This window comes from Pontibacter diazotrophicus, assembly GCF_003367245.1.
In the GTDB taxonomy this organism is placed as follows: domain Bacteria; phylum Bacteroidota; class Bacteroidia; order Cytophagales; family Hymenobacteraceae; genus Pontibacter; species Pontibacter diazotrophicus.
Genome location: NZ_QRGR01000004.1, coordinates 173015 through 288357 on the forward strand (window position 1 = coordinate 173015; position 115343 = coordinate 288357).

At 44.5% G+C, this 115343-nt stretch carries 102 protein-coding genes, 1 tRNA gene, 2 other RNA genes and 1 pseudogene (1 of these 106 cut by a window edge); 56 read left to right on the forward strand and 50 right to left on the reverse strand.

The window, feature by feature from the left end; genetic code table 11:
- Positions 1-338: 338 nt before the first annotated feature.
- The 6 genes from DXT99_RS04230 to tsaD all read right to left on the reverse strand — a co-directional run bounded on the left by DXT99_RS04230 (position 339) and on the right by tsaD (position 6039).
- Positions 339-409, reverse strand: a tRNA-Cys gene (locus DXT99_RS04230).
- Positions 410-541: 132 nt separating this feature from the next.
- Positions 542-2437 carry a 30S ribosomal protein S1 gene (rpsA, locus tag DXT99_RS04235; protein WP_115564277.1) on the reverse strand — a complete coding sequence of 632 codons (1896 nt, stop codon included), beginning with the start codon at positions 2435-2437 and terminating at the stop codon, positions 542-544.
- A 429-nt stretch (positions 2438-2866) separates the two neighbouring features.
- Positions 2867-3397, reverse strand: a complete 531-nt coding sequence (locus tag DXT99_RS04240; RefSeq protein WP_115564455.1) for an HNH endonuclease — start codon at positions 3395-3397, stop codon at positions 2867-2869.
- An 85-nt stretch (positions 3398-3482) separates the two neighbouring features.
- Complete coding sequence (locus tag DXT99_RS04245; RefSeq protein WP_246000440.1) at positions 3483-4259, reverse strand: C40 family peptidase; 777 nt, start codon at positions 4257-4259, stop codon at positions 3483-3485.
- 177 nt (positions 4260-4436) lie between these two features.
- Positions 4437-4904, reverse strand: coding sequence for an SsrA-binding protein SmpB (smpB, locus tag DXT99_RS04250; protein WP_115564279.1), 468 nt, complete (start codon positions 4902-4904; stop codon positions 4437-4439).
- Between the two features lie 127 nt (positions 4905-5031).
- Positions 5032-6039 carry a tRNA (adenosine(37)-N6)-threonylcarbamoyltransferase complex transferase subunit TsaD gene (tsaD, locus tag DXT99_RS04255; protein WP_115564280.1) on the reverse strand — a complete coding sequence of 336 codons (1008 nt, stop codon included), beginning with the start codon at positions 6037-6039 and terminating at the stop codon, positions 5032-5034.
- A 3-nt stretch (positions 6040-6042) separates the two neighbouring features.
- On the opposite strand from tsaD, the gene DXT99_RS04260 reads away from it, so the two are divergent.
- The 10 genes from DXT99_RS04260 to DXT99_RS04305 all read left to right on the forward strand — a co-directional run bounded on the left by DXT99_RS04260 (position 6043) and on the right by DXT99_RS04305 (position 19689).
- Positions 6043-10605, forward strand: coding sequence for a translocation/assembly module TamB domain-containing protein (locus DXT99_RS04260; protein ID WP_115564281.1), 4563 nt, complete (start codon positions 6043-6045; stop codon positions 10603-10605).
- A 102-nt stretch (positions 10606-10707) separates the two neighbouring features.
- The gene (locus DXT99_RS04265; RefSeq protein ID WP_115564282.1) at positions 10708-11604 is read left to right on the forward strand and encodes a cell division protein FtsX; all 897 of its coding nucleotides are present in this window, start codon (positions 10708-10710) and stop codon (positions 11602-11604) included.
- Between the two features lie 3 nt (positions 11605-11607).
- Entirely contained in the window at positions 11608-11826 is a 219-nt protein-coding gene (locus DXT99_RS04270) for a DUF3098 domain-containing protein (RefSeq protein WP_115564283.1), read from the forward strand.
- The gene (locus DXT99_RS04275; protein WP_115564284.1) at positions 11827-12660 is read left to right on the forward strand and encodes an undecaprenyl-diphosphate phosphatase; all 834 of its coding nucleotides are present in this window, start codon (positions 11827-11829) and stop codon (positions 12658-12660) included.
- Between the two features lie 2 nt (positions 12661-12662).
- A complete protein-coding gene (gene truB, locus DXT99_RS04280) occupies positions 12663-13358 on the forward strand; it encodes a tRNA pseudouridine(55) synthase TruB (RefSeq protein WP_115564285.1) in 696 nt (231 codons plus the stop codon).
- Complete coding sequence (locus DXT99_RS04285) at positions 13342-14277, forward strand: bifunctional riboflavin kinase/FAD synthetase (protein ID WP_115564286.1); 936 nt, start codon at positions 13342-13344, stop codon at positions 14275-14277. Before truB ends, DXT99_RS04285 begins: the two co-directional genes overlap by 17 nt.
- 236 nt (positions 14278-14513) lie before the next feature.
- Positions 14514-16394: a TIGR00341 family protein gene (locus DXT99_RS04290; protein ID WP_115564287.1), complete on the forward strand. Its 1881-nt coding sequence runs from the start codon at positions 14514-14516 to the stop codon at positions 16392-16394.
- A gap of 201 nt (positions 16395-16595) precedes the next feature.
- Positions 16596-17294 carry a CoA transferase subunit A gene (locus DXT99_RS04295; protein ID WP_115564288.1) on the forward strand — a complete coding sequence of 233 codons (699 nt, stop codon included), beginning with the start codon at positions 16596-16598 and terminating at the stop codon, positions 17292-17294.
- Between the two features lie 17 nt (positions 17295-17311).
- On the forward strand, positions 17312-17968 hold the full coding sequence (locus DXT99_RS04300; protein ID WP_115564289.1) for a 3-oxoacid CoA-transferase subunit B: 657 nt from the start codon (positions 17312-17314) through the stop codon (positions 17966-17968).
- Between the two features lie 170 nt (positions 17969-18138).
- Complete coding sequence (locus DXT99_RS04305) at positions 18139-19689, forward strand: bifunctional GNAT family N-acetyltransferase/carbon-nitrogen hydrolase family protein (protein ID WP_115564290.1); 1551 nt, start codon at positions 18139-18141, stop codon at positions 19687-19689.
- Between the two features lie 101 nt (positions 19690-19790).
- On the opposite strand, the gene DXT99_RS04310 is transcribed toward DXT99_RS04305, so the two are convergent.
- Positions 19791-21428 (reverse strand): T9SS type A sorting domain-containing protein, encoded by a 1638-nt coding sequence (locus tag DXT99_RS04310; protein WP_115564291.1) that lies wholly within the window; start codon positions 21426-21428, stop codon positions 19791-19793.
- Between the two features lie 414 nt (positions 21429-21842).
- On the opposite strand from DXT99_RS04310, the gene DXT99_RS04315 reads away from it, so the two are divergent.
- On the forward strand, positions 21843-23096 hold the full coding sequence (locus DXT99_RS04315; RefSeq protein WP_115564292.1) for an O-antigen ligase family protein: 1254 nt from the start codon (positions 21843-21845) through the stop codon (positions 23094-23096).
- 41 nt (positions 23097-23137) lie between these two features.
- Here DXT99_RS04315 and DXT99_RS04320 read toward each other — a convergent pair whose 3' ends face one another.
- From DXT99_RS04320 to DXT99_RS04370, 11 genes are all read right to left on the reverse strand, one after another.
- Entirely contained in the window at positions 23138-23944 is an 807-nt protein-coding gene (locus DXT99_RS04320) for an ABC transporter ATP-binding protein (protein ID WP_115564293.1), read from the reverse strand.
- A gap of 11 nt (positions 23945-23955) precedes the next feature.
- A complete protein-coding gene (locus tag DXT99_RS04325; RefSeq protein ID WP_115564294.1) occupies positions 23956-24753 on the reverse strand; it encodes an ABC transporter permease in 798 nt (265 codons plus the stop codon).
- Positions 24750-26924 carry a glycosyltransferase gene (locus tag DXT99_RS04330; RefSeq protein WP_115564295.1) on the reverse strand — a complete coding sequence of 725 codons (2175 nt, stop codon included), beginning with the start codon at positions 26922-26924 and terminating at the stop codon, positions 24750-24752. The genes DXT99_RS04325 and DXT99_RS04330 overlap by 4 nt, the downstream gene beginning before the upstream one ends.
- Positions 26925-26927: 3 nt before the next feature.
- Positions 26928-27785, reverse strand: a complete 858-nt coding sequence (locus DXT99_RS04335) for a hypothetical protein (RefSeq protein WP_115564296.1) — start codon at positions 27783-27785, stop codon at positions 26928-26930.
- Between the two features lie 3 nt (positions 27786-27788).
- Complete coding sequence (locus tag DXT99_RS04340; RefSeq protein WP_115564297.1) at positions 27789-28532, reverse strand: rhamnan synthesis F family protein; 744 nt, start codon at positions 28530-28532, stop codon at positions 27789-27791.
- Positions 28525-29790 carry a rhamnosyltransferase WsaF family glycosyltransferase gene (locus DXT99_RS04345; protein WP_115564298.1) on the reverse strand — a complete coding sequence of 422 codons (1266 nt, stop codon included), beginning with the start codon at positions 29788-29790 and terminating at the stop codon, positions 28525-28527. The genes DXT99_RS04340 and DXT99_RS04345 overlap by 8 nt, the downstream gene beginning before the upstream one ends.
- The gene (locus DXT99_RS04350; RefSeq protein WP_115564299.1) at positions 29787-32042 is read right to left on the reverse strand and encodes a glycosyltransferase family 2 protein; all 2256 of its coding nucleotides are present in this window, start codon (positions 32040-32042) and stop codon (positions 29787-29789) included. The genes DXT99_RS04345 and DXT99_RS04350 overlap by 4 nt, the downstream gene beginning before the upstream one ends.
- Positions 32043-32077: 35 nt before the next feature.
- Entirely contained in the window at positions 32078-34633 is a 2556-nt protein-coding gene (locus DXT99_RS04355) for a class I SAM-dependent methyltransferase (RefSeq protein WP_115564300.1), read from the reverse strand.
- A gap of 21 nt (positions 34634-34654) precedes the next feature.
- Positions 34655-35044 (reverse strand): hypothetical protein, encoded by a 390-nt coding sequence (locus DXT99_RS04360; RefSeq protein ID WP_115564301.1) that lies wholly within the window; start codon positions 35042-35044, stop codon positions 34655-34657.
- Between the two features lie 29 nt (positions 35045-35073).
- Positions 35074-36192, reverse strand: a complete 1119-nt coding sequence (locus tag DXT99_RS04365) for a glycosyltransferase (RefSeq protein ID WP_115564302.1) — start codon at positions 36190-36192, stop codon at positions 35074-35076.
- Positions 36193-36368: 176 nt separating this feature from the next.
- Positions 36369-37193, reverse strand: coding sequence for a glycosyltransferase (locus tag DXT99_RS04370; RefSeq protein WP_115564303.1), 825 nt, complete (start codon positions 37191-37193; stop codon positions 36369-36371).
- A gap of 109 nt (positions 37194-37302) precedes the next feature.
- Here DXT99_RS04370 and DXT99_RS26805 point away from each other — a divergent pair, with 109 nt between their 5' ends.
- Complete coding sequence (locus tag DXT99_RS26805; protein ID WP_262511353.1) at positions 37303-37428, forward strand: IS3 family transposase; 126 nt, start codon at positions 37303-37305, stop codon at positions 37426-37428.
- A gap of 67 nt (positions 37429-37495) precedes the next feature.
- Here the strand turns inward: DXT99_RS26805 and DXT99_RS27930 are convergent.
- Both DXT99_RS27930 and DXT99_RS04380 read right to left on the reverse strand, forming a co-directional pair.
- A pseudogene (locus DXT99_RS27930) lies at positions 37496-37648 on the reverse strand (transposase); the annotation flags it as partial.
- Positions 37649-37823: 175 nt separating this feature from the next.
- Positions 37824-38732 carry a Wzz/FepE/Etk N-terminal domain-containing protein gene (locus tag DXT99_RS04380; RefSeq protein ID WP_115564305.1) on the reverse strand — a complete coding sequence of 303 codons (909 nt, stop codon included), beginning with the start codon at positions 38730-38732 and terminating at the stop codon, positions 37824-37826.
- 297 nt (positions 38733-39029) lie between these two features.
- On the opposite strand from DXT99_RS04380, the gene DXT99_RS04385 reads away from it, so the two are divergent.
- The 5 genes from DXT99_RS04385 to DXT99_RS04405 all read left to right on the forward strand — a co-directional run bounded on the left by DXT99_RS04385 (position 39030) and on the right by DXT99_RS04405 (position 44523).
- A complete protein-coding gene (locus tag DXT99_RS04385) occupies positions 39030-39902 on the forward strand; it encodes an FkbM family methyltransferase (RefSeq protein WP_181885026.1) in 873 nt (290 codons plus the stop codon).
- Positions 39903-39937: 35 nt separating this feature from the next.
- Positions 39938-40939: a glycosyltransferase family 2 protein gene (locus tag DXT99_RS04390; protein ID WP_115564307.1), complete on the forward strand. Its 1002-nt coding sequence runs from the start codon at positions 39938-39940 to the stop codon at positions 40937-40939.
- Positions 40940-41155: 216 nt separating this feature from the next.
- The gene (locus DXT99_RS04395; protein WP_115564308.1) at positions 41156-42496 is read left to right on the forward strand and encodes a flippase; all 1341 of its coding nucleotides are present in this window, start codon (positions 41156-41158) and stop codon (positions 42494-42496) included.
- Between the two features lie 43 nt (positions 42497-42539).
- Positions 42540-43397, forward strand: coding sequence for a glycosyltransferase family 2 protein (locus tag DXT99_RS04400; RefSeq protein ID WP_115564309.1), 858 nt, complete (start codon positions 42540-42542; stop codon positions 43395-43397).
- Positions 43398-43518: 121 nt separating this feature from the next.
- Complete coding sequence (locus tag DXT99_RS04405; protein WP_115564310.1) at positions 43519-44523, forward strand: glycosyltransferase family 2 protein; 1005 nt, start codon at positions 43519-43521, stop codon at positions 44521-44523.
- A 45-nt stretch (positions 44524-44568) separates the two neighbouring features.
- On the opposite strand, the gene DXT99_RS04410 is transcribed toward DXT99_RS04405, so the two are convergent.
- The 3 genes from DXT99_RS04410 to DXT99_RS04420 are packed head-to-tail and all read right to left on the reverse strand — an operon-like array spanning position 44569 to position 48181.
- Entirely contained in the window at positions 44569-45855 is a 1287-nt protein-coding gene (locus tag DXT99_RS04410; RefSeq protein ID WP_115564311.1) for an O-antigen ligase family protein, read from the reverse strand.
- A complete protein-coding gene (locus DXT99_RS27690; RefSeq protein ID WP_115564312.1) occupies positions 45836-47098 on the reverse strand; it encodes an O-antigen ligase family protein in 1263 nt (420 codons plus the stop codon). Before DXT99_RS27690 ends, DXT99_RS04410 begins: the two co-directional genes overlap by 20 nt.
- A gap of 3 nt (positions 47099-47101) precedes the next feature.
- Positions 47102-48181, reverse strand: coding sequence for a glycosyltransferase family 4 protein (locus tag DXT99_RS04420; RefSeq protein WP_115564313.1), 1080 nt, complete (start codon positions 48179-48181; stop codon positions 47102-47104).
- Between the two features lie 444 nt (positions 48182-48625).
- On the opposite strand from DXT99_RS04420, the gene DXT99_RS04425 reads away from it, so the two are divergent.
- The 7 genes from DXT99_RS04425 to DXT99_RS04455 all read left to right on the forward strand — a co-directional run bounded on the left by DXT99_RS04425 (position 48626) and on the right by DXT99_RS04455 (position 57739).
- Positions 48626-49765: a glycosyltransferase family 4 protein gene (locus tag DXT99_RS04425; RefSeq protein ID WP_115564314.1), complete on the forward strand. Its 1140-nt coding sequence runs from the start codon at positions 48626-48628 to the stop codon at positions 49763-49765.
- Between the two features lie 39 nt (positions 49766-49804).
- Positions 49805-51187 (forward strand): undecaprenyl-phosphate glucose phosphotransferase, encoded by a 1383-nt coding sequence (locus DXT99_RS04430; RefSeq protein ID WP_115564315.1) that lies wholly within the window; start codon positions 49805-49807, stop codon positions 51185-51187.
- Positions 51188-51285: 98 nt separating this feature from the next.
- Positions 51286-52680: a histidine--tRNA ligase gene (hisS, locus tag DXT99_RS04435; RefSeq protein WP_115564456.1), complete on the forward strand. Its 1395-nt coding sequence runs from the start codon at positions 51286-51288 to the stop codon at positions 52678-52680.
- A 4-nt stretch (positions 52681-52684) separates the two neighbouring features.
- Entirely contained in the window at positions 52685-54175 is a 1491-nt protein-coding gene (gene hutH, locus DXT99_RS04440; RefSeq protein WP_115564316.1) for a histidine ammonia-lyase, read from the forward strand.
- Positions 54176-54284: 109 nt separating this feature from the next.
- Positions 54285-56189 carry a T9SS type B sorting domain-containing protein gene (locus DXT99_RS04445; RefSeq protein ID WP_115564317.1) on the forward strand — a complete coding sequence of 635 codons (1905 nt, stop codon included), beginning with the start codon at positions 54285-54287 and terminating at the stop codon, positions 56187-56189.
- A 202-nt stretch (positions 56190-56391) separates the two neighbouring features.
- The gene (locus DXT99_RS04450) at positions 56392-56727 is read left to right on the forward strand and encodes a YbaB/EbfC family nucleoid-associated protein (RefSeq protein ID WP_115564318.1); all 336 of its coding nucleotides are present in this window, start codon (positions 56392-56394) and stop codon (positions 56725-56727) included.
- On the forward strand, positions 56717-57739 hold the full coding sequence (locus DXT99_RS04455; RefSeq protein WP_115564319.1) for a glycosyltransferase family 2 protein: 1023 nt from the start codon (positions 56717-56719) through the stop codon (positions 57737-57739). The genes DXT99_RS04450 and DXT99_RS04455 overlap by 11 nt, the downstream gene beginning before the upstream one ends.
- On the opposite strand, the gene DXT99_RS04460 is transcribed toward DXT99_RS04455, so the two are convergent.
- Positions 57734-57952, reverse strand: coding sequence for a PspC domain-containing protein (locus DXT99_RS04460; protein ID WP_115564320.1), 219 nt, complete (start codon positions 57950-57952; stop codon positions 57734-57736). The genes DXT99_RS04455 and DXT99_RS04460 overlap by 6 nt on opposite strands.
- Before the next feature lie 227 nt (positions 57953-58179).
- Between DXT99_RS04460 and DXT99_RS04465 the strand changes: the two genes are divergently transcribed.
- Positions 58180-59871, forward strand: a complete 1692-nt coding sequence (locus DXT99_RS04465) for a tetratricopeptide repeat protein (protein ID WP_181885028.1) — start codon at positions 58180-58182, stop codon at positions 59869-59871.
- An 87-nt stretch (positions 59872-59958) separates the two neighbouring features.
- Entirely contained in the window at positions 59959-60945 is a 987-nt protein-coding gene (locus DXT99_RS04470) for a pyruvate dehydrogenase complex E1 component subunit beta (protein WP_115564322.1), read from the forward strand.
- Positions 60946-61081: 136 nt separating this feature from the next.
- Here the strand turns inward: DXT99_RS04470 and DXT99_RS04475 are convergent, their stop codons facing one another.
- The 3 genes from DXT99_RS04475 to DXT99_RS04485 form a co-directional block, all read right to left on the reverse strand.
- Positions 61082-61990, reverse strand: coding sequence for a YihY/virulence factor BrkB family protein (locus DXT99_RS04475; protein ID WP_115564323.1), 909 nt, complete (start codon positions 61988-61990; stop codon positions 61082-61084).
- A 130-nt stretch (positions 61991-62120) separates the two neighbouring features.
- Positions 62121-62810 carry a nitroreductase family protein gene (locus tag DXT99_RS04480; RefSeq protein WP_115564324.1) on the reverse strand — a complete coding sequence of 230 codons (690 nt, stop codon included), beginning with the start codon at positions 62808-62810 and terminating at the stop codon, positions 62121-62123.
- A 43-nt stretch (positions 62811-62853) separates the two neighbouring features.
- Positions 62854-63567, reverse strand: a complete 714-nt coding sequence (locus tag DXT99_RS04485; protein ID WP_115564325.1) for a class I SAM-dependent methyltransferase — start codon at positions 63565-63567, stop codon at positions 62854-62856.
- A 234-nt stretch (positions 63568-63801) separates the two neighbouring features.
- Here DXT99_RS04485 and DXT99_RS04490 point away from each other — a divergent pair, with 234 nt between their 5' ends.
- The 3 genes from DXT99_RS04490 to DXT99_RS04500 all read left to right on the forward strand — a co-directional run bounded on the left by DXT99_RS04490 (position 63802) and on the right by DXT99_RS04500 (position 66271).
- Positions 63802-64335 (forward strand): DinB family protein, encoded by a 534-nt coding sequence (locus DXT99_RS04490; protein WP_115564457.1) that lies wholly within the window; start codon positions 63802-63804, stop codon positions 64333-64335.
- Positions 64336-64631: 296 nt separating this feature from the next.
- A complete protein-coding gene (locus tag DXT99_RS04495; RefSeq protein WP_115564326.1) occupies positions 64632-65588 on the forward strand; it encodes a polysaccharide deacetylase family protein in 957 nt (318 codons plus the stop codon).
- 77 nt (positions 65589-65665) lie between these two features.
- Positions 65666-66271: a DUF429 domain-containing protein gene (locus DXT99_RS04500; RefSeq protein ID WP_115564327.1), complete on the forward strand. Its 606-nt coding sequence runs from the start codon at positions 65666-65668 to the stop codon at positions 66269-66271.
- Here the strand turns inward: DXT99_RS04500 and DXT99_RS04505 are convergent.
- Positions 66268-66876: a hypothetical protein gene (locus tag DXT99_RS04505; protein WP_115564328.1), complete on the reverse strand. Its 609-nt coding sequence runs from the start codon at positions 66874-66876 to the stop codon at positions 66268-66270. The genes DXT99_RS04500 and DXT99_RS04505 overlap by 4 nt on opposite strands.
- 293 nt (positions 66877-67169) lie before the next feature.
- Positions 67170-67643, reverse strand: coding sequence for a hypothetical protein (locus DXT99_RS04510; protein ID WP_115564329.1), 474 nt, complete (start codon positions 67641-67643; stop codon positions 67170-67172).
- 130 nt (positions 67644-67773) lie between these two features.
- On the opposite strand from DXT99_RS04510, the gene DXT99_RS04515 reads away from it, so the two are divergent.
- Positions 67774-68247 carry a nucleoside deaminase gene (locus tag DXT99_RS04515; RefSeq protein WP_115564330.1) on the forward strand — a complete coding sequence of 158 codons (474 nt, stop codon included), beginning with the start codon at positions 67774-67776 and terminating at the stop codon, positions 68245-68247.
- A gap of 190 nt (positions 68248-68437) precedes the next feature.
- Here DXT99_RS04515 and ffh read toward each other — a convergent pair whose 3' ends face one another.
- Complete coding sequence (gene ffh, locus DXT99_RS04520) at positions 68438-69772, reverse strand: signal recognition particle protein (protein ID WP_115564331.1); 1335 nt, start codon at positions 69770-69772, stop codon at positions 68438-68440.
- A 303-nt stretch (positions 69773-70075) separates the two neighbouring features.
- Here ffh and DXT99_RS04525 point away from each other — a divergent pair, with 303 nt between their 5' ends.
- On the forward strand, positions 70076-71398 hold the full coding sequence (locus DXT99_RS04525; RefSeq protein ID WP_115564332.1) for a glycosyltransferase family 4 protein: 1323 nt from the start codon (positions 70076-70078) through the stop codon (positions 71396-71398).
- Positions 71399-71428: 30 nt separating this feature from the next.
- Here the strand turns inward: DXT99_RS04525 and DXT99_RS04530 are convergent, their stop codons facing one another.
- Positions 71429-72163 (reverse strand): porin family protein, encoded by a 735-nt coding sequence (locus tag DXT99_RS04530; RefSeq protein WP_115564333.1) that lies wholly within the window; start codon positions 72161-72163, stop codon positions 71429-71431.
- Between the two features lie 315 nt (positions 72164-72478).
- On the opposite strand from DXT99_RS04530, the gene pseB reads away from it, so the two are divergent.
- The 8 genes from pseB (at position 72479) to DXT99_RS04570 (ending at position 82951) form a co-directional block, all read left to right on the forward strand.
- Positions 72479-73498, forward strand: a complete 1020-nt coding sequence (pseB, locus tag DXT99_RS04535; RefSeq protein WP_115564334.1) for a UDP-N-acetylglucosamine 4,6-dehydratase (inverting) — start codon at positions 72479-72481, stop codon at positions 73496-73498.
- Between the two features lie 42 nt (positions 73499-73540).
- Positions 73541-74746, forward strand: a complete 1206-nt coding sequence (gene pseC, locus DXT99_RS04540) for a UDP-4-amino-4,6-dideoxy-N-acetyl-beta-L-altrosamine transaminase (RefSeq protein ID WP_115564335.1) — start codon at positions 73541-73543, stop codon at positions 74744-74746.
- Entirely contained in the window at positions 74743-75447 is a 705-nt protein-coding gene (pseF, locus tag DXT99_RS04545) for a pseudaminic acid cytidylyltransferase (RefSeq protein ID WP_115564336.1), read from the forward strand. Before pseC ends, pseF begins: the two co-directional genes overlap by 4 nt.
- Positions 75440-76915 (forward strand): UDP-2,4-diacetamido-2,4,6-trideoxy-beta-L-altropyranose hydrolase, encoded by a 1476-nt coding sequence (gene pseG / locus DXT99_RS04550; RefSeq protein WP_115564337.1) that lies wholly within the window; start codon positions 75440-75442, stop codon positions 76913-76915. The genes pseF and pseG overlap by 8 nt, the downstream gene beginning before the upstream one ends.
- Before the next feature lie 26 nt (positions 76916-76941).
- Entirely contained in the window at positions 76942-77985 is a 1044-nt protein-coding gene (gene pseI / locus DXT99_RS04555) for a pseudaminic acid synthase (RefSeq protein WP_115564338.1), read from the forward strand.
- A 3-nt stretch (positions 77986-77988) separates the two neighbouring features.
- A complete protein-coding gene (locus tag DXT99_RS04560; RefSeq protein ID WP_115564339.1) occupies positions 77989-79266 on the forward strand; it encodes a glycosyltransferase family protein in 1278 nt (425 codons plus the stop codon).
- 66 nt (positions 79267-79332) lie between these two features.
- The gene (locus DXT99_RS04565; protein WP_115564340.1) at positions 79333-81345 is read left to right on the forward strand and encodes a LamG-like jellyroll fold domain-containing protein; all 2013 of its coding nucleotides are present in this window, start codon (positions 79333-79335) and stop codon (positions 81343-81345) included.
- 121 nt (positions 81346-81466) lie between these two features.
- Positions 81467-82951, forward strand: a complete 1485-nt coding sequence (locus DXT99_RS04570) for a lipopolysaccharide biosynthesis protein (protein ID WP_115564341.1) — start codon at positions 81467-81469, stop codon at positions 82949-82951.
- 80 nt (positions 82952-83031) lie between these two features.
- On the opposite strand, the gene DXT99_RS04575 is transcribed toward DXT99_RS04570, so the two are convergent.
- Positions 83032-84153 carry a DegT/DnrJ/EryC1/StrS family aminotransferase gene (locus tag DXT99_RS04575; protein WP_115564342.1) on the reverse strand — a complete coding sequence of 374 codons (1122 nt, stop codon included), beginning with the start codon at positions 84151-84153 and terminating at the stop codon, positions 83032-83034.
- Between the two features lie 156 nt (positions 84154-84309).
- Between DXT99_RS04575 and DXT99_RS04580 the strand changes: the two genes are divergently transcribed.
- On the forward strand, positions 84310-84969 hold the full coding sequence (locus tag DXT99_RS04580; protein WP_115564343.1) for a hypothetical protein: 660 nt from the start codon (positions 84310-84312) through the stop codon (positions 84967-84969).
- A gap of 115 nt (positions 84970-85084) precedes the next feature.
- On the opposite strand, the gene DXT99_RS04585 is transcribed toward DXT99_RS04580, so the two are convergent.
- From DXT99_RS04585 to ffs, 4 genes are all read right to left on the reverse strand, one after another.
- Positions 85085-85795: a cell division ATP-binding protein FtsE gene (locus DXT99_RS04585; RefSeq protein ID WP_115564344.1), complete on the reverse strand. Its 711-nt coding sequence runs from the start codon at positions 85793-85795 to the stop codon at positions 85085-85087.
- A gap of 5 nt (positions 85796-85800) precedes the next feature.
- Positions 85801-86004, reverse strand: coding sequence for a fructose-6-phosphate aldolase (locus tag DXT99_RS04590; RefSeq protein WP_115564345.1), 204 nt, complete (start codon positions 86002-86004; stop codon positions 85801-85803).
- A gap of 125 nt (positions 86005-86129) precedes the next feature.
- Positions 86130-86786 carry a fructose-6-phosphate aldolase gene (fsa, locus tag DXT99_RS04595; RefSeq protein ID WP_115564346.1) on the reverse strand — a complete coding sequence of 219 codons (657 nt, stop codon included), beginning with the start codon at positions 86784-86786 and terminating at the stop codon, positions 86130-86132.
- Between the two features lie 108 nt (positions 86787-86894).
- Positions 86895-86991, reverse strand: an RNA gene (ffs, locus tag DXT99_RS04600) — signal recognition particle sRNA small type.
- Between the two features lie 279 nt (positions 86992-87270).
- Between ffs and guaA the strand changes: the two genes are divergently transcribed.
- From guaA to DXT99_RS04630, 6 genes are all read left to right on the forward strand, one after another.
- A complete protein-coding gene (guaA, locus tag DXT99_RS04605) occupies positions 87271-88800 on the forward strand; it encodes a glutamine-hydrolyzing GMP synthase (protein WP_115564458.1) in 1530 nt (509 codons plus the stop codon).
- Positions 88801-88893: 93 nt separating this feature from the next.
- Positions 88894-90594, forward strand: a complete 1701-nt coding sequence (locus tag DXT99_RS04610) for an ABC transporter substrate-binding protein (RefSeq protein WP_115564347.1) — start codon at positions 88894-88896, stop codon at positions 90592-90594.
- A gap of 30 nt (positions 90595-90624) precedes the next feature.
- The gene (gene hemL, locus DXT99_RS04615; RefSeq protein ID WP_115564348.1) at positions 90625-91923 is read left to right on the forward strand and encodes a glutamate-1-semialdehyde 2,1-aminomutase; all 1299 of its coding nucleotides are present in this window, start codon (positions 90625-90627) and stop codon (positions 91921-91923) included.
- A gap of 216 nt (positions 91924-92139) precedes the next feature.
- Positions 92140-92676 carry a dCTP deaminase gene (gene dcd, locus DXT99_RS04620; protein WP_115564349.1) on the forward strand — a complete coding sequence of 179 codons (537 nt, stop codon included), beginning with the start codon at positions 92140-92142 and terminating at the stop codon, positions 92674-92676.
- A 172-nt stretch (positions 92677-92848) separates the two neighbouring features.
- Entirely contained in the window at positions 92849-93298 is a 450-nt protein-coding gene (locus DXT99_RS04625) for a hypothetical protein (protein WP_115564350.1), read from the forward strand.
- A 231-nt stretch (positions 93299-93529) separates the two neighbouring features.
- Positions 93530-93982: a hypothetical protein gene (locus tag DXT99_RS04630; RefSeq protein ID WP_115564351.1), complete on the forward strand. Its 453-nt coding sequence runs from the start codon at positions 93530-93532 to the stop codon at positions 93980-93982.
- A gap of 84 nt (positions 93983-94066) precedes the next feature.
- Here DXT99_RS04630 and gldC read toward each other — a convergent pair whose 3' ends face one another.
- Positions 94067-94411 (reverse strand): gliding motility protein GldC, encoded by a 345-nt coding sequence (gene gldC / locus DXT99_RS04635; protein WP_115564352.1) that lies wholly within the window; start codon positions 94409-94411, stop codon positions 94067-94069.
- Between the two features lie 76 nt (positions 94412-94487).
- On the opposite strand from gldC, the gene DXT99_RS04640 reads away from it, so the two are divergent.
- Positions 94488-95531, forward strand: a complete 1044-nt coding sequence (locus DXT99_RS04640) for an endonuclease/exonuclease/phosphatase family protein (RefSeq protein WP_115564353.1) — start codon at positions 94488-94490, stop codon at positions 95529-95531.
- Positions 95532-95625: 94 nt separating this feature from the next.
- Here DXT99_RS04640 and dnaN read toward each other — a convergent pair whose 3' ends face one another.
- From dnaN to DXT99_RS04675, 8 genes are all read right to left on the reverse strand, one after another.
- Positions 95626-96750: a DNA polymerase III subunit beta gene (dnaN, locus tag DXT99_RS04645; RefSeq protein WP_115564354.1), complete on the reverse strand. Its 1125-nt coding sequence runs from the start codon at positions 96748-96750 to the stop codon at positions 95626-95628.
- Positions 96751-96857: 107 nt separating this feature from the next.
- Positions 96858-98549, reverse strand: a complete 1692-nt coding sequence (gldG, locus tag DXT99_RS04650; RefSeq protein WP_115564355.1) for a gliding motility-associated ABC transporter substrate-binding protein GldG — start codon at positions 98547-98549, stop codon at positions 96858-96860.
- On the reverse strand, positions 98543-99271 hold the full coding sequence (gene gldF / locus DXT99_RS04655; RefSeq protein ID WP_115564459.1) for a gliding motility-associated ABC transporter permease subunit GldF: 729 nt from the start codon (positions 99269-99271) through the stop codon (positions 98543-98545). Before gldF ends, gldG begins: the two co-directional genes overlap by 7 nt.
- A 105-nt stretch (positions 99272-99376) precedes the next feature.
- Positions 99377-100288 carry a gliding motility-associated ABC transporter ATP-binding subunit GldA gene (gene gldA, locus DXT99_RS04660; protein WP_115564356.1) on the reverse strand — a complete coding sequence of 304 codons (912 nt, stop codon included), beginning with the start codon at positions 100286-100288 and terminating at the stop codon, positions 99377-99379.
- A gap of 386 nt (positions 100289-100674) precedes the next feature.
- Positions 100675-100998 (reverse strand): phosphoribosylanthranilate isomerase, encoded by a 324-nt coding sequence (locus DXT99_RS27855; protein WP_317048116.1) that lies wholly within the window; start codon positions 100996-100998, stop codon positions 100675-100677.
- Positions 100959-101333, reverse strand: a complete 375-nt coding sequence (locus DXT99_RS27860) for a hypothetical protein (protein WP_317048117.1) — start codon at positions 101331-101333, stop codon at positions 100959-100961. The genes DXT99_RS27855 and DXT99_RS27860 overlap by 40 nt, the downstream gene beginning before the upstream one ends.
- 61 nt (positions 101334-101394) lie before the next feature.
- Complete coding sequence (locus DXT99_RS04670; protein WP_181885029.1) at positions 101395-102114, reverse strand: outer membrane beta-barrel protein; 720 nt, start codon at positions 102112-102114, stop codon at positions 101395-101397.
- Positions 102115-102253: 139 nt separating this feature from the next.
- Entirely contained in the window at positions 102254-102961 is a 708-nt protein-coding gene (locus tag DXT99_RS04675; protein ID WP_115564358.1) for an SDR family oxidoreductase, read from the reverse strand.
- Between the two features lie 113 nt (positions 102962-103074).
- Between DXT99_RS04675 and DXT99_RS04680 the strand changes: the two genes are divergently transcribed.
- Positions 103075-103806, forward strand: a complete 732-nt coding sequence (locus DXT99_RS04680; protein ID WP_181885030.1) for an MlaE family ABC transporter permease — start codon at positions 103075-103077, stop codon at positions 103804-103806.
- Positions 103807-103839: 33 nt separating this feature from the next.
- Positions 103840-104622, forward strand: coding sequence for an ABC transporter ATP-binding protein (locus tag DXT99_RS04685; RefSeq protein ID WP_115564359.1), 783 nt, complete (start codon positions 103840-103842; stop codon positions 104620-104622).
- An 89-nt stretch (positions 104623-104711) separates the two neighbouring features.
- Here DXT99_RS04685 and DXT99_RS04690 read toward each other — a convergent pair whose 3' ends face one another.
- The 4 genes from DXT99_RS04690 to DXT99_RS04705 all read right to left on the reverse strand — a co-directional run bounded on the left by DXT99_RS04690 (position 104712) and on the right by DXT99_RS04705 (position 108460).
- A complete protein-coding gene (locus DXT99_RS04690; RefSeq protein WP_115564461.1) occupies positions 104712-106016 on the reverse strand; it encodes a NupC/NupG family nucleoside CNT transporter in 1305 nt (434 codons plus the stop codon).
- 103 nt (positions 106017-106119) lie between these two features.
- Complete coding sequence (locus DXT99_RS04695) at positions 106120-106728, reverse strand: bifunctional nuclease family protein (protein WP_115564360.1); 609 nt, start codon at positions 106726-106728, stop codon at positions 106120-106122.
- Between the two features lie 13 nt (positions 106729-106741).
- Positions 106742-107716: an electron transfer flavoprotein subunit alpha/FixB family protein gene (locus DXT99_RS04700; protein ID WP_115564361.1), complete on the reverse strand. Its 975-nt coding sequence runs from the start codon at positions 107714-107716 to the stop codon at positions 106742-106744.
- A 3-nt stretch (positions 107717-107719) separates the two neighbouring features.
- Complete coding sequence (locus DXT99_RS04705; protein ID WP_115564362.1) at positions 107720-108460, reverse strand: electron transfer flavoprotein subunit beta/FixA family protein; 741 nt, start codon at positions 108458-108460, stop codon at positions 107720-107722.
- A 66-nt stretch (positions 108461-108526) separates the two neighbouring features.
- Between DXT99_RS04705 and DXT99_RS04710 the strand changes: the two genes are divergently transcribed.
- Positions 108527-108859, forward strand: a complete 333-nt coding sequence (locus tag DXT99_RS04710) for a tetratricopeptide repeat protein (RefSeq protein ID WP_115564363.1) — start codon at positions 108527-108529, stop codon at positions 108857-108859.
- A 207-nt stretch (positions 108860-109066) separates the two neighbouring features.
- On the opposite strand, the gene DXT99_RS04715 is transcribed toward DXT99_RS04710, so the two are convergent.
- Positions 109067-110143: a cobalamin B12-binding domain-containing protein gene (locus DXT99_RS04715; RefSeq protein ID WP_115564364.1), complete on the reverse strand. Its 1077-nt coding sequence runs from the start codon at positions 110141-110143 to the stop codon at positions 109067-109069.
- A 256-nt stretch (positions 110144-110399) separates the two neighbouring features.
- Here DXT99_RS04715 and DXT99_RS04720 point away from each other — a divergent pair, with 256 nt between their 5' ends.
- The 6 genes from DXT99_RS04720 to DXT99_RS04745 all read left to right on the forward strand — a co-directional run.
- On the forward strand, positions 110400-111119 hold the full coding sequence (locus DXT99_RS04720; RefSeq protein ID WP_115564365.1) for an SDR family NAD(P)-dependent oxidoreductase: 720 nt from the start codon (positions 110400-110402) through the stop codon (positions 111117-111119).
- 44 nt (positions 111120-111163) lie between these two features.
- Positions 111164-112465, forward strand: coding sequence for a cryptochrome/photolyase family protein (locus DXT99_RS04725; RefSeq protein WP_115564366.1), 1302 nt, complete (start codon positions 111164-111166; stop codon positions 112463-112465).
- A gap of 26 nt (positions 112466-112491) precedes the next feature.
- On the forward strand, positions 112492-113394 hold the full coding sequence (locus DXT99_RS04730) for a DUF2279 domain-containing protein (RefSeq protein ID WP_115564367.1): 903 nt from the start codon (positions 112492-112494) through the stop codon (positions 113392-113394).
- 165 nt (positions 113395-113559) lie between these two features.
- Positions 113560-114510, forward strand: a complete 951-nt coding sequence (locus tag DXT99_RS04735) for a Smr/MutS family protein (protein ID WP_115564368.1) — start codon at positions 113560-113562, stop codon at positions 114508-114510.
- Between the two features lie 207 nt (positions 114511-114717).
- Positions 114718-115098, forward strand: an RNA gene (rnpB, locus tag DXT99_RS04740) — RNase P RNA component class A.
- 218 nt (positions 115099-115316) lie between these two features.
- Positions 115317-115343: the start of a hypothetical protein gene (locus DXT99_RS04745; protein ID WP_115564369.1), read on the forward strand. It continues 969 nt past the right edge of the window; the window shows 27 of its 996 coding nt (coding positions 1-27); its start codon is at positions 115317-115319; its stop codon lies beyond the right edge, outside the window.

Genomic DNA, 115343 nt, shown 5'->3' on the forward strand with positions numbered 1-115343 from the left:
GATAACTGGGTATGCGTAACATGCATTAAATTAAACCATGGCAGGCTAAGCACCTGCTTCTTTATTCGCTGAACTCCGTTATATACTTCAAAAGCCGTACAATTCTGTAACACTAATTCTGTTCTGGCAGAATTATGTTTTCAGCTATCATTGACCGGGAAAAAACTGGTTTTTGCCGTGGGTCATTTTAAAGTTGAGTACGGGAGTAAGTGCCAAAAGATTAACTCGAATTGAAAATATGCTTGCGTTGCATATTTGCTGGCAACCTAACCGGATGGTAGAAAGAAAGGCTAAAGGATGTAAAACAAAAAACCCTGCTAGTATATAGCAGGGTTTCGAGGTAACGAGCGGATTCGAACCGCTGTAGCAGCTTTTGCAGAGCTGAGCCTAGCCACTCGGCCACGTTACCGTGTTGGTGAATGGGAGTGCAAACATACATAGAAAAACATACTTGTCAAACTCTGTCGGCACTTTTTTGATGATAAAAACAAAAAAGCCCCGGTTTACCCGGGGCTTTTCTATCAAGAAATGTACTTAAAACTTAAGCATTGGTCTCATCATCAGCAGCTTCCTCGTTGCCTTCGGTCTCACCAGACTTCTTAGCAGCAGCAGCTTCTAACTTTTTAACACCAGCTTCTTTTTCGTTCTCCAGCATTTGGTTCTTCAAAGCAGAAAGTGCATCCAGGTCACCAAGTGTTGACTTGTCTACATCAGCCTTTGCTTTTGGAGCAGCAGCTTTCTTCTCACCAGCAGGAGCTGCACCAGGAGTAGCTTTCTTAGTAGCTCTGGCCGTTCTAGCAGCATCCACCTCTGAGTGAGAGGCAGTGTGAGAAAGAATGATTTTACGATCTTCCTTAGAGAATTCAGTTACTCTGAAGTCAAGGCTCTCACCTGCTTCAACAGTAGAACCGTCTTCTTTCGTTAAACCTTTCGGGAAAGCGAAACCTTCGATACCGTATGGCAACTCTAAAGTAGCGCCTCTGTCTGATTTCTCAAGTACAGTAGCTCTGTGTACAGAACCAATATTAAATACAGACTCAAATGTATCCCAAGGGTTCTCCTCCAGTTGCTTATGGCCCAGGGCAAGTCTTCTGTTAGGAACATCAAGTTCCAGCACAACTACATCCAGGTTCTCACCAACTTTCACAAACTCCGATGGGTGCTTGATTTTCTTTGTCCAGCTCAGGTCAGATACGTGTACCAGACCATCTACACCTTCTTCCAACTCAAGGAACAGACCGAAGTTAGTCAGGTTACGAACAATACCAGTGTGCTTCGTGCCTACTGCATATTTCGTAATCACATCTTCTTTTGTCCAAGGGTCTTCAGTAAGCTGCTTGATACCAAGTGACATCTTACGCTCTTGTCTGTCCAGCGTTAACACAACTGCCTGAACCACGTCGCCTTGCTTAATGAAGTCCTGTGGGTTACGCAGGTGCTGTGACCAAGACATTTCAGACACGTGAATAAGTCCTTCTACGCCTGGCATCAGTTCCAGGAATGCACCGTAGTCAGCAACGTTTACAATTTTGCCTTCTACTTTAGAGCCAACCTCTATTTCAGCAGGAAGAGCATCCCATGGGTGCGGCGTAAGCTGCTTCATACCAAGGGAGATACGCTTCTTGTCTTCATCAAAGTCAAGAACTACCACATTTACTTTCTGATCAAGGTTCAGTACTTCTTCTGGGTGGTTAATACGTCCCCATGAAATATCTGTGATGTGAAGCAGACCGTCAACACCACCAAGGTCGATGAACACACCGAAGTTTGTCATGTTCTTGATGATACCTTCCAGTACCTGTCCTTTTTCAAGGTTGTTCAGGATGGCGGCACGCTGCAGCTCAAGGTCTTTCTCGATAAGTACCTTATGCGATACAACCACGTTGTCGAAAGCGGCGTTGATTTTCACAACTTTCACTTCCATTTTCTTGCCTACAAACACGTCGAAGTCACGGATTGGCTTCACGTCGATCTGAGAACCTGGCAAGAAGGCTTCCACACCATGGATGTCCATGATAAGACCACCTTTTGTTCTTCTCTTCACAACGCCGTCCAGAATGTTGTCATTCTCAAGCGCGTCGTAGATACGAGCCCAGGCGCTAACGATTTTCGCTTTCTTGCGGGACAAGATAAGCTGACCGTTTGGATCTTCCTGGTCTTCGATAAACACTTCTACCTCGTCACCAACTTTCAGCTCAGGAAGGTCCCTGAATTCTGAAACAGGCACCAGGCCATCAGATTTGAAACCGATGTTCAGAATCACATCACGATCAGTGATACCTACCACGGTTCCTTTAACAACCTCCTGCTCCTGTACGGTAGTCAGGGTGTCGTCATACATTTGTTCCATCTCGGCTTTCTCAGATTTGCTGTAACCTGAACCGAAACCCTGGGACTCAATCTTGTCCCAATCAAAATTGTCTGGAGAATTACTCATATTATTTTACTGCTCTCAAGTAGCCACCAGCGCAGAGCAATCAGCTGGTTTGGTTTAATTTAACATCTCCCGGGCTTTACACGCGGGACCATTCATTTGAATGAACTGCAAAAGTAATAAATAAACATGATAATTACTATATCGTTCCATATTGTTACCAGCTTTTAGTGAGGTTTTTAGCGTATGCAACTCAACTGATTGCTACGTGCAGGCATGGAGTGTAATGTGGTCACCGTAAACAGCTTATATCAATTGCCACTCCCCGTTTAGCAGCGGGCTAACAGACGAATACCCGCAGCAGGACCTTCAGGTACTGAACATCAAAGAACAGCTACAGTCTGCAGAGCGGCAGAGAAACAACAGCAGAAACAAAGCCGCCACAGGTAGTAGTCCCCTTCACAAGCAGATAATAAACTGGCAGCTTGGGAATTAGGAAGTATCGTTTGAACGAATTGTTTCTTCTTTCATACCAAGGTATGTGCTCCAATCCTGGTTGGAAGGGTTTAGGTGTAGTTGGAGAAAATTGAGCAGAGAAGGCCTTTTAGGCTGAGTCTTAAGCTTTAAACCCGCCTCTTCCGGCGTACGGTCACCTTTACGGGAGTTGCAACGCGAGCAGGCAGTAACCAGGTTCTGCCATGCTGTTTCCCCTCCTCTTGAGCGGGGCAGCAGGTGGTCCAGTGTCAGGTTTTTGGCTGTACCGCAGTACTGGCAGCTGTAGTTGTCGCGGCGCATCACATTATGGCGGCTCAGGGCAATGCCATAATATGGCACACGCACATAGCGCTGCAAACGGATAACAGAGGGAATGGGATAAACAGTACTGACGGTATGCAGGAAATGGCCTTCCGCCTTAGAAATCATCTCGGCTTTTTCCAGGTACACAAGCAGGAATGCCCGCTGCACCGAGCAGATGGCAATGGCACTGAAGTCTTGATTAAGGATGAGTACTTTGTCTTTCATGGCCGCACGTAAAGAGCTTCTGCTCAACTTGTACGGCATAATTTACCTAATTATCGGCTAGCTTCACAAAAAAAATTAAAGCATTTTAAAGTAAAATTCTTTTTATGATGCGCAGTTGGTGGGTATATCGCTTCAGATCCTGATTGTAGATACCCGTATGATCGAGGGTGTCAATACGCACTTCTCCGTGAGCGTGCATGATTTTCTGTCCCTCCAGCATGATGCCCACATGTGTAATGCGGCCCTCAGCGTTAGAAAAATAGGCCAGATCGCCAAGCTGTGTCTGCTCAACAAAATGCACCTCCTGCCCGTGTGCTACCTGCTGGTAGGCATCACGCGGCAGTTGATAACCGCAGATGCCAAACACCTGTTGCGTAAACCCGGAGCAATCTATACCAAACACAGATTTCCCGCCCCATAAGTATGGGAATTTAAGAAAGTTAGCAGCTACTGCTGCAAGCTGAACCTGCGATGGGCGAACATCAGCAGCAGAGGCGCGGCCAGCATAGGCATACCGTTCCTCATTTACTCGTATGCTGCTACCATCATAAAACGGTAAATAGCTGCCAATACCAATGGGAATCTGAACTGACTTAATATGAATTAACTGCACCAGATCCAGCGCTCTGGCGTGAGATGTGGTCTTCCATTCGTTGAAGTATTCCGGTGTAACGGCAGTATGTTGCTTAAAATCAATCCAACCCCGGTAGCCGTCAGTGGCCAGCTGTATCTGCAGCCAGTTTACTTCGGTGTTGACTACTTCGTAGCTTTCGCCAAAAATTAGCTGCGTTACCAGCTCTGCTCTGTCAGATGTCTCGACACGCATCGGCACCAGGCTCAGCATGCAAATTCCGTGTTCCACTTTTTTAAATTATGAATGATGAATTAGAAATTATGAATGGCTCCTAGCTGCACCGGTTGGGTAGTTTGAAAAGAGCCAAAGCTTAGAAGAAAAAGATCTTATAAGATACAACTATAAATTACACCTCCTGAAGCCATTCATAATTCAGGATTGATAATTCATAATTGCGCGCCAGCGCTAAAATCCGGTTCGGGCCATTTCGCGTTTCACGTCTTTCTCCTTAATATCCTGCCGCTTGTCGTACAGCTTCTTACCACGTGCCAGTGCTATCTCTACTTTAGCAAAACCGCGGTCGCTGATGAATATGCGAACAGGTATTATGGTAACTCCCTGCTCCTGTGATCCGCTCTCCAGTTTGCGCAACTCCCTCTTGTTGAGCAACAGCTTTCGGACTCGGGTAGGCTCGTGGTTATAGTGCGTTCCTTCCGTGTAGGTAGAGATATGTACATTGTGTAGCCACAACTCGCCACGCTGAAAAACGCAATACCCCTCTCCCATGTTCACCTTGCCTTCCCGTATTGATTTGATTTCGGTTCCCATCAACATGACACCGGCAGTATACTTCTCGATAAACTGATACTCGAAGGAAGCCTTTCGGTTGACAATGTTAACGTGCTTCTTTATTCGTTCTTTATCTTTCGCCATTTATTTCTTCTTATCTTGATAGCCATTTATTCCGGCCAGTTTTTCTTTGTTCTGTCTGAACACATTTACGTTGCGTATGTCATACAAATCGTAAATCCTGCTAATCCTTTTATACTATAAATCCTGATCAAATTTTCAGCCTTGGCTCAGGGCTCACGTATTGCGTGGCAAAATCTTCTTTAAGATACTGAAAGTGAGCTGCCATTGCTATCATACCTGCATTGTCGGTGCAATACTGAAAGGCTGGTATATACACATTCCAGTTATACTTTTTTGCATAGTCCTGCAGGGTTTGGCGCAAACCAGAGTTTGCCGAAACACCACCGGCTATGGCAACTTCCTTTATACCTAAGTCTTTTGTGGCCTGCACTACTTTCTTTAGCAGTGTCTTAATAAGCGTCTTCTGTACGCTGGCACAGATATCCGCCAGGTTTTCCTGCACGAAATCAGGTTTATCCTTCGTTTTATCACGCAGGAAGTAGAGCACAGAAGTTTTGATACCGCTGAAAGAATAGTTGTAGCCGGGCATGTTGCCTACTGGAAACTGGAATGCATCCGGATTCCCTTTTGCAGCGGTTTTGTCCAGCATCGGTCCTCCCGGGTATGGCAAACCAAGCATTTTAGCCGTTTTATCAAAGGCCTCTCCTACGGCATCGTCTGTCGTCTGGCCAATAATTTCCATGTCCAGGTGATCTTTTACAAGCACTATTTGGGTGTGGCCACCGCTCACCGTTAAACATAGGAACGGAAATTGCGGTGTGGGTTCATCGATGAAGTGTGCCAGAATGTGCGCCTGCATGTGGTTTACCTCTATAAGCGGAATATTCAGCCCCAGCGCAAAGGATTTGGCAAATGAACAGCCAACCAGCAGCGCTCCCAAAAGTCCGGGGCCACGGGTGAAGGCAACTGCATTTAGGTCACTTTTTGTTACATTTGCCGTACGCAAAGCCTGTGTAACGACTGGTATAATGTTTTGCTGGTGAGCTCTTGAGGCTAATTCCGGAACTACACCGCCATACAGTTCATGCACGGCTTGTGTGGCAACTATATTCGAGAGCACCTTTCCACCGCGTATAACCGCTGCGGAAGTCTCATCGCAGGAAGATTCTATTGCTAAAATTGTAGGTTCAAGCATCTTTTGGAAAAAGAACAGTCAACAAATTACCCCAAAGTTATAGGAAAAGCTATTCTAAAAATAGTTTTAGGCCTTATCCTGTTCCTTTTGTTGCTGTTTGCGGTTGTTTTTGTTGCCATACGTTTTCCGGGTGTGCAGACAAGAGTTGCACAGCGGGTAGCTGCTTATATCTCTGAAAAGGTTGATCATGAAGTTACTATTGAGCGGGTAGATATCTCCTTTTTCAGTAACGTGATACTGGAAAAAGTAAGGGTACTGGATTATCTCGACAACGAGCTCCTATACATTGGCAGAGCCGAAGCCGACATAGATGCCTTCTCTATTTTAAACCCGAATAACCTCACCATAAACACACTGGAACTAGAGCAACCACGGGCAAACCTGGCTGTGTATGTAGGAACTGACTCGCTTAACCTGAACACTTTCTTTGATGCACTGGGGAATCTTTTCACGAAAGACACTACTCAGAAATCATCAGAGCCATTCAACTTTGCTTTAAATGAATTAATCGTGAAGAACGGGCGCTTCACGTATGATGATTTCAACGAACCCCGCGCTGACTATGGCATAGACTATGCCCATATGACATTCGACCGGGTTTCAGGGAGGTTCAGCCAGATACAACTGGAAGATACCATTCAGGTACGCATTGCGGATTTTACTGCCATTGAAACACGTTCTAACACGCAGTTGCATAACCTCGACACCCGCATGACCTATGCCCCCACCTTTTGGGAGTGGGACGAGCTGGACCTGCAGCTGAACCAGAGCAACCTGCAACATTACATCCGCTTCGACTATAACGAAATCGGAAACTTTAGTTACTTCATTGACAGTGTTGCCATAACGGGTAACCTGCAGGACACCCGCATTTACTCAAAGGACATCGCCACCTTTGCACCGCAGCTGCAGGAATATGATGAAAACCTGATGGTTAACTCGCTGGAGCTAAAGGGAAAAGTGAACAACTTCTCTGCCACCAATGTGGACCTGGAGTATGGGGAAAACACGCATATAGTAGGAAGCATCAACGCGGACGGGCTACCCAATTTTGAAGAGACATTTGCTAACCTGCGCCTGCAAACCTCCACCTTCAATGCCAGGGATATCAGGCAGTTTCTTCCGCAGGACACCTATGATGTGGCTGCACGTTTAGGCACGGTGAGCCTGGAAGGACGTTTCCTGGGCTTTTATAATGACTTTGTAGCGAACGGGGATTTTAGAACAGCTTTAGGCAACCTGAGATCAGACATAAACCTGAAGATTGACGACAACACCCGCTCCTCCTCCTACAATGGTTATGTCACAACAAACGGTTTTAATATCGGCCGCTTGTTAGATGCCGAAGATCAAATCAGGAGAATCTCTATGAGTGGGCGGTTAGAGGGTACGGGCTTTACCTTGCAGGATGCTAATCTGAAAGTGAATGCTACCATCAACCAGGTGCAACTGTTAGAATACAACTATCAGAATCTAACAGCAAACGGCACGCTCCGCAACCAGACATTTGTGGGGCAGGTAGCTATTAATGATCCCAATCTTATTTTGCGGGCCGATGGCGAAGTAAACCTTGCCAGCGGCAGAAGAGCCTTTAACATGCTGGCCGACCTGGAACGTGTGGATCTCCAGGCCCTTAACCTTTCTTCAGAGCCCCTGGTAATCAGTGCCAATGCAAATCTGGATTTCCAGGGCTTAAGCCTGGACACATTCGAAGGAACAGCACGCTTCGACAGCGCCCAAATAGTCTATAAGGATAATCAACTCGCTCTGGACTCGGTGCTGATTCAGTCTGAAATTACAGAAGGCACACGAAGCTTATTTCTGAACTCTGACCTGCTAGCGCTGCTCGTAATAGGAAATTTCGACTATACGACACTGACCAGGGATCTGGAAAATATGGTACAGGAGTACCAATTGAATTTTGAAAGTGACGATGCTGCGACCGCTGCCTACTACAGTCGCAAGTCAGTTGATGGCTCCAATGAGTATGCCTTGACGTATAATCTGAACCTGAAGGAGGCTAATCCTATTCTCGACCTGTTTCTGCCAGAACTGGAAATTTCAGATAACGCTACCGTTGAAGGTTCCTTCCGGCATGGCCCCACTGTCATTCTCCAAATGTATGCCGACATCGACACGATGCTGTACAACGACTATACGCTCTATGGAAACAGCATTGAACTGAACACCTCCAAGCTCCAGCAAAATCCTGATGTGTTGGCAGCAGCCTTGTTTACATCTCAAAGACAGGAGCTGCCAGGGGCCGGTACAACGGAAGATTTTTTTGTGGAGGGCATCTGGAACGAGCGCACGATAGATTTCTCAACGGCCATCCGGCAGCCAGAGCAAAATAACCAGGCAATGATAACGGGTGACCTGAACTTCCTGCAGAACCAGATCCAGATAGTCTTTGATCAGTCTAATGTAACGCTACAGCAAAACTCCTGGGCCTTTGTGCCGGGAAACACCTTGTATATAAGTGAAGGAGGACGTCGGCTGGAGTTTGAGAACTTTGCGCTTACGAACCAGGAGCAGGTTATCCGGGCTGAGGGAGCCATCTCAGATGACCCTGAAAGCAGGCTCATGCTGAACGTTGAGAACTTCCAGCTAAACAACCTGAACCCGCTCATTTCCATGCAGATAGCAGGAGAGCTAACAGCAGAAGTGGTGGCGCAGGATATATATAACCGTTCTTTGCTGGCAGCCGACATGCATGTTGACTCCTTTTATCTTGACCAGGTGTACATTGGTAATATCGTTGGCAACACCGACTGGAGCAATGCCCTGCAAAGGGCCGAAGTTGATATAGGGATACAGCGCGATAATAAAAAAGTGCTGTCCGTAACAGGCAACTATAACCCGCAGGCATCGGAAGACCAGTTGGATTTATTAGCCGTGCTGGATCAGGCGAACCTGAAACTGGTGGAACCTGTGCTGAATACGCTGCTTTCTGACCTGGAGGGTACGATGGAGGGGCGCATCAGAATTTTAGGCTCTCTGGATTACCCTGTATTAAAAGGTTCGGTCATGGTCAGCAACGGGCAGTTCACCTTCGATTATCTGAACACCACCTACCGTTTTACTGACAGAATCTATTTCGGACCAAACAGCATCAGCTTCCGCAACGCGCAGTTGCGGGATATATATGGCAACAATGCAACGGTAACGGGTGGCATAGCCCACGATGGCTTTGCCAATATGGTGATTGACATGGATGCCCGCTACCGCAACTTTATGGTACTGAACACCAGCGAGGCGCAGAATGAGCTCTTTTATGGTACCGCCTTTGCCACAGGCACAGCCACTGTGCTGGGTCCGGTAGAGAATCTCGATATTAATGTGAACGCGCGCAGCGAACAAAACACCCGTATCGTGCTGCCCCTGGACTACCAGACAGATGTGGCCAGAAAAGACTTTATCAGGTTTGTGAATAAGACACCAGCCGACAGTGCCGGTGTGAATATTGAAGCTGAAGAACAGGGTGTTAACCTCTCTGGCATCAACATGAACTTTGAGCTTGATGTAACCGATGACGCTTACTTTGAGATTATCATTGACCGCACCACCGGGGATGTTATCCGTGGCTCAGGCAACGGTGAAATCCGCATGACGATTGATACACGCGGGGATTTTCATATGTATGGCGGCTTTGAGATTACAGAAGGCGCTTACAACCTGAAACTGCTGGAAGGTTTGGTTACAAAAGAGTTTGCGGTAGTGCCAGGTGGCACCATTACCTGGAACGGGGACCCGGTGAACGGTGTGATGGATATTACAGCGCATTACACTCAACTGGCCTCCCTCAGTAGCCTCACAACTTCTACGCTGGAGCCTGCTGCTGTGGGGCGTTACCCTGTCATCGCCGTCATTGAACTGACAGGGCCGCTGCTGTCACCGGAGATTGACCTCGACCTTAGCTTTGATGAGGTGCCCCAGAATATCCTGGCCCAACCCGAGCTTTTAGGTACAGTCAATGCCATAAAAAATGATGAAAGTGAATTGAACCGCCAGGTGTTCAGTCTGCTCGTCCTGCAAAGGCTGTCACCTACTGGGGCCTTGGCTTTTGACGGTGGTGTTGGCGCTGGTGCCGTTGGGGGTAGCCTGGGAAGTTTGCTCTCAGGCCAGCTGAACAACCTGCTTAGCACCATCGACAGTAACCTTGAAATAGACATCGGCCTGGATGGTATTGGGCAGGACCAGCTTGCTTCCCTGCAGTTGCGCCTGAGTTATTCGTTCTTTAACGGGCGCCTGCGCCTGACTAATGAAACAGGTTTTGGCGGGGTCCGGGATCAAGCAGGAGGCGGCAGTACCGCTTACATTGGCGACTGGACACTGGATTACTACATATCACAAAGCGGAGAGCTAAGGGCAAGGCTCGAATATAGCACTACGCCCGATATTACTGGCCGCATCCGGAAAAGCCAGAGCGTGAGTGTGCTGCATACCAAACGCTTTAACAGCCTCAGCGAACTGTTTGGCAGTAACAGGCGGGAGCGGCGCCTGCGCGAACAGGAAATGGAGCGCGACCGCATTATACTTGACTCTGACCCCAGGCTGGAGCTATAACACAAAAGCCACCAATTAATTTGGTGGCTTTTGTGTTTACAGGCCCTAAACTACCTGCATATTTCAATTATATTTCTAATTTTGCGATGGAAGGCTTCAGGTATGGCAACAAAAGTAAAACACGTCAGGAAAAAGAAATTAGGCAATTACCCGCACACCATGGTGGTGTTCAGTATTTCGCTTGCCCTTTTTGTAATTGGTTTGTTCGGCTTGCTGCTCATACACGCGGGTAAGCTATCAGAGCGGGTGAAAGAAAGCATTGAGATGCAGGTGTACCTGGACCGGAATCTGACAGAGGTACAGCTGGTGCGCTTGCAGAAAACTTTTGCTGCCAAAGAATACATCGCCTACCAGAACGATACAGCCCAGGTTCGATTTATATCGAAGGAAGAAGGCGCGAAAGCTTTCTTAGACGAAACAGGGGAAGACTTTATGGAATTTTTAGGTGACAACCCGCTTCGTGATGCCTATGTGCTGCGTATTGACGCAGAAAGCTCCAGCTCCCCGGCCCTGAAAAGCATCAAACTGGACCTGGAGGATATAGATGGTGTTTACGAAGTGCAGTACGTCGAAAGCCTGATAGAATCCATCAACAGCAACATTCAGAAAATTAGCATCGTATTGTTATCCTTTGCCGTTATTCTGGTGCTGGTGGTTATTATATTAATCAATAACACGATTAAGCTGGCGCTGTATTCGCAGCGGTTCCTGATTAGGAGCATGCAGTTGGTGGGGGCAACATCGTATTTTATCCAGCGTCCGTTTCTGAACCGCGCTGTTTGGCAGGGCATTATGAGTGGAATTATAGCTTCGGCATTGCTGTTTGCCCTGATGCAGTATGCGTACCATGAGGTAGCCGAGTTGCAGCTGCTGCGCGATGAGGAACAGACCTATATTTTAATGGGAGCCCTGGTAATTATTGGTTTGATTATCGGCTTTATGAGCTCTTACAGGGCGGTGCGTAAATACCTGCGCCTCACATTAGACGAACTTTATTAAAAAATGGAAGAAAATAAACCTCTCCTTGCCTTTGGCAGGAAAAATTACATCCTGATGCTTGTTGGAATTGCCCTGCTGGCAATCGGTTTTTTTGTGATGACATTAGACACCGAACCCTATGGGCTTGGCTTCTTAGGCATTACGCTGGGGCCACTGATTGTACTGGCAGGCTTCGCAGTTGAATTGTTTGCCATCATGGCTAAGGATAAAGCACAGAAATAAATGAGTATTTGGCAGGCTATTATCTTAGCCATTGTTGAAGGTCTTACCGAGTTTTTACCAGTTTCCTCTACGGGGCACATGATCATCGCCTCCAGCCTGATGGGCATCAATGAACTCCCAATTACCAAGATCTTCGAAGTAAACATCCAGTTTGGAGCCATACTGTCAGTTGTAGTGCTGTACTGGCGCCGTTTTCTGCAGAATTTTGTCTTTTATAAGAAATTGCTGCTGGCTTTTCTGCCTGCAGCCGTCATCGGTTTTGCGCTGAACGATGTAATTGATGCCATGCTTGAAAGCGTTGTAATAACAGCCATTATGCTGGTGATAGGTGGTATCGTGCTCCTGTTCGTAGACAAATGGTTCAAGTATGCTGTAGACAATACCGTAACTTATAAAAATGCCCTAATCATCGGCTTTTTTCAGTGCATCGCCATGATTCCTGGTGTTTCAAGGTCGGCGGCCTCTATTATAGGCGGTATGTCACAGGGTATCAACCGGAAGGCTGCCGCTGAATTCTCGTTTTTCCTGGCTGTTCCCACCATGCTTGCCGCTGCTACTTATAAGTTCATCACTGACCTGCTGGGGCTGGAACTATCCGACTTATTTAAGCTCGACTTCGTAAAGATTGAGAACAGCTTTAACGTGATACAGCCTAATGATGTGAAGCTGCTTCTGGTTGGAAATTTTGTAGCCTTTATTGTGGCGATGCTGGCCATCCGGTTCTTTATCAGCTTTCTGACAAAATACGGCTTCAAAATGTTTGGCTATTACCGTATTGCCGTAGGTGTGCTGCTGTTGGCACTGCTGGCAATGGGTTTTGATTTAAAAGTATAACCATGGAATACGATTTTGCCGCTGGCGAAATACTGCTTATAAACAAACCACTGGACTGGACTTCCTTTGATGTGGTGAAGAAAGTGCGGAACACAATACGGGTGAAGAAGGTAGGCCACGCGGGCACATTGGACCCCCTCGCCTCCGGCTTGCTCATACTATGCACCGGTAAGTACACCAAGCGCATCGATGAGATACAGGGGCAGGAAAAAGAATATACCGGCACAATTCGCTTAGGCGAGATAACTCCCTCCTACGACCGGGAAACGGAAGTAACGGAATCAAAAGACATCAGCCATATTACAGGGGAGTCAGTTAAAGCTGCAGCAGCTGAATTTGTAGGTACTATTGAGCAGGTGCCTCCTATTTATTCTGCTGTGCAGGTAGACGGCAAAAGGGCGTATGATCTGGCGCGCAAAGGGAAATCGGCTGAATTGAAGCCGCGCAGTATCACTATCAAAGCTTTTGATGTTATAGCCATGGAAGGTGCAGAAGTACACTTCCGGGTTGTTTGCAGCAAGGGCACATACATTAGAAGCCTTGCACACGATTTGGGGCAGAACTTAGGCTGCGGTGCTCATTTATCATCTCTCGTTCGCACCCGTATAGGAGATTACCTTCTGAAAGACGCCTTAACAATTGAAAACATCCAGGAAATCAGGAAAAAGCAAATAGCAGCGGATGAAAGTAATTCGTGATATAAACGATTTCCCGCAACTTAGTTACCCCGTTGTTACCAGCGGCACTTTTGATGGCGTGCATATCGGCCATCAGAAAATCCTGCAACGCGTAAAGGAATGTGCCCGCCAGCATAACGGACAGAGTGTAGTCATCACCTACTGGCCACACCCACGCCTCGTGCTTTTTCCTGAGGATAATGACCTGATGCTGCTTTCCACTATTGAGGAGCGCATCGAGCATCTCCGCGATTTTGGCATCGATTATTTGCTCATCGTGCCTTTCACCAAAGAATTTGCCCGTACCAGCTCCCGGAAATTCATTACAGACGTGCTCGTGCGGACTATCAACACCAAGGTGCTTGTAATTGGTTACGATCATCGTTTTGGCAAGAACCGCGAAGGAAGCTTTGAGAACCTGAAGGCACGCTCCGCACAATATGGGTTTGAGGTAGAGGAAATTCCACGCCAGGATATAGATGATATCGGCGTAAGCTCCACAAAAATACGAAGGGCCTTAGAAGATGGCGACGTAGAGACAGCGAACCGGTATCTTGGCCGCTACTACACGCTCACCTCTACGGTGGTGGAAGGCAATAAATTAGGCCGCACCATTGGCTACCCTACCGCTAACTTAGCACTCCCCGCAAATCACAAGCTCATACCAGCCAACGGCGTGTATGCTGTATGGGTAAGATTAGGGGAGTCAAAATTTGGTGGCATGATGAATATCGGCCTCCGCCCTACCATAGACGGAAAGCAGCTGACGTTGGAGGTGCATATCCTTGACTTTGACCAGGAGATTTACGGCCAGACTTTGACAGTTGAGTTTGTAAAGCTGCTGCGCAAAGAGCAGAAGTTCGATGGTCTGGATGCACTGAAGACCCAATTGGCAAAAGATAAAGAAGAGACACAGCAGGCACTACGGCTTCAGGAGTAAATTTTATAAGTTGACTTATAACAGAGGGCGGCCACATAGATGGTCGCCTTTTTTTTGCGAATAGCATCAGAAAAGGGTTAAATAAATCGGCTGAAAGAAGCACAGCAGCCGTATAGTAAAACTTTCATGTTGCTGCTGTAGCAGTTAAAAAAAGGCTACCGCCACCTGAAGTTGCACAAGATGTGCATCTCGCAGCAAGCACCTGAAAAGAACGACCAATACCTTTAACCCTTTCCATGAAGGAAACCTTACTTATTTACGACCCACAGGAACAGCAAACTGTAAACAATAAAATCATACCTGCACTGGAAGCCTTCAGCCTGAAGCTGATACCTTTTGATAAGAACAGGGCCAGCATTGCACCTGAAAGCAATATCATCACCTACCTGAGCGATGAACAGTTAGGAGAGTTGGTTTCAGGCATAATGGGAAGTAAATGCACCCTGGCCTTCCTGCCTCATTTTGGCATGAAGGAGGCACGGCAAGGCTACGGCATTGCAGACAGTTTACCGCAGGCTGTGGAAGACATTGAGAAGGCAAAGAAAGGTATCGAGGCTGATTTGCTTTTATGCAATGGTCGCCCTGTATTCAACCGGGTAGTTATAGGCAGCAGTCTGAGCCTGATGTCCGGCAGCGTCTCTAAAAACAGTATAACGGCGTTCTTTGAAAAACTGACAGGTATTTTCAAAGGAGGTAAAGCCCTCATTCCGCGCCCATTCACTATCATCACAGAAGATAAGCCACCATTAACAACAGCAGCTATTGGCATTATAGCGGTATTACACAGCAAAAGCACATTCCTCTCCCGCACGCTATTTAGCCGTTCCTTTATCAACGACGGTAGAATGCATGGACTCATATTGGCACCGAGAAGCATAATGGGCTTACTAAGGTTTTATATAAAGTCTCTGTTCCAAAGAAAAAATAATCAAAAACTGCCTTCCTTTATCGGTCACATCAAGGCGAGGTCAATTATCATCAATGTTTCTGAGCCAGTTGATTTTTCCCTGGACAATACTCTAATGAGCGCGAAGGGGATTGAACTCCTGGTAAGTGAAGACGCCTTTATGGTGATTCCGGGACGCTATCTGAACGTGGATGAGCACGCAGGAGAACCTAGTGAAATGTACCGCATTAACCGGCTGCCGAAAGGAGAAGCCTATCTGCAGGAAATAGTCGGTAAACCCCTATCGCTGCTATACCATGCATCCACTGAAGAATTTAAGGACCTGTTTAAGGTTCTCCGTGATAATTCAAAAGTGAACAGCTCCTATTTAACATTGATGGTTTTATCAACGTTGCTGGCAACATTAGGGCTGTTCTCTAACTCATCACCCGTTATAATTGGCGCTATGATCCTGGCTCCTTTAATGGCACCTATCATTTCTCTTTCAATGGGAGTGCTGCGTCAGGAGAAAAAATTAATGATAAACAGTGCAAAAACAATAGGCTATGGCCTGTTGCTGAGTTACCTGGCAGCTATTTTCCTCACGTTGCTCACCCCATTGCACACATTGAACGAAGAAATAACAGCCCGCATCAGGCCTAACCTGCTGGACCTCGGAGTGGCTATTGTATCAGGTATAGCCGGTGCCTACGCACACGCTCGTGAGGAAGTAGCCAAAACACTCGCAGGTGTTGCCATTGCAGTAGCTTTGGTTCCGCCGCTGGCAGTGTCTGGTATTGGCATTGGCTGGGGCGAATGGCAGGTGTTTTTCGGTGCCATGCTGCTGTTCCTTACAAACCTGGCTGGTATAGTGTTAGCCGGAGCTATCACTTTTATGCTGTTAGGTTTCAGCCCGTTTCAACTGGCCCGCAAAGGGCTGTTTGTGTCCCTGACACTGGTGGCACTAATCAGCTTTCCCTTAGGTCTTGGATTTAATACTATGGTGCGGGAGCGCCAGATTGCGCAAGCCCTTACCGAATACCAGGTAGGTGATATTACTATAAGAGACGTTACGGTGATACAAGGCACAAAACCGATGTTGATCAGTGTTAAACTGGTGGCACAGGAGCCGGTTACCACCGAAGACCTGGAAAGGGTAAAACAGGCTATTCAGAGTAAAATTAACCAGGAGGAAGTTCAACTTGAAATACTTGTTAGCATTCGCCGCTAAGTATAACAGCAAAAAGTTGTAAAGGAAACAGCTAGAGCTACTTTACAGCTGCATTCTTCAGTCTCCATACTCATCCTTAAGCAATGCATAAACAGATTTCACCTGATACAAAACCTATTCCACTTAAAAAACGAAGTACTATATGTTTCATATGGCTTTTTTTATATATAAATTACCTTCAACAACCACTGCTTTCAAACCATGATAAATAAAACAGTAGAAAATGCGCGGCAGGCGCTGCAAGGCGTGCAGGATGGGATGACGCTCATGTTGGGTGGCTTTGGCCTTTGTGGCATTCCGGAAAACTCGATTCAGGAGTTGCTCCGCCTGGGTGTAAAAAACCTTACCTGTATTTCTAATAATGCCGGTGTAGATGACTTCGGCATAGGTCTGTTGCTCCAGCAGCATCAGGTTAAAAAGATGATATCAAGCTATGTCGGCGAAAATGCCGAGTTCGAACGTCAGCTTTTATCTGGCGAACTGGAGGTAGATCTGATTCCTCAGGGAACACTGGCAGAACGTATTCGTGCCGGTGGTGCTGGTATCCCAGCTTTCTTCACTCCTGCCGGATTCGGCACAGAAGTAGGCGAAGGCAAGGAAACAAGGGAGTTCGATGGTAAAATGTACCTGATGGAGAGTTGGCTGCGGGCTGATTTTTCTTTTGTAAAAGCATGGAAGGGAGATACCGCCGGTAACCTGATTTATAAAGGCACAGCCCGCAACTTTAACCCTATGATGGCCACCGCCGGCAAAATAACAGTAGCAGAAGTGGAAGAACTGGTGCCTGCCGGTGAACTTGACCCGAACATGATTCATACACCCGGCATCTTTGTACAGCGCATCTTCGAGGGTAAGAATTATGAGAAACGCATTGAACAACGTACAGTCAGAACTGCTTAATTCAGAAAAGAAAAATTATGGGTTTAGATAAACACGGAATTGCAAAACGCATCGCAAAAGAGGTAAAGAACGGCATGTACGTAAACCTGGGTATTGGTATACCGACATTGGTGGCCAATTATCTGCCTGAAGGCATTGAGGTTGTGCTGCAGTCAGAAAACGGGTTGCTAGGGATGGGGCCCTTCCCTACTGAAGAGCAGGTGGATGCAGACATGATAAACGCAGGGAAACAAACTATCACCACCCTGCCCGGATCAGCCATCTTTAATTCGGCGGAAAGTTTTGCCATGATACGGGGTGAGCACGTAGATTTAACTATTCTTGGAGCCATGGAGGTATCAGAAAAAGGCGATATTGCCAACTGGAAAATACCGGGAAAGATGGTGAAAGGCATGGGCGGTGCCATGGACCTGGTAGCATCGGCCAAAAACATTATCGTGGCCATGCAGCATACTGCCCGCGATGGCTCCTCCAAGTTGCTGAAAGAGTGTACGCTGCCGATAACCGGCGTGGACTGTGTAAAGAAAATAGTGACCGATTTAGCCGTTTTAGAAGTAGTAGACGGTGGTTTTAAACTGCTGGAACGCGCGCCGGGCGTGAGTGTGGAAGACATAAAAGCTGCCACAGCCGGTAATCTCATCATAGAGGGCGATGTTCCGGAGATACAGGTATAGCTAATCCCTACAAATGCAATACATCAGAAAGCGCAGCCAAAACCTGCGCTTTTTTGTTTAATTTTACATGCCGGTTTATTGCATTATGTATTGCTACGATTATATTATATCAAAACTATACTTGCTGCACGTATACAGGTAATACAAGTAAAAGAGACATAATCCCACACATGAGCGAAAAAAACGAAACAAGTTCAGAACATAAATTGCTGCTCCGCCAGTTGGAGCTCAAAGATTACAAAGAAGTTAAAGAAATCATGAACCTGGTGTACCGCAACATAGACGGTGCCTGGACACGCAAAGAGTTCTCTAACCTGTTAAAGCAGTTTCCGGACGGACAGATATGTATTGAAGATAACGGAACTGTTGTAGCAGCAGCCCTAAGCTTAATTATAGATTACGACAAGTACGGCGACAAACACACCTATGAGCAAATCATAGATAATGGTACTTTCAAATCACATGATCCGGAGGGCGCAACGCTCTATGGTATTGATGTTTTTGTTCACCCTGAATACCGTAACATGCGCTTAGGCCGTCGTTTATATGATGCCCGTAAGGAAATCTGCGAGAACCTGAACCTGCGCGGTATCATAGCCGGAGGCCGAATACCTGGATACAAAGACTATGCTGATAAACTGACACCAGCTAAGTACATTGAGATGGTGCGCAACAAAGAATTGTCTGACCCTGTGCTCTCTTTCCAGCTCAGCAACGGCTTTCATGTGCGTAAGATTCTGAAAAACTACCTGCCTGATGACAAAGAATCACGTTCCTATGCCACCCTCCTGGAGTGGATCAACGTGTATTATGAGGAGAAGGAAGAGATTATAGGTGGCCGGAAAACCGTGGTGCGCATTGGTATTGTGCAGTGGCAAATGCGTGCTGTAAAAGACCTGGAGGACTTTATGCAGCAGGTAGAGTTCTTTGTTGATACTGTGAGCTCCTATAAATCGGACATTGTGGTATTCCCTGAGTTCTTCAATGCCCCATTAATGGCCTTAACAAATGAGGAATCGCCATCGGAGGCTATCCGAAGCATGGCAGAATACACCGAAGAAATCCGGGAGCGCATGATTCACCTGGCGCTGTCTTACAACATCAACATCATTTCCGGCAGTATGCCGGAGTATTACGACAACAAGCTTTATAACGTAAGCTACCTCTGCCGCCGCGATGGCACCTACGATGGCCAATACAAACTGCACGTAACGCCAGATGAATCGCATTACTGGGGTATGCGCGGTGGCCATAAGCTTAAGATATTCGATACAGACATCGGGAAAATCGGTATTCTGATTTGCTATGACGTGGAGTTTCCGGAGTTAGCCCGTATGCTGTCTGACATGGACATGAAGATCCTGTTCGTACCTTTCTGGACCGACACAAAGAACGCTTACCTGCGGGTGCGCCTTTGCTCCCAGGCCCGTGCCATCGAGAACGAGTGTTATGTGGCTATTACGGGTAGCGTCGGTAACCTGCCAAAAGTGGAGAACATGGATATTCAATACTCCCAGTCAGCCGTCTTCTCCCCTTCTGACTTCGCTTTCCCACACGATGCGGTTATTGCCGAGGCCACGCCAAATACAGAGATGACCCTGATCGCCGACCTCGACCTGGACCTGCTGAAAGACCTGAATGCCGCCGGAAGCGTCCGTAACCTGAAAGACCGCCGCAAGGATTTGTATAATCTGAGCTGGGTGACAAGGAAGGAAGAGTAGATGATTAAGTTGTAAATTAAATAAGCCGCTGCCTGAAAAGACAGCGGCTTATTTGTTAAATCAAAGATTCAGCCGGATAAAAGAAGTCAGCTAAACTTACCTCAGATTTTGATAAATTTTTTAAGGTAGCGTTTATCGTTCTGAACTAGTTCCAGCACATAAAGACCGTTTTGTAGCATAGATATATCGAAGGTCTTGGTTAGGCTTTGTGGTTGAAAAACAGAATCTAATAGTGTTTTGACTTTCACTCCTCTAGCATCATATAAATTCACAATCACGTTCGATGCTGTACCGATTGTAAATTGGACATCTACAGTTAAAGACGCAGGCACTGGTGAAACTTTAAAGCCAGCATCACCAGTTGTCATACTCCTGTTGCCCGCAAATGCATTCGGGCTAATACCATTGGGCGCAGATCCATCGGCAGGAAAAATAGGTTGATCCAGGTTGAAATGCATTTTTGTGATGGTGCCATTACCTGTTGCCCCCAGCACATAAAATTCTTCTATATCTATTTCTGTGTTGGATGTTCCCTCCCTGTCAAGGAATACAGGATACCTGAGTGTAGAACTGCTCCAGTTATCAGCAGCATAAAAAGGTACCCTGGCTGACCAATTGATCAAATCCTTTGAAAATCGAAACGCTGCTTTGATGGTATGGTCCCCGCCTCCCATAATGTATTCCTCCACTCCTATAAATTCGTCTGTACCTTTTATTTTAGCCACTGAAAACCTGATGGTGTTACGGCCGGGTGGAAAAACCGGGGTATTTCGGGGGCCCTGCTTCTTAAAGTAATCAGAAGCGCGCTCTTTTGAAAAGCCTTCCGGAAGTGCTGGTACCCAGCCGCTTTTCGACCACGATTCGTATTTAGCAGGTGTTAGCAAATCAGGAACGTGTGCCCGAATCAGCTTCACTCCTCCTTTTCCATCATGCGATTCGTCAATCACAAAAATGTATAAGTAATCGCCCTGTATGATGGAGGAAGGATGCCTTAGTCCTTTAGACGCCTGCGTACCGTCTGCATTTAAATAACCAGCAGATGGCCATGCTATAGGACCAATGTCATTCAGATAGGCGCTGCCCCACTCATTTTCCTTGCTATAAGAAACCCAGTTGCCATTCAAAAAACCAAAATAAGATTTCCAACTATCCTTGTAGGGTTTTCCTCCGGAGTATGTGCTGTTATCATTTTCGTTGATAATAAAGTCAGGCCTTACAGAGTTTTGATAGAGGTACTCAGCAATTTTCTCATTCTTATTTTCTCCATGGCTTAAGGCAAATAAAATCTGCTGCCCAGAAGGTGTATGATTTACGACATGCGCTGAAAAAATGCCATTGTAATTCCTTCTCCAGTGATAGTTCTCCCATTCCCGATGATACTGGTACGCTTGATTCTGAAGGTGATTTGGATCAAAAAACCGGCCCCACCAATGTGATGAAGCTGTTATCCATTGAGGTTTATTTCCTAACCAGCTACCAACATGCAGTACGTCATCTTTGGGCTTTCCTATAGATTCGGTGCTGTTCCACATAGTGGAAAAATAAGTAGTGAAAATGTACTGATACGACTCACCCTTAATAATCAATGGAGGCGCTTCATTCCAGAATACGGGAGATGCATCTGTCTTGATAAATTTTGTATGATAAACATTTAAAGAATACTCGTTCAGATCCAACGATTGAGAAAAAGTAAACCTGACAAAAAACAAAAAACATATTACCAGTAAATATTTCCTCATACACCTCTTGCTTTTGTTAAAAAAATAATTAGGGCAATTTGAGGCTATATACAGTATTTATATTCTTAGGGTTTAAGCTGAACGGATTTTAGCAGACGCAATTTACTTATGAAACGAACGCTGCATTTATTCCCAGTGCGCATAAAGTTGTATATCAAACATTTACCCATGGTGCTTTAACGCTTGGTGCTTATAGCTACAGATAGAATTAACGCGCAATAAAAGAATTATATGCAATACGAACACCAATATGCCGCTGCATGTAATACCGCACTTATGCTGGTGGAATAGTATGAAATAAATTATAAAGCTATTGCTGGAAAAACTGTAGCCAACTACCTGATTTGCCCTTAAATAGTTCTTTCAGAAGCCGGAATTAAATGTAAATTTGCGCTCCTTCATATTATTATATTCATGACAAAGCAGGAGAAAACCCTTTTTATACTTATTGTACTTTTCTTTGTAACGCTGTTTTTTTCAAAGTTAAGAATTCCCAATATCATTATCACTGGAGCTATTGCCATCTACTGCTTTTCCCTCTCCTCCATTAAAGAGAAACTAAAGCTGCTAAAGCAGCGCAGGTCAATCCAATACATGCTGTTCTTCTTCCTGCTGGTTATCATCAGCATGTTGTTATCCGATAATCGTGATAAGGGATTAACTTATTTGGTGCTGCGCCTGCCCCTGCTGGTTTTTCCTATTAGCCTCGGGTTAATTAGCATGAGAAAAGACTTTAAAGAAAAACTCTTGCTTAGCTACGCCTGCATCACAACGCTTATATGTGTCCTTTGTCTGGGTTCTGCTATTTACAATTACCTGACAAGCCACCGCAACGACGCTGTTTATAATGATAATCTTACGCTGCTCATCAAGCAGCAGTCAGTATACATCGCGCTACTTGTCAATTTCGCTATTTATACTTTCCTGTACTTTATCCTGTTTCGCAGTACAAAGTATAAAGGATGGATGGCACTGGCTATGATGTTTCTTTTCGGGTTCAGTTACCTGTTAGGCAGCCGTATCAACATGGCCGTATTAATGGTTATGTGCCTCGCCCTGTGTCTGTATTATATCGTAAGCGAACGAATGCTGCTCGAAGGACTGGCACTGACTTTTGCTTTACTCATAGGCAGCTTTCTTGTTTTCAAGTTTCAGCCCCAAATGCTGAACCGCTACAAGGAGCTTGCCTACAGTAACTATAATTATGAGAATAAAGGAATAGAAAGCCACTACAACATGGAGCTAACGCCAGACCAATGGAATGGTGCTAATCTCAGGTTAGCAGCATGGAATTGTGGATGGGAGCTGTTCAGAGAAAACCCCATAGTTGGAGTGGGCTTAGGAGATAAAAAAGACCTACTCATTCAAAAATACCAGCAAAAGAACTTCTATTTCGCTATCGAAACTAATAAAAATGTACACAACAACTACCTCGACATCCTGTACAGCATGGGCATTATTGGCTTAGTTGTCTTTTTAGTCGCCTGGTTCTTTTCGCCCCTTGTCAGTGCGATAAACAGCAGAGATAGTTTGGCAGCGATGATGCTCATAACTTTGGCCTGCGCCTGGATAACAGAGATTTATCTAGACAGAAGTTTCGGCGGTATCATTGCTGGCTTTTTTGTACCCTTTCTGCTGGCCGATAAGAAGAAAAAAGGGCAGCCGTAGTGGCTGCCCTTTTCTGTTATGAAGTAAAAAGAAAATATATGCTAGGCAGAAAGAGCTGCTGCAGTAAGAGCTTCTTCCGCTACAACAGGCTCGGCACTTTCAGATTTTACAATAATCTCATTGTCCTTGAGGTATAAAGCGATAGCCTCTTCAGTGTCTCCAATATACTTCAGCTCGCCATTCTTTAAAAATGCAGCTCTATTACAGTACTGCCGAATCACCTCCAGGGAGTGGCTAACCAGAATGACTGTCTTTCCTTTTATCCAGGAGCTTTCAAAAACCTTTACAGCCTTCTCCTGAAACTTAGCGTCCCCAACTGCAAAAATCTCGTCCAGGAACATAATATCAGCCCCGGCATTCACGGCTATAGAGAAGCCCAGCCGCGCCACCATACCCGAAGAATAGAACTTTATCTTAGTGTCTATGAAGCCTTCCAATTCGGCAAAGGCTACTATCTCATCAAAGATGGCATCAATTTCTTTTATCTTCAACCCAAGTACAGAGCCTGAGACATAGATATTCTCCCGCGCTGTCAGCTCATGGCTCATGCCAACACCTAAGTTCATCAGCATGGTAGAGCCATTGATATTTATATAGCCACTATCTGTAGGATAAACACCAGCCAATAATTTGACCAATGTTGATTTACCACAGCCGTTACGCCCTAATAATCCTATACACTCCCCTTTCATTATTTCCAGAGTCATGCTTTTCACAGCTGGAACATATTTTGTCCTAGGAGGATTAAAAAGGTTAAACAAGCGATGCTTCACTGTGTTATGACTGTCTTCAGAGATCTTAAAGGTCTTACTAATATTTCGTGCTTTGATAGCAATGTTATTTTCCATGATTAAACGAATTATAGCTTTTCAGCAGCTTTTGAACCAAGTTTGTTTAACAAAATAAGACCGATGAAGAGAAATGAAAGAGCATATCCAAAGTCAAAGAACATTAGTTCGAAGTCTGGCTGTATTCCTTGCATCATTACACGGCGTGCATTGATAATAATTCCAGCTATTGGATTTGCATAATCAAAATTAGGAAGTGCTTCTTTAAAACTTGATAATTTATAAAATACTGGCGATAAGAAGAACAGACATGTAGCAAATACTTGCCATATCTGATTTATATCCTTAGCAATAACAAAGATGTTTGATAGTATAAGTGATACGCCAAGTGAAAGAATAAACACGTTGATAAATATAGGAAACATCCATAAGCTTTCTACATTAGAGCCGAGAGATTGAGGTTCAATAAAGTTATAATAAAGAAGGAACATCAAGATATTAAAGGAGAATCCAATTACGTTACTTAACAAAGTAGACATATAAATTTCTAGCTTATTCATATTACTGTATTCATACAAATATTTCTTTGTATTCAAAATTTGTATAGTTCCACTTGTACTTTCTATAAAAAAATTGAAAATAATAAGTCCAATAAAAAGATATGATGCGAAAGCAGGTACATCTTGCTTCATGATCACCTGAAAAACGATATAGTAGATTCCGATGTCCATAATAGGCTTTAGTAGAGCCCAAAAAACACCGAGTTTGTTTTCGTAATAACGTAGTTTGAACTCAATTTTTGCGAGTAGCCATAGCCTCTCAAGCTTGTTTGATCCAGAATACCAGTTGTTTAGTACTTTTACTATCATAAACTATATTTATTTAAAATATTATATGCGCGATAAGCAATATGCTTCAGGTGTTTATTTCTTTTTATAAAAGATAGAAGTTCTTTAGCAAGTTGATTATTGAAAGGTATATTAGAATTTAATTGAAGGTCTTTACTTGGATTATCCAATTTTGTTCCTGAGCCATTTGCACTTACCAAGCTATAAATATCAGTGGCAAATGTAGCATAAAAGTCTCTATGTTTACTGCATATATAGTCTATTAAAATCTGTTTTTTTACTTTAGAAACACCTCTTATCATAGAATTCTTCCGTACTCTATAGTAAAATAAAGTTTCCGGTATTACAACCCCACTAAATCCTTTACTTGACAAAGAAATCACACTTTCATAATCTTCAAGTCCCTGAAAAGGCATATTTCTATCATTCTTCCCTGCTGCTAGAAAAGCACTTCTTTTATAAACCAGAGCACTGGAATTAACCAGGTTGTGGAAAAGAATCAATGGCGGTTCGGGAGAAAAAGTGGGCCATACCTTATTGGATCCTTCAAAATATTGCGTCCAAGCTCCAACAAATTGAACATTGCTATACTCTTTCAAAACTTTCACAGCTTTCTCATAATAGGTGGGCGCCACTTTATCATCTGCATCCAAAAAAGCTAAATACTCTCCTTTAGCACTTTCTGCTCCAGTGTTTCTTGCATTGGCAAGCCCTTGATTGGTTATATCTATTACTCGAAACCTAGAATCGCTTCTATACTGCTGGAGCTTTACAATGCTTTCATACACTGTGCTGCCATCATTGACAATGATTATTTCGGCAGGATGCAAACTACTATTGAGAAGCGATTCAACTGTTTCATCGATGTATTGCCCCATGTTAAAATATGGGATAACTACGGACAACGAGCCTTTTGAAGACACAGTAACACGCTTACCTTGATGTGCAGAGAGCTTGATAAATGGGAAATCTTTTTTAGAAATATCACGCTCCAACATAGCCTTCACTACTATGATCTTTCGCTCATAAATGGTATTTAGATTATAGGCATTGGCAATCCGTTTCACAGCATTTGCACTAATTGCAGCTCTTTGTTTAGAGTTTAATCGCAGGATTTTGTACAACTGAGAGCTAAATGAGCCTGCTTGATCGTGGTCGAAAACAAAACCGTCTACACTATCTGTTACTACCTCAGACTGGCCTCCTTGTTTTGAGACGAGAACAACTATGCCCAAACTCATCATCTCCATTACTACATATGGCAAATTATCAACAGTACTTGGAACGATAGCAATTTTAGCTCTAGCTAGTCTGTTTATGATATCTGCAGGCTTAAGTTGGCTCTCTAACCGGAGGAGACCTTTATCAACGTACTCTTTGTAGTTCTTCCTAACAATGTTTCCCATTGTATTGCCTTCGGGATGATAAACAATGTCTTGCCCTCCAATCAAAAACAATGAATCTGCAAAGCCATTGTCCCACAATTCTTTAAAGTAATGAAGCAGACGGAAAGTCCCTTTCTGAGCAGAAAGTTTACCAAAGAAAACAATCTCTTCCTGAATTGCAGGAGCTTCTAACGTTTGTGTGTCAATTTGAAATTCAAATGGATTAGGTATTACATAAAAATTAGTATGACTAAATTCTGCTCGCTTCCTAACTTCATCTATCAAATATTGGCTGGGAGAAATAACGATGTCTGCAGCCTGTATGCAAAAACGCTCCATTTCCCCAATCCAGTAATTAGGATATTGAAAAAGGGGGACGTGGTTATACTCCAAGTATAAATATGCAGGAGAGTGCATAGTAATCAGCATAAAAATATCCTTACACCAATCATACTTCAAATATTTGTACTGTAGCAGGTAATAAGCAATGCCTAAATATTCCTGAGCCTCGATTACATCTGGTTTTCCTTCACGTTCGACAAATTTTCTTATAATATGAGCAAACTCATAACTTAAACTTGTTGTATGACCTAGAAAAGCTGTTGAATTGGTGCTAACTGGATTGAAGCGAATAATCCTAGCACCACCACTATAACTGACTACAATATCCTTAACTGTCTGGTCATTGACAAACACGGAAACTTGATGTCCCTTTTGGGTGAGCATTTTAGCAGTATAAAAGTTATAGGTACTTATACCACCACCGTAAAAAGGAGGAAATTCAGTTGTAAGGAGCCAATATTTCATCCTTTAATGATCAAAGCTTCTTTTTATTAATGAGCGAAGAGAACGTTTGCCCATAGTTACTTTGATTATGTGGCCAACACGTTTATACCAGAGTGGTAGTGCTTCATATTCTTTATGATACCAGTTTATTACATCAAGATATTCCTTTTCTTGTATTTCTTTGCTAAGGTTCAAAAACTCATAATATAAAAGATTCCTTTTTCTTAGGTTATGATTTTCAACTTTTACCTCATCAACAGCCTGTTTCAAATTTATAATATTTTTAATATAGTCAAAATTCTCACAATCAATATTTAGTAAAGAATCTATGCTAACTGAATCATTAGAAAAGCCATCAATGATGATGAAGCTTGAATATTTATTATTCGAACTAATAGCTTTGTTAATGCTAAATTGAACATTAGCATTATAAAAATGCTCAGCATCAATTGATAATAGCTTTTCTTCATCCTTGATACCATCAAATGTTAAGGGTGAAGAAATACATGGTACATGGATCTCACTGTCTCCACTAATATGTTTGAACCGTTCTTTGAAGTTCAAAATCTGATCAATACAATTTTCTGTAGTGGATTGAGAGTGTATAGGAATAACTTTATTTCCACTATGGCGACAATAATTAGCTAAAGAAGTGCATAAATAAAGTAATCTTAAGTACTCCTGATTAAAATTGTTTTGTAAGTTTTCTTCGCTTAGGGAAATAATAAATTTTATAGAGCTTTTGGACAAGAAAACATATAGCTTTTCATCAATTTCATTTAAATCATCCAAAACGATGTTAACCCCAATCAAGTTAGAACTATCAGTTCTAAACCGCGTTAACTCATGAAGTTGCTTTACTTTGACTTTTATGTACAACATAACCTATATACCGTCTATAGTTAACCCTTTGGAAGTTACTATCCAACTAAGCAGCCTCTCCCATGAATGAGTATAAGTACCAGTAAAATTATCTAGGACATTCCCATTTTCAAGTTCACACCTAATATCTAAAGGATTATTATTTGTAAAAAATTCTTCTAAAACTTTTGCTCTTGACCAGAAAATTGTACCTGCTACATACTTTAAGTGTGGAGGGGAAATTTCATACTTTGTTGTTAATCGATCGAGTATTGGACCATTTAGTCCTGCCCATCCCCCCTCTGTTCTTGATTCACTAATTATGTATTCTTTAGTTGCAACAATTCCAATATTCTGATTTCTTCTGAACTTGTCAATAATCAGTTCAATGTTTTCTTCATGAATAATTTTCATCAAACCATTCCTCCAGTTCTTACTATTCAGTGCATGCAGACTCTTTTTATCATGCAAGAAAATAAAATATTCACACTTATATTGAAGTTGGCGATATAAAGCTAGCAGGAGTAATTTTGCTCCAATATCTTTACCTTTATTAGAGCTATAAAGTATAAATGAATCAGGGAAAGCAGCCAACAGCTTACTTTTAACAGCTGCTTTTTCTGGCGTTTCATCTGAAATGTTGAAGAAAAAGACGACACTATACTGCTTTAAGACAGTTAACTCATCTACAATTAAATCAACACTGTCTTCATAAAAAATATGATAAAAAACTGCTATTTTATAAGCCTGGATGTTTTCTCTATTCATTCTGTGATAAAACCTTATTCCTCAGTTCAGTTATAAAATTGAAAGTTGTAGATTGATTGACGAAATAGTTACTCACAAAAGTATTTTTTTCGAAATATTCGGAATCTATCTCAAACATATTACATAAGTCTGCTACTCCTTTTGCAATACTATCAGGTGTTAAAATATCGAGACTTTTAATATTTTGATGGTATTCAGAAAGATCCTTATTGTAAAAAGAATTTGTTAGTACCCCAAGATTGAATGCGGCCATTTCTAGTGGAGGATAACTTGGGTGAGGAGAAATCATAAGCGAAACACCAACAGCAGAAGAAACTAATAAATCGGCATATTCTTGCAAGCTCACTTTGCCTTTTACATTTATACTTAATTTGTTACCTAACACCATCGAAGGATAGGTTTCTCCTAATGATATAATTTCCCATTCTTTTGCATTTGAATACCTCCAACTCCACAACTCTAGACCTTTAGCTAAAAGCTCAAAAGCATTCCTTTCAACAGATGGTCTCCCATAAATTATAATTCTCTTTTTTCTAGGTGAATGTCCTAGCCTAGTTAGAGAAGAAGCCAATGTTTTATTTAACGAAGGCTCAAAAATATAATATTCGTTAAACTTAATTCCATTCTGCGCTATAAAATCAGATAACAGCTTAGTATTGATTACAGGTAGTACATTAGATTCTAGATATGTACCTAATGATAAAAAATATCTAGATGACCATTTATAAAAAGCAGGCTCAAAATCCTGTATTAAATACACTAGTGGCTTTGCTTTTATCTGCCAATGGTGCTCTTGCCATTTTTGTATGAGATATCCATTATAAGCTGTCCACCATGCAGTAGCAACAAAGACATCGTTTTTACGAATAGGGATACTTTTATTATAACGATCCCCAAAACAGACAATAATTTTACCAGTTGTATCATCATCATCAGCTTTATATAATGTCCAATCATTCCTGCATGGCAAACCCAAAAGATCACTTTCTACTTCGTCGGTGATAATTATTCTTATATCTGAATCTTGTATAGATAAAGACATAAAAAAATCTATAGCAGTATTGATACCACCAAATGAAAACTTGAGTGATAAGGCAGGTATCAGTAAATTTAATCTTACTCCTGAAAGTCCACTTTGCCTACAACCTATTTCTAAAACTTCTGGTATATCATAAGCAGGTGGTTGGGCATTTACATGCAAAGGATGAGGATCTACTTTTCTTAAAGCTCTAATTTTTTTCCTGATAAATGATTTCATGAAACTGGTACTTTACAGACAGGTGAAGTATGATATAAAGAAAGATTTGGATTAAAGAAAGGGTCGCATTTTAACGTCCGGTATGGTTCGTACTTAATCGCTGATTGCAAAAAATCATTTTCAGGGACTTCGCTTCCACGGCTTTTGGATTCATAATGGTACAGCCTCACATTCGTGTCAACAACATTATAAAATGAATTTCTAAAAGCTCTAATACCCAGTTCTACGTCACTACCACAGATAATGAACTCTTCATCAAATCTGTTCAATTTAACAAACTTTTCTTTTTCAATAGCAACACATGCACCCGTTACAGCTAAAACATTCCGTGTCAACACATTGGAAACGTAAGGGCTAGGAAAATGAGAAGGCTTCATATTTTTAAATACATGATCAGCCCAACCATTCATACCTAATACTACTCCAGCATGCTGAATGGTGTCATCTTCATATAAAAGCATGGCTCCAACGGTAGCAACGTCAGGCAAACTCGCCCATTCACAAAGGCGCTGAATCCAATCATTTGAAATGACGGAAATGTCATTGTTTAAAAAAATGAGAAAATCACCAGTAGCAAATTCAGAACCATAGTTATTTAATTTGGACCAATTGAATGGGAAATTCGCATCTATTACCTTCACCTGCTCATAAACTGTTTGAACCTTATCAAAGTATTCAAAAGTCTCCTTCTCTACTGAATTATTATTTAGGACCAGTATTTCATAGTTATCCCAGGAGGAAAGCGATACAATACTATTTATACAAGGTTTTAAAAACTCAATTTTATCCTTAGTTGGAATAATTATAGAGACCTTCTTCTTTGTTTCTAGTTTAAATCTTGGAACGTAGGTAAAGGTATTTATTCCATCTTCTAGATAATCAAACAATACTGGGTATTTCTTTGATAAAAAATCTTCTAATGATTTTTTACCCGAAATATGTGCATAAGGCTTGGAACTGCTTTGAGAGGAAGTAGACTGATCATGAAGACGCCAATGATATAATATAAAAGGCAGATGTTTGATCTTTGCACCCTCGGCTATAGTTTTCAGAAATAGATCATAATCTTGACTACCTTCAGAACCATTAGTGAAGCCACCTACTTTTTCTACCAACCCCCTTCTAATGCAAGTTAAATGAGTGATATAGTTTTGATTATAAAATAATGCAGGTGACCAGTCAGGCTTAAAAAAAGGAAGAGACCTAAAACCATTAACATCAATTTTATCCTCATCACTATATATAAAATCTATAGATTTATCCAAGTTTAAGCACTCAACTATTCTATATAAAGCCAAAGGAGCAAATTTATCATCATGATCGAGTAAAGTAATATATTCTCCAATAGCTAATTCTAAAGCAGAATTACTACAAGCTGCTATATGTCCATTCTCAGCCCTTAATATGAACTTAATCCTACTGTCTTTTAGAGCATATTCCTTAATTACCTGCCTAACTTCTTCACTTGTTGAATTATCATCCGCAATACATAGCTCCCAATTTGGATAAATTTGGCACAAAACGGAATCAATACAATCTTTTAACCAGACAATAGGGGTGTTATAAGTTGGTAACAATATAGACATCAAAGGCCTATATTCGAATTCAGACTGCTTCGAAGATAATTCTTCCAGTTGCTGAGGGCTATAGCTATCATGTTCTTCTATCCAACTTTCATAGTTAAATAGATCCATTGAAAATGCCTTACTTTTATTGATAAGATTTACAACATTGCTTTGATTATTTTGAAGTAAAAAAGAAGCAGATCTAAAATAGTTCTTAGGAATATTCCGATAATTACTTTCGTTTTTTAGTTTATCTTTAACTAATTTAAAAATGCTAAAACTCTCAACTGCACATATTTCTATTTCGTTGATTGTGAATTCTACATCAGGTTTATCAGTTGGATCAAATCTAATTTTCAGTACAGGCTTATGCACAAAAAAGAAGCACTCAATAAAACCATTATGAGAATGAGGCAAATTCAGTATCTCTTGTTCGTTATAGCCTGAGCCAGTATCAAAATAAAATTTTGGGTTATTAATTTTCCCCTTAACAACAGTGAAATCAAACAAAAATTTATAATAGCCGCGGTTAATTCTCGCTTTTAATTCAATATTCAACTGAGGATCTGTACCATAAGTAGTATAAACTTCTGCATCACTAAAGGAATTTACTACATTAATATCATATACATCTTGTAACCTATCTACAAAATTAAAACGAGCACCTTTAACCTTTGTAAGTTTCATCAAAGTACATTAAAATCATTAAGCGATAAATTGTATTAATTATCTTTTAACTTTTCTTTCACAACCCCCCAAAGGGTATTTTTTGAATATTTGCTGCTCAAAATCTCAAGTTGCTGTTTTAAGCTAATATTAAGTTCGCCCAATTTCATTAACTTATCTTCCTTAGAATCAATTTGTTGCAACAACTTTTCAATAGTTTGATTAAGAACTTCCAGTTGAATTCTGGTATTTTCTCTTTCCAAAGCTTTTTCTTTAACAATATTCCGCAGTGTATCCTCCTTTTGTATTACCTGTTTTACCATTTCTTCCATTTGCTGGCTGTTAATACCGCTTTCTTTGATGCTATCTGATAAAAAGCTGACCTTATTTTCTAAAAGATTTTCTACACGTTGCATAACAAGATCAAATGCATCTTCAACATAGTGGCTTTGCTTATCCAGAAAAGATACAACAGCACCTTCTATCGACTTCCTATAATTTATCTCCTCAAATTCTTTATTTATATATTCTTGGGAAATCTCTGAAACGTTAATATCAATTAGGAGATCATGGCAGGATTGAATATCGGGAACATCAAACTCTATACTGGGATCATCTGATAATGCAAGAACCAAAAATTTATTTGTATAGATAGAGCTTTTTAACAATAAAAGGTTGTTTGCCAAAAAATGAAATTTTTTATCGGAGTCTAAGCAAAAAAGAATCTTTTCACTACAACTTCTTAACTTTAATTTGCTCAAGTAAAAAGCACCACGCTTTTCTCCAAGGTCAACCCTTAAACTAGATACTGCCCCCTTTATATCTTTAAGAGCAATTAAAGTTTTATCATCTTGTTTAGCAAGATTTATATAATATCGAAAAGAATCCTGCTCACTGAAGGATTCTCCAGAATTTTTCCAAAATAATTGAATATCTAAATCGTGCAATGGCAAAAGAAAATCTACAGATTCTCTTTTAGTATTAGAAGTGTTTTTTATATATGGGATCAATCTATTACCAATGCTTGAAGGGGTGCTATATGTTACTGTTTCAATAAAACATTTCTCCCAAGAAAGGCAACGATTAAATTCAACTTCAGTTAAATCAATTGAGTTCTTTAGCAGTGCCAAAGTTAAACCTAAGACATCATCAGGTACTTGATCATTTGAATCTCTAAAGGAGAAAATCCTCAATAAACTATTGTATATTCCTCTGAAAAAAACATAGAATAAAGGTATATTTTCATGATAATACCACTCTAAGTCAAAAAATGCCGCTACACCATTATCCTGTATAATAATATTGAATGGTGTTAGATCAAAATAAGCTCTATCTAAATAAGGCCTTCCTTCAACTTGAAAACTTTGCTCAATTAGTATGTGATAATACTTATCTGACCATTTTTTTAAGTCATCATAGTTCCATTTATCATTTGAAGTTATATTAATTGCCTCTTTAAAAAGGAGTTCTCCAAACAAAAATTTTTCATCAAAGAGCCTATGTTCAATATTGTTAGCAGTTGAAAATGAGTTGTACAGCTTTTTTCTAACAACTTCTATATCATTGACAGTATTTAGTCTGTAGTTATTCTCCTTGCAGAATTCGCGTTTCCTTGAGGTACTATATGAATATGCAAGAACATCTGTGTTAACAACATCAACATTGTTGCTAGAGCAAATCAAAAAAGAGTTTGAAAATTCAGAGAGTAGTTGATTTTTTTCTAGTGCTTCTCCAACAAGGGATGAAGAAAATCTTGTATCGTATGTCTTTGCTTGATGATATTCATATTTTTCCAATAGTAAATCTTTCACTGAAAAAGATTTATCACGGAGCCCCTGCTCTGTGATCACAGTATCAGGAAATTTATAATCAGGAAAAGGGTAATAGAAATTGTTTTTTTTAAATCCTGCTAATTTCAATAGGTCAATAATTTCCAGCCTACCAAAGGTGACTGCCGTATCTTTACGGTACTTGTTTTCTAGTCCAAAATATTCTTTTCCTACATGATCCTCCGGTGCACCTAACCAATACTTTAATCCCAATTTATTTTCAATAGCGATTATATTTTCGCCAGATTCCGTTAGCATTTGTTTTACTTTAGATAGCATTGCTAAGGGTGCATTATCTGCCTCAAAGTAGAGGTTGCTATACTCTAGCACCCCAATAAGTGTAATAAAATCAAACTTATCATCCCACACAAAGCTTTGAAAGCTATCACAAACAACAGTTACATTCTTTAAATCCCGACATCTCTCAGCTGTTATAGATGCCCTTCTGGCGCTACCTTCAACAGCTACTACTATACATCCTAATTCTCCTAAAAACCGTGTTATTGCTCCACAACCAGCCCCTATTTCTAAAACTTTTTTTCCTTTTAATTTATCAGCTAAGGGGCGTAAAATATTTGCCCTTGTAGGTGATAGATGATACAAAGAAGGCCAGTCTTTGATAGCTAAGAAAAGTTCTTCAGAGCCTGTAGCAAGATCGGAGGCAACTTTTACAACATCATATATATATTCTTCAATGTCATCCCCATCAGAATAGTTGAATGCTTTCTCAGTTACTGGGAAAAAAGCTTTTCCCTTTAATTTATAGTTCAAAAGTTGTGTCATATAGTTGAAGATTACAGTAATTTATTTGCTATAACCTATGATTATATATTTTATAATCTTCTGCTTTAATGTACCCAGCATACTCCTGCTCTCATAAGTCCGCTTATACCACTCAACGTCCTGCTGAAGCCTATCAATATCATTAAGCAGTTTATTCACAAGTTGTCTGTTCCCATCTGCTATTCGGCGGCTCAAATCCAGGTCTACCATGAGTAGATTGATCTGATCGTTTTTTTCACCCAGCATACTATCTAAACTTCCTACCTTCTCTTCCAGCAATCGAATGGATGCCTGCTTCGCTTCAATTTCTTGCAACAGCTTCCTATGAAGAACTTCTAAAGATTTATGAATGCCTTCTAAGTAATGTTCAGAGGAAGAATTGTGATCTTGAAAAAGTAAAGTTTTTCTCATGGAGAACAATTAGTGATGAAAAGCTTGTTTTATGAAACGGCAGACAGGCTATCAGTTAAGCCGCGATTTCCCTGGTAAATCATTTTATAGCTGCTGAAATTCTGGTTCATGTCAAACTCAGCAGTGCATATATCATGGGAGTGCTGCCCCATGATATCCATCATATCCCGGTTATTGAAGTAGCTCAGGATTTTAATAATGGCTTCGGTTTGATTGGTAAATATGTCTCCGTTCACGCCTCTCTTAATTACATCTTTATTTCCCACACACTCACTCAGCAGCACTGGCTTCCTCAGTGCTAAAGCTTCAAGCACTCCAAAAGAAAGCCCTTCGAAAACGGAGGTAGATATATAAACATCTGCCTGGGCAACCAGTTCTTTGATTTGTACAGATGGCACCCAACCTGTAACTTTTATATTCTTCGCTGTCAGGCAAGGCTTTTCAACTCCGTCGCCAGCCCATATAAATTCAAACTGGTCAAATTCCTCAAAGTAGGAGGCAATAGTATTGAACAAAGAGGGGTTCTTTTGATTTTCTATTCTCCCAGTGGTAATAATACAAAATTTCCCGTTAGCAGCTTTAGGCTTTGACGGCTCTGAAGCAAATGCCATCGAAATGCCATTATTGACATACGTAGCCTTGATCCCACGCTTTTTATACTCCACTAATTCAGAAGCAGAGCAGCAAACAACCTCTCCTCCTATCCTGTTTCCAAAACGCTCCAGCTGCTGGTAAAAAAAATTATTAAGTGAGTTTCCTCCTGATAAAAACGGAGCTCCGTTTGGCGTATAAACAACCTTCTCTATTCCAGCCATCCGACAGGCTATTCTTCCTAAAAGACCGCTTTTAGAGGAATGTAAGTGCACCGCATCCACCAGGTTCTTGCGTTTTAGTCTTCTCAGAATTTTGTATAACTCATTCAGAGCCAAAAGATCTTTGAGAGGGTTGATAGAACGTTGCGCTGACTTCCACCTGATGAACCGGACATTCTTTTTCGGGAAAGAATGCTTCACTTCTTTGGCTGACATCACCTGATTCCGCTCTCCATGAATTACGATATGTAACTCATCTGGCATTGTCTCCGTAAGGGAGCGTACAAACACAGCAACTCCAGCAGCGAAGGGTTCTACAACATGTACAACTATCATAAGTTTGTATAATCAGAGCGAAATAGAAGAATAAGGTGTTTTCAGGCGTTTTATTCAGGCGCTAATGTAGCTATAATTTTCATTAAAAAAAGTGTTGCAGCTTTCAATATTTCTATATTGAATATTTAATTTTTTTAATTATAAATTACCTGAAATTAGTTCAATTTGCTTTACCGTTAATTCGCTCTCCTTTTTCGGTTCTTTAGCAGCAGTATAAGATAGTACGGCACTAACATCATAGCTCTTAACTTGGCCATACCCAGTAATTTAAGATGAGGTATGCTTCCAAATTCAGAAACCACATTATACCTTCCCTTCAACTGCTTTTTTCTGTTTTTGATAGAGATGCCTTTTACATTTATTTCACAAGTCACCAAAAAATCATCTAGTATAGCTGTTTTTGTTCTTTTTACCATACGCCAGAAGTAGGCATAATCTTCGACGTGCGGATAGTTGGTGGGGTAATAGCCCAGTGTTTTTATTAATTCAACGCGAAACATCACAGTAGGATGAATAAATACATTCCTGTAGTGCATTTCTCTTATTATTTTACTATGAGCAGTTGGCGTAGAATAGCCATATTGTAACGTTGCGTTTGGTGTCTGGAAAGTACACCAGGAGCCTATAAAACCAATTGCTGGATTGGCATTTAGAAAAGTCACTTGCTTATAGAACTTTTCCGGGTGGCAGATATCCGCACAATCTAATCGTGCAATATACCTGACACAAAGATTATCTTCAATCCATTTTAAGCCTGCATTCAAGGCAAGCGTAATGCCGCTGTTCTGCTCCAGATTAAGCACATGAATACTCGGAAAGTTAATATTAGAATTTCTTAATATATCTAATGTTACCGGCACCTCACTCCCATCATCCACAACCAGTACCAATAGCTTACCAGGGGGGTAACAAATACTTTGCAAAGTTCTAAATAAGCCAGGCAGGTTGTTATAGCATGGAATCAGTACACAAACATCCAGAGGCTCATAAGAATTGCTCACGCTAAAACAGTATAAATAATAGTTGCTGCAATTTTACTGCAAGCACTCCTAATTAAAAAGCTAAAGCTGCTGTTTTTATACAATGGTTTAAGTTTAACTATGTGTCAAAATGACTTACCACCACAAGTTTGCCACCAGGCAGGAGGCCCGACTGGCTGTATTTCACTACATCGAGAGTTTCTACAACCGGAAAAGGAGACACTCAGCGCTTGGGTACCTGACTCCTTGCCAATAGGAAAGCCTGTTGTACAGCCAGGCTGTGGCTGCCTGGAAAAAGTATCCAGTAAAACATAGCTATTCCAGACCGTCTGCCAGGGCGGAAGCTTTGAAGGCAATATGCGCCACTGAATGCCCCCTTTGCTCACATAGAAGATGGCATTGAGGATGCTGGGCAGCGGCCAGAGGCGCTTCCTACCGAGTATTTCATCTCCTATACCTTTTCTAAACATTGCCATTGGGTGTCGGTTAAATCACCTCGGTAAGCCATAAGTCAGCAAACTTTTCTTACCCAACAGCCGGCACCTGCTTTTTTATCCAGCTAAATCAAAACAGCCTCTAAGGCGGGACATCTTAAAAAAAGAAGCCGCTGTCTTTAATTAGACAGCGGCTTCTTTTTTTAAGATTTGACTTTTAGGCTATGCGGCGTTTATTAGATGACTCCATGATAAAAGCAACAAAAAAACCTGCTAGCAAACCTATTCCCCCTCCAACAACAAGAAACTTACTCAGTTTGGGCCCAGTTGGCCGGGAACGAGGAGTAAAGCTGTTTACCACCTGGACATTGTCAAGCTGCTCTAACTTAGCCTCCAGTTCAACTTGCTTTTGGTAAAGGCTCATACTCTCGCGGTACAGGTTTGTCGGGTCTATCGGTTCGCCGTAAACAAATCCATTTACAGGCCCTCTGGGTGTAACAACGGTATTCTTAACGCTATCTATGGATTCTACCTGACTTTTAAGTTTTGCTATAAGGCTTTCGATTTCCCTTTGCCTGATGCGTTTCTGCTTTGAAAAGTAGGGGTTGTTTTCAAGATAATTTGTTAATGCCGGCTCCATCTCCTCAAAAAGCATATTGTCGTACAATGATAGCTCAATTCTAAATGGAGAACCAGTCAAGATGCTGTCATCAGCTATTCTATCCTGATCTAAATTCGAGAACCGCATCTCTCTGATTTGTCTAGCCTCAACCTCACCAATATCTAGGCTTCTAGATACTGCGCTAGTATTGTTCTCCTTTATCAGGTCTGACAGGTTATTGAGCTGATTTTCGATAAACTCATTCCGGATATCTGCTAAAACAAGCGTGATGGAGGAAGTGTAATAAGGTGTCTTAGTTGAGTAAAACCAATAACTCAACCCAAGGCCAAGGGCGACGAATAGCAGAATCAAGACAATATGCTTCCATATGACATGGAACACATAGAATATTCCGCCCAGCACCCATTTCATTCCATAGCCGATCCTGTCCATAATCAAAGACAGATCAATTTCATCGCTACTGGCTCCTTTGTTTACGACTTCTATTTTTTTCTCTTTGTACATAATAAATCAACAAAGCGCAAATATACTAATAACTCTTTCATGTGTTAAATAATAAAACCCCCTTCTTCTTTAATGATGAATTAGAAGAACTCCTCCTCCACTGACTAATGAATATGCTGGTAATGCTGTTTGTAAATAAGAAAAAAATGTCCTCTTTTGTAGCGCTAACTTTCAGAAAATCCTTCTGAAGAAATTTATGTAATTAGATTATCTCTGGCAGATAACAATGCATACTTATACATAATTAACAAAGAAGTTACAGCCCCTATGCAATTAGTAAAAGCTATTTACAGAAATATGATTCCAGACAATATAAAGTGGAAGATTTGGAACATTAAAAATCGTAACACTGAGAATGGAATCCTAAAGCAAGAGATTTTAGATTATTATTCCCGCATACCAGAGGATAAGAAAGACGAGGAGATAAAGAAAGTGCTTGGCTTTATTCAAAAATATGAGCTAGTCACATTCCCTTACCCTTTCATTTATGATTATAAAATAGACTCGGTTAAGGTCTACAGAGACGATAAACTGGACTTGCCTTTTGTGATGTTACAAGACAAGAGGCTGTATTATAAGAGAAATTGGGATGAGCAGTCTATAAAAGAGAACTTTAACTTCCTCTCTATCGAACAAGACCCTAAATCACCTCACCGGTACCTGACAGATACTTTTAAAGTTAAGGAGGGCGCTGTTGTAATGGACATCGGGGCCGCAGAGGGTAATTTTGGTTTAAGTGTCATAGACAAAATCAGCAAGCTATACATTTTTGAGGCAGACCCGGACTGGAAGGAAGCTTTAGAGGCTACGTTTGCCCCCTGGAGCGCCAAAGTCCGGATCATAAACAAGTATGTGTCTGATACAAATGACGCCAACAGCGTCTCCATCGACGAGTTTTTGAAAGACAAACAAAAAGCTGACTTTTTGAAAATTGACGTAGAAGGTGCAGAATCTCGTATTCTGGCGGGGGCGCACCAACTTCTAACGGAAAAAAAGGGCCAGAATATAGCCATCTGCACCTATCATAAGCAGCATGATAGTGTTGAGCTGGCCGAGGTATTAAAGAGATACCAGTTTGATATCGCATACTCCCAAGGCTATATGTTCTTTTTAGAGGACAAGCAAAGTGCGCCATATGTAAGGAAAGGACTAATTAGAGCGCACAAGTAAATTGCTCCATTCCTAAAGCATAGCAACAGAAAAAGATGTTAGTCAGCGTAATCATCCCTACCTATAACCATGAAAAGTATTTACCACAACGGCTTGAGAGTGTCCTAAATCAAACTTTTCAAGATTTTGAGGTCATCATTTTAGATGATTGTTCCCCCGACAACAGCCGGAACATACTGGAACAATACCGTAATCACCTTAAAGTCAGTCATATAGTTTATAATGAGGTGAACAGTGGCTCTACTTTCAAACAGTGGAACAAAGGGATTCAACTGGCAAAAGGAGAATGGATTTGGATTGCAGAAAGTGATGACAAGGCAGATCTTCGTTTGCTTGCAACATTAGTAAGTGCTATCCAAAATGCTCCCAAAACCGGTATCGCCTACTGCCAGTCATACAGGATGAATGACAAAGGTGAAGTAACAGGCGACTGGCTTGACTGGACGGATGACCTGGATAGTGAGCTTTTCAGGAAAGATTTTAGCATGAGCGGCGTCAGGTACATCGAAAAGTACCTTATCCACAAGAATACCATTCCCAATGCAAGTGCAGTTCTGTTTAAAAAGGAGCACTACCAATCTGTGGGAGGAGCAGACGAAAGCATCAGGAACTGCAGCGATTGGGAGCTTTGGTTGAGGATACTACTGATCGGTGACCTGCTGCATATAGCTGAGCCTCTTAACTATTTCAGGTACCATAATCAAAGTGTAATAGCCAGGGCAATCAGCGAAAAGGAGAAGAATGTGTACTTAGAGCGGTATGACAGAAAAATGCGTCTTCGATTCCAGGAAAACGTCACCAAGGCTTTCAGAGAACTAGCAGCTTACGACAAAATACTCCGCCAAAACAGCGACTATATCCTGGAAGAAAACATTTATGAGGCATTAACTGCAATCAGGGACAGGAACTTTAGCGGTGGTTATAGCAAGCTCAAAAGTCTCTTTAAGGCAGATGTTGCCAGCACCGCAAAAATATTGACAAGCGTGATTCTTAAAGAATCCATCTTCAAAGAGAAAAAAGAGCCTTCAGTTAGTTAATAACGGTTGGAAAAGTCCTGCTCCTAATTCTTCTGTATTAACAGCAAAAAATTGATGCCTTAAGTACTGAGCGCTAAGCACAACACAAGAGCTTATTAGCTGTTACGCCTGCAGAGAGACTGTTGCAGCTCGTCTTTCATTGGCCAAGGGCAATTTAATTTATATATTTGATGTTAATACGTATAGGTCTGTACAACAGAAGAAATAAAACGTTAGTTGAAAAAAATAAAACAAAGGCTATCTAACATCAGCAATTTTGTTGATGATGAATACAGACCTCTTCTGGCGAACTTCCTCTCTTTAGGGATCATACAGGGATCAAACTTTCTGCTGTCCATCATTACATTCCCTTATGTGGTAAGAGTTATCGGTGTAGAAAGCTTCGGCCTCATCACCTTACTTCAGACCATCATGCTGTATTTCGTAGTTCTGACTGACTACGGATTTAACCTGACGGCTACAAAAGAGGTGTCTGTCCATAGAAATGATGTAGACAGACTGTCAAAAATATTTTCGGAGGTAATGGTAACGAAAGCAGTGTTACTTGTTCTATCCTTCATCTTATTCGCTTCTGCACTTTTACTCATCCCTAATTTTGAAGACTATCAGCTGATAGCGCTGTTAAGCTTTTCCATTGTTGTGGGGCAGTTGCTACAACCGCAATGGCTTTTTCAGGGGGTTGAGCAAATGAAATACATGACCTATATCAACATTACGATTAGGGCTTTGTATGCCATTGGCATTTTCACCTTCATCAGCCAGGCACAGGACTACCTTTACATCAACCTCATAAATGGCATCAGCTTGATCATAGGAGGAGTCATCAGCCTAATCATTGTGTTCAAAAAGTTTAACCTTAAATTCACCATTCCCGGAATAAACCAGATCATACAGCAGCTTAAAGACAGCTGGAGTATCTTTTTTTCAACGATCAGTGTTTCAATAGCCAATAATACCAACATCGTTATACTAGGACTGTTTGCCAGTCCTCTTGTCATTGGGTATTATAGCATTGCTGAGAAAGTTTTCCAGATCATGCGAACCTTTGCGGTTATTTTATATCAGGTTGTTTATCCCCGAATATGTATGCTGGCAGAAAGATCATTCTCTGAGCTGGCAATTTTCCTTAAGCTGATCTTTAAAGCTATACTTTTGACTTTCCTGCCTCTTTCTGTGCTGGTCTTTATTCTGTCTGACTATATTGTTTACTTAGTTGCAGGAGAGTACTTAAGTGAAGCATCTTTGGTTTTAAGAATTATATGCTTTGGCCCCTTAATGGCAGCTCTTAACATTCCCCCTGCTCAAACCATGCTGGCCTACAGACTAACTAAAAGCTTCACTATCATCGTTAGCATCGGAGCCGCAGTGAATGTGGGTTTAAACTTTATACTGGCCTATTATTTCAAAGCCACCGGAACAGCCTTTAGTATTCTGGCAACAGAGACTTTGATTACAATACTACTGTATATTACTTTGTACAGGAATTTTCCTGAGTATTGTTTTTTTCATAAAGATGTTGCGGCGAAGAAAATTCCTCAAGCAGACCTTATAAAATAGAGCAGCATACAGGCTTCAGTTCTACTACAAAAACAGATTAGAAATGGTAACAAATGTAGCCGGCGTTATAGTCTTATATAACCCCCAGCCAGATGTAATTGAAAACATAAAAACGTACAGCCATAGTGTAAAAAAGCTTTTTGCAGTAGATAACTCAGAGAAAATTGCAGAAGACACAATAAGGAAGATTCAGTCCGAGTTTGCTAACCTGGAATACATACCGCTCCATCAAAACAAGGGAATTGCTACAGCCTTGAATGTAGGAGCAACAAAAGCCTGCGAAGAAAACTTTGAATGGCTCCTTACTATGGACCAGGACAGCAAAGCTAGCAAAGGAATGGTGCAGGAGCTGTTGAAGACAACAGAAACAATTGACAAGGATAAGATAGGTATAATTGCACCAAGATATATCTTAGATTCCACACAACAGGAAGCCCACGACGGCATAGAAGAAACAGATATTACTATCACTTCTGGTAACCTGCTTAACCTAAAGGCTTTTGCCATAGCAGGGCCTTTCCGGGATGAGTTGTTTATTGACTATGTGGACCATGAGTATTGCCTCCGCCTATGGCAAAAGGGATATAAGGTGCTGATTAATAATAACGTTGAAATCTTTCATCAGATAGGCACTTCCAGCTTTCATACATTCTTTGGAATGAAGCTAGGCAGCACAAACCACAACTATATCAGAAGATACTATATCACAAGAAACCGCTTAGAGATATTAAACCAATTTAAAAAAGACTTTCCTGCCTACTATCATTCCCAGAAGTTTCATAACCTGAGAGAAATAGGCAAAGTGATTCTTTTTGAAGCCGACAAACTACGGAAAATCAAAAGTTTCATCAAAGGCTACATGGACTATAAAAGAAAGAAATTCGGGAAGTATAAATCTTAATGGCACCATTAAGTAATACTTTCTTTGGCTACTAAACTTGAAAGTCTGCACTTTTGCTCCTGTACTCAATAATAAACTGCCGAAGCATATAACACTTCTATAGAGAATTTAGAAAAACCTTATGGTTTACATCATTCTGCTGAATTACATTAACTGGAAGGACACAATAGAATGTCTTGAAAGCGTTCTTAAGCTTGATTATCCAGCATTCAGGATAATCCTCATAGATAACGCTTCTTCTAATGACTCTCTTTACCACATCCATGACTGGGCATACGGAAAAGGTGATCAGCAGCTGGCACCTAACCCACAGCTTGGGCATTTAGTATACCCTCTGATCCAAAAACCCTTAGCGTACAGGCACCTGAGCAAAACTGAAGCTTTGTCTGTTCCAGAAATAACGGACCCCTTGCCACCGCTTATCACCATACAGGCAGGTGACAACAGAGGGTTTGCGGCAGGTAACAACATAGGCATCTCCTACGCCCTGAAGCAAAGCGAATGCGATTACATTTGGCTACTGAACAACGATACCCTGGTGGAAAGAGATGCCCTGACACAACTAGTAAAGCATCATCAGCTTTCTACCGGGAATTTAGGTATTTTAGGTTCAAAGCTTCTATACTATCACGAACCAGGCTTAATTCAGGCTATTGCCGGAAAATACAACAAATGGCTTTGCACCACCCATCATATAGGTGGAGACATAACAGATAAAGGGCAGTTTGATCCTCCCTATATACCCGAAGCAGACTATATTGTTGGAGCCTCCATGTTTGTAAGCAGAGCCTTTGTAGAAGACGTCGGATTAATGAGGGAAGACTATTTCCTGTATTTCGAGGAACTTGACTGGACTTTCAGAGGCAAACAGAAAGGCTGGAGCATTGGTGTTTGCACCACCAGCAAGGTCTATCATAAAGAAGGGGCCAGCATCAATGCAAAAGAGAAAAAAAGCGAGTTAGCAGACTTTTATTCTCTCCGGAACCGTCTGGTTTTTACAAAACGCTTCTTCCCTGTCGCTTTACCACTTATTTATCTAAGTTTCCTTGGCGTGGCATTGAACCGATTAAAGAGAGGCCAATTCAGAAGACTGGGGATGATTTTGAAGATTATTTTCAGTACCTGATAACTTCACCATAAAAGAATCTACTCCTAACTGAATACAAGCAATTCAGGCAATGCTGACTACTTCTGGCTGCTGCTTTTGGTTTCTCAGGTAATGGAAAGCAAAAACTGAATTGAAGAGCGCATAGAACACCACCCCTTTTTGTCTACCCAATGTTGATTCAGTAAAGCTGCATAGCATAAAGATGGTCAGGAACAGCGTATATAGCCACTTCTTGTACTTTATACTGAGCACAAACGGAAACACGAGGGAAGCTATAAATAACAATGCCCCAGGTAAGCCATGCCTAGCCATTTCCTCCAGAAACTCATTATGGGCATTTAAGAGGTATTGGTCGCCCCAGAAGCTTTCTTCAGTGTAACAAACCTGCAGGTGGTCTTGCACATCCCCTGTTCCCACTCCATACATCCAGGCTTTCTGGTCTTCCAAAATCTTAAAAGAGCACCGCCACTTGATGAGCCTGGGGGTAAAAGGACTGTGTACTCCCCTTAAGCTTTCGAACTCAGCAATTTTATTCTTTGTGTTAGGAAGGCTTAAAACTATCAAGCCAATTACAGCACATACAAGAGCAGCTCCTACAATATACTTCAGCTTTTTATAAATTATAACCTTATAAATGATGGTTGCAAAGAGCAGAAGAAAGGAAGTAAAAACAGCAGTCCGGGCTGCCAGAATAACCAAGAAAGAATACAAAAGCACCGAAACGATAAAAAAGGGAATCCTATACTTCCTACTCCAGGTAGACTCTTTTGAAAAAGCCATATATAGAGCTGCTGCAACTGCAAACACCATGTACATACCGCTATAAGCATGGTGAAAGCCGATAACGTTATCGATATACTCCGTTAACCCGGAATCAAAATTCAGCAAATCATAATTTATGAAAAGCACAGACAGGGCATAAATGCTGAGTACTGTACATGCTAAAATAAAGGCGGTTACGATATAATGTACATGCTTTAGCTGTAACTTTTCTAACCCTGCCAGAACAAACGGCAAAATAAACAGAGCTGCTTTGCGTTCTATTTTACCCAAGCCTTCCTTCATATCAGAGGTATAGAACAAGCCAATGACCTGAATGAGGAATACGGCCAGAAACAGCAGACATAACTTATTTGTAAATGCAGCTTTAAACTTTTCTTTGTAGTGGCCAGACAATATCCAGGTCAGCACCAGGAGCCCAATCGCTATGTTGTTGATACCGATAGAGAAAGGCAGTGTCAGCGCTATAAGGATTAGGCTGAGCAATTGCACCCTGTACCATATAGAATAACGACTACTGTTTATCATCTTACCGAAACCTGACAGCATATTATAGCGGGTCTTGTACATCTCCTGCCGGTATCATGGCTTCCTGTCTTTTCTGATAATTCACGTAGACAAAATACAGCCCCAATACTATCACAAAAGGCAGCGCATTGGAGGGTGTTGTGATCCGATGTTCTGTAAAACTCATGATAGAAAGATTAAAAAACGATATGAGTAAGAAGTCTCTGGTTACAGGATGATAATTGTTGTTTTGCAAATATCTGTAAACGGACATCCAGAAGGTAAGAAATAGTAAAAGGCCGATGATTCCCTGCTCTCCTAAAAAATGCAGGAAAGAATGATGGGCATGGGAATCATTATAAACCTTGTCCTCTTGCTTGTTTGTTGTCACAATAAAAGGGATGACATCCTTGTAAACAAAAGGCACGTCATTTAATGACCCGAACCCTGTGCCAACAAACGGAGAATGCAGAAAACTATCTACTGCGCGTGGCCAGGTTTCATATATCCGGATATAAACATTGTTGAGTTTTGTTGAAACAGACCCGAATTTCTGATTGGCAAAGATGTCGTAATTCTCATATATACTATTACCGGGCCCATTCTGTATATGCTTCTTATAATCCGGGTAAGTATTAAATAGTATTAGCCCCTGCACAACGGTCATCGAAACAAACAGGAGCGAAATGAGGTAGCTTTTTCTCATTCTAAAAAATAACAGGCACATTATTCCCAACCCTAGCCCAAGCATAGATCCTCTTGAATAAGTAGAGTACAGGAAAAGCACGTTTATAACCAGAAGAAGCAGGTTTGTATACGTCCTTCTTTCAAGGAAGAAAAGAAATGCCAACGAAGTAACAAGGCTGAAAAACCCTCCGGCTCCATTCGTAGATAAGAACAAGCCGAAGAAGGCAAGATCAGGACGAAACAAATAAGGGATGTAAACTATTATATTTACAGCTGTTGAGAATAAAAGGAAGTACTTCAAAATTCTTTTTATATCCAGATTAAAACTAAAGAAGGGCAGTACCAACAAAGGGAGGTAAGAGATAAAAAAGTTACCATCATACCTGTAAAAGCCAAACTGCAGAAAGGATTCTGGATGATAAAGAAGCGTACTGATTACGGTAAAAATAGTAAAAAGAAGCAACCAGAAGACCGGCCGCGGCACATACTGCTTGTTTACATAAACCAACGGTAAAAGTAAAGCAGCAATTAAAGTAGGCAATGGACTAATATAGACTAAATTCGTCATAGTCCCGAACAGGCCCAGAATCGTTGCTGCAATTAATATCCTTTTGAGCATTATCTACTCCCTGTTTTTTTCGATTATACCCACTATTTTTTTAGCAGATTCTTCCCAGGAAAATGCCAGACTTCTGTTATACCCTTTCATGATCAAAGACTTCCTCATGCGTTCATTCCCTAACAGCGTCTTTATGGCCTCCGCAATCTCTTCTGTGTTGGCAGGATCAACGTAGTAGCTAGCATCACCACACACTTCTGGCAAGCTTGTAGTCTTGGATACCACGGTGGCACAACCACAACGCATGGCTTCCAGGGGAGGAATGCCAAAGCCTTCGAACATAGAAGGATAAACAAAAAGCCTTGCATGGTAATAAGTGCTTTTGAGCTCTTCGTCAGACAAATATCCGGCTAAAACAACAGATGGATTCCCCTGAAGTAATTGATGTAACGCAGTATCATTGAATATCTTAGACCCTGCTCCCACAATCACCAACTTCGTATCGGCTAAGCGGCACAATTCATAGGCTTGTATCAACCTCTTCAGATTCTTCCTGGGATCCAGAGAGCCTACAGCTAAGATGTAGTTCCCATATTTGTTTTGCAGCACATCTGCCGGACTGAAAAAGTCCTCAGAAACGGCATTATATATCACATCTACGTTAGATTCAGCAATACCCAATAGTTCCACAATCGTTCTTCTAGAGTAGTTGCTAACAGTAAGTACTCTTTTAGAGCTTTTAGCTATAAGGGGAATGGTATACCTATAAAACGTTGAGAATGCTTGAGAAAACCACTTTGGGTTAATCAAAAAGGATAGATCATGAATACAAACAATCTTGTTCTGATACCATATGGGACCTGTATTACACAAGTTAATTAAAAGAGGCTGGCCAGTTGCGTTCAAAAAAAAGGGCAGTTCAATCTGCTCCCACAGGTGGCCTGCCAACCTCCCGTATTCCTCTACATGAAGAATCTCAGCGATATCTTTATGTAATATGTTTTTGGGTGCTATAAATTTTGCTTCCGGGAGAAACTGCTTTAACCGCAGGCAAATTTCAACAGCAAAGCGTTGTACACCTGATATAGGTTGTGTCAGAAATCGGGCATTTACTACAACAGGTGGCTTATCGCCTAAAAGCATATCAAAGTATATTAGTGCTTATATTTGATCGCAAAAATAGAAATTAATCTACAACAACTGAGTGAATATTTATCAAGCAAATCAAATTGAGATCAGTCATTGTAAAGAACATCATGTACAGCTACTTTCAGCCTGTTAGTGCATAATAGGTGATTCTGATCAGAAGAGGAGGCTCTATAGATAATTCCGGCAATTATTTTACACATATTTGATATTAAAACTCCTTCATGATTCATTTTAGTATCTCTTAAAATTTTTTACTCTTTATACCATATATTTGCAGGATTATCCTTAAACCTGAATTCTATAAACAGCAAGTTCTTGAGGTTCCAAAACGTTTTACTGGAAAATACACTAACGCCGCTGACCTAAAGGGAAATCCCAAATTCAGTAGCTGTTACAGCCCCAGACTATAATTGCTTCAGAATAAATTGATTATTATCAATGATAGAAAATCTTAGAATTGCGATAGTACATGAGTGGTTTGTAGATTACTCTGGTTCAGAGCGGGTTGTGGAGCAACTGCTTCATATCTTTCCTGATGCTGATCTCTTTTCTGTGATTGAGTTTATGCCTGAGCACCTGAAGCAGCATATTCACCATAAAAAAGTTACCACTACCTTCATTCAAAAGCTGCCCTTCGCTAAGAAACATTATAGAAATTACCTGGCATTGATGCCGCTGGCAATTGAGCAGCTAGATATTTCAGCCTATGATATTATTCTAACTAGCAGCCATGCTGTAGCCAAAGGGGTACTGACTCATGCCAATCAACTACATATTTGCTACTGCCACTCTCCTATCCGCTACGCATGGGATCTTTATCATCAATACCTGAAAGAGTCCGGGCTCTCGAAAGGCTTCAAGGGTTTTGTTGCCAAGATAATATTGCATTATATAAGAAACTGGGATTACACTACTGCAAACAGGGTTGACTATTTTATAGCGAACTCCGCTTACATAGGTAGAAGAATCCTGAAAGTATATAACAAAAAAGCCACAGTTATTTACCCTCCGGTAAATGTGGAGAGTTTTTCCTTTGCGCCACATAAAGAAGAATTTTATCTTACGGCGTCCAGACTAGTCCCCTATAAAAAAATTGACCTTATAGTAGAAGCTTTTAGCCAATTACCCCATAAAAAACTCATTGTTATTGGGGAGGGGCCGGATCTAAAGAAGATTAAGTCTAAAGCAACAAGCAATATCACGCTGCTTGGTTACCAGTCGTTCGATGTACTGAACAGCCACCTGCAGCGGGCAAAAGCTTTTGTTTTCGCGGCAGAAGAAGACTTCGGCATTGCACCCGTTGAAGCACAGGCTTGTGGAACGCCAGTTATTGCCTACGGTAAAGGCGGTGTTTGTGAAACGGTGATAGATGGCAAAACAGGTATTCTCTATAAAGAGCAAACAGTTTCCTCTCTTATAGAGGCAATTCATAGATTTGAAGCCGTGTCAGAGGCTTTTAATCCGATAGAAATTAGAGAGAATGCAGCAAGGTTCAGCAATAAAACTTTCCATGAAGCAATCATCTCCTTTGTTGAAAGCAAGCTTACAACCAAACTTGCAGTTGAGGATGTTGCTTAATGACACTACATTTTCTGATATTTGTGCTCAAATAGCCTTATGCCTGGTTTATATAATAAATACATAAAACTAACGCACTCCTTAGGTGACTTAGCAGCACTTTCTATCTCTAATGTGGCTGCTTATGTTGCAGTAAATGGAGCTACAAGCGGCTTCTTGTCTGCAGGGCATCATATGTTCCTGCTCTATTCGGTATTAGCCTGGATAATATGCAACCTCCTTTTAGGAACCTATAAATATTACAAAGTTGGTCGCAGGCTGTGGGTTATTTTTGATGTCTTCAAAGTTTTTCTACTCTATGTCCTGCTCATAGAAGCGACACTCAATATCATTGATCATTTAGCTTTTCCAAGATCTTATCTTCTCTTTCATTACCTTTTCCTAAGCTTGATAGTACTAAGCTGGAGGATAGCAGTTACTTATATTATTAGATTCCTGCGCAGGAGAGGCTACAATTCCAGAAAGGTCATCATTGTAGGGTATAGTAAAACAGGTAAAGAGCTTAGAGACTTCTTTTACAACCACCCGGAATATGGATACAGGTTCGAAGGCTTTTTTGATGATAACGCTACAGGAGAACGACAGGTTATCGGAAGAATAGAAGACGTGGAAAGGTATGTTCTGAAACATGAAGTCAACGAGGTATATTGCGCTGCATTTGCATTGAAGAAGGAGCAAATTGTTTCTCTTATGCAATTTTCTGATAACAACCTGGTGCGCATGAAGTTTTTACCTGAACCAGGTAGTTTCAGCTACCAAAAGCTCAAGATAGATTTTAGTGATTTGCTACCCATTCTGGTAGCTCGTTCAATTCCGCTGGACGATGCCATCAATAAACTTTTGAAGCGTACCTTTGATATCGCTTTCTCTCTTTTTGTTATCATTTTCTTACTGTCATGGCTTTTGCCTATACTGGCTATCATTATAAAGCTGGACTCCAAAGGCCCTGTTTTCTTCGGCCAGGTGCGCTCTGGCATCAATAATAAAACTTTCTTGTGCTGGAAGCTACGGTCCATGTATATTAACACAGAGGCAAACTCCCAACTCGCACGCCGTGGAGATTCGAGAATTACACCTGTAGGTGCCTTTCTGAGGAAAACGAGCCTGGATGAGCTTCCTCAGTTCTTTAATGTCCTGATGGGGCAGATGTCTATTGTAGGTCCCCGGCCACATATGCTAAAGGCAGATCAGGAATACGCGCTTATTGCTGAAAAATATATGGTGCGTCATTTTATCAAGCCTGGTGTAACGGGGCTGTCGCAAGTAAGAGGATACCGTGGCGATACGACCGCTGACTATCAGGTGCGTGGCCGTGTGAAACTGGACATCTTCTACCTCGAGAACTGGACCTTCCTTTTGGATATAAAAATCATCTTTTACACCATCTATAATGCCATCAGAGGCGATAAGGCTGCTTTCTAGTACTGCTGTTGCTTACTTGGTGCAATACCACCTTTCCGCTAATTAACTCCCACCTTTCGGCAGCTTTTAGTAACTTGCGCCTGCAAACCTGCATGAGCATGAGTAAAGAGAAACCATCTATACCGAAAGGAACCCGCGATTTTGGCCCGGCTGTTGTGGTCAAGAGAAACTATATCTTTGGCGTTATCAAACGCACCTTCGAAAAGTTCGGCTACCTGCCCCTGGAAACACCAGCCATGGAGCAGCTGTCGGTACTGACAGGCAAGTACGGCGATGAGGGTGACCAGTTAATTTTCAAGGTACTGAACTCAGGGGATTTTCTGGCCAAGACAAAGCAAGCCGATATAGACGAAGGGCATAAGCAACTGACGCGTAAGATATCTGAAAAAGCGCTCCGCTACGACCTGACAGTACCCTTTGCGCGCTACGTGGTGATGAACCGCAACGACATCACCTTTCCTTTCAAGCGTTACCAGATACAGCCAGTTTGGCGGGCCGATCGTCCTCAAAAAGGCCGCTACCGTGAATTTTACCAATGCGATGCCGATGTAGTAGGCACAAACTCCCTGCTTTGCGAAGCTGAGATTGTGCAGATGATCAACGAGGTGCTAACAACGCTGGGGCTGACCGACTTCACGATTAAAATAAACCACAGGGGCATACTGGCCGGCATAGCGGAGGCGATAGGTGAAAAAGGACGTGAGGGCGACATTTGTGTTGCCATCGATAAACTCGATAAAATCGGGCAGGAAGGTGTACGCAAAGAGTTGCTGGAGCGAGGCATATCAGAAGAGGCTGTTACAAAGCTGGAGCCGCTTTATTCACTGGAAGGAAGTAACGAGGCTGTTTTAGACCAACTGCATACTCTACTCGGCGACACAGCCGAAGGACAGCGGGGCCTGAAAGACCTGCACGACGTATGGAATTATCTCAGCAGGCTGAATAGTGAGGCACTCAATGCTCAGAACGAATCCGGAAACCCGCGCCTGCTGCTGGATGTAACGCTGGCAAGGGGCCTCTCCTACTACACCGGCTGCATTTTTGAGGTGAAGGTAAACAATGTGAGCATGGGCAGCATCAGCGGTGGTGGCCGCTATGATAACCTTACTGGTATGTTCGGCTTACCGGACGTATCAGGTGTCGGCTTCTCCTTTGGTGTAGATCGTATTTATGATGTCATCGAAGAACTGCAACTGTTCCCGGACAGCAGCCAGGTGGGCACGAAGGCGCTCATCGTGCAGTTCGACAAGGAGTCAGAGATTTATGCTTTGCCGGTGCTGCAAAAGCTGCGCGATGCTGGCATTGCCTCAGAACTTTACCCTGAACCAGCCAAACTGAAGAAGCAAATGGGCTATGCCGACCAGAAAAGTATTCCGTACGTTATCCTGATTGGCTCAGAAGAGATGGCAAGCGGCAAGCTAAAGCTGCGCAATATGGTGCTGGGTGAACAGCAGGATTTGACGATTGATGACATTATCAGCCAACTGAAATAAACGTATGGGCAAGGTCCATTACATCTCAAGTGAGCATCTGAGCCTGGAGGCGATAGACACGATTCTGACGCAGCAGTATACACTGGCGCTGTCTGATGAGGCCGAGCAGCGCATTATGCATTGTCATGAGTATCTGCAGCAGAAAATCAACAGTACTGACCGAAGCATCTATGGCATTAACACTGGCTTCGGCGCACTCTGCAATAAGAAAATATCGCCCGCTGACCTGGAGCAACTGCAGCGAAACCTGGTAATGTCGCATGCCTGTGGCACAGGACCCGAGGTACCACAGGAGGTGGTTAAACTCATGCTGCTGCTCAAAATTCAGTCGCTGGCCTACGGGCACAGCGGAGTGCAGCTGAAAACGGTAAAGCGCCTGATTGACTTCTACAACCGCGAGGTATACCCTATGGTGTACCAGCAGGGCTCGTTAGGTGCCAGCGGAGACTTAGCGCCTTTAGCGCACCTGTGCCTGCCCCTGATAGGTATGGGCGAAGTAAGTTTCCAGGGGTATAAACTGGCCAGCGAGCATGTGCTGGATATGTTTAGCTGGGAACCGGTTGTTTTAAAAGCCAAGGAAGGTCTGGCCCTGCTGAACGGCACTCAATTTATGGCTGCTTACGGTGTGCTGGCACTCCTGCAGGCAAGGAGGCTGGCGCGGCAGGCAGATGTTGTTGGGGCTCTTTCGCTGGATGCTTTTGGTGGACTGCTGGAGCCCTTCAATGAAGCTATTCACCGCCTGCGTCCGCATAAAGGGCAGTTACAGACAGCAGAAGCAGTACGCCAGTTGCTGGAAGGCAGTGAACTGATACAGCAGAAGAAAGAGCATGTGCAGGATCCTTACTCCTTCCGGTGTATGCCGCAGGTGCATGGCGCAACAAAAGATGCACTGGCCTTTGCAGAGCAGGTGTTTCTGACTGAAATTAATTCTGTAACCGATAACCCTAATATTTTTCCGGAGGAAGACGAAATTCTCTCCGGCGGGAATTTTCACGGGCAACCGTTGGCCCTGGCACTGGATTTTATGGCCATTGCCTTGGCAGAGCTTGGTAACATCTCCGAGAGGCGCATCTATCAACTGATTTCTGGCGGGCGCAATCTGCCGGAGTTCCTGATAGCGGAACCTGGCCTGAACTCCGGCTTTATGATCAGCCAGTACACTGCTGCCTCTATCGTGAGCCAGAGTAAACAGCTTTGCAGCCCCGCCTCCATCGACTCTATTTCCTCCTCCAATAACCAGGAGGACCATGTGAGTATGGGCGCAAACGCGGCTACCAAACTGTATCAGGTGGTTCATAACCTGGAGCGGGTGCTGGCCATTGAACTGATGAATGCTGCGCAGGCCCTCGATTTCAGGCGTCCGCTTAAAACGTCGCAGGTGCTGGAAGAGATGGTGGCACGTTACCGGGAGAAGGTTACTTTTGCTACCACAGACCGTATGCTGCACAACGACATCATGGCAAGCATCGCCTTTTTACGAACAGATACAGTTTAAACCTTTGCCTGAAGTCATACGGGCTATGACATTCGTGCTGATGCCGTACAATAAAAATTAAGTCCCGCCATTATAGCTATAGGTTCGTTGCACTCATAAAACCTTATACTTGAAACACCTGCTGTACATCGTACTCCTCTTCATAACCTTCACTTCCCAGGCCCAGAACGACAGGTGCTTTCAGGCCTATAATCAGCAGGGGGAGGAAGTAGAAGTATTATGTGTCGGCCAGCAGGTAGAGTTCCAGGATTGCGGTGACCAGGTACCGGATGAAAACGAGTACTATATTTTCGATTATGAGAAGGGAACAGCCATACCAACACCAGCCTCTACTATTAAAACACATACTTATACTACGCCAGGTAGCTATAGAGTACTGCAGATAGCTAATTACGGAGGTAGTACCCTCACAGACACTGTATCACAGGTTTTTGAGGTAAGAGAGGCTCCAGTTCCCGATTTTACTATCAGCCGCTGCGCTAATAGGGCTGTTTCAGTTGCCATCATGGATGACAACTACGACAGCTATACCATTGACTTTGGTGACGGCCAGCAATCTGTAAGCTCGCTTCCTAACAGTACTACCCAATATAGCTACAACACGCAGGGAGACTATACAATCACAGTTACAGGCAGTTACACCGGCGGCACTTGCGCAGGAATAAATACTTCAACAGTTACCACTCTCCCGCCTGCCCCTCAGCCTTTTATCCATAACCTGACGGTATTGGAGCAGGCAGCAAATGGCCAGCTTCAGTTGGCCCTCCAGGACTTACAGCCAGGATACGATTATGTGGTGCAGCAGTGGAATGGCAGCACATTTGGGACCATCGATACCATACAGGACGTTACACAGGCAAGCCTGAGTCATTCCTTACAAGTGAACACAACGGCAGGAGTACAATACCTTGTAAAGCCAATAGATGCCTGCGGAACCACCTTTGCCAACTCTAACAGCATCAGTTCCATTGCACTGACAGGCACCTCCGGAAATGGTTTGATTACTTTATCATGGCAAAGTGCGCCTTTTACCGGCACCTTCGAGATCATTAGAAACGGCACCGTGCTTGAGACACTTAGCAGTTCCACCAGCACATTTACCGATACGGATGTTTCCTGCGGACAGGCTTATCAGTATGAAGTAAGGGGGATTGCCGCCAACGGTAGCGTTTCAGTGTCTGCCCTACAGGAGGTGCAGGCCTTCTCTACCACTGCACCTGCAGCACCGTACCTGCTCACCACGTTTGACCTGAATAATCATGTAGTGATAAGTATGGAGTTGCCGCAGGGTGAGGCAGCACAGCAAATGAATGTGGAGCGAAGTATAACAGGGGGGGCTTTTCGATTTATTGGTCAGACTCAACAAACAGAATTTACAGACGAAATTGTTGCTCCGGAACAGGTATGCTACCGTACCACCTTTTTAAATGCCTGCGCCAACACATCATCCTACAGTAACATCTCCTGCCCTACTTTTCTAAAAGCGCAAAAGCAGGACAATGGCAGTGCCGTGTTACTTACCTGGTCAGCTTATGAAGGCTTTCCGGGGGGGGTGAGGCAGTACACAGTAGAGCTACTCGATGAAAACAATAACATCTTAAGCAGCAATTCTTTAAACGGAACTACCTTTACCGACCGCAGCCTCAGCGATGAGCGGCAACAGCTTCGCTACCGCATAATGGCAACGGCAGCAAATGGCACAACAGTAACTTATTCCAACATAGTTGTTGTAGAACAGGATCTGCAGCTACATGTGCCTTCGGGCTTCACCCCGAATGGTGACGGCCTGAACGATACATTTGAAATAAAAGGCCGCTTGTATAACAGCTATAACCTACAGGTATACAACAGCTTGGGGTATGTTATCTACAGTGGTACTGAAGCAGATGCAGGATGGGACGGCACCTATGAAGGGAAACAATTACCCGCTGGCGCTTATGTATATAAAATAACAGCACGAAACAGTTCTGGCACCACCAAAAGCCGCACTGGCACCATTACTTTACTGCGATAGTTTTTGTTATATCACTTGCTTTGCAGCCTTTATCTGGAGGAACACCAGAACTCTAATAGGGTCAATACCGCTGTTTCAGGCAGCAGCGTCACCATACACTTCTACAAATATATTAAATAGCTTTTGTATGCGTATATTTGCAGAAACAACAGGCAAATATGCCTGAACCTCGTACAAATACACTTACCAAAACAGAAAAACTATGTTCGATATGATGGGCATGATGGGCAAAATGAAAGAAGTCCAGGCCAAACTTAAAGAAGCGCAAGACAAACTGCAGGATATAACTGTTACTGCCGAATCGGGTGCCGGGCTTGTAAAAGCAACGGTGAACGGGCAGCGTAAGCTCCTGAAGATAGAGATTGATGAGACTATCATGAACGTGAGCGACCGCGAGATGGTCAATGACTTAGTAGTTGCCGCCGTAAACAACGCCATGATGACAGCCGCAGAACGTGCACAGGAAGAAATGAAAAAAAACACCGAAGGCCTACTGCCAAACATCCCTGGCTTAGACTTAGGAAGTTTTGGCCTATAGTAACTCGAAAACAGCCATAGTTATCCTTAACTGGAACGGGCTGCGGTACTTAAAAGAGTTTCTGCCATCGGTGGTGGCGCATAGTGTGGGCTGCCAGGTTATCGTAGCCGACAATGCCTCTACCGATGGCTCTGTTGCTTTTTTGCAGGACCACTACCCGCAGGTGCGCATTATTCTGCTGCCGGAAAACTATGGTTTCTGTGAAGGTTATAACAAAGCACTCAGGCAGATAGAAGCAACTTATTATGTGCTGCTAAACTCTGATGTGTCTGTGCCTGCCGGTTGGTTAGAACCAATTACAGAGTTGATGGACGCTGATGCCAGTATAGCTGTTTGCCAGCCTAAAATAAACTCCCAGCAACACCCGGGCTATTTTGAGTATGCCGGTGCCGGAGGTGGTTTGTTAGACACATTGGGCTATCCCTTCTGTCGGGGCCGCTTGTTTGAGACGCTGGAGGAGGATAAGGGGCAGTATAACGATGTGCAGGAGATTTTCTGGGCCACAGGTGCCTGTATGTTTGTGCGGGCGGATGTTTTTCATAGTTTGGGAGGCTTAGAGCCTGCTTTTTTTGCCCATATGGAGGAAATTGACTTTTGCTGGCGCGCCAAGAATGCAGGCTATAAAGTAATGTACAATGGCCACAGCCAGGTGTATCATGTGGGTGGCGGCACGCTGCATAAATCTAATCCCCGAAAAACTTACCTGAACTTCCGGAACGGGCTGGCCTTGTTGTATAAGAACATCCCATCAAAAGAGCTTTTATCATCGATGATGTTGCGTGTAGTGCTGGATTGGATTGCGGCCCTACGTATGGTGTTAGCCGGCCAGACAAAAGATGCGCAGGCTGTGTTACATGCACATACAGACCTGCTCCGCCACAGGCACTATTGGCGAAACCGCAGGAAAGCACAACAACTCAAGGGCAATTTCCCGGACATGCCAGGCGTTTACAAAGGCAGTATTGTCTGGCAATATTTTATCAGGCAGAAAAGAACGGTAGCGGGACTATAGGTCCCAGACAGTGCTGCGCTCACGGCGCCAGTGCTTGTGCACGTTCATCCAGAACGCCAGCATCAGGTAAATGAGCACGGGAGAGCCCATCGTCAGAAAAGAAAGGTAAATAAATGAAAGGCGGATGCTACTGGTAGCAATGCCAAGCTTATCACCCAGCATGGTACACACTCCAAATGCACGGGATTCGATAAAGTATTGCAGTCGCTTCATTTACGTTAAGTTTAATTCACTAATTTACGCTTTGTATCACAAAAGCAAAACAACTACGCTTGAATCGCTAAAATTGTAACACCTAGAATAAAGAAATTGTTTAGGGTTATATTTTTTACGATAATAGCTATCAACAGGATATGCAACAGTACAACAAAAAGAAAAGTTTAATTCTGTTCCTTTCTCTCACCCTTAGCGTTGGCGGTTCTGGTTGCACTTTGCAGCGCATGATAAGAACAGCCGAGAAAAAGCAGGAGGTAACAGTGCAGCCCAACCCTTTGGCGGCCAATGGCCAGCAAGTAAACTTCGAACTAAAAGCGCAGGTGCCGGAGAAACTTGTAAAATACAAGCAAACCTATAAGCTTGATATCTATTATGAGTATGACCTGGAGCGCGAAAACATCGCCACCTACAATTTTCAGTTCGGCGAATTCATCTATGAAGGAGGAGAACCAACTATCACCAAACAGCTTTCTTTCCCTTACACACCAGAAAAAAACAAAGGTCGCCTGATGGTGCAGGGTCGTGCTATAGACAACGAGGACGGTGATGTGCGCTATACCGATCCGGAGCAGGTAGCAACTGGTTTGGTAACGACCCCGCTCCTGCTGGTTCGGAACAATGACTTTAACTTTATACCAGATACTTATAAAGAGAAAGCCGACCAACCTGCCAGGTTTGACTTCTTTTTTGAGGAGAATCAGGCAAAACTCCGCAGCAACCTCGGGGCCAGGCTGCAGGTGCTTGACCAGTATGTGCTGGATAACGTTGATGCACAGAAAATTACTATTACGGCGAGCCAATCGCCGGACGAGTCAGGCAGCAGGCTGGCTGAAAAGCGGGCACAGACCTTGGAAGACTACTACCGCAAAAAACTGAGAACGCTTGATTACAGCGGGAAAAAAGTAAACGTCCAAACAAATATTCAAGAGGCTGGTCTGGATGCACTGGTGCAGAAACTGCAGGCATCCGCGCTTCCCAAAGAGGAAAAAGACGAAGCCCTTGCTATTCTCAACAGCGACCAAAGCCAGCAGGCTAAACTAAATGCCCTAAAGCAGGCACAGGCATATGATTATATAGAACGCTATATCTTCCCGGGGCTCCGCACCGCTCGCGTGGAGATGAACTATAACCGCAGCCGCAAATCAGATTATCAGTTGTACATACTCGCTAAAAAGATTGCAGAGGAAAAAGCAGATGCAGATGAGCTGACGGAACAAGAACTGCAGTACGCCGCCACTCTTACGCCCCTATTAGCGGAAAAGCGGAAACTTTACGAAGCAGCTGTTAAAACCACCGATAAGTGGCCTGCTTATTACAACCTGGGCGTGGTATACAACGAGATGGCCCGCAAAGATTATCGGCCTGAGGCGAAGAAAGCGCTACTGGATAAGGCCATCCATAACCTTTCCTTTGCTGGTTTCCGGAACCCCTCCCCACAGGTATACTATAGCCTGGCCAGTGCCTACCACCAGCGTGGCGATATGCTGGAGGCGCTGCAGTACTATGATTACGCTATAAAGCTGGGAGCCGAAGAATCTGTTTTGCAGCAAATATTTGCCGATAAAGCGGCCCTAGAAATAGAGATTGGGCAGTACAACGATGCCATCGCCAGCCTGCATTATGCCGGCGACAGCTACCAGACTAACATGAACCTTGGCCTCAGCTATATGCTGAAAGAGAATTTCGAGGGAGCAGAACGTTTCTACAACCGGGCGATTGAATTGAAGCCCGACGATGCCCTGGCCTATTACAGCATGGCCCTGCTTGGCGCCCGCACGCAAAATGAACCGCTGCTAAAGCATGGCCTGCTCCGAGCCATACAGGCAGACCGCACCTACATGGAACGGGCTATCAACGACCCGGAATTTGAAGCTTACCGAAGCAAAGAGTCCTACAAAGACGCCTTCAAACGCTAAAGCAAGGGGAGAAAAGACGTAAGTACATTGGAAATTGACAGACTTCTTTTAATTTTACCTTCTGACAAAAGATATAAAACATCATATATGCGAAGTATACAATTTAGAGAGGCTCTCCGCGAAGCCATGCAAGAGGAAATGCGCCGTGATGAGCGTGTATTCTTGATGGGGGAAGAAGTAGCTGATTATAATGGAGCTTACAAAGTGAGCCAGGGCATGCTGGATGAGTTTGGTCCGGAGCGTGTAATAGATACCCCAATTGCGGAACTTGGCTTTGCCGGTATCGGTGTGGGTGCTGCTATAAACGGCCTGCGTCCTATCATCGAGTTTATGACCTTCAACTTTTCGTTGGTGGCCATTGACCAGGTGATTAACTCTGCCGCAAAAATAATGTCCATGTCTGGTGGCCAGTACAGTGCCCCTATGGTTTTCCGTGGCCCGACTGGTAGCGCTGGTATGCTGTCTTCGCAGCACTCCCAGAACTTTGAGAACTGGTTTGCTAACACTGCCGGCCTGAAAGTGGTGGTGCCTTCTAACCCTTACGATGCTAAAGGACTTCTAAAGACTTGTATAAGGGATAACGACCCGATTATTTTCATGGAGTCGGAGCAGATGTACGGAGACAAAGGTGAAGTGCCGGAAGAAGAGTACCTGATTCCAATCGGAGTGGCTGACATTAAGCGTGAGGGCTCGGACGTAACCATTGTTTCTTTTGGCAAGATGATGAAAGTAGCACTTGCTGCTGCTGATGAACTCGCAAAAGACGGTATTAACGCAGAGGTAATTGACCTGCGCACTGTTCGCCCAATCGACTATAAAACACTGGTGGAGTCTGTTAAAAAGACAAACCGCATGGTTGTGGTAGAAGAAGCATGGCCTTTGGCTTCCATTTCTGCTGAGCTGGCTTACCATATCCAGAGCAACGCTTTCGATTACATGGATGCCCCGGTAAAGCGCGTAACCTGCCGCGATGTGCCGCTTCCTTACGCTCCTACCCTGATTGAAGCATCGCTTCCGAACATAGAGCGTACCATCGATGCCGTGAAGCAAGTGATGTATCAAAAAGAAGCTTAAGTCAAGCTGATATAATAAAACAAAAAAGCGAAGACCTTAAAAGGTGCTTCGCTTTTTGCTTTTATAGGTTTTATTACCCGATAAAAATTTTCTAGGTAAACAATCGTATACCATGATACTTGCTTGGTGATACTATCTATTGTTCTGACTCTATTTCAGTGGTTTTTACTTTCACTGCGTTTTCCTGCGGTTTGATGCCTTTGTCGTGCACACGGGAGTACACCTGCGTAAACTCTGCCCCCAGCAGGAATATGATGGAAGCATAATACACCCACACAAGTATCAGCACCAGGGAGCCGGCAGCACCATAAGTGTCAGAAAGTGGATCATGCTGAAAATAGATATTGAGTACAAACTTCCCTAGTACAAACAATATAGCGGTTACAGAAGCCCCTACCCACACATTACGCCACCGGATCTCCGCATCTGGAAGCACCTTAAAAATAGCTGCAAAAATGCATATGCTGAGGGCAATTGAAACAATGATGTTTGCAGTTGTCATGAAGTAAACAGCTACGCCAGTCATTTCCTCGCGTAAATAGTCATCTATCACACCTAAGATGATGTCTACAGCAAGGGTCACCAGCAACAGAAAACCGAAGCTAACGACCAGGGCAAGGGAAAGCAATCGGTCTATAATCAGCTTCCACCAGCCTTTCTCAGGTTTGGCTCTCACCTCCCACATCGCATTGATGGAGTCTTGCAGGGCCACAAAAACAGTAGTGGCTGTAAATATCATGGTAGCAATTCCAATAAATGTTCCGATAGCGCTGGATTCTGACTGGCTGGCATTTTCTATGATACTTTGTATCTGTTCGGCACTGTTCCGGCCAATAATACCACCAATCTGCTCTACCAGTTCTCCTCTAACTGCTTCCTCCCCGAAAGCTGCACCGGCAATCCTGATCGTGATGATGAGTACTGCCGGCATCGAGAAGATGGTATAAAAGCCTATGATGGCCGCATAATCCAGAGGTCTGTCATCGGCAAATTCTTTGAAAGTTCTTTTTGTGATGTCCCATCCTGTCTTAAATCCTTCTTTCATTTGCGTCGCTAGAATAATTGAATATTGCCTGCGCAAGTATTTTTGCTGGTATTACACAGGCTCTGCTGATTTCTATTACGGCACACAAGCCATCACGATGTCAGTAAATGATGACAAGTATGTTCATCAATCATTTTTCTGCTTTTGGGCCATACCAAACCGTCACCTCTTCCAAAGGCTTACGCTTCAGATCGGGAACCTTCACCTCAGCGGCAGGATAGCCTACGGGTAACAGCAGAAAAGGCCGCTCGTTTTCCGGGCGATTCAGCAGCCTGGTCAGAAAATTCATGGGGCTAGGCGTGTGCGTAAGGGTCACCAGGCCTGCCTGGTGTATGGCTGCAATCAGGAATCCACAGGCAATACCCACTGACTCTGAAACGTAGTAGTTGTTGCGCTTCGAACCGTCTTCCTTTAAATCATAAGCCTTTTTAAACACGACGATCAGGTAAGGTGCTGTCTCTAAAAAAGGTTTTTGCCAGTCTGTACCTAAAGGAGCCAAATCTTCGAGCCACTCCGTCGTCATGCGGCCATTGTAAGAATCAAATTCTTCTTTTTCAGCCGCCTCTCTAATTTGTTTCTTCAAAGCAGGGTCAGAAACAACACAGAAAGTCCAGGGTTGCTTGTGCGCACCTGATGGTGCCGTGGAAGCAGTCAGGAGGAGTTGTTCCATCACCTCTTTTGCAACAGGCTTATCTGAAAAGTCACGCACGGTGCGGCGCCTGTCCATAAACTGGTAAAACACCTGTGCGCGCTGCAGTATTTCTTCTGGAGACAAATGCTCAGGATGATAAGGCACAAAAGGGAAAGGTGTAACGGACATTATGAATGTACATTAAGAATTTATCAAAAAAACTCTAATTCAGTTATGCTTCGGCTAGTGTGAGCCTAGCCAGGTATTCACCGAACTCCCCTTCATATAAAACCTCGAATGTAAAACCGTGCTGGATGGCATAATCTTCCAGGATAGCTGGATCGATAAAGAGCCAGTTAAACCAGCCCGTTTCCTCCTCTTTATAGTGCATGTTATACTTCACCTCTCCGTAATAACCAGCATTCAGGTCAAGCAGTACTTCCCCCTCTTCGTCTTCATACATGTACAGGATATCTGAAGACTCCAACAGGATCTGCCCCCCAGGCTTCAGAATGTTTTTAGCATGCTCAAGAAACCGCTCCAGTCCTACCAGGTTCCCTGCTATACCAATGCCGTTCATCAGCATCAGGAGCGTATCATACTGCTGTTCTTTTAAGGCAAACACATCCTGCTGTAGCACTTGCTTCACGCCCCGCTGTTGCATCACGGCTACTGCCCCAGCCGAAATATCCAGCGCAGTTACCTCCTGCCCCCGCTCCTGAAGGGCAAGGCTGTGGCTTCCTGCGCCCGCCCCAACGTCTAAAATAGAACCCCTGCATGCTTCTAAGGCTAAAAGCTCCAACTCAGGCATCTCCTTTATACTTCGGAAAAGATAATGCACCGGAATCACATCATTCTCTGTCAGGTTACTGGCTACTACTACTACAGCGTCTTTCGCACCTTCCATGTAATCTGCCAAAGCTGTTCCTATAGGATCATTCTTCATCTTATTAAATTGATTTGATGCAATTTCGGCACAAATTATTAAAGTAAAAACAGCTTATAATCTGTGTAAATTACAGCTATGTGCTTGAACGGGTGCATATCTGATAAATCCAATTTCCATAACATAATATTTTACTATATATTACATTGCTTTTATTGAAAATAACTGTAGCTTTAGAATATGTTTTCTTACGCCGAGACTATGAGTACAGAAATTTATAGCCATATTGAGCTTATGAATTTAAAACTGGAACCGAAATACCTTCGGTTGGAGAATTCCCGTAACCGTCTTCTCGATGAACTGGAAGGCCTTGATGAAGTCTTGCTGAACACACCCGCCCCGGGGGGGAAATGGTCGCTTAACCAGCATGTAGCACACCTTATACTTGTAGACAAAGTGACAATGGGTTATGTGCAACATAAGCTGAAGAAAAAGGAGGAATTGCCCTCGTCCTCATTCTCAAATCAATTTAAATCATTTCTGCTGAAACTAGCGCTTCAGTCGGGAAGAAAATTCAAAGCACCGGCGCCTGTAGCCACAGTTCCTGATACAGCTTTGCTATCGGAACTACGCAAAGAGTGGGATGATGTGCGGTTTACTTTGGAAGATGTACTTACGGACACACCGGACGAGTTGCTGGATAAATGCCTTTTCAAACATCCTGCTGCCGGACCACTCACCCTTCCCCAAACCCTCACATTTCTGCAGGACCATTTTGACCATCACCTCCGCATCATACAGCAATTAAAGCAGCAATTGATAGCCTAAATTTAGTTTAAGTTTAGTAAAACATAAATTCACAAGCTTTGCAACGGTGCTTATAATATGCCTATCAGTTAAGACTCCTTTCATCAACTAAAGCGATAGTTGAAGATTATCTCCCCTTTCTACCGGATTCCAAGGCAGGTGGCAACGTGGAATATTACAAATGAAATTTTATATAGCTGATCTATGACCAGTTAGTTTCAGGAGAGGCCGAAGGAACTCCAAATTAAAACAAAACATACCAGTTTTCTCGAGCAGATGCACAAAAACTAATATTTTGCATCATATTCTCATACCTTATGAATACCCGTATTACCCGCTTTTTATGCGCCTCTATTTGCTCCGTCACTTTCTTTCTTGCTGCATGTGATGAAATTAAAACAACTGCTGTTTCCGTAGCTACGCCACCTGACACACAGACGTCTTCCTTACCCGGCACAGTTCTACCCGCTGAGACAAAGGCTGTTGATCCGTTGCCGACTATAGACTTGATGGCTGATGCTAAAACTGTTCTGGACCGCCCGCAGGTACCAATTTTGTGCTACCACCAGATCCGCGATTGGAAACCCACTGATTCCAGGCAGGCGAAAGATTATATTGTGCCCGTCGCTCGATTTGAAGAGCATATTAAAATGCTGGCAGATAGTGGTTACCATACGATTCTGCCTGATCAGTTGGTGGCTTACCTCACCACGGGAGCCCCATTACCGGAAAAGCCTGTCATGCTTACTTTCGACGACACTAATCTGGACCAGTTTACTGTTGCCGCACCGGAATTGGAGAAATACGGATTCAAGGGAGTTTTCTTTGTCATGACCGTATCCTTAGGGCGTCCCCGCTACATGAGCAGAGCACAGGTAAAGGATCTTTCAGACAGAGGCCACAGCATCGGCAGCCACACCTGGGATCACCAGAATGTGAAGAAACTCAAAAGTGAAGACTGGATAACGCAGGTAGAGAAGCCCTCAAAAGTACTGGAGGAGATTATAGGTAAACCAGTGACCTATTTTGCTTATCCTTTCGGTCTTTGGAATAAAGAAGCTATAACTGAGTTACAAAGCCTGGGCATTACCGCTGCCTTTCAGTTAGCCAATAGCTTAGACGAAGAAAAGCCACTTTATACTGTCCGTCGCAATATTGCCAGTGGCTACTGGGGTGCGGAGACACTGCATAAAAAGATGGTAGAGAGTTATAAGCTAAATGAAGCTCCAGTTGATTTACCACACAGGCTGGCCCTCCTGCCTTCAGCGCAATAACCGTTTCTTCGTATACAAACTCTATACAATAGATAGGAATGTAGAATTCTGATGGAACTACTTTAGAGAAAAAATAAATGAGGAACGAAGCGACGCTGCAGCATATGGGCGTAGATTATGGCGCCAAACAAGCTGGTACCACGGCCGCAGCAATGCTGCTACATGGGCAACTTCAGGTATGGCAAAGCGCAAAGGGGCAGGATGCAGATAAGTGGCTAATCGATCTGTTACAGAAACTGCAGCCTAAAGTACTATATGTGGATGCCCCGCTCACATTGCCCAAGGTTTATACCCAAGCCAACCACTCTCCCACTTCTGATTATTTCTACCGCCAGGCTGACAGGGAATTGCAAGCTATGTCGCCGATGTTTATCGGAGGCCTAACCGCACGTGCCATCAAATTACGGGTTCAGTTAGCAGAAAAAGGCGTAGCCGTTTTAGAAACGTATCCCTCCGCTCTGGTAAGGCAGTTGCTGCCACAGCTCCCTAATTATAAAAAAGGCCTTGCAGCACTCCCCGAATTCGCAGAGGTACTACAAGGTCTGTTACAGTATAAACTATTGGAAATCCCACAAAACTGGCATCAATTTGACGCGTTGCTAGCCTGGTTCAGCGGCTACCGTCATCAGGTGGGGCAATCGCTGCTGTACGGTGATGCCCGCGAGGGTCGGGTTATCATTTAATCTCCGGTTACGTCTGCAGCTGTTTCCAAGGCATGGAACTCCATCTGTAACGCTTTGATTTTCACTTCTGTCTCTGTATCTATATTAGCATCAATTTCACTCTTCCGCTCGTTCAACTCTTCCATTACCAGTTTGGCCATTTCCCAGTCAGCATCTGTCCAGTTTTCTCTTTGCTCCCGAACATTCTCCATAAATGTGATATATACATCCCGAATATTAGTTGCGTCAATAGTGCTCATATCGGCCCAACTACCCAACAGGTTTCGTTCCCACTCCGCCTTACGGGCTTCGCTCCGAACACCCACATATGACTCTTCAGCTTCGCTGAACTCCTGCTTCAGTTGCTGATACTCTGCCCGCAGCTCTTCAGTAAATTCATCTTCTTTCTGGTCAAGCTCCTGCGTACGCATCCTGAAATCCTGCTTTGTCCGTTCCCAGTCCTCCTCTGTTCTACTAGCTAGTTGAGAAGTTTCCTGGCTTAGCCATGTTCTGAACTCGCCTAATTCATCTTCTATTTCCTGCTCTCTTGTAATGGTACAACTGCTGATTGCGACTACACTTATAAACAACATCAGAATAGAATATATTGTAATTTCTCTTTTCATAATTTAATGGTTGAGATATAGATTTAAAGCTACCATAAATACGAAAGGTTAAAAGATAAGATGTTTTATGACCACCACACGCAGTAAGGGTCTTACAGGGAATTTTAAGACAATAATAGTTTGATTGTCGTACATTCTCAAACTATTAATACCACGACTCGTAATAATACTATGCATGAACAATACAGTTCATCATCCTCTTAATTCAGAGAGCAAGAATGTAATAGCTTACAAGGCGAGTATGCGATAAAAAGCACAAGTGTCGGGTAAGCTATTTTTGCGCGAAGTCAAAATCATTTTGCCCGTTCAAAAACAAGCAGTTGCTCTCCTGCGCCAATTTGATTGAGGATTAACTGCTGGGGCGTCAGCTTTTCGATTTGCCAGCGGTACAGCATCGCACTCAAAATAGACCGCCCGTCTACGTTTGTTATCTGTACGCTAATAGAGACTCTGTCCTTATTTATCTCCCAGTTACCCCATTCCACTGTTTCTATACTATCCAAATAGTTAACTGTGTCATGTTGCCGGATGAGCTTATAAGTTAAATCCGGATAAAGCTCCAGCCGGATCGGTTCAAATGGTTTCATTGGCTGAAACTTACCCTCCTCTTTATGAAGGCGCTCACGCAGCACCCATTCATTTGCCAGTAACGACATAGAATCCTGCGCCACTGTTTCATGCGATGGCAATATAGCAGGTGCCACCTCCTGTGCAGGTGCTGCGTATAGGAGGCAAACAAGATGTAAGAAAATTGTTATATTGACCATGGCATGTAAATGATACTCCTATATACGAAAACATAGGTTTAGAGTAAAGGAAACATGCTTCAGAAATGATATTTCTCACCGGTTGCCGTACCTGATAAGACCTGTTAAAACAAACAGCACCTGAAATCACATGAATCAAAAGCAAGAGTTTATGAGAGAGGCCATACACCTTTCCGTAGAGAAAATGAAACAAGGATATGGCGGACCATTCGGAGCCGTGGTTGTGCGCAATGGAGAAATTATCTCCCGTGGCTTCAATAACGTGCTTTCCTCTAATGACCCTACCGCCCATGCCGAAGTAGACGCTATCCGCAAAGCATCTCAGGTGCTTCACTCCTTCGACCTCTCTGATTGCGACCTGTACACCAGCTGCGAACCTTGCCCTATGTGCCTCGGCGCCATCTACTGGGCCCGGTTCAGAAATGTTTACTACGGCAACACCCGACAGGATGCAGCCAGCATCGGTTTCGACGATGCCTTAATTTATGAGGAAATTGAAAAGCCAATTGAGCAAAGGAAAATACCTATGCAGCAATTATTGCCAGAAGAAGCCATGAAAGGTTTTGAGGCCTGGGAGCAAAAAGAGAACAAAAAAGGCTACTGAAGAGGTAGCGCGATAAATACAGCGGCAACAGATTTTCGAGGGCAAAACATTGTGATGCCTGTTAGGCAATCATATAGAAGAAAGGAGAAGTTAAAACAGCCATGAAACATCAAAAATCAGGTAAAGCAAAAGGGGCTGCACTCTTTTCAAGTACAGCCCCCTGCTATGGTATTACTTTCCTGAACAGGAATTATTTCTTCATCATATTGGCTAAATTGCCTAAACCACCACGTTTACCGGACATCTTGTTCATAGAACGCATCATTTTGCGCATATCATTGAACTGCTTCATCAGGTTGTTTACCTGCTGCACATCGGTACCACTCCCTTTGGCGATACGCTGACGGCGGCTACCGCTGATCATATCCGGGTTTTCACGCTCGGCAGGAGTCATGGATTTAATAATGGCCTCAATAGGTTTGAAAGCACCTTCATCAATCTCCACATCCTTCAACGCCTTGCCCACACCCGGTATCATACCTACCAGGTCCTTGATATCACCCATCTTCTTAATCTGCTCTAACTGCGTCAGGAAGTCGTCGAAGTTGAATTGGTTTTTGCGAATCTTCTTGTTGATGCGCTTCGCTTCGTCCTCATCGAAAGCCTGCTGTGCACGCTCCACAAGGGAAATCACGTCACCCATACCTAAGATACGCTGCGCCATACGATCCGGGTAGAACAGATCCAGCGCTTCCATTTTCTCACCTGTAGAGATAAATTTAATCGGCTTCTCTACTACGGCACGTATAGAAAGGGCAGCACCACCACGGGAGTCACCATCCAGCTTGGTCAGCACCACGCCATCAAAGTTGATCCGCTCGTTGAAAGTTTTGGCTGTATTCACCGCATCCTGACCTGTCATAGAGTCTACTACAAACAGCGTCTCCGTTGGCTTAACAGCGTTCTTGATCTCTGCTATCTCTTTCATCATCGCCTCATCCACGGCCAAACGACCGGCGGTATCAATGATGACTACTTTCTTATTTGTCTTTTTAGCATGCTCTATGGCATTGAGGGCAATCTGAACCGGGTTCTTGTTCTCCAGCTCTGTATACGCCTCTACGCCTACCTGCCCTGCCAGCACCTGCAACTGATTAATCGCAGCCGGACGGTACACGTCGCAGGCAGCCACCAGCACACTGCGGCCCTGCTTTTTGATGTAGCTGGCCAGTTTACCAGTAAATGTAGTTTTACCGGAACCCTGCAAACCAGCAATCAGGATGATGGCCGGATCACCTTTCAGGTTGATGTCCTGCTTTTCACCGCCCATTAACGCTGTCAGCTCTTCGTGCACAATTTTCACCATTAGCTGCCCCGGCGATACGGCGATCAGCACATCGCGGCCCATTGCCTCATCTTTGATCTTATCGGTTACAGTTTTGGCAACTTTATAGTTAACGTCAGCATCCACGAGTGCACGGCGCACCTCCTTAATGGTTTGCGCCACGTTAATTTCGGTAATGCTTCCCTGGCCTTTTAGCGTTTTAAAAGCCTGGTCTAATTTGTTACTTAAATTATCAAACATCTCTATATCTGGGTTTACTTACAAAAATAAGCAATATCTCTTTTAATTACGAATTACAAGTTACGAATAACAAAGCCATCCGAAAGAATTCTGAAATTAGATTAGTTATTCAAAGAATATCTTTCTGATGCTTCAATCAGGTTTTAAACTAACAGTCACTTTTTTCAACAATTAAGATTGGCCTGATTCCGTTCCTCTCCCACTCAGAAAACTGCAGTTACACGCAGATATAGAAACAGCAAGTGCGCAGGTCCGTAATATTATTTTTATATTTGAGACGACAGCATAGCAGAGGAAAGCACTTTGAAAAACAACGACACTATTGACATTTTATATATTTCATATTACTGGCCACCCTCTGGTGGACCTGGCGTACAGCGTGGCTTAAAGTTCTGCAAATATTTTCCGCAGTTTAATGTGCAGCCAACAGTGCTTACAGTAGACGAAAAACAAGCCTCTTATCCTCTTCTTGATCTAACTTTCGAGAAAGAAGTGCCGCAGGGGCTGGAGGTGCACCGCACGGCAACCACAGAGCCTTTCGAGTATTACAAAAAAATATCCGGCAAGAAAGAGATACCGTTCAGCGGTTTTGCCAACCAAAAGGGCAAAGAAACACTTGTAGACAAGATTTTCAAATTTGTACGTGGAAATCTGTTTATACCGGATGCACGTGTTGGCTGGAACAAACACGCCCTGAAAAAGGCGGATGAGCTACTGCAGGACGGAAAGCACAAAGCCATACTAACCACCAGTCCCCCACACTCTACCCAGCTTATAGGCTTGAAGCTGAAGAAGAAGCACAGCCTCCCCTGGATAGCTGACTTGCGCGATCCTTGGACAAACATACATTACTACGACCAGCTGCAGCATACTGCAATTGCCAAGCGCTTAGACGAAAAGTATGAACAGCAGGTGCTGGAGGAGGCCGATGCCATTATTGTAACCAGTGAGGATACTAAACGTCTTTTCCTCAACAAGCCGGTCAGCATCAATGCGGACAAAATTCATGTTATTCCGAATGGGTATGACGAAGAAGACTTCAAAGTTCCTTCAAACCCACCCAAGGATGAACTCTTAATAACCTACGCCGGCACTATCACAGAAAGCTATAACATTGATGTGTTCCTGAAGGTGTTGGCCCATATGATGTCGGTACACAGCGAGATCAACTACAAGCTACGCTTTGTAGGCCAGGTATCGGATGGGGTAAAGAAGCGCATCGAAAAGGCTGGCGTATTGGGCATAACAGAGTTTATACCTTACGTGCCGCACGAGCAGGCCGTGAAATACATGATGGAGACAACCATGTTGCTGCTCGCTATTGCCGATGTGGACACGGTTTATTCGAATGTGCCAGGTAAGCTGTTTGAGTATTTGGCCGCGAACAAGCCTATTGTCTGCCTGGGACCCGTCCACTCCGACACTGATCGCATCATAGACGAGTGCGGAGCGGGTCGCCTGTTCCACTATACAGCCTACGATCTAATGGTGGATCACATGACGCAGGTGAGCAAAGCCTGGAAGGTTAATCCGAATCAGGACCTACCCTCCATCAACCACGCCCGCTACTCGAGGAGAGCATTAACGGAGGAGTTGGCAGAGGTGGTAAAGAGGTTGATTCAGTAGCTATCTAATAACTACTGTATCAACCTCTTCTCACGCACCTGAATTTGACTTCCTTTTCCAGGTTGGAAGGGTATATCCGAGGTTGACGGCTAAAAACCTGTTTTTACCGTCAGCGCCGTACACGTGCGTTCCCCGCGCCCATGAGTTGTATTGAATTTCATGCACCTTAGACATACCTAACCCATAACTTGATTGAATTAATAATTCACTTTTGCCGATGTTGAAGTTCACCCCAGCTCCTAATATTATCCCCCAGTCTAGCATGTCATAATCATTATGTTCATTAGCACTAAATTTTATCTCGCCAGAGTAGCTGCCAGAAGGGTAGAATAAATTTTTATGTGAATAAATAAATTTACCGTTTATGAAAATACCTCCATAAGCCCCTGCTGTTAAAAAGAACGGATGAGTCGGTAAATTGGTAACATAATATTTAACTGTCACTGGGGAAATTAGATAGTTTAATTTATAACCATTTTCATTTATTGACCAATTTTCATTTTTTATCCTGTCGATATAACCCAGTTGTGTATATAGTATGTCAGCTGACAAGGCTACTCTCTGTGATAATGATTTTTCTATTCCGAAACCAACCTGCATACCCACCCGGTTATTTATTTCACTGTCTTCTCTGCTTACACCTTCTCCAAAAAACAGGTTTTGCGTTGACACCACCATGCCCACTTTTGGATAGATCTTTACCTGGCTAAAAACTGAAGTACAGCAAAAAATTAGAGCAGCCATCAGTAAGTTTCTTTTCATCATCTTTGTTCTTAAGTTTGTTTTATAGGGCTATCATTATATAGCACTAAGTTAATAACAGTTTTTAATTATTATCTAAAAACCACAAATTTTGATCTATCAGGAGTGCACACCTTGCGCTACACCACTTTCTATTAGGAAGAAACAGGTGTTTATTGAGGCAGTGTTTGATTTCATTTAACAGACTTTTACAGCAGGAAGTGAAACAATCTGGCTATTTGCCTGGAAACATGTAAAAAGGATGTGCTGAAAAACGAGTATCTTGCACCCTGACAGGTGATAGCTATATGCACCTCGTATAAAGCATAAATTTTAGAGATGGCATTAGACCTCAACAATAAGTCTATATTAATAACAGGTGGCACAGGTTCCTTTGGGAAAAAGTTTGTGGAGATGGTTTATGCCCGTTTCCCGAACATCAAGCGCCTTGTTATTTACTCCCGCGATGAACTGAAGCAGTTCGAGATGTCGCAGGTTTTTCCGCATAGCAAGTACAACTCCATTCGTTATTTTATCGGTGACGTGCGCGACGGACAACGCTTTAAGCGGGCCTGCGAGGGTATTGATATTATTGTTCATGCCGCCGCCATGAAACAGGTGCCTGCGGCTGAGTACAACCCCATGGAGTGTATTAAAACAAATATTCTGGGCGCAGAAAATATCATCAATGCCGCACTGGACTGTGGTGTAAAGGATGTGGTAGCGCTCTCCACCGATAAAGCGGCCGCTCCGATTAACCTCTATGGCGCCACCAAACTTTGCTCTGACAAACTATTTGTGGCAGCCAATAACATGAAAGGCAAGCGCGATATTCGCTTTTCTGTTGTACGCTATGGCAACGTGATCGGCTCACGGGGGTCGGTGGTGCCTTTTTTCCTGAAAAGACGGGAAGAGGGCGTGCTGCCTATCACACATCCAGAAATGACACGCTTTAATATTTCACTTGAAGAAGGTGTAGAACTTGTATTTCATGCACTGGAGCATCATTGGGGTGGTGAAATATACGTACCCAAAATTCCTTCTTACGTTATCACGGACATGGCAGAGGCTATTGGTCCGAACTGTAAGCAGGAAATTGTTGGCATCCGACCAGGAGAGAAACTGCATGAGGAGATGATAACCGAAACCGATTCTCTTAGCACCGTAGAACTAGACAAATATTATGTTATACTTCCTTCCACCCCAACCTGGGCACCCGAGGATTTCCTGAAGGCGCACAACGGGAAGATGGTAGAAATGGGTTTTAAGTATAACTCAGGCACCAACGCAGAGTGGCTAAGCGTAGAGCAGCTGCGCGAGGAAATACGGCAACACGTAGATCCTAACTTCAGTGTGTAAAAAAACATAAGGCATTAGTGGCAGGATAAAAGACGATCAATTGTGACTCAGAACTTAGAAAACAAACCCCAAAAGGCAATTCCTTACGGCAGGCAGCATATCACAGCTGCTGATATTGAAGCCGTAGTGGAAACGCTGCAGTCAGAGTTTCTGACCCAGGGGCCGAAGGTAGCTGCTTTTGAGCATGCCTTTGCAGAGTATGTTGGTGCTACTTACGCTGTAGCGGTTTCGAATGGAACGGCTGCGCTGCATTTGTGCTCCCTGGCATTGGGTATAAACGAGGAGTCACGCGTTATCACCACACCCATTACCTTTGTAGCTTCTGCAAACTGCGTGCGTTACTGCGGTGGTACGGTAGAGTTCGCTGACATCGATCCTGCCACAGCGCTGATGGACATAGCTAAAGTACGGCAGCTGCTGGAGAGCAAGCCCAAAGGCTATTACAGCGGCATCATTCCAGTAGACTTCGCTGGCAACCCGGTGAATATGGAGGAATTAAAGGCCCTGGCTGATACCCATGGCCTCTGGATCATAGAAGATGCCTGCCACGCCCCCGGCGGCTATTTTTACGACAGTCATAGACAAAAGCAAACTTGTGGCAATGGCCAGTATGCTGACTTAGCCATTTTCTCCTTCCACCCGGTAAAGCACATCGCAACCGGCGAGGGCGGCATGATCACCACAAACGATGAGCAGCTGTATAAGAAGCTGTTACAACTCCGCACCCACGGCATCACCCGTGACCCGGACCAGATGGAAGAGAACCACGGCGGCTGGTATATGGAGATGCAGGAACTGGGCTACAACTACCGCATACCAGATATGCTCTGTGCACTCGGCATTTCGCAGTTGCAACGTGCAGACACAGGCCTAGCCAGAAGAAAAGGCATTGCCAGAATATACGATGCAGCTTTCAAGGAGATAAAAGGAATAGAAGTATTGAAAACCAGTACTACAGCTTTAGGCACAGAGGGTGATACTGGCCATGCCTATCACCTGTACGTGATTCGGGTACAGGATCGCAAAGGACTGTACGACTTCCTGCGACAGCATCAAATCTTTGCCCAGGTGCATTACATTCCGGTGCACACGATGCCCTACTACCGCAGCCTGGGCCACAGCAAAGGTGACTATCCGGAGGCAGAACAGTACTATTCAGAATGCCTCAGCCTGCCAATGTATCCCTCGCTGACCCAGGAGGAACAAGCTTTTGTTATTGATAAGGTGAAGGAGTTTGTAGGGAAGTGAAGAACATCGCAATCATACCGGCCCGTGGCGGCAGCAAGCGTATCCCACGTAAGAATATAAAAGATTTTTTAGGCAAACCTATTATAGCTTACTCCATCGAGGCGGCGCTACATTCCGGTTTGTTTGAGGAAGTAATGGTTTCCACAGACGATGAAGAAATAGCTGCAGTCGCAAAAAAGTATGGAGCAAGTGTACCCTTTTTGAGAAGCAGCGCTACTTCAGATGATTTCGCTACTACCGCAGCAGTACTGACTGAAGTTCTGAAAGATTACGCAGCTGCAGGAGGAAACTTTGTTTATGGCTGCTGCCTATACCCTACGGCACCGCTTGTAAAAATTCCTTCTATCAAAGAAGCATTTGAACTAATGACTTCTCAGCAATATAACACAGTTTTACCTGTCCTCCGCTACAGCTACCCCATCTGGCGAAGCCTGAAGATGGAGGGAGACAAGGTGTTGATGAACTGGCCAGAGCACCGTCTTAGCCGCTCACAGGATCTTCCTGCTTCTTTCCATGATGCCGGACAATTCTACTGGTTCAACGTAAAGGCTTTTATGGAGAAGCAGGAGCTTTTTACAAATAACACAGGCGCTATTGAACTTAGTGAACTGGAGGTGCAGGATATTGACAACTTAAGCGATTGGAAATTGGCTGAGTTGAAATATAATCTAATAGCAACAGAAGGTATCAAAGATGAATAATAAGCGTCGGATAATATTCAGGGCAGACGGTAACAGTCACATTGGCTTAGGGCATGTGGTGCGGTCTCTTGCGCTGGCTGCCATGCTACGTGAGGAATTTGAATGTGTGTTTGCCATTCAGGCGCCAACCTATGAGTTGCAGGAGCAAATCCGTAAAGTATGCCATGGAATAATCCACCTTCCGCTCTGTGCCCCAACCGAAGAACGCTTTATACATGAGCTTGACGCCTATATTTCTGCCGAGGAAATGGTGGTGCTCGACAGCTATGATTTCAACGCAACTTACCAGGAAAGCATTAAAAGCAAAGGCTGTCCATTGGTTTGCATAGATGATATACAAGCCTTTCATTTTTTGGCGGATGCCATCGTGAACCCGGCAGGCGGTGTGAAACCGCACCTCTACAGCAGATCTTCTTATACCAAGCTTCTCTTAGGGCCAAAGTATGCGCTGCTTCGATCACCCTTTCTAAAGGCCTCGAAAACAGAAAGAATGCTACCGGAGGGTAAACCTGCTATACTTCTGAATTTAGGTGGTGCCGACCCCGGAAACAAAACGCTGCACCTGGCAAAAGAACTGGTTCAAAGCAGGGGCATTGAACGCTTGAATATAGTGGTAGGTGCGGCCTACCGTCATTTAGTGGAGCTTCAATCATGGTTACAGGATAAGGAGCAAGTTATACTGCACCACAATCTTTCAGCTGCAAAGTTGCAAGACCTGATGCAGCAGTGTGCTTTCGCTGTGACTTCTGCAAGTGGCGTAGCCTATGAATATGCTGCCGTGGGAGGTATACTCTCTGTGCTACAGACAGCCGATAACCAGGATGCTCTATATCATTTCTTAATCGAAAGCGGTGTTGCTCATGAATACCAGGATTTACCTCAGCTTTTGAGCAATAATTCGCTGAAGAAGCATTTCCAGGAGCAGGTTGCTACCCAGCGGCAGCACTTCGATGGCCATAGCGATGTACGGCTGAAGCAACTGTTCCGGAAACTCAGCCTTGGCGCAAGTCTAAACCTGAGGGCTGCCACTGAGCAAGACATGATGCAACTCTTTAACTGGGCCAGTGACCCGGAGGTGCGAAAAAATTCATTTAACCAAAACCCCATCACATTAGAAAATCATACGCGCTGGTTTCATACTGTTATGGAGGATGAGCAAACGGTTCTTTATATTGCAGAAGCAAACGGAAAACCTGTAGCGCACATACGTTTTAACATCAGTGCAGGGAAAGCGATGATAAGTTACCTGATAGACGCTGATTTTCGGGGACAGGGACTAGGGCTTCACCTGCTCCAAAAAGGCATGCAGGCACTGGCAGCGCAACGAAAAGATGTAGAGCAGATAGAGGGTTTGGTGCAACGGGAGAATATTGCCTCTGTCCGTTCCTTCGAAAAAGCAGGCTTCAGCTATGGGCAACCCGACAGACAATACCCTGAAGCACATCGTTTCATCTTGCCATTGAAGTAGCAGGTGGCAAAACACTAACCTTCAAAATGATACAGGAAATAAATATAGGCGGTCGCTTAGTAGGGCAGCACCACAAGCCATTTATTATTGCGGAGATGTCCGGCAACCATAATCAGTCGCTGGAGCGGGCACTGGCCATAGTAGATGCAGCCGCTGACGCTGGCGCCGATGCCATCAAACTCCAGACCTACACCGCCGACACCATGACGCTGCCCGGTGCTTTTACCATTGAGGATGAGGCTTCACTTTGGAAAGGCAGGGAATTATATGACCTATACGAGGAGGCCCATACTCCCTGGGAGTGGCACAAGCCTATCTTTGAGCGGGCAAAGGCACGTGGTATGCTGGCTTTTTCCTCCCCTTTCGATGAAACTGCCGTTGATTTTTTAGAGGACCTGGGTGCACCTGCCTATAAGATTGCCTCTTTCGAAAACACAGACCATCCGTTGATACGCAAAGTTGCCGCCACAGGAAAACCGGTTATCATCAGCACCGGGGCAGCAACCGTGGCAGAGTTAGACGAGGCCGTGCGGGTACTCCGTGCAGCAGGTTGCCAGCAGTTTATCATGCTCAAATGCACCAGCACCTACCCTACTACACCAGCTAACACTAACTTAGTTACCATTCCGCACATGCGGGAGCTCTTTGGCGTGCAGGTGGGTCTTTCTGATCATACCATGGGGGTAGGCGTTCCCGTGGCTGCTGTGGCTTTGGGAGCAACTGTCATAGAAAAGCATTTCACCCTCAGCAGGGCCGATGGTGGCGTAGATTCCTCTTTTTCGCTGGAGCCTGCTGAATTGCGCGCCCTTGTAGTAGAAACGGAAAGAGCCTGGGAGGCCCTTGGGTATGTGCAGTATGGCGTACAACGCGCTGAGGAAAAGAGCCGTTTGTTCAAACGCTCCGTTTATGTTGCCCAAGATGTAAATGCCGGTGATACCTTCACCAAGGAAAACATCCGTGTTATTCGGCCCGGTCTGGGTCTGGCTCCTAAATTTTATGAAGGGTTGATAGGGAAGCCGGCAAAGCAGGACATAAAAGCAGGAACGCCACTAAGCTGGGATCTGGTGTAGTACATGAAACAGTGGTACGCCCTCTATAGCAATATCCTGTACATGCATTTTTCCGAAGGTTTCTACAACCTACCGGAAAGCGCCAAAAATGCGGCTTCCCCGCAAAGCCACCTAAAGCGCCTGCTACGCATAGCAGGATATACCTTTCTGCGTTTATTCGGCAATCTTTTTCAGTCAGTTGAAAAGCCTGAGAAACTACGGGGGAAGGTCTGGCTCTATGTCGTGAGTCAGAATAATTACGACAGCCTGCAGTTTGTGCACCAGGGAATGCCAAGGGCTGTTTTTGTAGCGGGCCAGAGCAAGGACATTGGCAAGTATAAAAATGCAGTCGAAAGGCTTTCGCTACGCCGCAAGCTATTTTACTACTATAAGTTTCCCATCCTGTTGCTGCAGTTCCTGAAACACAAAAAGAAGAGCACCCTCCGCTTCTATGATTTACTCTATGACGCCATCGGGTTTTATGAAATCTACTATCAGAAGCTTCAAAAATACTCCCCTGCTGCTGTTGTTTTTGCCAATGACCACAATGCCGACGCCCGCGCGATGCTTTTAGCGGCAAAAGCATTAAGCATCAAAACTATATACATACAACATTCAAGTGTAAGCCCCATATTCCCGCCACTTAGTTTTGACCTTAATCTTTTGGAGGGACAGGACTCTTTAGACAAGTACAGACAGTGTGGTCCGGTACAGGGGAAGGCAGAGCTGATAGGAATGCCTAAAGCAGATGCTTTTGTAACCATGCGAAATTTCAGCCATACTATACATACCGTCGGCATCGGGTGTAATCTGCTTGATGACCTGAAGGAGGTAGATATTCTACTGCGCAGGCTAACTGTTGCATTTCCAGATATTACATTCATACTTCGCCCCCACCCCCGCGACACCAGAAACTTAGCCAGTCTTCTCAACATAGCAAACAATGTTCAACTTTCAGACAGCCGAACGGAGCCTGTTTTCAACTACCTGCAGCAGTTGGATGTACAAGTAAGCAGCAACTCTGGCATTCACCTGGAAGCAGTGCTGCTGAATGTGTGGAGCCTCTTCTATGATTTTAACCCGAAAGAGCAGTTACATGATTACTACGGTTTTATCAATCATGGCTTAGTGGATGTAATAGAATCACCTGAACATATGATTCAGGCCTTATCCTCCCATCTAAAAAATAAGCCACAGGTGTTTGAAAGAGCACAGTATTATAATGCAACTGTTGCAACAGAGTATGATGGTAAAAGCTCAGAAATTGCAACGCATTCAATCAGAAGATTTATTGAATGTTGAAACCTACATATTTATATATTTAGGTTTACTTTGTATCTTAGCTTTATCAGTTAACTCTAAGTCTACATGTGCAAAACTTATAAGCCTCTCTATCGCTTTATCATTTTTTTACTTTCTTGTCTAATCCTAATTCCCACATTAGTCTCGGCTCAGGGTGCTAAAGGTGCTATACAGCTGGATGGGTATAATGATTACGCTGAATTTAGCAATGACAACAGAGGTATAACAAATCAGGTTACTGTAGAAGCCTGGATCAAAACAAATTCTATGGGACATCATCATATTATGAGTAAATATGATCGTGACTCAGAAAACGGTTTCCAGTTGCTCATCCAGAATGGCAAAGCCTGTGTAGCAGGCAGAGATGGTTCTGGCAACTACAGGCTTTCAGGATATTCTACCTCCATAGTAGCCGACAATAAGTGGCACCACATAGCGGGAGTAGTACACGATGGAATCTGGAAGATATATGTTGATGGCGTACTGCAAAACCAACTCGATACAGGATATAGAAACCCTGTGTTAAATAGTAGAGAAAAACTTCTACTAGGAAATTTTTACTATGTACACCTTGGGAATCACTTTTACGCTGGAGCAGTAGACGAAGTAAGACTTTGGAAAAGAGCGCTTACGGAAGAGGAAATAAGGCAAAATATGTGCAGATCACTTCCAGCTAATTCTCCAGACTTAGTTGCTTATTTAAAGTTGGATAATATAGCCGGGGGAGTAATTATTGACAGTAGCCCTTTAAGAATGAATGGCAGGTTAACAAATACTACTCCAGCACTTGCTGCCATTACCTCCGGGGCTCCAATTGGGGACAGAAGCGTTTACAGGTATACAAACAACTGGAATTCCTCTCTTGAAATGCTCACTGATATAGCCAATTTTTCTGTTATCAAGGTAGATCCTGCTATTCAGGGCTTCCATTTATATTCTATTCAATCACCCCCTTCTTCTACAAATGGTATAACCTCACCGCAGGAGGTCGAAGAATACTATGGCTTATTTAAAGTTGGCGACGCCAGTAAAAAATACAAGGTTTATTTCAAACAATACGGGATGAACTGTGGAGGCAATCTATACCGCAGACCCGATAATACAGTAGCAAACTGGAATCAGGTGGCAGATACAACTGCATCACCAATTATGTTATACAACACTACGGCAAATTATGGAGAATTTGCCGCTACAAGTAAAGCTGCTCCCACAGTAACAATCAGTGGGCCCACTAGTGTATGTGCTGGCTCTCCTGTAACGCTTAGTGTATCATATGCGGGCGACGGACAGATTCAGTGGAATACCGGAGAAACGACCAGAGACATACAAATAACACAGGGAGGCAGGTATGAAGTGGATATAAAAGAAGGTAGCTGTGAATTATCAGCTTTTATAAATGTTCAAAGCACTTCACCAGTAAGCTTTAGCCTGGGCAAAGATATATCGCTGTGCCCCGGTGAGTCGCAGGTGCTATCAGCTCCAGGTGGAATGGACGCATATACCTGGAATACAGGAGAAACAACTCAAAACATCAATGTAACAACTGGTGGTACGTATTGGGTGGAGGTAATAACACCAACAGGTTGTACCTCGAGAGATGAAATTGTTGTTTCGGGCGCCAATGAACCTGAATTCAATTTTCCGACAGAAGTGTTCGCTTGTTATGGTGAATCTGTCACCCTTGATGCAACCACAGCAGGAGCCTCTTATCTTTGGAGCAATGGCAGGATAACTCCAAACATCGAGGCAGGCGCCTCGGCTGATTACAGCGTAGCAATAACGGTAGATGGTTGCACTTACTTACATCAGTTTACAATCAAACGCGACGAATGCCCGATCATTCCAAACGTAGTAACACCCAATGGCGATGGGAAAAATGATGCCTTTGTGGTGCAGGGAATGGAGGAAAACTCGCTGGAACTGCAAGTGTTTAACCGCTGGGGGAAACCTGTCTATCAAAACAACCGGTACGATAACAGCTGGTCTGCAACAGCTATGCCAGCTGGGATATATTATTATCATCTAACCAGCAGTCGCACGCAAAAAGTATTCAAAGGTTGGGTAGAGGTTATAAGGTAAAAATGGGGATCTCCAACAAAGAACTTCTTACAGTTTCTGTCTTTTTTAATATGCCACTATAACCATATTCCTTCTCCTATATTATTAGAATCCGCTACCTTTGTAGTTCTGAGCTTTTTTAATGAGGAAATTACAGCGCGAAGGTATCTGGAACACCACCATCTCGTATGCCGGCATCGTTATCGGCTACGTGAACACCATCCTGCTTTTCCCCAACTTCTTGGATGAAGCGGAGGTGGGGCTCACGCGCCTCCTGCTCACAATATCGGTTATGTTCGCGCAATTCTCGGCGCTTGGGTTCGTGAACATGAGCACCCGCTATTTCCCCTACTTTAGGGATAAAGCGCAGCAGCACAATGGTTTCCTATTCCTGCTGTTGGCTGTTCCAATATTGGGATTTGCCATAGCAACAGGCCTGTACCTGCTGCTGAAGCCTGCCGTGATAGATTATTACGAAGAGAAGTCACCGCTAATCCTCGATTATTATTACTATATCATTCCGCTGGCACTTTTTACGCTGCTGTACAACATGTTCACAGCCTACCTGCGGTCATTATATAAAACCATTGTTTCCTCCTTTGTGCAGGACTTCCTGCTTCGTATTCTCACCACGCTGTTGATAGCTATTTACGCATTGGGCGTGATAGATTTCCGGCAGTTCGTGCTGCTTTACATTATCATCAACTCGGCAGGCGCATTGGTACTGGTGGCGTATACCATCTGGCTTAAACAGCTTTACCTGCGCCCCTCATGGGCAGGTCTGCGTATCATCCCGTTGCGGGAGATGCTGTACTATGGTTTCTTCACATTTCTGGGAAATCTTTCTACCACCATCATCACCACAGTTGACCAGGTCATGATCAGTGCCTATAGCCTGAGTGCCAATGGCATCTACACCACTGCTTTTTTCATGACGAGCGCCATTATGGTGCCAGCAAGGTCTATTCTTAAAATTGCCTCTCCTCAGGTAGCCGACTTCTGGAAGGATAAAAACATGGAGGGAATGGAGAAGCTGTACAGGCACGTGACGATGGTGAACCTGATTGTGGGGCTGCTGCTCTTCATTGGCATCTGGGCAAACATTGATAACCTCTTTTCTTTTATGCCGGAGACATACCGTGCAGGAAAGTATGTGGTTCTTTTTCTCTCCTTCGCCCGTATTGTGGATTTGGCGACAAGCCTAAACGGAGTCATTTTAGCGACCTCTGATAAATTTCGATGGGACCTTGTCTTCAACATTGCGCTGGCCATACTCACTGTCGGGACGAACTGGTACTTTATTCCGCGCTACGGCATCAACGGAGCAGCGCTGGCCTCCATGCTGTCCTATGTATTCATGAATCTCACCCGCCTATTCTTTGTACAGTTCGTTTATAAAATTCAGCCTTTTACGTGGAGCTCAGCTCAAATTGTAGTCATAGCAGCCGTTGCATTGGGCGTTTCTTACCTGGTGCCTTATCTACAGAATGTGTTTGTTGACATGCTGGTGCGCTCCCTCCTGATAACAGCTGTATATGGCAGCCTGAGCATCGGCTTGAACATATACCCGGAGATGAATGCATGGCTGAAGAAGGTGGTGTTTGGCTTTACTGGCTGGAGGTTTTAATCTACCATCAAATATTATTATACAGCTACACTTTATTCACTAAACACCATGCTGGTACCACTTGCATAAGAGCAGCAACCTCAGGCGTGGCGATGAACAAAGTTCAGCACGTGGTGGCAAATATATTCCAGCTGGTCCTGTTTCAACTCCGTGTGCATGGGTAGCGACAGCACGCTCTGGGATAGCTTTTCTGACACAGGAAAATCACCCGGTTTATAGTTCAAAGAAGCGAATCTTTGCTGCAGATGCAGGGGTTGTGGGTAATACACTACACTCGGTATATAGTTGTTGCGCAGGTATTCCTGTAAGCCATCTCTTAATTCAGGGGCCACCCGAATGGTGTACTGCTGGTACACATGTGAACTGTAAAGGGCGCGGATAGGTGCCTGCACCAGTTCGGTATCAGCAAAGGCATCATCATAAAATTGAGCCACTCCTTCCCGCTTGCTGTTGAAGGCATCCAGGATTTTGATTTTCACCTCCAGCATCGCTGCTAGTAAAGTGTCTAAACCTGCATCGCTGCTGCCTCCCCCCGCTATTTCAGGCTGAAGAAATAGCTTTATTCTTTCAGCAAGTATTGCATCATTCGTAAACAGCGCAGCGCCTTCCCCTGCATCGGGCAAAGGTTTGGTCGGGAAAAAGGAAGTGACACCTATGTGCCCTTTACTCCCGGCTTTGATTGCCTGCTTACCTGGTTCCGCATACATGGCGCCCAGGGATTGGGTAGTATCCTCCACTACAAACAGCTCAAACTCCTGTGCCAATTCCATGAAAGGGTTCATCAAAGCACACTGCCCGAACAGATGCACCGGGATAATAGCGGAAGTGGCAGGCGTAATAACCTTTTCTACGGACGCAGGATTCAGGGTGAAAGTATCTGGCAGCACATCCGCAAAAATGGGTTTTAATCCTAAAGCTTCCACCACTTCAGCCGCTGAGGTATAATTGAAAGCTGGCAATACCACCTCTACTCCTTCCGGTAGTCTCAAGACCTTTAGGGCAAGCTGAAGGGCAAAGGCACCATTAGCACAGGGTATGGCATGGCGCACCTGCAGATACTCCTCCAGCTTTGTTGCAAAACTGCTAACCTGTGCCCCGTTCTTAAGCTGCATGCTTTCCATTACAGCGTTGAAGGCAGCATCCAGTTCAGGCTTTAGGTGCGCATACGCAGCCTTTGTGTTTGCCATTTTTATGTCTTCCATGCCTTTACATTTTACAGGTATGAACAAATATAGGCATTGCAGGAGGCAAAACAGCAGAATAGCTCCTTTAACAATCTAAAGACAGCTGCCCTGCCTGCCGCACGTAACCATGAAGTTTGAGATGCGTTACTAAACATCAACAATAAATTATATTCTATGCTTCACAAAATCAAACTTATAGCAATTGCTTTTTGTCTGCCACTACTGGTATCCTGTAACACCGAAAACGATCAGCAAACGGCTGAAACTGATGCAGCATATCAAGATTACCAAACGTTTGTGACAGACTTTGAACGGGATTCGCTTACAGAAACAGAGTTGCGGGCTATTGAGTCGGAAACTTATGACAGTGCGGAATGGGAAGCCATGAAAGAAAACAGGCAGCAGCAGTTTATTCAGCGGCTTCAGGCAGTGGAACAAAATCAGGACCAATACACAGAGGAGCAGCGTCAGGAAATACTGGACCTTGAGAACAGGTATAACCAGGCCGCGGAAACACGCGATCAACAATACGAAGATGCCAGCAGAAGGTATAGATTACGAAGAGAGCTTTTAGGCCTGGAAATAAATCAGGACGACTTAAGTGACATCACACAGGAAAACATTGCCGGGACATATCAGCGATTTGTAGACACTGTTGCTGAGAAAGGACAGAATTACGAAGGGCGTGACTGGGAAATGATTGAAGGATGGTGGACTTCTCTGAACAACCGCTACAGAAGCCTGCAGGGAGAATTACCACAGCAATCGCGTAATACTATTGAACAAGCCCAGGAACGTTACCGGGAGCTCAGATCACAGTTTAACATTCAGTAACCTCATGACATGGTAGAGTCCTTATTGCTACAAAGCATTCTTGCTGAATTGATTACTCTATATGTCAGCCAATGTCAGGCTGTTTACATAAAGGTATTTAAGAAGAAGGGCTCATTCAGAATCCGTTTATCAGATTAAATTCCTGTACCTGAGAGTCAAGCACTTTGCCTTCCAAACACTTCAGGACACGCTTTGGATAACGGTTAATGATTTCATAATTATGCGTAGCCATCAGAATGGCTGTGCCGCTGTTGTTGATCTCTGAGAAAAGATGCATGATACCATCGGCCACCATTGGGTCCAGATTACCGGTAGGCTCATCGGCAAACAAGATCACGGGCTCATTCAGCAGGGCACGGGCAATGACAATGCGCTGCTGCTCACCACCTGAAAGCTGATGTGGCATTCTGCTGGCTGCGGCATCAAGGCCAACACGCATCAGCACATCAGAAATCCGTTGTTTTATTTTGGACTTGTCTTTCCAGCCAGTTGCCCGCAGCACAAAGGTCAGGTTCTCTGCTACTGAGCGATCAAAAAGTAACTGGAAGTCCTGAAAGATAATGCCGATTTTACGGCGCAGGTAAGGCACCTGCTTACGGGGCAGCTTCGTCAGCTTAAAGTCAGCGACAGATCCGTGTCCTGCCAGAAGTGGCAGGTCCGCGTAAAGGGTTTTAAGCAGCGAGCTTTTGCCACTTCCGGTACGGCCGACCAAATACACGAATTCCCCTTTCTCAACATCAAAACTGACATTACTGAGAATGGTGTTCACGTCCTGAAAGACGGCAACATCGCGCAGCGATACCACAGGGGTAGAGGAAAAACTCATAAAACTTAAATTTCTAACTTCTGAAGCTTGCCAAAATCAAGAGATGCAATAACGGCCGCTAAGGCATCCTCCTTCCCTTCCAGCCCATACCGGTCCAGGTTCTTGAGCGGGCGGTCAGCTCTAAAATAAGCGATCAGCACAAAATTACTGTCCCGCAGCTGGATATAATCCGGAATTTTGGCCTTGCCTTTTACTTTGATGATGTACATCTTTCTAAATTATGAATTAGAAATTATGAATTAGAAATTATGAATTATGAATTCATAAACGTTCAGTAAGTTATGTTATGACCACCAAACATTCAAAATTCATAATTCATCATTCATAATTGAACCTACTTGTTTCCTTTGGCGTGATCAGCGAGGAAAGTTGCCAGTCCGCTGTCAGTCAACGGGTGCTTCAGCAAGCCTGTGATAACAGACAGAGGGCATGTTACCACATCCGCGCCGATTTCAGCACACTGCACCAGGTGCATCACGTGGCGAACAGAGGCTGCCAGAACTTCAGTCTGGTAACCGTAGTTATCGTATATCTGCACGATCTGCTCTATCAGATTCAATCCGTTCGTTGACACATCATCCAAACGACCCACAAAAGGAGAAACGTATGTAGCGCCCGCTTTTGCAGCTAATAAAGCCTGTCCGGCAGAGAATACCAATGTGCAGTTTGTCTTGATACCTTTGTCACTAAAGTAACGGATAGCCTTAATTCCTTCACGGATCATCGGCACTTTTACAACGATATTAGGGTGTAGGTCAGCTAAGGCCTCTCCTTCCCGTACAATTTCATCAAAGTCAGTCGCAATAACTTCAGCGCTGATGTCGCCATCTACAATCTCGCAGATCTTCTTATAGTGCGCCATTACATTATCATGGCCAAAAATGCCTTCTTTTGCCATCAGGGAAGGATTAGTGGTCACGCCATCCAAAACGCCTAAGTCAGATGCTTCCTGTATGTCTTGCAGGTTAGCCGTGTCAATAAAAAATTTCATAATGCTTGAGTGTTGATTTGTTCACAAATCTAACGCATTAATCGAGAATCAGGAAAGTAAACAGGGGGAAATTTGGAGAAAGCGAAATGCTTCAGGATAGGGCAAAAAAAAGTGGCAAACCGACATCGCGCCGCTCAACCGCCTACCCTTGCTACCTTCCGGTCCTGGGGGAGTTCAGCGGGAGCTGGCCGTGCCGATTTGCCGTTGCAAAGGTACAAAAAAAGATATGCAGTGCAAACCTACCAGCTAAAAAAAACAGATTTCTTCATTGCTATAAGCTAGTTCATTCAGAATCAGCGGCTTTAATGAAACAAAAAAACGTTTCATCAAGCAACGGGAAGAGCTTATGCAATACTAACACTGTTCGCCTATAATAGAATAGCTTTCCCTCTCCTAATTGGATTTGCTTCGATGCAGCTTTCCTCAACTGATGCATATATCTAATAAAATTGGCAAAAACTGTAAAAGCACCTTACCTTTGCACATGCCAGAAAAAATTCTCATTCTCGATTTTGGCTCCCAATACACCCAGCTAATTGCCAGAAGGGTGCGCGAGCTAAATGTATATTGCGAAATATACCCTTTTAATAATGTGCCACCCCTTACAGAAGAAGTGAAGGGTGTTATATTCTCGGGCAGCCCCTGCTCGGTACGTGACGAAGAGCACCCTACTTTAGATTTAAGCCAGTACCTTGGCAAACAGCCGGTTCTAGGCGTGTGTTATGGTGCGCAGCTCATCGCACACGAGCATGGTGGAGACGTAACGCCATCTACTATCCGTGAGTATGGCCGTGCCCGCCTCAGCGAACTGCACAACGCAGACCGCCTGCTGAAAGAGCTTACCCTTGGTTCCGTGGTATGGATGTCGCATGGAGACACCATCAAAGAAGTTCCGGAAAATATTGAAGTTATTGCCAGCACACCAAGTGTGCGCGTGGCTGCTTACAAGCTGCGCGGACAGGAAACCTATGGTATCCAGTTCCACCCGGAGGTGACACACTCAGACGAAGGAAAAACGCTGCTTCGTAATTTCGTGGTGCACATCTGCGGCTGCCAGCAGGACTGGACAGCAGAGCAATTTGTGGAAGGTACTGTGGCACAGCTGCAGGAGAAGTTAGGAAACGACAAAGTTGTACTGGGCTTGTCCGGAGGTGTTGATTCCAGTGTGGCTGCCATGCTGATTCACCAGGCTATTGGCAAGAACCTTTACTGCATCTTTGTAGATAACGGCCTGCTCCGAAAAGACGAGTTCGAAACTGTGCTCGACTCTTACAAGCACATGGGCTTAAACGTGAAAGGCGTGGATGCAAAAGACAGGTTCTATGCCGCTTTAGAAGGTATCAGAGACCCGGAGCTGAAGCGTAAAGCCATTGGCAGAACTTTTATAGAAGTGTTTGATGACGAGGCACACCAGATTGAAGATGTGAAATGGCTGGCGCAGGGCACCATTTACCCGGACGTAATCGAATCCCTTAGTGTGAACGGTCCGTCAGCTACTATTAAGTCGCACCACAACGTGGGCGGACTGCCGGATTTTATGAAACTGCAGGTAGTAGAGCCGCTGAACACGCTATTTAAAGACGAAGTGCGTTTAGTAGGCAGGACGCTGAAGATAGAAGAAACGATCATCGGCCGCCACCCATTCCCTGGGCCTGGCCTGGCAATCCGCATTCTGAGCGATATCACACCGCAGAAAGTACACATCCTGCAGCAGGTGGATCACATCTTCATCAGCAGCCTGAAAAGTGCAGGGCTATATGATGATGTTTGGCAGGCAGGTGCTATCCTTACGCCGGTACAGTCAGTAGGCGTGATGGGCGACGAACGTACCTATGAGCATGTGGTGGCGCTTCGTGCCGTAGCCAGTGTGGATGGTATGACAGCCGATTGGTGCCGTTTACCGTACGACTTCCTGGCAGATGTGTCGAACGACATCATCAACAAGGTAAAAGGTGTGAACCGCGTGGTGTATGACATCAGCTCCAAACCACCTGCTACTATTGAGTGGGAATAACGTTAAGAAGAAAGACTTTTCGACAAAGGAGGAAATAAGGGTTCAAAAAACTTGTCTTTCATCCTTTGTCTTTTCTCCTTCATCAAAAAAGACATGATTCAAAGCTTTTGGAATAAAGCCGCAGGCCTTTTGCTGCTCGGTGCGCTGGCTATGCCGGCGCAGGCGCAGGTACAGGATGCCAACGCAAACTATAACAATGGTAAAATACTCCTGCAGCAGCAGCGGTATGACCTGGCAATGGCAGAGCTTTTGCCTCTAACTGGCAGCGATAGCCCGTATGCACCGGAAGCTTCCTATTTTTATGCCTTAGCGGCCTTAAAAAACAACAAGCCCGACGAAGCGTACCAGATGCTGCTGCAGCTGCAGAACCAACATCCGAACTGGCGCGGAATGGCAGATGCCGATTACCTGCTGGCAAACATTTTATTTGAACAGGGCAATTATGAGCGGGCGCTGAGCAAACTTCAGGAACTGAAAGGCAGTGCTTTGGCAAATGATGCAGAAGGACTGAAGCGGTTTTACCTGAACAATCTGAATGACAAAGCGACTTTTGAGCGCCTGCTGCAGCGTTACGGAGATGATAAAATTCTGGCACAGGTATACGCCGACAAGCTCATCGGAGGATGGTACCAGCCGCAGGATCGCCAGAGGCTGGAGAACCTGGTTGCAAGGCATAACTTAGACCGCAGCCGTTACCTGAATCCCAGCGTGCTGCGCGGCCAGGGTTATGATATCGCCTTGCTCCTCCCCTTCCAGCTGAACCAGGATTTACAGCAGACAGCCCGCAAAAGCCAGTTCGTAACGGATATGTATGCCGGTATGAAGCTGGCGCAGGATTCGCTGCAGAAGCAGGGAATCGACATCAATTTGTTTACGTACGATACCAGCGCCGATACTATGAGCGTCAAAAGAGTGCTGGACACGCCGGAGATGAAACAAATGAGCCTTTTGATCGGGCCCATCTACAAATCAACGGCAAAAGTGGCGGCACGTTTTGCAGCACAACACAACATCAACGTAATCAACCCGCTGTCTCAGGATCTGGATGTGGCAGAAGGTAGTAGTAATGTGTTCTTATTTGAATCCTCTGTCGCTACACAGGCAAAACAGGCGGCAGCTTATGCGTATCAGAATTTCTCACCAAAAACAGCGGTTATTGTTTACGAGGACACAAAAGACGATACCAATTTTGCTAACCTTTACCGGCAGCATTTCGAGAAGCTGGGAGGTAAGGTAAGGACATTCAATAAAATCAAATCCAGCGAGACAACTGCTACGGCCACTGCGTTCAGAGGTCTTAATCTGGAGGATGCAGGCCATATGGCGGTTTTCTCAGATAGAATGACAGCAGCCGTAAACACGACAAGCCTTCTGCAGGGAAAGGCCCGTACGCTGCCACTGGTTACATATGATAAATGGCTGGATATAAATCAGATTAGCCTGCGGCAGCTCGATGACCTGGAGGTTTTCTTCATCAGCCCGAAGTATGTAAACAAGCTGAACCCGCTAAACGATTGGTTTAGAAAGCAGTATATCAGCCAGTATAACCTGCCACCGTCCATATATGCTTATGCAGGCTTCGAGATGCTGTACTACTTTGGTACGATGTTAAAGAATTACGGTCCGCAATTTAACCAGCAGCTGGCACAGTCCGGTTCCAGGTTAGGGGTGTTTTACCCGGGCATGAGCTATACGGATGCAAACAACAGAAACGAAGCACATCCTGATAACCAATATGTACCCATCACTAAATTAGAGAACTTGCAACTTACTGTTGTCAACCCTGTTCTTTAATTTGATATCACAATTTGATCTAAATTACATATGATTCAAGCACATGTAAGTAACGAGCTGTTCCAGCGCGCGCAAAACAGCATTCCGGGTGGAGTTAACTCCCCTGTCAGAGCTTTCAGAGCCGTTGGGGGTAATCCCCGGTTTATGGTGTCTGCCAAAGGACCTTATTTGTTCGATGAAGATGGCAACCAATTCCTTGACCTGATTAACTCCTGGGGTCCTATGATTCTGGGACACGCTGCGGAAGTAGTACAGGAGGCAGTGCAGAAAGCTATTCCGGACTCCCTCTCCTTTGGAGCCCCAACACGCAAAGAAATTGAAATTGCGGAGCTCATTGTGAGCATGGTGCCTAGTATCGAGAAAGTGCGCATGGTGAACTCCGGTACGGAGGCAACCATGTCTGCTATACGTGTGGCGCGCGGCTATACCGGCCGGGATAAAATCATCAAGTTTGAAGGCTGTTACCACGGCCACGGCGACTCTTTCCTGATTTCTGCAGGCAGCGGTGCCATTACTTTAGGTGTTCCGGACAGTCCGGGCGTAACCAAAGGCACTGCCAATGATACCCTCACCGCACCTTACAATAACCTGGATGCCGTGAAAATGCTGGTAGAGGCAAATAAGGGACAGGTGGCAGCAATCATATTAGAGCCTGTGGCTGGAAACATGGGGCTTGTTACTCCACAGCTGAGCTTCCTGCAAGGCCTACGCGAACTATGTGATAAGGAAGGCATTGTGCTTATTTTTGATGAGGTAATGACAGGCTTCAGGCTGGCCCCGGGTGGCGCGCAGGAAGTATACGGTGTTACCCCAGATATGAGCACCTTAGGCAAGATTATAGGAGGCGGTATGCCGGTGGGCGCTTATGGAGGCAAAAAGGAGCTGATGGATTATGTAGCACCGGCGGGCCCTGTTTACCAAGCTGGCACTTTGTCTGGCAACCCTATCGCCATGTCGGCGGGTATGGCGATGCTCACATACCTGAAAGATCACCCGGAAACCTATACGCAGCTGGAGCAAATCTCTGCCAAAATGGTAGCCGGCATGCAGCAGAATTTGCAGCAGTTAGGCCTGAACTATACCATCAACCGCATCGGCTCCATGTTCAGCATCTTCTTTACCCAGGAAAAAGTGGTTGATTTCGACACGGCAAAGACATCAGACACAGCTTTATTCGGTCGCTACTTTAATAGCATGCTACAACGAGGTATCTACCTCGCTCCTTCTCAGTACGAGGCGCTGTTTGTTTCAACAGCTGTTACCGAGGATCTGGTAGCGCAATATGTGCAGGCCAACCTGGAGGCCCTTCAGGAGGCGCACCAGGGATAATTTGAAAAGTAATTAAGCTTGTTAACAAAAGCAGCATCTTCTACAGGTGCTGCTTTTGTGTTTTACCTATCACCGAAATGAAAACCATGAAGGCGACAGCCAACATTGTACTTCTCATTGCAGCCTTGATGCTATGAAACAATCCAGCAATCAAATTCAAACCTTGTCTTATAGCAGCATATTTGCTTATTTTACAGACTATTTTTTAGCCACACCATGATATTAACAGATAAGCAGATTTTATCGGAAATTGAAAAGGGGACCATCCTCGTGGAGCCATTTAACCGCGACTGCCTGGGTACAAACTCTTATGACGTGCACTTAGGGCGATACCTGGCAACCTATAAAGATGAGGTACTGGATGCCCGCAAACACAATGAAATAGACGTTTTTGATATTCCGGAGGAGGGCTATGTCCTTAGGCCGGGTACTTTGTACCTGGGCGTCACACTGGAATATACCGAAACGCATGCACACGTCCCTTTCCTGGAGGGAAAATCAAGCGTAGGACGGCTGGGAATAGACATACATGCCACAGCGGGAAAAGGAGATGTTGGCTTCTGCAACACCTGGACACTTGAGATTTCTGTGTCGCACCCGGTGCGTGTATACTACAGTATGCCTATTGGCCAGCTTATTTATTTTGAAGTAAGTGGCGGTATTGAGAACTACTATAACACCAAGCAAAATGCAAAGTATAACAACCGCACCACCAGACCTGTAGAGTCGATGATGTGGAAGAATGAGTGGTAATTTTTAGTAAGTTTATGCCAGAAAAGCCGTTTTTTAGCTAAAAAACGGCTTTTCTGGCATAATATATGTACTATATTAGGCGTTACAGTGAAACAACAAAGTCCGGAATTTTTTAATAAGTGGCTGCGTTCTTCACAAAAGCAATTACACAAAACTAAGAAAGGAATAAATTATGAAAAAACTATTGATAATAACTTGCATGGTATTCAGTGGAGCATTCGCAGCTTCGGCACAAGACACACCAGAGATTTCTGCACAGGAGAGAGCAAAAAATCTTTCCCATGAGATGATTCGTGATTTGAGGCTGAATAACTATCAGTCAACTAAGGTAAGCGAGATAAACCTTGATGTCGCCAAGCGAATGTTAGCTATTGAGAAACAATATGCAGGCAACCAGGAGAAAATAAATGAATTATGTAATGGCGTATGTGCCGAACGTGACCAAAAGTTAGAGAATGTACTGAGCACTGTACAGTATAACGAGTACTTTGGGGACCGTAAGAATCTGGTGGCTCTTGACAGACAATTTATGAGCGATGCCGCCAACAAATCCCGTGGTGGTAACGGTGTAGCATCATCCGAGACTGCATCAAGCGCATCACGAACAGTAAGTATCAACTAATTTCCATGCAAGGATAAATCTTTAGTTTTTCTGAAGTATAAACAACAAAGCCGCTCTTGAAAAGGAGCGGCTTTGTTGTTTATCACCACACCAGCTAATCTTTTAATGTGCCATGTGCGCACTACAGCAGCTAAAAGAGCTTATTAAAGCCTCTGCCCCTATCTAAACCAACCTGATTTACGTATAAGAAAGAAGACAAAAACTAAACATTCACAAAGAAAGGACATCACAATGAAAAAAATATTGGTAATGGCTTGTATGATGTTTGGTTCAACTTTAGCGACGAATGCCACCGGAACAAAAATGGCTACAAAAGCCCCCGGCGACAAATCGTCTAAAACTTTGGCAAGTTCAAGAGCGAAACACCTGTCAGATCAGATGATTCGCGGGTTGCATCTAAATAACTATCAGTCAGAAAAAATAAGAGAAATTAATTTAAAGGTTGCAGAGCAGATTACCGCTATTGAAGAGGAAAATGCTGGCGACCAGTCAAAAATTGACGCACTAAGCAACAAAGTATACGCACAGCGGGATCGCTTTCTCGAAAACGTGTTAAGTACAGTGCAGTATAACGACTATTACGGCCATCGCAAAGATTATACAGCCATGGACAAAGAGTTTGCTGCCAATGCTGATGAGGAAGAAAATACCGGTGAAGCTACAGCTAGTACTTCTGAAAGGTAAAAGCGCTTCGTGTAAGAACAAGTAACAATTTAAGATAAAATGACAGTGCCGCCCCGTAATCGGGGCGGCACTGTCATTTTATGCCTACTGCTTGTCATTCTGCTGACGTTCCTGCTCTACATGTGTCATCAACTCTTCGCAGAGCGCCTGTATCTTTTTTGCCATTACCTGGTCACTGGTAGCGGTGGCAATGCTTTGTGCCATAGCCCCCATGGTATCAATGTAAAAGTACTTCATCTCATCCACCGGCATATCCTTCGTCCATAAATCAATTTTCATGGTGCCTGCCTCGTCTCTGTCCCAGAGGGAGATATTGATGGCTTTTGCAAAATGAATCTTATCTCCGGCATCCGTGGCACGCCAACTGATGGCTTCCGGTACACGATTATCATCTAAGGCAATGCTAAAATATATTTCAGATTTTTTCATTTGTTCAATTTTTAAACTTTATAGTGTATGAATCTCGTAATATTCTTATTCAGATATATGAGCACAAAGTTACACGATGCACCACGGAATTAAAACCCTCACCCTTTTTTTTACCTTTATCCTGCTTGTTGGATGTTCCCGGTCACCTATATCCTCTCAGAGAGAGAGGCTTTATACCGTTGCGTTCTATAATACAGAGGAATTCTTCGACGCAGAGAACGATCCTCAAACCGCAGATGAAGCCTATACTCCAACGGGTGTCAAGGAATGGACGCAAGAGCACTACAGCACAAAATTAGAAAACATAGCCTCCGTTATAGCTGGTATAGGAGGCAAAGCAGGCCCGGCTATAGTTGGCCTTGCCGAGGTGGAAAACAAACAAGTAGTAGAAGAACTCGTGAATACACCTCCGCTAAAAAAGTTTGACTTTGGCATTGTTCACCATGATATGCCAGATGATCAGGGAATGGATGTAGCGCTTATCTATCAGCCTAAACATTTCAAACCCACTTATACCGAATCCATTCCTATTAACTTTGGCGGGAACTACAATTCTCGGGGCATTCTACAGGTAAAAGGAGAGCTGAGAGGTGAATTGGTGACAATCTATGTCACCCACTGGCCTCCGCGCAGCCGGACTAGGGCTGGTAAGCAGGATGATAGCCGGCTGCGTAGTGCTGCAAAAACGCTACGCCAGCAAATAGACCAGCAGCAAGCTGCTGATGAAAACGCTAAGATCATCGTTCTGGGAGATTTTAACACAGAACCTGACGCTGCTGTCATGAAACAGGTGCTGCAGGCTACCGGACGACCAGATCCTTCTTATAATGAAGAACTGTTTAACACGCATTACCTGCCATTCGTTAACGGCTTAGGCTCCTATGCCAGCCAGGGCAATTTTCAGATGCTGGACCAAATTCTCGTTTCCAAGGCCTTGCTGAATGATGAGGCGGGGCTGCAGTATGTGCGTGGGTCCGCTGGCATCTACGATCCAGACTTCATTAAACACCTGTTCGGCAAGTACAGAGGCACTCCGAACCGCACCTTCTCCGGTAATCTATATCTAGGCGGCTACAGCGATCATTTTCCGGTCTATATCCAATTGCGCAGGAAGCGGTAGGGCAGCATGTATGATCATATAACAAAGAAAGACGAGCCTTGCGGCTCGTCTTTCTTTGTTATATGATAAGTATCATAAACTTATGTATCCCTACTTAAACGTAATTGTTAAGCATAACCGGCATTACAAGCATCAAAACGTTCTCGCTGTCTTCGTTCACGATTGGCATCAGCAAACCAGCACGGTTTGGCGTGGAAAGCTCGAATGTAATCTCATCAGAATCAAGGTTGTTCAGCATCTCCATCAGGAATTTAGCATTGAACCCGATTTCCATGTCCTCTCCTTCGTACTGGCAGGTCAGGCGCTCATTGGCTTCATTGGAGAAATCAAGGTCCTCGGCAGAGACATGTAATTCAGAACCATTCAGTTTCAGACGTATCTGGTGCGTAGTTTTGTTTGAGTAGATAGAGATACGCTTTACGGAGCTTAAGAGGTCCTGACGGTCTATTACCAGTTTGTTCGGGTTCTGTACCGGAATAACATTCTCGTAATCAGGATAACGCTCATCAATCAGGCGGCAAATCATTCGGATATTGTCGAAGCTGAAGAAAGCATTGGACTGGTTGAACTCCATGCGTACAGCCGTGGCCTCTGAAGGTAGTGTAGACTTCAGCAGCGTGAAAGCTTTACGCGGTATGATAAGAGACGCTTCCTGGGTTGTTGCCACATCCGTACGGCGGTAGCGCAGCAGGCGGTGACCATCCGTAGCCACGAAGGTAACGCTGTCAAAACGCAGCTGCACGAAAATACCCGTCATAGCCGGACGAAGTTCGTCGTTACTTACGGCAAATATTGTCTTGTTGATAGCTCTTGCCAGTGCGTTAGATGGAATCTCAATGGCATTGGCCCCCTGCACCACTGGCACACGCGGAAAATCCGTCGCATTTTCGCCAGACAGTTTGTAGCGGCCGTTCGAAGAGCTAATCTCAATGGTATAGGTCTCTTCGTCGATGGTGAACGTAACCGGCTGGTCAGGCAGGTTTTTCAGCGTTTCCAGCAGAATCCGGGCAGGAGCGGCAATACGTCCGTTCTCCTTTGCCTCTACCGGCAGCTCTGTGATCATGGATGTCTCCAGGTCACTTGCTGTGATGGTGAGGGTGCTGTTGTTAATCTCGAATAAAAAGTTCTCGAGAATTGGCACGACCGGGTTGTTGGTAACCACTCCGTTGATGCTGGATAACTGCTTCAGAAGCGCAGATGAAGAGACGATAAATTTCATTATTCTACCTATAATGTTATTCGGACAAAGTTATAAATATTTCGCATTTCTCCTACGCCTTTCGCAAGTCCTTTTTCGCGTCCTGCTGTATAAGAGGCCGATAAAATTTAGAAGCGTTCATATTTGCGCTTCCGCAGATAGTATCGGCCTACGCCAAATATACCCAACAGCACGATGGGTGCCACCAGGTTCAGCAACTGCCAATAGGTTTTCTCCTCCCGTACACGCACCCTATCCAGCGGCCGAAGCTCAATTTGCTTGCTCCGCACATTTATTAAACCCTCTGAGTCGAGCAGGTAATGAATGGTATTCATGGCCAGGTCTCTGTTCGCAAAGGTAATGTTGTTATAGCGGTCGAAGCCCAGTTCATACGCCTGCCCTGTCCGTGGGTTGACTTCGTTACGCACCAGGTCACCGTCTGAGAAAACGGCAATTTTGGTGGGCACCCCCTGCTCCTTCACTTGCGTGTCCTGTACTCCTGCCGGGGCCCGTCGGTTGCGGAACAGGGATGTAAACGCCCCCTCCAGCAGATAACCGACAGGCTGCGGTCCTGCCTGGAACAGTTCCGGGTTCACTTCCATACGGGCTTCTTCTAAAGTGATGGGTACAGGAGGCTCCAGCACTCTGGAATAGGGTGAGGTAAACACCAGCGGTGTCTTCGTGATTCCTTCCGCTCTAACAGTATCGATGGTGCCCACAAACCGGGTATAAACGGCATCCAGGTTGCGGGTTATGGGGTGCTCGCTAAAGTTATTCAGCAACGGGAAAAAGCGCCAGTTAATCATCTCCGTCTGAGGCCTGTCACCTGCATAGCCTGTTACCATGGGTATGAATCCTGAGTTCAGATCCATGACCAGCGTTGGGTTTAAGCGTACGCCATAGCGGAACATCAGGTCATCCAGGCTGAGGTTATAAGGCACAGCAAACATGCCTCCTGCACCAACGCTATCCATGTTCGCGTTCAGGGCATCCACAAAGAAGACAGCTTTGCCGCCATTCATTATAAACTGATCAATTTTGTACTTATCAGCCTCCGTAAACTGGGAAGTAGGTTTTGCCACGATGATCAGGTCGAGACCCTGTAACGTTGGAATCTCCCTTAACTCTCCCCGCGCCACCCGGTAATACTCCTGCAGAGACCCTAGTAGGTCGGTTACCTGCTGCATCTCCAGCTCTCCCTGACCGGTGATATAGCCAATCACTTTATTGCCCTGGAAAGCCACTTTACGGATAGCACTCGCCAACTCATACTCCACTCCTTCCACCGATTGGTTCAGGCGCTCATCCGGCGAGGCGGCCAGGTTCCCTCTTAGCAGGTTTACAGCTGTCTCTTTGCCATTATACCGGACTATAGCCCCCGGAAACACCAACCGCTCTACCTGCTTGCCTTCTTCTGTTGCTCTTAGATTAGTAGGATTGATGCCTTTCTGAGCCAGGTTTGTAATAAATTCTGTGCGCTGCTCCTGATCAGATATCTCGTTCGGATCTATAAAGTTAAAGCGCAGGTTGCCACCGGAATAAATTCGGAACTCATCCAGCGTCTCGCGTACTGTCTGCTGCAGGCGTTTAAAACCAGCGGGGAAATCACCCTCCAGGTATACATCCACCACTACTTCGTTGTCCAGGCTGCCCAGCATCTGTTTTGTAACCGGGGCGATGGTGTATCGCTTGTCCTCTGTAAGGTCTAGACGGAAGAAAAAATTAGCCGCCAAAACGTTCAGCAGAATGATGCCGGCTACCCAAGCAATAAACTTAAGGATATCGCTGCTACGCCTGCTCTTATTTTGCACTGTTACCATTTTCTGCTTCTTAAGACAAGTTTAGTAGCCAAAATCATGATAGCGATGACGCTCAGGAAGTAGAGTACATCCCGGGAATCGACAAGACCTTTGCTGATGGAGCTATAGTGATAGGAAATGCCTAATTGGCTGATCAAATAACTGTAGCTGCCCCACACCGGCATGGACGCAATCAGGTCGAAACCGGTGTAGATGATGTAGCATAGAAAAACGGCAATCACGAAAGAGATAATCTGGTTGTCTGAAATGGAAGAGGCAAACACGCCAATGGCAGCGAATACACCCGCCAGGAAAATTAAACCAAGATATGACCCTACCACTGCCGCAGAATCGACGTTGCCCTGCGGGTTGCCTAACTGATACACTGAATAGTAGTACAGCAAAGTAGGGAGCAGCGCGAACAAGGCCAGCAGCAAGGCTGCGAAATATTTACCCAGTATTAATTCCAAGTCAGCCAGTGGCTTAGTCAGCAGCAGCTCAATAGTTCCTTCACGCTTTTCTTCGGCAAACGTACGCATGGTAATCGCCGGAATCAGGAAAAGGAACAGCCAGGGCGCCATGTTGAAGAGCGTCTGTAAATCGGCAAAGCCGTATTCCAGCACACTGCTTTCCGGGAAAACCCACATAAACATCCCAATCGCCACCAGGAAAACCGTGATGACAATGTAGGCGATAAGCGAGTTAAGAAAGCCGTTGAATTCTTTTTTAAGTATGGAGAGCATTTCGTTTAATTCTGAATTCTGAATTCTGAATTCTGAATGTGGGGCCATTAAAAGTGAGGCTTCATGCATTCATATCATTCTGAATTCAGAATTTCTAATTCATCATTACTTCGTGAGTTGTTGGAATATTTTTTCGAGGGAATTTTCTTCCTGCCGTAGCCCCACCAGCGGCCAATTTCGTTCTGCTGCTATCCGGAAAACGTTGGAACGGATATCAGCATCCCTGCGGGAGGTTACACGGTAGGTATGGCCAGCGGCAGGCGCTACACGCAACACACCCGATATTGTTTGCAGCACTTCCACCTCTACCGGTTGCTCAAACTCCACCAGCGTCACCTTTTCGGTGCTCTGATCCGCCTGCAGGCTCGCCACATCACTGTCGGCTACCAATTTGCCCCTGTTAATAATCACGACACGGTCACAGATGGCGGCTACCTCCTGCATAATGTGTGTCGAGAAGATAACGGTTTTGTTTTGACCGATGCGCTTGATAAGGGAACGGATCTCAACAATCTGGTTCGGATCAAGGCCGGTAGTCGGTTCATCCAGGATCAGCACCTGCGGGTCGTGGACCAGCGCCTGTGCCAGCCCCACCCTTTGGCGGTAACCTTTGGAAAGCGCACCTATTTTCTTGCCCTGCTCTAGTGCCAGGCCACATAATTCTACCATTTCCTGTACCCGTGCTTTTGCAATTTTGCCCTTCAACCCGTATACAGAGGCCACAAATGCCAGGTATTCGTGCACATACATATCCAGGTAGAGGGGGTTGTGCTCGGGCAGGTAGCCCACAATGCGTCGCACCGCCATCGGGTCCTGCACCACATCGTGGCCATTCACTATAATAGTACCCGCACTGGGCGGCAGATAACAGGTGGCTATCTTCATGGTCGTGGACTTACCGGCACCATTCGGCCCCAGGAAACCTAGGATCTGCCCCTGCTCTACTGTAAAAGATATATCATCCACAGCGTGCTGCGCACCGTAGATTTTAAAAAGATTCTTTACTTCAACAGACAATGTATATTGTTCTAGTTATTAATAGGTTAACAATTTATATGTATTCTAAACCCTGAGAAAATGCTTCAGAGCTTAAGTATCCTGCCCATCTTCAAAATCAAAAAGCCAATCTTATAATCAGAAGGAAGTCCGCACAAAAAGCAAGTAGTAAAACAGTAGCAGTTAACAATACTTTTTTTCTATTTGGATCATGTGCATCCTCTCATTAAGTTAATCCTGATCCGCAAAGCTACAAAAGACGGGCCATTTTATACTTAGTTCGTGCGCTTACCTTTTGGTATCAGTCGCCGAAAACGATGTTGACGTGATGGTAATTGAAGAATAGTAAAGGCCGCATCGTATTCGGGCTAGCAGAAACAACCTACTATCATTTTCCAAAAGCTAATTCAGGCCTTCTCAATGACTTGAAAAAATTTCTCCAGCTTGTAGAAGTCCAACTGACCATTGGTCCGCACGCCACTGCAAAGATCAATACCGAATGGCCGCACCACCTCCAGGGCCTCTCTTACATTGGCTGCATTCAGCCCACCTGCCAGAAAAACAGGCTTACTAACGCTCTCACAAATCCTCCGGCTGATAACCCAGTCATGGATACGGCCGGTACCGCCTAATTCCTTCACTTCCAGGTTAGGGTTTCCGGAGTCTAAGAGTATAGCATCTACCTGCTCCGCTACACGCTGCGCCTCCTCCACCGATGCTTCTCCCTGCACATGCACCACCTGCACCAGCTTAACGCCCGCACAGCCGCCCTGATCTGCTGGTAAGCGCCTACTGGCAGGGCATCCACAAACTGCAGGGTATTCGCCTGTGTGCGTTGGTGGTGCTCTATAATACTTTCGACAGCAGTACTGGAAGTGAGCAGGAAGGTAGCTACAGGCGGAGGTACAGTCATCACGATCTCTTTGATCCTGGCATCTGGAATTACACCTGGTCCGCTGGGCATTTCGCCGACCAGGCCCAGCGCATCCGCACCGGCAGCTATAGCCAGCTGCGCTTCCTGTACACTACTGATGCTGCATATTTTAACACGAGGCTTTATACGCATAACAACTAATTGGCTATCAGGATATTGAGATAAAACAATTCAACATAAACTATAGATTTAATTATAGCCTATACAGCAGGCCAAGGCGCAAGACTCGGGAATATAACTCCGGATTACTCCCATCATATCCCCTCAAGTAGTTAGTGAACCCATGGGCGTAACTGGCACTAAAGCCAACGTGATGGTAATATGCCGTAACACCCACACGTGCTCTTACATCTGTTTCAGGAGTGTTCCTTTCCCGATCGACGGAGTAAGTTGTGCGGTCCGCTGCTGTAGCCTCTCCTTTTTCGCTGCTACCCAAACCAATTCCTATATCCGGGCCTAGGAGTAGATCAAGGTCTACTGTTCCGGCTTTCAATCGGTAACCGAGGTACGGATACAGGTTAAGGAACTCATTCCTGGTAGTTGCCTTTCCAGTGGCTTCCTTTCTTTCTAAGTAGCTGCTGTTTGGCATGTCCAATACATAAACCTCGTTGATGCTCACCCTGCTACGCAACACTTCAGCCCCTGCCTGTGCACCTATCAGTAAGTTGTTGCCGCTTACCCGTTGCACATGTAAGTGCGCGCCATAAGAGAGAGCAAATTTCTTCCCGTATGGGTTAGCGGTTTGATTCCAAGAGTTGTCGAATGCAAAGCAATTCATGACTGTTGTTCCGGTGGCTGATTTTCCTCCAAATGCTGATACTCCGGTATGCAGCTGCCCTGCGAACTCTACCTTCTGCCCAAAAGAACTGGTAGCACAGACCAGACACAGGAAAAGTACTTGAAGTGTTTTCATAAGCATCAGATAAAGTATTGAATATCAATCAAATCAAAAACACCAATTATAGAAAAACATGAGATGCTTTATACTTCCATGGCTCCCACACTAATAGCAGTGCAATGCAGCCCTTTTCTAGTATTATTCTTCAGCTTTACTACAAATCTCCTAACTGCGGCCTGATAAGCAATTCTTCTACCACACTATTCTCTGATAAGGTATAGGCATTGAACATGGCCATGGCTACATCCTCCGGCTTTATGAAACGCTCTGGTGGCAGGTCAACACCTTCCCAGCTGGCTGTTAGCGTAGCCCCCGGAAGTATTGCCGTTACCCGTACGTTGTGTTCTTTTAGTTCCTCGCGCAGCACCTGGCTCATCCCATACATGGCAAACTTTGATATGCAGTAAGACCCGCCGTTTATGTAGGGGGTGATACTGGCAGTAGAGCAAAGATTGAAGATGTGCCCGGAGCGGCGCTTTATCATATCCGGTACTATTCCTTTGGTTATATAATAAGCACTGTAAAGATTCGTTTGTATCATGAACGGCAGCGCCTCATCGTCTTCCTCCGTAATCTTACCTGGTATAAATAAGCCGCTGTTGTTCACCAGCACATCCACTTTCACGTTCAGTTTCTTTACAAAGTCCAGAAAAGACCGCAGGGACTTGCCGTCACTCAGGTCGGCTTCCTGAAATAAAACTTTCGAAAAAGTGTATTTCTGCTCTATCTCCAACTTCAACTTTTGCAAGTCCTTTTCGTTTCGGGAACAGGTAATGATATGAAAGCCTTCTTTGGCGAACTGTTCAATAACGGCTTTGCCAATCCCTTTTGTACCACCTGTTACCAGAATGTATCGTTGCATAAATATTTATAGTTTAGTATGTTTTGCAATTTTGTACGTAATATAGGTATTTAACAGTATTTTTGTTTAAGATCATCTGGAATAGCATGATTTAACCAGCTTCAAAACCCTTTATGCTGCAACACTTCGGAAAATATTTACTCTTTATGTCCAGCCTCCTCTTTCGTGGAGAGTCGCCCCGTATATTATTTAACCGGACGATGGATGAAGCTATTTTAATAGGCATCAACTCTATTTTTATTGTTGCCATTGTATCTACGTTCATAGGCGCGGTAACAAGCGTGCAAATATCATATAACCTGGATAATGCCTTTATACCGCGCTCCACTATAGGCTTTATGGTGCGCGAAATGACACTCTTGGAACTGGCTCCCACCATCACCTCTATTGTGCTTGCCGGTAAAGTAGGTTCCAGTATTGCAGGTGGCCTGGGAACCATGCAGATAACAGAGCAGGTGGATGCGCTTGAGGTAATGGGCATAAACTCTACTTCTTATCTCGTGCTGCCTAAGGTAATTGCCGCAATCCTTGTTTTCCCGATGCTTGTCATACTGGCCATGTTTTTGTCCATAGGTGGCGGCTTCATTGCCGGCGTACTTTCTGGAGAAATTACACAGCAGGAATATATCTCCGGTATCCGCAGCGACTTTATACCTTATAACATTTTGTTCGCTCTTATAAAGTCGGTTGTGTTTGCGTTTCTTGTCTCCTCCATTTCCTCTTTCAAAGGGTATTATACCTCAGGAGGTGCCTTAGAAGTAGGAAAGGCAAGCACAGGAGCCGTGACAAACAGTGTAATTGCCATTTTAATTGCCGACTTTGTCCTGGCAAACCTGCTGCTTTAAGATGACAAGCGGCTCTATTAAGCACATATTACGATGATAGAAATACATAACATACATAAATCCTTTAATGGTGTAAAAGTACTGGATGGCATTAGCGGTGTTTTCGAGACAGGTAAAACAAACCTGTTGCTTGGCGCCAGCGGCACAGGTAAAAGTGTACTGCTGAAATGCATTGTGGGGTTGGTGAAGCCGGATATTGGCAGCGTTACTTTTGACGGCACTTACTTCACTAATAATAAACTCGGTATTAAGCAGGAAATTCGCCGCAAGATAGGCATGCTCTTCCAGAGCTCTGCTCTTTTCGACTCAATGACGGTGGAGAAGAACATCGAGTTCCCGCTGAAAATGCTGGGAGATATGGAAAAAGATGAGCGCATAGATCGGGTAAATACAGTTTTAAAGCGCGTTGGCCTGGAGGGTGCAAACAAGAAAATGCCATCAGAACTAAGTGGGGGTATGAAAAAGAGAGTAGGTATAGCCCGGGCTATTGCCCCACACTGTACCTATCTGTTTTGCGATGAGCCCAACTCTGGCCTGGATCCCTTAACAGCTTTAAAAATAGATGAACTTATAAAGGAAATCACAGAGGAGTATGGCATCACCACCATTATTGTAACCCATGACATGAACTCTGTAATTGAAATCGGAGATAAAATATTCTTTCTCTATAAAGGCAAAAAGCTATGGGAAGGCACCCGCGACGCTATCCTTGATACAGATGTAAAGGAGTTGAATGAGTTTATCTTCTCGAACCGCCTAATGCGCGATGCTAAAAAAATAGAGGACGAAGAGGAAGAAACAGAAAGCAACCGCTAACAATATCATGTGTCATATCTTTTGATACACTCCAAGTAAAAGGGCTCCCGCTATCAATGTGGGAGCCCTTTTACTTGGAGTGTAGTTATTTATATAGCGTAAAGCATGCCTGACACAGTTGCTGTCATCATACAGGCTAAGGAAGCGCCTAGTAAAGCAAGAAAGCCAAGTTTAGACAGGTTGCCCTGCTGGCTTGGTGCCATACTTCCGATACCACCAATTTGTATAGCAATAGAACTAAAGTTAGAGAAGCCACAAAGCGCGTAGGTAGACATCACAATTGCCTTTGGTGATAAAGTGCCGGCAGCCTTCATTTCAGCCAGGTCCAGGTAAGCCACAAACTCATTAATAGCCGTTTTCTGGCCAAGCAAGCTTCCGACCTGTAAGGTATCAGCCCATGGCACGCCCATAATAAAGGCGAAGATCCTGAAAATCTGGCCCAGAATATACTGAAGTGAGAAGCCTTGAAAGCTGCCATTTGTGCTCGCTACCACCCATTCATTCAGCCCGGTCCAGTCACCAACTAGATCGGTTAGCAGGTAGTTGACAAGTGCAATAACGGCTATAAAGGCCAGCAACATACCTCCCACGTTCGCAGCAAGCCTTAAACCGTCAGCGGCTCCACGGGAGAGGGCATCCACTAGGTTTACACCTAACTGCTCTTCGTTTACCTCCAGCTTAGTGGTAATCTTTTCCGGCTCAGTCTCGGGCACCAGGATTTTAGCCAGTACAATACCTGCCGGTGCATTCATGATAGAGGCTGTGAGCAGGTGCGCCGCAAAAATAGCCTTCTGAGCAGGATCATCCCCACCCAAAAAAGCGACATACGCCGCCAGTACTCCACCCGCAAGGGTAGCCATACCACCAGTCATCAGGCACATCAGCTCAGAGCGCGTCATAACGCTGATAAAAGGCCGAACAAGCAACGGCGCCTCCGTCTGCCCCAAAAAGATATTCCCGGCAGCAGACAAGCTCTCAGCCCCTGAAAGCCGCATACCTTTGGACATAACCCAGGCAATACCCCATACTATCTTTTGTAAAATACCCAGGTAGTACAGCCCGGAGGAGACAGTGGAGAAAAAGATGATCGTAGGGAGTACATTAAAAGCGAAGATATAACCCAAGCCGCCATTTTCTGCAGGATTGGCAAGGTTACCGAACAGGAATTCGGCACCAGCCTGAGAGAAGTCAAGAAAAGTAACGAAACCGCGGCTAACAATCGCAAAGCCATCTGCCACCAGGGGCACCTGTGTCACCAAAACCCCGAAAAGTATCTGAAGAAAAACACCAAAGCCTACCAGCTTCCAATCAATGCGTTTCTTTTGTTTTGAGAATAGGAAAGCAATGGCTAATAAGAGAGCTAAACCGATAACTCCTCTAATAATATCGTACATGCTGAGGGCCAAAATTTGCCAAAAGTAAGCCTTATAACTCATAAAACAAAAAGTCCCGGACCATGCAGGTCCAGGACTTTTTCATCTAATACTTTATATAAAATCAGTTTCGCTTGTTCAGCTCGTCTCGTATCTTGGCGGCCCGTTCATAATCCTCTTTCTCGAGGGCCTCGTTTAACATCTTATTCAACTCATCCACAGATGTTTGATTAAGGGGCTCTTTGGAACTGGAGCTCGATGACGTGGAAGACGAGGTGCTTTTCACAGTCAACTCATCGCTTTCATCTTCGTCCTCTTCCAGGTCGCTCAAAATAATCCCTGCCTCCGACAGCACACTCTCTACAGTATAAATCGGCACTCCGAAGCGAAGCCCGATGGCAATAGCATCCGAAGGACGTGAATCCAGCTCAAACTCCTTTGTACCATCCGTGCACATGATCTTGGAGTAAAAAACCCCTTCCTTCAAATCAGATATCAGAATCTCTGTGATGGTGACATCCATCTGCTCGGCAAAGGTTTTGAACAGGTCGTGCGTGAGCGGGCGGTTCGGGTTTATCTTCTCAATCTGAATAGCGATAGACTGCGCCTCAAACATACCTATGATGATAGGCAACCTCCTGTTTCCCTCTTTTTCCCCAAGTACAAGTGCAAATGAGCCCGTCTGTGACTGGCTTGATGAGAGACCAAGTATCTCTAACTGAATTTTCTCCACAGTTTATATTATTCTATTTGTCTAAAGCCTTGGCGGCTTCTATTAATTTCGGAACAACCTCAAACGCGTCGCCTACTATGCCGTAATCTGCGGCTTTAAAGAAGGGCGCTTCAGGATCCTTATTAATAACGACAATTACTTTAGAAGAGTTAACCCCTGCCAGGTGTTGTATGGCACCAGAAATACCAATGGCAATGTAAAGGTTAGGGCTCACGGTAATACCTGTCTGGCCCACGTGCTCATGATGCGGTCTCCAGTCCATGTCAGACACAGGCTTGGAACAGGCCGTAGCAGCACCCAGCTCTTTGGCCAGATCCTCTATAAGGTGCCAGTTCTCAGGGCCTTTCATGCCGCGGCCACCGGAAACCACAATCGCTGCCTCTGGCAGCAGCACACCGTCTGTCTCCTGCATCACCGTTTCTTTCGGCTTCTCTGAGAAATCAGCATCCGTTAATTCAGCAGAAATGTTTTCTACGGTTGCGGTACCTCCCCCGGATGTAATGTCGATGGAGTTTTTCTTAATGGCGATTATTTTCGGGTCAGCGGTTAGCGCCACATCGGCAAGTGCTTTGCCTGAGAACACCCCGCGCGTTACAGTAAAGCTGTCTCCCTCTATTTTTGGAAGTGCTGTTACGTTGGTGGCCAGCGATCCGTTTAACCGCACGGCCAGCTTGGCACCGATGGCAGCCCCGATATTAGAATTAGAAAAAACCAGCACTCTGGCATTTTCCTGCTCCACCGCTTTGGCAATTACCTTTACATAAGCGTTCGCTACAAACTGGCTCAGGCGCTCATCACCGTCATACAATACTTTACTGATCCCCTGCTCGCCCAGCCGGGCCAGGGCATCTTCCTTCACCTCGCCGATAGCAACGGCAGTGACAGTAGTACCCAGTTGCTGTGCCACCTGGCTACCATAGGTTGCAGCCTCCAGCGAGGACTTCTTGACCTCTCCGTTAAGACCTTCTACAAATACTAATACAGACATATCTTATAGTACTTTAGCTTCGTTTCTCAATAATTTTATTAATTCTCCAGCATTCTCAGGATCAATCATCTTCACCCCGCCTTTTTTCTCAGGCTTGCTGTAATTTACGTAGTCCACTTTGGTGTCGGCGCCTGTTGGCTCCACTACTTTAAGAGGTTTGGTGCGTGCCGTCATAATACCGCGCATATTCGGGATACGGGGCTCAGACATAGGCTGTTGTGCGCTTGCTATAAAGGGCAGCTTCACCTCTACCACCTCTTTCCCTCCTTCAATTTCACGCTCCAGCCGGGCCGTGCTGTCGTCCAGCAGGTCAAGCTTAAAGGCGGGCACCACTGCGGGTATGCCCAGCAGCTCCCCCACCATGTTGTGCACCTGAGAACCGTTGAAGTCAATGGACTCCTTCCCCATCAGGATAACATCATAGCTGTTCTCTTTCGCTACGGCTGCAATCTGCTGCGCAACAAAAAAAGAATCTTTCGGGTAGGCATTTACACGTATGGCATCGTCTGCGCCAATAGCGAGAGCTTTGCGAATGTTGGGCTCTGAATCGGCCTCTCCTACGTTTAATACTGTTACAGTGCCACCTTTTGCTTCTTTCAGCTCAATGGCTCTTGTCAGCGCATACTCATCCCATGGATTTATCACATACTGCACGCCAGTTTTGTCAAACTCCTTGTTGTCAGCTGTGAAATTGATTTTGGATGTAGTATCCGGTACGTTACTAATGCAAACTAATATTTTCATGGTTAGAAATGTTAGCTTTTTAAATTTAGATTTGTGCGAAGTTAATTAAAATATAGTCAATCCGAAATGAACGAAAACAGACTGGAACAGCTCTTCAAGTTTCTTGAAGACGACCCAAACGACCCTTTTACATTGTATGCCATTGCCACTGAGTACCGCCAGGCTGATAAGGAAAAAGCGCTCAATTATTATGAGCGGCTGCTGGCAGAACATGAGAACTATGTCGGCACCTATTACCACGCTGCTAAGCTATACGAGGAGTTAGGGCAGAACGATGTAGCAGAACAGACTTACAAAAAAGGAATGAAGATTAGCCGGCAAGAGGGCAACCTTCATGCTTTCTCTGAACTGCAGCAGGCATACAACAAAATGATGGGCCTTGATTATGAGGATGATTAATCCCCTATCCTTCTTCCTTACATCTCATTTACTCAAATATAGTATGCATGCAGCATAATTCCAAATCTATACTTTAGAACTGATATAAGGTAAAAAGGTTGCTGATTTCCTTAAATGAGGGAAAATGAGCTGATGAAGTTTAATTTTGTATAGCAGGCGGCAAGGTGCTGAGAAGCGTGCAGCAGCAGTACACGGCAAAAAATGGCATCAAGCTGTACCGGAAGCTTCTGAAACTAGCCTGTTGGCCTGTTCTAAAGCGTCTGAAGCGTCATTAGCATAGCCGTCTGCTCCTATCTCTTTCCAAAGGCCTGGTGCAATGTTAAATGGATGTCCTCCTACCATAACCTTTATATGCTGTAGGTCAGGATCAGTGTGCATAGCCGTGATAAGCTCCGTAATGGCGTGTAAGTGATACGTCATGGTGGCAGACAGAAGCAACAGATCAGGCTTTTGCTCGTGCAGTGTTTTGATGATGCTGCTTTTAGGCATATTTGCTCCCAGATAATATGTATGCCAACCTTCCATCTCCAGAAAATCTGACACCATCCGGATGCCGATTTCATGCATGTCGCCTTCGACACAGGCAGCTACCACTTTATGGTGGTTTTTCTCTGAACCCACAACTTTATAGTAAAGCTGCGACATGATGAGTTGCGTAGCTGCGGAGCAATAATGCTCCTGGGCTATGGTAAGCTTGTCCTGCTGCCACAAACGCCCTATCTCATACTGCACCGGCTGGAACACATGCATATAAATAGCCTTTACAGAGGTACCCGCATCCACTTCGTCCAAAATAAGCTTACTTGCCGCACCACGGTCCCCTTCCAGCAGGAGATTCATGTACTGTGAGGCCAGGCTGCTCAGCGGCGCATCCTCCTCCAGGTAAGAAGACTGCCGCGTCACCTTCTTTTCCAGTTGCAGCAGAGCACTGTTCATGTATTTAGCTGCAATCACATAATTTTCTATTGGCAGGCGCTGCGCCAGAATTTCTTTCACGCAGTTCAGGTTTACAGCCAGGTCACTGGCTGGTATATTTCGTGCTGCCAGTTTTTCCTGTGCCCATGCAACGTAGTTTTTGAACAAAGCCTGGCTGGAGGCAAGTATTGCTTCAGACAGGTGTGCCAGATGGTCACGCACACCCTGCAGACTCGCAGTGCGGCCTGCTTTACCGTATTGCGCTTCGAGCTCCGGTCTCTGCTTAAAGAATAATTCTGTAGCAGCTGTGGCTATGTCCAGCTCCTCATCGGATATTTTCTCCGCCGTCTGCTTCTTCACTATTCCCATCCAATAATTTTATCTTTAACCACGCGTACTCACAAGTACCTCTAGTACAATAATTTTTTTATGCAGCACCCGCTTTCATGCCTTTCTTATCTCATGAAACGAGGCTCTCTATCATCATTCGCAAAAATGCATTAGGATACAATCCTGTAGCTACGAGAAATATATTTTATAGGGTTATGGATATATTGAGATAACAATTACTCCATCGGCGGGTTAAGACTGAACTAAAGCTTGTTCAAAAGAAATCCAGCAAATCATGACATTCAAAGATAAAAACATACTGGTTATTGGAGGAACCTCCGGTATTGGTCTCGAAACAGCCCGCCAACTGAAAGAAAAAGGTGCAAACGTGATAACGGCATCCCGAAAGAATGCTGAAGAAGCTGAAAGTGCAGGCCTGCAGCACATCGTATTAGATGTCATGGAACTCGACAGCAATCTTACGGCACAGCTCCCGGATGTACTGCATGGTTTGGTTTACTGCCCTGGTACTATAAAGCTGAAGCCTTTTGAGCGCCTGCAAATAGCAGATTTCAGAAACGATTTTGAGCTGAATGTGCTGGGTGCCGTGCAGGTGCTAAGGGCAGTTATACCCTTACTTAAAAAAGCAGAGGGAGCCAGCGTTGTATTATTCAGCACGGTGGCAGCGCAACTCGGCATGCCTTACCATGCTTCCATCGCCACCGCAAAGGCAGCTATAGAAGGATTAACCGTTGCGCTGGCCGCAGAGTATGCCTCTGCACAAATTCGCTATAATGCTGTGGCTCCTTCACTTACAGACACCCCGCTTGCCTCTTCCCTGCTTAGCACCTCCGATAAAAAGGAAGCAGCCGGAAAGCGCCACCCGCTAGGCAGAGTAGGTCAGCCACAGGATATGGCACAGGCCGCCATCTTTCTTTTATCAGATGATTCAAGTTGGATGACAGGCCAGGTGCTGCACGTAGACGGCGGCATGAGTTCGGTGAAACTTATTTAAATTTATTCCATAATTAATTTCTAACCTATCATACCTCCCATCAGATGCTGCTCTTCTGGTTCCGTCGCGACCTCCGCCTGCACGATAATGCAGGCTTGTACCATGCTCTTGAAACCGGAAAACAAGTACTACCCATTTTTATTTTTGATACCGAAATATTAGACAAGCTCAGCAACCGCCGTGATGCCCGGGTAGACTTTATTTATCAATCCATAACAAACCTGAAGAAGCAGCTGGAAAAAGAAGGCAGCACCCTGCTTGTACGGTATGGGAAACCCACAGAAGTGATAAAGGAGTTGCTGCTGGAGTATGAGGTGGAAGGTATCTATACAAACCGTGATTACGAGCCTTACGCACGAGAGCGCGATGAGGAGGTAAAGGCGCTTCTAAAAGAGCCAAGCCTTGATTTCATACGTTTTAAGGATTCCGTTATTTTTGAGCGCAGCGAAATATTGTCTTTAAGTGGTACGCCTTACAAAGTGTATACCCCCTACAAAAAGACCTGGAAGAAAGCCTTTAAAGAAAAAATGGCAGCGCCTTTTCCCTCTGAGCAACATCACGATAAGCTCCTGTCCCACCACAAAACACCACTGCCAACGCTCCAGCAAATGGGCTTTGAACCTGCTGACATACCCACACCAGATCCTAACCTGGCCGAGGAGGTATTGCACCGTTACGAGGATACCCGCAATCTACCTGCCCTCGATGCCACCACACGCTTGAGCCCGCACCTGCGGTTTGGGACGGTAAGTGTTCGCGAAGCCGTTCTGTTAGCGCTACAGCACTCTGATACCTGGCTGCAGGAGCTCATTTGGCGTGAGTTTTTCATGCAGCTGCTCTTTCACTTCCCGACGTCTGCCCAGGAAAGCTTCGCTCCTAAATTCAGGCACATTGCCTGGCGCAACAATGAAGAGAACTTTCAGCGGTGGTGCGAAGGCAAAACAGGATTTCCTTTAGTAGATGCTGGTATGCGCGAACTGAACAGTACCGGCTTTATGCACAACCGGGTCAGAATGGTAGTGGCTAGTTTTCTGGTGAAAGACCTGCTCATAGACTGGCGCTGGGGAGAAGCCTACTTTGCAGAAAAGCTCCTGGATTATGAGCAAGCAAGCAATGTGGGCAACTGGCAATGGGCAGCAGGCACAGGCGCTGATGCCCAACCCTATTTCCGCATCTTTAACCCTGATAACCAGGTTAAAAAATTTGACAAGGCCCACACCTACATCAGGCGCTGGGTGCCAGAATTTGGAACCTCAGCTTACCCGGAACCCATGGTAGTCCACAGCATGGCCCGCGACAGAGCCATTGCGGCTTATAAAAAGGCTATTGCTTTGGCCGCAGGGTAAGGAATCAATTCTGTATCTTTGAGCTGATGCTCCGGAAACCACTGTTTGCGCTCCTACTCGCCCTGCTCCTACTGAGCAGGCAAAACCTAGCTATAGCCCAGGTAAAACCGGACACCACCACCGCCAATACTTCCCGGCTGATTGCCATGGGCGCCACCTTTGCCGCGGGTTATACTGCCATGCTAGTGTCGCTGAACAACTCCTGGTATTCAGGAGAGCGTACAAGCTTTCACTTTTTTAACGACAACAGCCAATGGAAGCAGGTAGACAAGGCGGGGCATTTCTGGGGTGCTTTCCAAGAAAGCCGTGCGGGCATAGACATGCTGCGCTGGGCAGGGGTGCCGGAGAAAAAAGCGATTCTCCTCGGAGGACTTACAGGCATTGTCCTGCAAACCCCCATCGAGGTTTTTGATGGCTACCAGCCGGAGTATGGCGCCTCTGCAGGAGATTTGATTGCCAACACAGCAGGCTCTGCCGCTGTAGTAGCACAGGAACTGGCCTGGGGCGAGGTGCGCCTCATGCCTAAATACTCCTTCCATACCACCCGGTTTGCTGCTGTACGCCCCAATGTGTTGGGAAACAGCCTGGCAGAACAGGCCCTGAAAGACTATAACGGGCAAACATACTGGCTTTCTGTGGATATGGGTGCCTTTCTGAAGCAGGAAACAAAATACCCGAAGTGGCTGAATATAGCCGTAGGCTACGGTGCAGAGGAGATAGTGTATAACCCGGAAGGCGCCAACAGTGCCAGCGGTTTTGATGCACACCGGCAGTACTACTTAAGCCCTGACCTAAACCTGATGCACTTTAAAGGCCCAAGTAAATTCCTGAATACTGCTTTATATGTGCTCAGCATTATCAAAATACCTGCTCCTGCCCTGGAGTACAACCGAAAAAATGGTTTCAGGATGCACGCGCTGTACTTTTGATTTTTCTGGCTTTGATATTCTGAACCAAGAGTAAATTTACACATTCCCCGAACCCACGGCACGGGACTCGATAAATCCGTACCTTTGCATGTATATAATTCGTCTGCTACCGCAATACATCCTTGCGCTGCAATGAACGAACAAGAATAAACGAACAACAAGAACATGAACGTAGGAGACCGCGTGCGCCTGATGTCTGGCCGTGAGGAAGGCATCATTACCCGCATATTAGATAATAACATAGTAGAAGTAGCCATCGACAACGACTTTACCATACCTGTTGCCCGGCGGGAGGTGGTGGTCATTGCAAAGGAGGAGGCAACATACCTTAAGAATGACCCGGAGATAAAGCCAGTTGCCAAAAGAGAAACTTCAGCACCTGTTCTGGCAGCACAGGGAATTTACCTGGCCCTGGTGCACCAGTCAGAAGAACTGTTAGCTGTTACCATCATCAACAATTTAGACCACGATGTGCTGTTTACCTCCGGCGAAGAACGTGAGAATAAATACCGTGGTCTTCAGAACGATAAACTGGCACCGAAGACAACCCGTGTCATCACCCATTACCATCTGAAGGATTTTGAGAAATGGCCCGGCCTGCTGGTGCAATTCATACAACACCGCAACGGCAGCCCCACTGTGTATGAACCTGTCACGAAAAAGGTGCAGTTCAGAGCCAACTCCTTTTACAAGAGCAAGAAAACCGCGCCTGTGCTGAATAAGGAAGCTTATCTGTTCCAGCTCGACCAGAAGCCTGTTGCCGTCGATACAGATAAAATTACGGAGCAACTGATTGATGCAACTGCCAAGCATGAAAATTTTAAGCTGCAGGCACCGGACCATGAGGTAGATCTGCATATCGAGAAGCTGGTAGAAGACCACAGTGGCATGAGTAATAGCGCTATGCTCAAGCTGCAACTGGAACACTTCCAGGACAGCTTGGACAGGGCCTTAGCTGCCAATATGCACGAGATTGTGTTTATACATGGTGCTGGCAACGGGGTGCTTCGCAAGGAGCTTCAAAAAGTTCTCAGCCGCACACCCGGCATTAAGTTTTTCGAAGACGCCCGAAAAGAGAAATTCGGCTACGGAGCCACTTTGGTAAAACTGAAATAGTTTTACCAGTTAGAGAGTTAGAGAGTTAGAGAGTTAGAGAGTTAGAGAGTTAGAGAGTTAGAGAGTTAGAGAGTTAAGGTTTACTGCTTTTGCCTGACTGAGGGTTACACTTCAAGTCTAGAATTTTAACTTTCTAACTTTTTAACATCCAAACTTTTTAACTGATAAATGTGTTAGCTTTGCAGTACAGACAGTACAAAAAGCATAACAGCAAGCCATCTTATCGCTGCCCCTTTGGGGGGAGAGGAAAGTCCGGGCAACGCAGAGCATCCTACTTCCTAACGGGAAGGGTTCCGGGTAACCGGGATACAGCCAGTGCCACAGAAAATAACCGCCAGCAGCAATGCTGGTAAGGGTGAAAAGGTGCGGTAAGAGCGCACCAGCGGCTGGGTGACCAGTCCGGCTGGGTAAACCTTAGGAGTTGAAAGACCAAATAGGCTGACAGTGCCTCGCTTCGGCGGGGCTAAGGGCTGCTCGTCCGATGTCAGTGGGTAGGTCGATGGAGCCTGTGCGCGAGTGCAGGCCTAGATAAATGATAAGATCCCGATTTATCGGGAACAGAACCCGGCTTACAGGCTTGCTGTTTTTTTGTACCCTTTCTCTTCACTTCTCTCCTGACACAGTTATTACATAAGTAAATCAACGGCTGCTGGGCCTGAAGAAAAAATCTTCTCCCTCATGCTTGCTGCTCTTCTGCCACAAAGCCTGTTTAACATATTATACCCACTAATGTCGCAGTACCTGTACATACATTCGGAACTCGATGCTCCTCTTGTTATCTTTGTGGCCAGAACAGATACAACCCCATGATTGACCTGACACTATACGACCCG

Excerpts from the sequence above, each read along its gene's own strand:
- rpsA (WP_115564277.1), bottom strand. The coding sequence starts at position 2,437 with ATGAGTAATTCTCCAGACAATTTTGATTGGGACAAGATTGAGTCCCAG.
- DXT99_RS04240 (WP_115564455.1), bottom strand. The coding sequence starts at position 3,397 with ATGAAAGACAAAGTACTCATCCTTAATCAAGACTTCAGTGCCATTGCC.
- smpB (WP_115564279.1), bottom strand. The coding sequence starts at position 4,904 with ATGGCGAAAGATAAAGAACGAATAAAGAAGCACGTTAACATTGTCAAC.
- tsaD (WP_115564280.1), bottom strand. The coding sequence starts at position 6,039 with ATGCTTGAACCTACAATTTTAGCAATAGAATCTTCCTGCGATGAGACT.
- DXT99_RS04265 (WP_115564282.1), top strand. The coding sequence starts at position 10,708 with ATGGCAACAAAAGTAAAACACGTCAGGAAAAAGAAATTAGGCAATTAC.
- DXT99_RS04270 (WP_115564283.1), top strand. The coding sequence starts at position 11,608 with ATGGAAGAAAATAAACCTCTCCTTGCCTTTGGCAGGAAAAATTACATC.
- DXT99_RS04275 (WP_115564284.1), top strand. The coding sequence starts at position 11,827 with ATGAGTATTTGGCAGGCTATTATCTTAGCCATTGTTGAAGGTCTTACC.
- truB (WP_115564285.1), top strand. The coding sequence starts at position 12,663 with ATGGAATACGATTTTGCCGCTGGCGAAATACTGCTTATAAACAAACCA.
- DXT99_RS04285 (WP_115564286.1), top strand. The coding sequence starts at position 13,342 with ATGAAAGTAATTCGTGATATAAACGATTTCCCGCAACTTAGTTACCCC.
- DXT99_RS04290 (WP_115564287.1), top strand. The coding sequence starts at position 14,514 with ATGAAGGAAACCTTACTTATTTACGACCCACAGGAACAGCAAACTGTA.
- DXT99_RS04295 (WP_115564288.1), top strand. The coding sequence starts at position 16,596 with ATGATAAATAAAACAGTAGAAAATGCGCGGCAGGCGCTGCAAGGCGTG.
- DXT99_RS04300 (WP_115564289.1), top strand. The coding sequence starts at position 17,312 with ATGGGTTTAGATAAACACGGAATTGCAAAACGCATCGCAAAAGAGGTA.
- DXT99_RS04305 (WP_115564290.1), top strand. The coding sequence starts at position 18,139 with ATGAGCGAAAAAAACGAAACAAGTTCAGAACATAAATTGCTGCTCCGC.
- DXT99_RS04310 (WP_115564291.1), bottom strand. The coding sequence starts at position 21,428 with ATGAGGAAATATTTACTGGTAATATGTTTTTTGTTTTTTGTCAGGTTT.
- DXT99_RS04315 (WP_115564292.1), top strand. The coding sequence starts at position 21,843 with ATGACAAAGCAGGAGAAAACCCTTTTTATACTTATTGTACTTTTCTTT.
- DXT99_RS04320 (WP_115564293.1), bottom strand. The coding sequence starts at position 23,944 with ATGGAAAATAACATTGCTATCAAAGCACGAAATATTAGTAAGACCTTT.
- DXT99_RS04325 (WP_115564294.1), bottom strand. The coding sequence starts at position 24,753 with ATGATAGTAAAAGTACTAAACAACTGGTATTCTGGATCAAACAAGCTT.
- DXT99_RS04330 (WP_115564295.1), bottom strand. The coding sequence starts at position 26,924 with ATGAAATATTGGCTCCTTACAACTGAATTTCCTCCTTTTTACGGTGGT.
- DXT99_RS04335 (WP_115564296.1), bottom strand. The coding sequence starts at position 27,785 with ATGTTGTACATAAAAGTCAAAGTAAAGCAACTTCATGAGTTAACGCGG.
- DXT99_RS04340 (WP_115564297.1), bottom strand. The coding sequence starts at position 28,532 with ATGAATAGAGAAAACATCCAGGCTTATAAAATAGCAGTTTTTTATCAT.
- DXT99_RS04345 (WP_115564298.1), bottom strand. The coding sequence starts at position 29,790 with ATGAAATCATTTATCAGGAAAAAAATTAGAGCTTTAAGAAAAGTAGAT.
- DXT99_RS04350 (WP_115564299.1), bottom strand. The coding sequence starts at position 32,042 with ATGAAACTTACAAAGGTTAAAGGTGCTCGTTTTAATTTTGTAGATAGG.
- DXT99_RS04355 (WP_115564300.1), bottom strand. The coding sequence starts at position 34,633 with ATGACACAACTTTTGAACTATAAATTAAAGGGAAAAGCTTTTTTCCCA.
- DXT99_RS04360 (WP_115564301.1), bottom strand. The coding sequence starts at position 35,044 with ATGAGAAAAACTTTACTTTTTCAAGATCACAATTCTTCCTCTGAACAT.
- DXT99_RS04365 (WP_115564302.1), bottom strand. The coding sequence starts at position 36,192 with ATGATAGTTGTACATGTTGTAGAACCCTTCGCTGCTGGAGTTGCTGTG.
- DXT99_RS26805 (WP_262511353.1), top strand. The coding sequence starts at position 37,303 with ATGACTTACCACCACAAGTTTGCCACCAGGCAGGAGGCCCGACTGGCT.
- DXT99_RS04380 (WP_115564305.1), bottom strand. The coding sequence starts at position 38,732 with ATGTACAAAGAGAAAAAAATAGAAGTCGTAAACAAAGGAGCCAGTAGC.
- DXT99_RS04385 (WP_181885026.1), top strand. The coding sequence starts at position 39,030 with ATGATTCCAGACAATATAAAGTGGAAGATTTGGAACATTAAAAATCGT.
- DXT99_RS04390 (WP_115564307.1), top strand. The coding sequence starts at position 39,938 with ATGTTAGTCAGCGTAATCATCCCTACCTATAACCATGAAAAGTATTTA.
- DXT99_RS04400 (WP_115564309.1), top strand. The coding sequence starts at position 42,540 with ATGGTAACAAATGTAGCCGGCGTTATAGTCTTATATAACCCCCAGCCA.
- DXT99_RS04405 (WP_115564310.1), top strand. The coding sequence starts at position 43,519 with ATGGTTTACATCATTCTGCTGAATTACATTAACTGGAAGGACACAATA.
- DXT99_RS04410 (WP_115564311.1), bottom strand. The coding sequence starts at position 45,855 with ATGTACAAGACCCGCTATAATATGCTGTCAGGTTTCGGTAAGATGATA.
- DXT99_RS27690 (WP_115564312.1), bottom strand. The coding sequence starts at position 47,098 with ATGCTCAAAAGGATATTAATTGCAGCAACGATTCTGGGCCTGTTCGGG.
- DXT99_RS04420 (WP_115564313.1), bottom strand. The coding sequence starts at position 48,181 with ATGCTTTTAGGCGATAAGCCACCTGTTGTAGTAAATGCCCGATTTCTG.
- DXT99_RS04425 (WP_115564314.1), top strand. The coding sequence starts at position 48,626 with ATGATAGAAAATCTTAGAATTGCGATAGTACATGAGTGGTTTGTAGAT.
- DXT99_RS04430 (WP_115564315.1), top strand. The coding sequence starts at position 49,805 with ATGCCTGGTTTATATAATAAATACATAAAACTAACGCACTCCTTAGGT.
- hisS (WP_115564456.1), top strand. The coding sequence starts at position 51,286 with ATGAGTAAAGAGAAACCATCTATACCGAAAGGAACCCGCGATTTTGGC.
- hutH (WP_115564316.1), top strand. The coding sequence starts at position 52,685 with ATGGGCAAGGTCCATTACATCTCAAGTGAGCATCTGAGCCTGGAGGCG.
- DXT99_RS04450 (WP_115564318.1), top strand. The coding sequence starts at position 56,392 with ATGTTCGATATGATGGGCATGATGGGCAAAATGAAAGAAGTCCAGGCC.
- DXT99_RS04460 (WP_115564320.1), bottom strand. The coding sequence starts at position 57,952 with ATGAAGCGACTGCAATACTTTATCGAATCCCGTGCATTTGGAGTGTGT.
- DXT99_RS04465 (WP_181885028.1), top strand. The coding sequence starts at position 58,180 with ATGATAAGAACAGCCGAGAAAAAGCAGGAGGTAACAGTGCAGCCCAAC.
- DXT99_RS04470 (WP_115564322.1), top strand. The coding sequence starts at position 59,959 with ATGCGAAGTATACAATTTAGAGAGGCTCTCCGCGAAGCCATGCAAGAG.
- DXT99_RS04475 (WP_115564323.1), bottom strand. The coding sequence starts at position 61,990 with ATGAAAGAAGGATTTAAGACAGGATGGGACATCACAAAAAGAACTTTC.
- DXT99_RS04480 (WP_115564324.1), bottom strand. The coding sequence starts at position 62,810 with ATGTCCGTTACACCTTTCCCTTTTGTGCCTTATCATCCTGAGCATTTG.
- DXT99_RS04485 (WP_115564325.1), bottom strand. The coding sequence starts at position 63,567 with ATGAAGAATGATCCTATAGGAACAGCTTTGGCAGATTACATGGAAGGT.
- DXT99_RS04490 (WP_115564457.1), top strand. The coding sequence starts at position 63,802 with ATGAATTTAAAACTGGAACCGAAATACCTTCGGTTGGAGAATTCCCGT.
- DXT99_RS04495 (WP_115564326.1), top strand. The coding sequence starts at position 64,632 with ATGAATACCCGTATTACCCGCTTTTTATGCGCCTCTATTTGCTCCGTC.
- DXT99_RS04500 (WP_115564327.1), top strand. The coding sequence starts at position 65,666 with ATGAGGAACGAAGCGACGCTGCAGCATATGGGCGTAGATTATGGCGCC.
- DXT99_RS04505 (WP_115564328.1), bottom strand. The coding sequence starts at position 66,876 with ATGAAAAGAGAAATTACAATATATTCTATTCTGATGTTGTTTATAAGT.
- DXT99_RS04510 (WP_115564329.1), bottom strand. The coding sequence starts at position 67,643 with ATGGTCAATATAACAATTTTCTTACATCTTGTTTGCCTCCTATACGCA.
- DXT99_RS04515 (WP_115564330.1), top strand. The coding sequence starts at position 67,774 with ATGAATCAAAAGCAAGAGTTTATGAGAGAGGCCATACACCTTTCCGTA.
- ffh (WP_115564331.1), bottom strand. The coding sequence starts at position 69,772 with ATGTTTGATAATTTAAGTAACAAATTAGACCAGGCTTTTAAAACGCTA.
- DXT99_RS04530 (WP_115564333.1), bottom strand. The coding sequence starts at position 72,163 with ATGATGAAAAGAAACTTACTGATGGCTGCTCTAATTTTTTGCTGTACT.
- pseB (WP_115564334.1), top strand. The coding sequence starts at position 72,479 with ATGGCATTAGACCTCAACAATAAGTCTATATTAATAACAGGTGGCACA.
- pseG (WP_115564337.1), top strand. The coding sequence starts at position 75,440 with ATGAATAATAAGCGTCGGATAATATTCAGGGCAGACGGTAACAGTCAC.
- pseI (WP_115564338.1), top strand. The coding sequence starts at position 76,942 with ATGATACAGGAAATAAATATAGGCGGTCGCTTAGTAGGGCAGCACCAC.
- DXT99_RS04560 (WP_115564339.1), top strand. The coding sequence starts at position 77,989 with ATGAAACAGTGGTACGCCCTCTATAGCAATATCCTGTACATGCATTTT.
- DXT99_RS04565 (WP_115564340.1), top strand. The coding sequence starts at position 79,333 with ATGTGCAAAACTTATAAGCCTCTCTATCGCTTTATCATTTTTTTACTT.
- DXT99_RS04570 (WP_115564341.1), top strand. The coding sequence starts at position 81,467 with ATGAGGAAATTACAGCGCGAAGGTATCTGGAACACCACCATCTCGTAT.
- DXT99_RS04575 (WP_115564342.1), bottom strand. The coding sequence starts at position 84,153 with ATGGAAGACATAAAAATGGCAAACACAAAGGCTGCGTATGCGCACCTA.
- DXT99_RS04580 (WP_115564343.1), top strand. The coding sequence starts at position 84,310 with ATGCTTCACAAAATCAAACTTATAGCAATTGCTTTTTGTCTGCCACTA.
- DXT99_RS04585 (WP_115564344.1), bottom strand. The coding sequence starts at position 85,795 with ATGAGTTTTTCCTCTACCCCTGTGGTATCGCTGCGCGATGTTGCCGTC.
- DXT99_RS04590 (WP_115564345.1), bottom strand. The coding sequence starts at position 86,004 with ATGTACATCATCAAAGTAAAAGGCAAGGCCAAAATTCCGGATTATATC.
- fsa (WP_115564346.1), bottom strand. The coding sequence starts at position 86,786 with ATGAAATTTTTTATTGACACGGCTAACCTGCAAGACATACAGGAAGCA.
- guaA (WP_115564458.1), top strand. The coding sequence starts at position 87,271 with ATGCCAGAAAAAATTCTCATTCTCGATTTTGGCTCCCAATACACCCAG.
- DXT99_RS04610 (WP_115564347.1), top strand. The coding sequence starts at position 88,894 with ATGATTCAAAGCTTTTGGAATAAAGCCGCAGGCCTTTTGCTGCTCGGT.
- hemL (WP_115564348.1), top strand. The coding sequence starts at position 90,625 with ATGATTCAAGCACATGTAAGTAACGAGCTGTTCCAGCGCGCGCAAAAC.
- dcd (WP_115564349.1), top strand. The coding sequence starts at position 92,140 with ATGATATTAACAGATAAGCAGATTTTATCGGAAATTGAAAAGGGGACC.
- DXT99_RS04625 (WP_115564350.1), top strand. The coding sequence starts at position 92,849 with ATGAAAAAACTATTGATAATAACTTGCATGGTATTCAGTGGAGCATTC.
- DXT99_RS04630 (WP_115564351.1), top strand. The coding sequence starts at position 93,530 with ATGAAAAAAATATTGGTAATGGCTTGTATGATGTTTGGTTCAACTTTA.
- gldC (WP_115564352.1), bottom strand. The coding sequence starts at position 94,411 with ATGAAAAAATCTGAAATATATTTTAGCATTGCCTTAGATGATAATCGT.
- DXT99_RS04640 (WP_115564353.1), top strand. The coding sequence starts at position 94,488 with ATGCACCACGGAATTAAAACCCTCACCCTTTTTTTTACCTTTATCCTG.
- dnaN (WP_115564354.1), bottom strand. The coding sequence starts at position 96,750 with ATGAAATTTATCGTCTCTTCATCTGCGCTTCTGAAGCAGTTATCCAGC.
- gldG (WP_115564355.1), bottom strand. The coding sequence starts at position 98,549 with ATGGTAACAGTGCAAAATAAGAGCAGGCGTAGCAGCGATATCCTTAAG.
- gldF (WP_115564459.1), bottom strand. The coding sequence starts at position 99,271 with ATGCTCTCCATACTTAAAAAAGAATTCAACGGCTTTCTTAACTCGCTT.
- DXT99_RS27860 (WP_317048117.1), bottom strand. The coding sequence starts at position 101,333 with ATGCGTATAAAGCCTCGTGTTAAAATATGCAGCATCAGTAGTGTACAG.
- DXT99_RS04670 (WP_181885029.1), bottom strand. The coding sequence starts at position 102,114 with ATGAAAACACTTCAAGTACTTTTCCTGTGTCTGGTCTGTGCTACCAGT.
- DXT99_RS04675 (WP_115564358.1), bottom strand. The coding sequence starts at position 102,961 with ATGCAACGATACATTCTGGTAACAGGTGGTACAAAAGGGATTGGCAAA.
- DXT99_RS04680 (WP_181885030.1), top strand. The coding sequence starts at position 103,075 with ATGCTGCAACACTTCGGAAAATATTTACTCTTTATGTCCAGCCTCCTC.
- DXT99_RS04685 (WP_115564359.1), top strand. The coding sequence starts at position 103,840 with ATGATAGAAATACATAACATACATAAATCCTTTAATGGTGTAAAAGTA.
- DXT99_RS04690 (WP_115564461.1), bottom strand. The coding sequence starts at position 106,016 with ATGTACGATATTATTAGAGGAGTTATCGGTTTAGCTCTCTTATTAGCC.
- DXT99_RS04700 (WP_115564361.1), bottom strand. The coding sequence starts at position 107,716 with ATGTCTGTATTAGTATTTGTAGAAGGTCTTAACGGAGAGGTCAAGAAG.
- DXT99_RS04705 (WP_115564362.1), bottom strand. The coding sequence starts at position 108,460 with ATGAAAATATTAGTTTGCATTAGTAACGTACCGGATACTACATCCAAA.
- DXT99_RS04710 (WP_115564363.1), top strand. The coding sequence starts at position 108,527 with ATGAACGAAAACAGACTGGAACAGCTCTTCAAGTTTCTTGAAGACGAC.
- DXT99_RS04715 (WP_115564364.1), bottom strand. The coding sequence starts at position 110,143 with ATGGGAATAGTGAAGAAGCAGACGGCGGAGAAAATATCCGATGAGGAG.
- DXT99_RS04720 (WP_115564365.1), top strand. The coding sequence starts at position 110,400 with ATGACATTCAAAGATAAAAACATACTGGTTATTGGAGGAACCTCCGGT.
- DXT99_RS04725 (WP_115564366.1), top strand. The coding sequence starts at position 111,164 with ATGCTGCTCTTCTGGTTCCGTCGCGACCTCCGCCTGCACGATAATGCA.
- DXT99_RS04730 (WP_115564367.1), top strand. The coding sequence starts at position 112,492 with ATGCTCCGGAAACCACTGTTTGCGCTCCTACTCGCCCTGCTCCTACTG.
- DXT99_RS04735 (WP_115564368.1), top strand. The coding sequence starts at position 113,560 with ATGAACGTAGGAGACCGCGTGCGCCTGATGTCTGGCCGTGAGGAAGGC.